Origin of the sequence: Candidatus Scalindua japonica (assembly GCF_002443295.1) — a bacterium.
In the GTDB taxonomy this organism is placed as follows: Bacteria; Planctomycetota; Brocadiia; order Brocadiales; family Scalinduaceae; genus Scalindua; species Scalindua japonica.
The window spans coordinates 346,030-461,372 of sequence record NZ_BAOS01000028.1 but is presented as its reverse complement, the minus strand read 5'-3'; the positions used below and the strand labels follow the sequence as shown (position 1 = coordinate 461,372).

Below are 115,343 nucleotides of genomic sequence, written 5' to 3'. Positions count from 1 at the left end.
AAAACCCCTCACCACTAATTTTTAAAAGAACACGTTTATGCTTTTTTATCGCAATAATTCTATTCTCCAATCGCAAATCTTGCAAAACGACTAATCTTAACGTTTTCACCAAGCTTTGTAATTGCACTTTTCAACAAATCTTCTATTGTCCGATCGTTATCTTTTACAAAAGGCTGATCAATCAGGCAAACTTCTTTAAAAAAACTTTCCATCTTGCCATCAATTATTTTATCTCTTACATTGTCAGGTTTATCTTTAAACTCTTCGCTGTATGTCTTTCTTTCTTTATCAATTACATCCTGAGGAACAGTTTCCCTGCTTACCGCCATCGGGTCAGTTGCCGCAATATGCATACAAAGATCTTTCAGCAAATCTGCGAAAACGTCATTCTTGGCAACAAAATCGGTTTCACAATTTACCTCAATCAAAACTCCTAATTTACCGTTAGTGTGTATGTACGAACCGATACGGCCCTCTGGAGTTCCGCGTGATCCCTTCTTCATGGCTTTGGCCAAACCTTTTTTTTTCAGGATTTCACCTGCTTTTTCAAAATCTCCATTTGCTTCTTCAAGTGCATTTTTACAGTCAAGAAAACCTGCACTCGTTCTATCTCTTAATTCTCTTACGCTTGACGCATCAATAGCCATTGTACCGTAACTCCATATATTTACCTTAAGTTTTTATTGATAATAACGATCATGTCGAGGAAGGTTTCAACTGTTACAAGATGTTATTTAGGCGGATGGTACTTTTTAAGTAGTTTCTTGTAATACCTTGCTGTTTTCTTCTGTCTTTGCTGAAGGTTGTCCCTCTAAAATTGCATCTGCTGTTTTGTTTAGGAATAGCCTGATAGCCCTGATCGCATCATCGTTTCCCGGCACACATACATCTACGAGATCAGGATCACAGTCTGTGTCCGTCAGACAAATTGTTGGTATCCCCATCTTTATAGCTTCTTTCATTGCTATGTGTTCTTTCTTTGGGTCTACAATAACCAACACAGATGGCAACTTATTCATATTCTTTATACCTTCAAGGTTTTTAGTGATTTTTTTCCTCTCACGAGTGAGCGAAGATATTATTTTTTTACTATAGTTATGAATTGAACCATTTTCTTCCAGCTCTTCAAGCTCTTCTAATCTTTTCAACCGTTTACGAATTGTCTCAAAATTTGTTAACGTACCACCAAGCCATCTTTCGCAAACATAATGCATATTTGAACGTTGAGCTTCGGCGACAATAGCATCCTTTGCCTGCCATTTTGTGCCTACAAAGAGCACCTCTTTTTTACTACTGGAAATCTTTGTCAGAAACTTATAAGCGGTAATCAAGCCCCTGACCGTTTCCTTCAGGTTTATTATATGGATCAGATTACGCTTTCCAAAAATAAAAGACTTCATCTTGGGATTCCATCGACTGGTTCTATGTCCAAAATGAAAGCCGGCATCTACTAATTCTTGAAGATTTACTATTGGCAAATTCAACTCCTTATATAAAAATACTGTCTCGTCTCGAAAGCGTTGTATTATATCAAATAAAAGAATATGTACAAGTATAATTATTAAATAAAATACTGCTATAAATAGCTTCTCAGCAAAGGGTCAATGCTATTTCTTTTATTTCATTGCCTGAACTGCTTTTTAAGAGAAAACAAGAAACATTCATACCGATTTTTCTGATAAATTAATATTTGCTAATTTTAAATTTTTGTTAATCTCTTCTCTTATTACCGCAGCTGTTTTTATGGCATTTATTCCTTCTTCACCTGAAACTACCGGCTGTTTACCATTTTTTATACAGTCAATAAATGATTCCAGTTCCTTTTTCAATGGTTCCTGGTTGTTCATTATTATTCGTTCTATTTTTAACATATCGCCAAATGAAAAGTTTTTAAGATCTGTGATGCTAGAAACCCCTTTTCTTTCAGGGTCAATAGATTTCAGAGTTAACTTTGGAGATTTTTTGTAAATAAGAGCTTCTTGTTTTTGATAATCAAGCGATATGTACGAATTTTCAGAGAAAAGACGAATCCTTCTCATCGGCTCGAAAGAGACCCTGCTTGCCGTGATGTTTGCGACACAACCATTTTCAAACTGGATGCGAGCATTAGCAATATCTTCCTTATCAGCTATAACATTTACACCAACAGCATCAATTTTTTTTATTTTAGACTTTGAAAGATATAAAATAATATCAATATCGTGAATCATTAAATCCAAAACTACGCCTATATCGGCGGAACGAAACGTAAATGGACTCAACCTGTGGCATTCTATAAATTTTATGGAAACATCAAGTTCTTTTATTGCCTCCAGTGCAGGATTAAATCTCTCGATATATCCAGGTTGTAATATTATTGAGTTCTGTTTGCTCAGCCTTATCAGGTCTTCTGCCTCAGACACAGTGCCTGTCATGGGCTTTTCTACTAATACATGAATACCGTTATTAAGTAATTCTTTGGTTATTTTGTAATGAGACCTGGTAGGCACAACAACGCTTGCTATATCAATTTTCGTTAAGATATCTTTAAATGAACTGTAGTAAGTAGTCTTACAACGCCGTGCTACCGCTTCCCCAGTATCTTTATTAGTATCTACAACACCTATGAGGTCAACTTCCGGTATCTCGGAGTAAATACGCGCATGTTCCTTACCGAGATGACCTGTCCCTATTACTGCAACCTTCAATTTTTCCAAAGCTTTTTATCTCTTATGATATATTTGTTAAAGTTGATCGCAAAGACTCCCTGTATCTGCCAAACCTGCCTTTATCTGTGTTTCTAAAGAATTCTATGAGGACTTTTATTTCCGGTATCAAATCTTCCTGGTTCTCTAACTCCGCGAGTATCTGGTTTCTGTTCAATGTTTCTGATCGAAACAACTGTTTGAATGCCTCCTTTATGGCATTAATATCACCTTGTGAAAACCCAGATCTTTCCAAACCTATTACATTAACCTTACGAACCTTGGCAGGATTGCCCTCTACTATCATGTATGGGGGTACATCTTGAACAATCCTTGAGAGCCCACCTACATAGGAATGTTGACCAATAGTAACGAAAGGCTGTACGCCTGCCAGTCCCATCAACTTCGCATGCCTTTCTACCTTTATATGCCCCCCTAAAAGCACTCCGTTGGCAAGAAGCACATTGTCATCAATAATACAATCGTGTGCTATGTGAGAACATGACATGAAAAGATTATTATCACCTATTAGCGTCTCTCCACCACCTAATTCTGTCCCGGTGTTAATTGTAACACTTTCTCTGATAACGTTACCACTTCCAATAATGAGCTTTGACTGTTCACCATAATATTTTAAATCCTGTGGTTCTGCTCCTATTACTGAATTGGGAAATATTACGTTGTTTTTTGCTATGGTTGTATTACCGGTAACTGTAACATTGTTATGAATAACGCTTCCTTCATCAATTTTCACATTTTGATCAATTACCGAAAAAGGACCAATTTCAACATTCTCACCTATTACGGCCTTCGGATGAATGATAGCAGTTGAATGTATTTTCATTTGTAATATACGCACTTATTTTGTTCTAATAAAATTAACAACAAAATAGTTCGTTTGAAAAATTTTTATTATTTATTAAGTTTTTGCAAGCTGCTTAAAATGCTGAAAAATAACAATCCACACATTTAGCTCATTTACGAGCTTCCCTGTTAGCACTTTCAAAAATTTTTTCCGCCAGACAAGTATTCAAATAATGCCCGGACTTAGTTGCAACTATTCGAGCAGATAATGTCAGATTAGTCAAATAAAGATCGCCTATAATATCCAAAACCTTATGCCTTACGCATTCATTTGGAAATCGCAACTCAGCAGGGGCCTTAGACAAGGGTTTCGTTATTGTACCGTTTTCCTGTAATATAAGGCTATTTTCATCAGTAACACCCCTTCCCCATCCCCGTTTTATATATTCTTCAACAACTGTACATAGACCAAAAGTTCTTGCAGGGGCTATTTGAGTGCTGAAAGTACTTTCTGTCATTTCGATTTCAAAGCACTGCCTGTTTAAGAATAATCCATTGAAATCAAGAATATAGGAAAGTGACAGACCTTTGTCATATGGCAAAGCTACCACACTCGCGTCACCATCGCTTACTTTTAATTCCTCTTGTAAAAAGAATGTATTCTTTGGTTCCGTAAGTGTCTTTATCCCTGTACCTTTCAGCAGCTGGAGGAACAGAAGAGAACTACCATCTCCTGCCGGCAGCTCATTACTATTGACTTCTATCTCTATATTGTCAATACCGAGACCAGCTAAGGCAGCCATTACATGTTCAACACTTTTTACCCCCACTCCATTCTTTTCTAATGTTACCAGCCGTTTTGCATCATGAAGAGATTCAATATTTGCCGGTATTATTGGACGACCCTCTACATCAATACGAATAAAATTTATTCCCGTGTTTGCCGGAGAAGGTTTAAAGCGAAGCTTGACTTCTTCTCCGGTAAACAGCCCTATTCCGGAATACTCCACCACCCGTGAGATTGTTCTTTGAAGTTTATGCAAGCCTTATTTATTCTCCTTTTCTCTGGAATATGAGGTATTTAAATTCTCAATTATTTTTAACGTAATATCAACTGAATCCGAGTGGTATAATACCGTCCTTATTCCTATTTTAAATTGGAGATCAGAAATTTGCTCACTCTTCAAATCTGGCTCTTCTTTTTTTATAATAAGATCAAAATGCTTTTGCTCCCCAATTTCTTCAACTTTCTGAATTACTTCTTCGTAAATACTCTCAAAAAAATCTTTATATTTTTTTAGTAGTTGCCTCTCCGCGAATTTCGCGTAACCTTCAAGTTCCACATTTTTTCTTTCTAATATGTTTTCGTTCTTACTTCTGCCTTCACTACCCAGATCCAGTAGTTGAGTCTCTTCATCTAAGTCTATAATCTCTTTCCTTTTTTTATTTATTTCATCTTGAAATCCTTTCTCCTGTCCTTTGAGCTCAGAATCCAGATCTATTCTCTTTTTATATTTTTCAAATACTCTGCTTATGTCTACTACGCCAATCTTAATATTTCCAGCTTCAGCATTTTCAAGATTTATATTTGTGTAAACAAAGTTCCCCAACAAAGCAATCGTCAAGCACAAAATTGGCATTCTGAAGAATGATAAATTCATAATATAAAATTCCTTTCCTAATATATTAAAAGAAAGACAATAGAAGGTTTTCTAGCGCCCTCCTCCAAAGTTAAATGTTACGGCTTGTTCATCATCAGAGTCTTTTCTTATGAATGGGAAACCAAAGTCAACAGCAACAACCGAATTTCCCATAAAAGGAACCTTTGCTCTGAAACCGAAGCCTATTGTAGCACGAATGTTGTTAATGTTTAAGTCGTTTAGATCGGTATCTGCTTTTCCCGCATCAACAAAAAACGCACCTCTGACCATGTCGCCGTAAACAGGAAGAGTATATTCTGCTGACGCAAGGAGCAACACCTTACCACCGACTTGCTCACTTGAAGTCACATCTACCGGCCCCACCCCCCTGAAAGCAAAGCCTCGTATTGAATTAGCACCTCCAGCAAAGAAACGCTCAAAGATCGGAACGCCTTGGTCTGAAGTTGCCTCGATAACACCCAGGGTTCCACCATACGAGAGAACATGCTTTCCCCTCCAGTCGGAAAAATTAAAGACAGTTGTATGTTTTTTCCCTTGTACTGAAAACTTTATTATGTCAACATCAAGACCTGAAAACACCAGTGACGAAGTTATTTTATAGCCCTTTGTAGGAAACATCCTGCTGTCCCTTCTGTCTAACATCGCACTTAGCTCCAAACTTAATTTTTTATTGCTTCCTTCTATATCTTTTACGACAAGAGGCGCGTTGCTGTCAATGTTTTGTACTCCAATTACCTCAAAGTTTGGAGTGACACCCAGCCTCAACCCTCTGAGCACAGTCTTGCCAACGCTTACCTTAGCGCCTTTTCTTTCTTCATCATAATCCTCCCTGGCGCGCCGGAAAATATTTGTACTGAGCCCGAGGCTGTAACCAGAATCAAAAACAGCAGGATTACTGTACGAAAACATCCCTTCTGTTCTTTGAAGCCCAGGACTGAATCTCAAAGTTATTGTGTGACCACCACCTCGAAATGCGTTGCCTGACATAAAGTCTCGCAAGTCTTTAGGAAAATCGAAAATATCAAAATTTTTATCTGTATACGAAACGTCCCCAAAGAGCCCGGCATTAGCGCCAAACCCTCCACCAAACCTCATCATTCCAGTCCGACCCTCTTTCACATCAACTATTACATTTTTTGTATTATACTCAGTTCCGGGCACATAAGAAATCTCTGAAGCCTTTCCACTTTGGTTGTCAAAGTAACCTGTACCGGCCAGCCTCTGTTCACTTCCCTTAATTTTTTGAGTATCAAGCCTCTCTCCAGGGAAAAAGCTTAAATTCCTGCGGATGACATTGTCTTTTGTTTTATCGTTACCGGATACAATAACTTTTTCTATGAAAAATCTCTCATTCTCAATAATATCAAATGTTATATCAATTTTTGGTTCAACTTGTTTGTAAGAATAGTTCGCTCTCACGTCTGCATTCAGGTGACCTTGTCTTCCATAAGCCATCCGTATACCCTTAGAATCTTTCTGGAGAAGCTCCGGCAGGAATGCGCTTCCTTTCTTAAGTTGCAGCATACCCATTATCTCTTCACTGGTAAAAAGTTTATTTCCTTTTATATTTACTGTATCGACATGATACCTGTCACCCTCATCTATTACCACATAAAGAAACATCTTTGTTTTATCAGGACTGTATCGTTCTTTCCATTTTATATCTGTATCTAACCACCCTCCACTTCCGTAAAATGCCTTTATATTATCAATATCGCCTTCAAATTCAGCCTTATCAAATTTACCTGGAAACACCAGACTGGGAAACTTCCTTTTCTTCGTATCCATGATTTTAGTCAGTCTTTTAGAAGAGAATGTCTTATTTCCTTCAAAGACTATTTCCTTAATATAGACTTTTGAACCTTCTCGGATTTTGTATGTTATATCCACGTAACCATTTGATTTTTTCTCCTCGCTCTTGATAACTATGTGCGAAAAACCCATCTTCTGGTACATCTCACGAATTTTGTCTTCATCCAATTTTATTAGATAACGCTTTAAATAGTCTCCTTCTCTAACCTGTATGGCTTCTCTCAGTTTTTTTGTCTTTACCTGACCGTTACCAGCAAAAAAGATATTCTTTATGACGGGACGTTCCAGCACGAGAAATATCACCTTAACCCCATCTTCATATGACTCTACTTCCACTTCTATGTTATCAAAAAATCCCAACAGCCAGATAGCATCAACGTCTTGACTTATTGCTTTTGGGTCATATATGTCTCCATGATTGGTTTTTATAGCAGCTTTTATTGTTGAACTGCTTATTCTGTCATTACCCTTGAATTCTATTTTCTTGACGACAGCCGAAACCGCTTCACTTCCCTGGGCATTAAGTGGCTTATTACTATCTAATGAGAGGAAAAAAACGAAAACAATAGCAAATGTTATAATATATTTTTGTAACATAGACCTATAATGTATCAAATGAATCCATTGAAGAATCACTTATGTAATCTTCAAATCTTAGTATATTACGAAGAAAAGTAAGTTTAATTTTACCAGTAGGACCATTTCTCTGTTTTGCAATGTCAACATCTACTACATTCTTATTTTCTGTCTCCGGGTTGTAATAATCTTCTCTGTGTAACAGCATAATCACATCAGCATCCTGTTCTATAGATCCAGATTCTCGCAAGTCAGACATTCTTGGTGTATGCCCTTCACGTGTTTCTACGGAGCGATTTAACTGAGAAACAGCAACAACCGGTATATTTAATTCCCTGGCCAACGCTTTCAATCCTCTAGAAATACCAGAGATTTCCTGTTGCCGGTTTTCTGCCTTTCTACCTTCCATTAGCTGCAAGTAGTCAATGATAACCAACTGAATATCATATTGCAACTTAAAGCGCCTTGCTTTTGCACGTATTTCGAGGAGGCCAAGCCCCGGAGTGTCATCAATAAATATTGCCGATTCTGATAAATCACCCATTGCTATAGGAAGCCTTGACCAGTCATCGTCACTTAACCTTCCTGTGCGAATTAAGTGTGCATCAATCTTCGCAGCAGAGCATAGCATGTTTTGTGATATCTGCTGAGCAGACATTTCCATCGAAAAAATCAACATTGGCTGTTTCTCTTTTGGGTTTTTCAGACTTGCGCCAACATGTTCCGCAATATTCAACACAAAACTTGTTTTACCCATACTGGGCCTTGCTGCAATAATTATCAACTCTCCTCTTTGCAGCCCGCAGGTTTTTTCATCCAAGTCGGTAAAACCGGTTTGGATGCCGGTTAATTTGCTGTCACCTTCATGTAAACTTTCTATGTACTCCCAAGTACATTGGAGTATATCATGCATACTGGTTGTTGGCTTTGCAAATTTGCGTTGTGTTATGTTGAATATTTCCTTTTCAGCTATATCCAACAGTTCGTCGGATTCCAGAGAGTCGTTGTATGCCTCATGTTGTATTTTTGCCGTAGCTGAAATCAAATCTCTTTTTACCGTCTTTTCTCGTACAATTTTCGCGTAATATTCAACATTTGAGGCAATTGGAACTGATTCTTCCAGTTCCATTAAATACTCAGCACCGCCTACCTTTTCTAATAACGATAGCCTGTTTAGTTCATCTTTCAAAATGACGAGATCAACCGCATTGTTCTTGTCGTAAATATTTACAATTGTATCGAAAATATGTTGATGTGCAGTTTTGTAGAAGTCGTTTTTACTTAAACTCTCTGTTACAAGGCTAATCGCTTCATTATCTATTAACAGAGAGCCTAAAACACTTATTTCCGCTTCTATGTTGAATGGTTGTGTTTTTTCTTGTATTAGCCCTGTTGTCATTGTTATTAGCCTTTATCTGTTAGCTGTTTTTAAGAAGGGTAACTAAAACAGGATTTATTGCAGTTAAGCTTTATCTGTTTCTGAGTTATTTGTAGAAGGAGCTTCAGAAGCTTCCTGTAGTGGGCCTGCTGACTTTTCAGATTCGCTTACAACCGATACCCTGCATTGCGCTTTAACATCAGGATGCAACATCACATTTACGTTATACATGTCACATTTTTTGATTGGGCTTTCAAGGACTACCATCTTTTCATCTATTTGAAAGCCTTTTTCTGTCAGTACTTTTACAATGTCACTGGCAGTAACAGAACCAAAAAGCTTTCCTTCTTTATTTGTCTTAACTGTGATAGTGTAAGGTATGTTCGCAATTTCTTCAGCTAATGTTTGAAGATTCTTGATCTCTTCTTTTCGTTTCTCCTCGTTTTTTATCATTTGCAGATTAATTTGTTCGATATTCCCTTTTGTTACAACTGTTGCAAGTTTCTTAGGCAATAGATAATTCCTTGCATAACCATTTGCAACATCAACAACGTCCCCAATGTTGCCTAATTTTTTAATCTCTTTTTTTAGTAATATTTTCATGAGTTAATAATCCTATAGCTAATCGATACCGACAAACTGTATTATGTAAGAATAAATAGAATACGAGAATTTTTCAGGTAAATTCTATAGATCAGGCTAACAGTGCCATATGCCTGGCTCTTTTTAAAGCAATTTTTACCGAACGCTGATGTTTTGTACAATTCCCCGAACGTTTTTTGGAGAGCAGCTTTCCCTGGCTTCCTACAAGTTTTTGTAAATAATGCATGTCTTTATAATCAACCGACTCTACTCTGGACCTGCAAAATCGGCATTTCGTAGCAAATTCTTGATATTTCTTTTTCTTGTGTGGTGATTCTGTTGGTTTTTTCTTTTTAAATTTTCGTTTCATTAATACAGTTCTTTATAAAATTGTTAAAATTGATATTCACTTAAAATGGTATCTCTTCTTCATTAATATCATTTGGCGCCGTACCTTCCGGAAAACTCTGGCCTTCATCTCTCTTTGTTTTACCACCAATAAATTGGAATTCTTCAGCCACAACGCGCAGGGCATTACGTTTTTGACCATCCTTAGTTTCCCATTGTTGGAACTGCAATCGACCCTCTACGAAAATAGGGTTACCCTTGCTGAAGTATTCATTAATAACTTCTGCACGCCGACCAAACATATTTATGTCAACATAACACACTTCCTCTTTTTTTTCGCCATCCTGCCCCGACCAAGTTCTATTTATAGCTATTCCAAAGCTGGCAATTGCTGTACCGCTTGGTGTATATCTTAACTCGGGATCTCTAGTAAGATTTCCCATTAAAAAAACCTTATTAAGCTTAGCCATGTTTTATCTCTTTTCTTTTGCTCTTGTATAAGTTAGTTAGAAATCCTGAACTCTAAAAAAAGCAATAATAACTCTAGTATCTATTCTGAAGGTTCTGTTGCAACCGGTGTAGAGGCCTCAGGACTTACTTTCGCACTCTCCGTATCAGCACTTTCATCATTAACTTCCTCAGCCTTAATTTTCTCTAGAGGCTCTTCGGCTTCCTCTTCTGGTTTAGATTCCCTGATTTTATCCACCTTAACTATTAAGGTCCTTAACACATCGTCTGAAAGCTCAAAATCCCTTTTAATTAATGAGATCGAATCCGTTGGCGCGTTAAAATATATAAGCAAATAAGCTCCTCGCTTATGCCCTTTTAGTTTATACGCAAATTTCCTCTCCTCCCATTTTTCACTCTTGAGAATTTCGGCTCCTCTGTTTTTCAAGAGGCCTTCAACGTGCTTTACGGCCGTTTCCCAATCAGAGCCAGCTACGGTATCGCTAATTATGAACATTCCTTCGTATAATCTCAAAACTATTTTTCCTCCTAGTTAAACAAGCACATGCAGTTTTTTATATCTGTCGTTACCCAATAATTTATCACCTTACACGCTTTGTCGATAGCATCTTGAATTACGCTATTTTCTTCTTTTGTAAAACGTGATAAGACAAACTTCTTTGTATCTTCTGAAAGACTGTTACCAACTCCAATGCGCAATCTGGGGAAACTCGTAGTTGTTAAATGATTTGAGATTGATTTCAAGCCATTATGCCCACCACTGCTACCTTTTTCCCTTATCCTGATTTTTCCAAGAGGAATGCTGATATCATCCAGAATTACAAGTATTTCGCTTAGACTGCAATTATATTTTTCTATGATCTTTTTTGCGGGCCCACCGCTTAAGTTCATATACATCTGAGGCTTTACAAAAAGAACTTCTTCACCTTCAATAACACATTTACTAACGATAGAATCACGATATTTTTTTGTAAAACCAACATCACAACTCTGTAAAAATTTATCTATAACGGCAAATCCAATATTATGCCTTGTTTTCGCATATTTGCCACCCGGATTCCCAAGGCCAAAAACAATTTTCATAACTGCTAATTTTCTGACTCTTCTTTATCCGGTTTTCGAGCGCTGATTACTTCTGGCCCAGCAGCTAATTCTTCTTCAGATACTTCCTTTTCTGCAGCCGCAAAATGGACAGATACAACGGTGGCATCAGAGCTTCCCAGTGCCTTCGCACCAGATGGAAGTTCTACATCGCCAATATGTATGGTATTTCCAATCGCCAATTCTGAAATATTTATACGGATATTATCCGGAACGACAGCAGGAAGGCATTCTATCTCAATGTCTTTAAGCGCATGATCCAGTATACCCCCTTCCTTAACTCCAGGTGAAGTACCGTAAAGTACAACAGGAACCTGTGTTGTAATTTTCTCTGTCAGATCAGTTCTGATTAAATCAGCGTGTAAAATCTCTTTACCGAAAGTGTCAAACTGAACTTCTTTGATAACCGCAGTCTCCTCTTTACTGCCCATCTTCAAATTAACCATTTTAGCCCTGGCATCGATTACTTTAGACAATTCCTTCTTGTCTAAAGTAAGCATAACGCATTCCTGTTTATGACCATACAAAACGGCAGGAATCAAACCCGCTTTTCTATTTTTTCTGGATTTGATAGATCCGGACTCTTTTCTAATTTTTGCCTGCAGCGGTTGTGTTTCCATTTTCGTTTATTCCAAATATATTTAAAAAAAGGTTTAAAACAATAAGAAAAAAACAACTAGTTCAATGATCATTAAACATTGAACTAATTGACGTGTTAGTATGGATCCTTTTTATCGCCTCACCCAAAAGCCTTGACACTGATAGCACTTTAATTTTTGTGCCCAGGCTTTTTGCATGATTGTTCAAAGGTATAGTATCTGTAACTGCTATTTCCTTAATAGGCGCTTCTGCTAACTTTTCAACAGCGGAACCGCATAAGACAGGGTGCGTTGCACATACATAAATATCTTTAGCCCCTTTTTCCTTCAACACCCTTGCCGCCTGACATATAGATCCGCCTGTAGCAATCATATCGTCTATTATAATTGCATTTCTACCTTCTACATCACCAATAACAAACCCGACTTCTATATCTTCCGGCCCCATCCTCCTCTTATCTACTACAGCCAATCTCATGTTCAGATGGTTTGAATATTGCCTTGCTATCTTAATACCTCCAACATCCGGTGAAACTACAACAAAGTCAGACAGGTCTTTCTCCTTGTAATATTCCGAGATAACAGGGAATGCAAGAAGATGGTCTACCGGTATATCAAAAAAACCCTGTATCTGGGCTGCATGCAAATCCATAGTGAGCACTCTATCCGCCCCTGCCTCAGTAATAAGGTTTGCAACCAGCTTCGCCGTAATTGGCACCCTGCCCTCATCCTTCCGATCTTTTCTAGCATATCCATAATAGGGCAAAACTGCGGTTATTCTAGCAGAAGATGCTCTTTTAAAACAATCTATCAATATCAACAACTCAGCAAGGCTATCATTCACCGGCGCACATGTAGACTGTATAATAAAGATGTCAGATCCACGTACATCTTCATCAACCTTGACGTCTATCTCACCATCCGGAAATCTGCCTACCGAGGCATTTCCCAAAGGGATAGAGAGATAACGACATACCTTTTCAACCAGAGCGATATTTGAGTTTCCGGTAAATATCTTTATATTATTTATCGTATCTATACGGTTTTTTTCGTCCATCTTAATTTAATCTTGAAGTATATCCTATTTTACATCCAGTTACCAGCATAATCTGTTTTATGAGGATTGCAGATAATCCAATACCTGCATTACACCAACAACAAGCAACTGTTATGAAGGCGCTTAAATCAATAACATCAGGATCAATTTTTGCCCAGGTTTCCATTAGTAAAACAATGAAACAAGGCAGATCAACAATCGCCATCCGCTTCTAAATCAATCGAGAATATTAACCATACTACCGCTTTCTCACGATCACACTTCAGATATTAGTGGCGTAGAAGGGTAGCATCCTTTTACGTCGCTACCCACAAAAATCTACTTTTAGCGTAACTATCTATTTACAATACAGTTAACAAATCTTCAGTTCTGAAATGGCACAGAGGAAGAATGCTATCAAAAAAAGATATTCAATGCAAGCAAAAACTAATTATATGCCAATTGATACGAAAATCTTAAATTACTTTGAAACGACTAATTAGTATTAGTATAATCACCAACACACTATATCTGATTTTAAATTTGAAAGAGGGTTCATACTATGTCTAATTTTGGTGATTTTTTGATGATTGGTACTGTACTTGGAAAATTATTCACTGCTGCAATCCTGGGCGGCATTATCGGATGGGAGAGACATAGACGAGGACGACCAGCAGGTTTGAGAACGCATCTTCTTGTATGTATTGGCGTAACCCTGATGATGCTGGTTTCAGAACATATTTTTCTTAAATACCAAAGCCAAGGTCATAATTCTGTTCTTCGGATTGACCCTGCGAGGATTGCCGCACAGGTAGTGACCGGCATTGGCTTCCTGGGCGCAGGTACGATAATGAGATCCCGGGCCAGTATCAGAGGATTGACGACCGCAGCCTCCCTATGGGTAGTTGCAGGTATAGGCCTTGCGGTTGGCAGCGGATTCATATTACCTGCCATTTTTACAACTATTATTACAATTGCTATCCTGATTTTAAATGCTTTAGTTGAAAAAGGATTGAAAAGAAATAGATACAGGACGATAAAGATGCTGGTCACCGGCCAGGGGCATTTATTGGATGACATAAAACAGATCCTGGAGAAACATTCTGTAAAATTAAAAAATTATAAGTTTAAAAAAGATATCCAGAAGGGTGAAATTGAGTATGATCTGGACGTTAAGTACCAGGACGAAGAGACATTATTACATGCCTCGAACGATGTTACAAATACAATCAAAGACATAAAGAGTTTCAGCTTGGAATAATTGTTAATTAATTAAACAGGAGGGGCCGGCTATCATGAAAAAAATACTTATACTTCTTATTTTCTGCTTCTTAACTTCATTCTCCTCTCTGGGAGCCTCAGAGTCACAGCCGGTTCTTGAAAAACTGGATTCCCTGGAGAAATTTATCTCAGATTTATCATTCAGGATACTTGCCCTGGAAAAGCGAATCATATCACTTGAAGAGAGGATTTTTCTGGAAGCGACTAAGCGAGAAAAACAACCGGAACACATTCCTGAAAACATAGAACCGTCTGGTGATGATTTTTCTATTGAAGACGTTACTTACGAAACCCAATATAATGGTACAGTTTTTAGAGGCAGAATTACGAATAACACCAATAGTGATTTCCAGTATTCCCTCTTTAAAATTACCGTTTACAAGAAAGATGGCTCTGTTGCGGGCAGTAACGACTTCTATATTTTGAACCTGGACAGGCATTCAACCAGAACATTTGAAGCAAAAATTCATGATGCAACGAAGGAAGAGTTTGAGAAGTACGTAATTGAATTTACCAAGGGTTCTTAATCCTGAAAACCTGGTTTTTTAAGGCGTAAATTTATGAAAGATATAGTTCCTGTATCTATGACCGGAAACGATATAGACACAACAATTACCTCCTTTTACCAATGGGGCTGTTCTGGCAAAAAAGGCCGGCTTTGATATGGTTGAATTAGGTGGAGGTTCCAGAGCAATAATCGCAGCCCTCACTGCTTCAGAAAGAGACCATGATGCACCTTACTGAAAAAGGGGCTAAAACCGGATGGCCATTTGAAAGCCGCTTCAAAAGCACCTGGTATAACACCATGCATAAAAATGCTGGACCATCTTTCAAATCAACCCAAATAGACCTCTAGGCCAGAAAACCAGTTACATTGTCCAGTTGCACATTGCTTACAGCGATTTCCGGGGCAATCACTACTTCTCTTGACCCCCATACCAGAGTAGATCTCTTTTTCTTTGTAATCCCGATTATGTTGTTGAGAATATGCTTAATGTTTGCATTGATTCTAACGGTGTTAGGTTTTAGCGGACGAGAAATCTTTCCGTCCTTTATTAAAAAGGAGTCGGCGATTATAGTACCCGTGAAGTCACCCATGGCCAGTCCGTTTATCGCATAGGTGTACCATATCCTCCCTATATAGACACCATTGTTGACCTGCTTAAGGAGATTACCCCTGGTGGTCTCTCTGCCTCCTTCTATTATCACGTTTGTCGGTGATATGTCTGCCCTGTTTTTATAATCCCTGCCATTTGTTGAGTACCTGAAACCGTTGCGTGGCATTGGATTGTACAGATTATTTTTGAATTTTTGCGCATAGTAACTATTAGAAAGAAAGCCGGTAAGTGTACCATTCTTGATAAGGTCAGTTCTTCCGGTTGGCATACCTTCACACGTAATTTTTTTACTACCGATCTCCCCCTTTATTGATCCATCATCATATATATTTAAATTATGCGATACTATTTCCTGGCCAAGCATTCCGAGAAATGGCGTGTTGGATGCATTAACTGACGACAGATCCAACGATGGTATCAATACGTTTGAAGTAATATCAGTAACAGGCTGATTGCTAAAGACCACATTGTATTTCCCTGACTTGATTTTCTTTCCGCCAATTGTCCTCATTGCACTCACTGCTGCGTCTTTGCCTGCTGTTTCCGGATCAAATGTTTTCAAATGTGTGCCAGTACTCCATCCTGTGCCCTTAACATTTTTATTCTCGATCATTGCCGTTATATTTGCAGTAAGGGTGGTAGTTTCGTCAAAATCATCTATTCCCTTTGTCGTCTTAATGGCCATTCGTTCTCTCTGGATGGTAACGTCTCCTCCGACAATGATTGTTTTCCTGTGACCGCCACCACGAAGGGTTTTGAGAGCACCATCAAGGGCCTTCCACCCTAAACCAACACTATCTTTCGCACTGATTTGCATGACACGTTTGTCGTGATAGTTTGTTAAGGCAGGTGTATCTATTGGTTCAGGCAGTGTTCTGAAATCCGGGTCACACACCCTGTTTTTTCTCGCCTTCGCCAGGGCTTCGATAATACCCTCTTTCGTCAAATCATTTGTGACTGACCCAAAACCTGTTTCAACCCTGTTACCTCTTTTGAATGTGACCAGTATTCCAAGACCGTACGATTGAATAGATTTTGGCTCGTGGACCCCGTTACAGGGAATATCCGATGTGTAATTAACCCTTATAGTTATCAGATCATTCCATGACGCAAATACTTCCGCATCGATAACATCCTTTTGCTTTTTTATCTGTTTCAGCGCGTCGGCAACGGCTGTTTGTAAGTCTTCTGTTTTTATCATTGTAAATTATCGGACACAGATTTAAAACTTTTCGGACTCTCCACGAAAGTGGGGATAATTACTGCATCTTCCTTTCGGAAGGAATCCAGTGAAAGCCTGAAAGGATTCCTTGCCTACAGACAGTCAGGCACTACAGAAACAGTTATTAATAACCTGCCAATCTTGCCTTGCCCCGGAGTGTTGGCCCTCCGTTACCAACTCTCATAACCTGCATCGGTTGTCCCTTTCCACAGTTCGGTATGGGATACATTTTAAAATCTTTCCCCACCGCGTCAATGCTCATAAGAAACTCTTTCGAATTTGCCATTATACCACCGCCTCTGTACAGCTTAACAAGTTTCCCATTTTCAATCTTATAAACCTTTCTGGCAGAAATCCTGAAGTTCTCTCTGGATTCACTTATGGACGGTATTCTGTGGTTGACAATGTAGTATCCATCTTTTACCTCTTTGATTATGTTTTTCGGGTCTTTTTTGCCGGGGCCAAATGCTGTATTTGTCATCCTGACAATCGGTACCATTGCGGATGTAGTCGCCCTCATCGAACCATTTGGTCCATGTCCAAGAATTGCAGCATTCTCCCTTCCGTTCAGGAACGTTTTCAGAATACCATTCTTAATTACCTCTATGCGTTTACCCAATGTTCCTTCCGCATCGTATTTGTAGTAACCATATCCCATTGTGGTAGGATCTGAGAAAGCGTTTACCAGTGGAGATGCTATCTGTTTTCCTACCTGATTTTCATCCATGTTCTTAAAGAGCCATGACCTTCCCGCGTAGGCGGTTTCCATCTTCAATATCCTGTCAGATTCTGCAGGATGCCCAACGATTTCGTGTACAAGTAGTGTATTAAAGTGGGGGTCAGTTACAACGACGACTTCGTCTTTACCGGTCTTAAGGAACTCAGCACCAGACAGCTCTATAGTCTCTTTTGTCCTTTCAAGAGCAAAATTGAGAAAGCTTAAATTATAACAGTTTTTGCCTTCAATTATTTCCCATCCTCTCATATCACCAACATAATCATAACAGACTTCCGGACTGGACTCACCCTTCTGGGCGGACACATAAACAACGCCCTGAGTCAGAGGAAATGACTGATCAATATCTGCACCTTCAGAACTGCAGAACAACTCCCTGATTATGCCCGTCTTAATCCCTGTAGCTGCATAATGTACAGATGGATCAAGCATCTTCATCTGCGCGGAAACATCCATGCTTGTCTTTAACACCTTCTGCAGGGAAACCTTTCGCGGGTCTATTTCAAAATCTGCCGGTATTGTATCCTGACAAACTTTAATCTTTGCCAGCCTTACTTCCGTTAGCGAATCGGCACTCTTTGCAAACTCCTGTTTTTTCTTTGCGTTGGCTGTTGCCCGTTCATAGGCAGTATCTATTCCCTTAATAATCAGTCTTGATATTTCCCTGGCCTTTAAGTCGTTTTTCCCCAGGGACTGTCCATAGAATCCCCACGATGCCATTCCCCCCGCAATAACCCTTATTCCGAACGAAGCATCATAATCATCCGTAACATCCTTTGATTGTCCATTTTCAGAACAGGCTGATTTAAATTCGCTGATCCCAAACCTTACGTCAACATATTTGCAGTCGCTTAGTGATTTATAATATATTGATACGGTTTTAAAGATGTGCTCTTTTAATTTATCCAGAATTTCTATGCGTGGTTTCATTTTTCCTCTTAATCGTGATATTCATCGCAATAAAGACAAAGGTTACCAGGAATATCATCCCTACGGTAGTTACAATTGTCAGATGGACCAGGTTTCCTTTGATTTCTGCTTCAGCCCTGTCTATAGGCACTGCCACAGAGATAGCGCCTCGCAAGTCTCCAAAGGTATAGTCCGTGGCCTTGTCTTCAGGATAAGCTTCCAGTATGGACTCCGGTATTTTCTCCTTGGCAGAGTGACATTTAAGGCACGCTTCCTCTATGTGGAGAGGAATGAGATATCTAAGCACTCTCTTGCTCTCTATCTCGTCTACACCTTTATATTCTGAAAGTTTTTTGTCCTTCTCGAATTCAGCCAAGGCTTGTTCCTCAAACCTGTCCGGCCTGTTTTTCGGATTTCTATATCTCGAGCTCACCTGCCTCAATCGATATCCTGTCGCGTTATAAAACTTTTTGCCAATCTCATTTCCCGCGATTGCCGGCATGAGCAGTCTGGTAGTTTCGTCATGTTCCATGTTTGTAATTGCCATTGTTTCAGCCAGATATTCCCTTGTGTGCTTAAGCTCCAGAGCAATCATTTTGCACTTATCGAAAACTTCCTCTCGTAACAATGTAGATTGCTTCTGGAAATTAGTAAAACTTATGGAAAGAATTACAATAGCTACTACAACTATTATGACACTGTATAGTTTTAAATTCTTTTTCATTAAAATTAGTAGACCTGGATCTTAAGAAAGTTTAAATCATTATATGTACTGAGTTTTAGTCTAACACAAAAACGAGAGATTTTCTAAAAAAATTATAGTTATTACCCTTTGTGCTTTGTGTCTCTGCCTGATTACTTTTTGAGAAAGAAATGAGTATGAATCAGTAAGTAAACTCCTAACAAATCAATGTGGCGGATGCACCTCCGTAGCACCGGTAATTTCTCTATGTTAAGTTAAGCGTGATTTTCGCGAACCGGTAGACGGTTTTTAAGCCGTTCTCGTAATAGCTTTAAGGCATTCTCAGTAGCTTGCCAATCGATACAGGCATCGGTGATGGAAACACCATACTTAAGAGCCGCCCTGTCAGAAGGAACAGGCTGTTTGCCTCTATTAATATTACTCTCCAGCATCAAGCCGATAATCGATTGGTTGCCTTCAAGGATCTGGCGGGTAATATCTTCCAGTACTTCGAGTTGTTTATCCGGGTCGCTTTGAGAATTAGCATGGCTGCAGTCCACCATAATGTTTTCAGGCAAGCCGGATTCCCTTAATTCCTTCTGGCATCCTGCGATGCTGTCGGCATCGTAATTGACCCCTGACTCACCGCCGCGAAGTACAATGTGTGTATACCTGTTACCTTTCGTTCGAATAACAGCAACATGGCCTTCAGGGCCCACACTGACAAAGCTGTTCGGATTAGCGGCAGTGTGCATAGCATTTATCGCGATTGTTAAGTTACCATTAGTCCCATTCTTAAATCCAACTGTAGTTGAAAACCCGCTTGCCATTTTCCTGTGTGTTTGTGACTCAGTTGTGCGGGCGCCAATCGCTGTCCAGGAGAAGAGGTCCTGGATATATTGAGGTGATACGAGATCAAGCGCTTCTCCTGCCGCAGGCAAACCGAGGTCAGCAACATATAAAAGCAGCTCGCGTGCACGTTTCAGGCCCTCTTCCAATTTTCCGGAGCCATCCAGACCCGGATCGTTAATGAAACCCTGCCAGCCTGTTTTTGTACGCGGTTTCTCAAAATAGACACGCAACAATAAAAACAGTGTATCATCCACTTCATCAGCCAGTTTTTTAAGACGCAAAGCGTAATCTCTCGCGGCCGCAACGTCATGAATTGAGCAGGGCCCTACAACGACGAAAATACGAGGGTCTTTTCTATCCAGAATATTTTTGATAGTGCTTTGCCCTGTCATAACAGCCCGGACGGCCTTATCGGTAACAGGAAATCGCTTCTTCAGTTCAACAGGCGCAAGGAGTGGTTCTTCAGTAAATACATTTAGATTTTCTATGCGTTTATCTGGCATTGCCGAACATCATCCTTCAGGTTTTTTATAAAACAGATACATAAATTACTTTGTTACTTTACTCCTGCATTCCTGGTTTCCTTATCGTGTTTCTTTTATAACTACTAATACTGACTTTTTATAAGGAAGCCAGGAAACCAAGAGATAGTTTAATTCATTTCTTCCATTCTTATTTTACATCAGTTTTTTAACTCTTTTCTACTTGCATAACTTAATAATGTAGTCATTACTATATCTCTTTTGCCAAAATCCATTTTTACCATAACAATAAAATGAAAATCCCAATATTATGTTCTTATTAGAATATTAGAATCATTATATCACAAAAGCTTAAAATAGCGATTAATCAGAAATATCAACATTCAAATGGATTAAAAAAATTTTTAATCTCTTCTATTTCAGAAACTTTTTTACAGTCGGGAAGCGAGTTTAAGAAGTACTTGCCATAAAACTTGCTCTTAATGCGGGGATCAAGTATTGCAACCACACCAGTATCCGTCGTTGACCTGATCAGACGGCCAAATCCCTGCCTCAGGAGTGTTATTGCCTGTGGAACCTGATAGAACATAAAAGGGTTTTTATTCTGGGATTTCAACAGCTCCATCCTTGCTTCAATTATCGGATCATCAGGGACAGCAAAAGGCAATTTTGTTATTATTACACACTTCAAGGCTTCACCGGGCACATCAACTCCCTGCCAGAATGTTGCTGTGCCAAAGAGGACAGCTTTCTCACTGGTCTTAAACTCTTCGATCAATTGATATCTTGGCTTGTCTCCCTGCCGGAAAATTGTAAACTCGTCCAGCTCCTCCCAGATCTCTTCGTATACGCTATTAAGCATCTTGAAACTTGTAAAGAGAATAAAAGTCCTTCCCTGTGAGTAAGTGATTATCTCCTCTATGTGTTTAATAATATTGTCTTTAAATTTATCAGGCTGCAAATTCGGATCAGGAATGTTGTCCGGAATGTATATGAGTGCGTTTTCTGAAAAATTAAATGGCGACCCTATCGCTTTCTCGTTATAGTCATCTTCGGTTGTTACGCATGGATCAAATTCCTCCTGTTCGGAATTGTTGAGTGATTTTTCTGTACCTGGCTTTGCACAGACAGGTATTCCCAACCTCCCCTTTATATATTTGAAGTTTCCGTTGATTGAAAGCGTAGCTGAAGTAAGAATTACCGGCCTGATCCTGCCAAATATCTGCCTCTCAAATTCCCTGGCAACATTTATTGGTGCGGCAAGTAGAGAGCATCTTGAAAATTTATGGTTTAATGGTTCCAGTGTGTTGGTTAATTGCAATGTATTTGTGAACGATCCATATCGAGACTTTCTCCTTATTACCTCTGCCCAATATACACACTCTTCCAATTCCTGATTTATGATAGTAAAAATATTTCTCTTAGTTTCACTGCACCTGTTTGCGAATGCAATAATTTCAAGTCTATCCTCATCTGTCTTGACCTGCTTTGATAGAGACTCCAGCAGATCATAAAGATTTGACAATGGCTTATCAAGGTAGTTGTTAATGATACCCTTTTTTCTGATCCTGGTGGTTTTATTTCCTGTACCGTATTTTTCAACAACTTCTGAAAAGAAAAGATCGCTGGCAGAGCCAGCTTCTTTCAGCAGTGTCTCACAATCACTTATAATCCCCGTTTTATCAGCCTGATCGAATGTATTTGAAGAGTCAAAAAGCCTTGTTATCAACCCCTTACCGGTCTTAGGGTTCAGAATAGAGTCGAGCATATATTTAATCCTGGAATTCGAAACTTCGACACCGAAGTAACCGGTAGCTATATCCTCCAGTGTATGGGCTTCATCAAAAACTACGGCATCAAAATCGGGTAAAACCCGTCCGTCACTTGCCAGATTAGCAAAAAAAAGATGATGATTTGTGACCAGTATCTGTGCCTTATACTCTTTTCTCCGCGCTTTATTGTAGTAGCAATCGTCTTTGAAAGAACATTTTTTGCCAAAGCAGAGGTCAGACTCTCTACAGACCTTACTCCATATTGCTGGTGAAGGTTCAAAGTCAAGTTCTGATCGCAAACCTCTCTTTGCTTGTGTTTCCCACTGGATAATTTGTTCAAATTCAATAAATTCCTTTTTAGTGTTAAAGACACCCTGCTTCTGTGCCTGGTGGAATCTTCTGAGGCATAAATAATTCTGCCCACCTACACAAAGGGCATAGAAAAAATCAAATTCATCTTTCTGTTCGTGCTGTGCAGGACAATTATTATCTCTTGTATCAGCAAAAACATTAACAGATTTCAATGCATTACGAAGGAATGGAAGGTCTTTTTTTATTAATTGCTCCTGTAGCGTCTTAGTGTGCGTTGAGATGATTACCTTTTTGTTGTTTATGACACTCCAGAATATAAAAGGAAGAAGGTATGCCATACTTTTTCCTACTCCGGTCCCTGCTTCTACGATAAGGTGCTTGTTGTCTTCAATGGCTTTTTCAATTGCCAGTGCCATATCCAGCTGTTCTGGCCTCAGTTCATAAGAACCTGATTTTTTTGCGATAACTCCGTTTTTTCCGAGTACGTCTTCGATCAACATAGTCTCAGGATAAATCAATTTCTTTAGCCTTGCAAATCCTTTTTCATCATATATAATTTTTTCTCAGACATACTTATTCCCGCCCGTACCGAATAGTACGTTCGGGTAGGCAAGCGCATTCTTCCGGTTGCACAATCTATCAGGAACTTTAAAACACTCATTAAGTGATGATACACGCGGGTTACCCGCCTGTACCTATTCGGGCAGGAAGCCTGCAGCTACTTTAATACACAAAATAGTTAATATAATGGTGGGAGGATATTACTGTGAACGATACAATAGAAAAGTTTGAAACAGATGCTCGTAAATTAGTTGATGATTATGTGGCGGAAAACCCTTATGAACTGAACCCGGATTCTCACCATGTGGATAAAATAATTAAGAGTCTGGCAAAGAGAAAACTGAAGAACGGTTTTTTTTACTGTCCGTGCAGAATGCTTTCAGACGACAAAGAGATAGACGCAAAAATTATATGTCCGTGCGAGTATCACAAAGAGGAGATAGAGAAAGACGGCATATGCAGTTGCGATCTTTTTGTAAGCCCTGATTATAAACCTGCCTCTGCAGTCTAAACTTGCTGGGTCGAGCTATCCTGAAAGGTGACAGTTTTGGAATACACGGAGATTAAGGTACGACCGTTCTATTAATACCCGCCAGGTTTTTTATCTCCTCTGACAACCAGCGTTGAAATAATTTGAGTAATTTTATCTACACTGTTTCCAATGTATTGAACTCTGCCCTGTTGGTCCAGCACAAAAATTATTGGTATCTGCCTTACATCAAACAATTTTGACATCATACCTTTATAACGCATACCTTCAAATATTTGAGACCATTCTATATTTCTTTGTAACAGAACACCTTTTAAATCGTCAATTTCGTCGTCAAGACTTATTCCAATAAATTGAATACCAGGTCCTTTAAATTTTCTGTACAACTGTTTTGTTTCCGAAATTTTCTCGATACAATTATCATTCCATGTTGCCCAGAAGTTCATGACAACTATTTTGCCTTTAAAATCTGACAGGCTTATCGGGTTTCCCTTATAATCTTTAGTGTGAAAATCGGGTGCATGCATTCCAAGCCTTATTGTACCACCCAATTCCTTCCCGAAGGCATTTGCGGCACCTGGCTCAATAATCCTTAATTCTGTGATAACATCTTTTGCTCCTGAAATATTACCGGACCCGATAAGGGCCTGCGCCTTAAAATACAATAGCCTTGCCTTGAAATTCTGGTCGATTTCATTCTGCAAAGCCAATACTTCGTCAAAATAGGCTATGGCTTCGATGAAATTACGCATTATATTATGAGTAGCGCCGATGTAAAAAGTCGCTTCCAGCGCCTCATGTGTACCGGCAAACATGTCGACTATTGCCTGAAGCTCATTAAGGGCCTCTTCATAATAATCTTTGGCATCCCCCGGTTTCATCTTTGAATATGTGCCAAGGTTCTTTCTGATTGTGTTTAATTCCATCGCCGCATCTGGGTCCTGTCTCAATTCCCCAACGGCAATATTGTTAAACGTCAGGCAAAGTGTAAGAAACATAATTACTACTGTCGGGATCATAAATTTCTCTTTTTTCATGGATATATTTCCTTTATGTAAATGTATTTATAACAATCATTTTGAAGTAATATATTTAAACATACTATTTCACAGAAGAAAAGTATATTTTAGGTTTGTGATATTTTAAGACATGAATTTCATGAATTGTCACGGATAGACGACCAACCTCTCTTCCCCGGACAAAAGACGTCGGGGAATTTTCGAGAAGATTCCAGGATTATTATTTTGGCAAGCCATCATTATCTAAGTACAAAACAACTCTCTTATCTTTTTAGAAATATCTTTACTGCGCATCAATGTTTCACCTATCAGGATTGCATCAATACCTGCTTTCTCAAGCACAAGGACATCTTCCCTCGTTTTGATCCCACTTTCACTTACGACAACCTTGCCTTCAGGTATCCTATGGCAGAGTTGAAGTGTAGTTTCAAGGTTAGTTTCAAATGTATCAAGATTTCTGTTGTTAATTCCGATAATGTTTGCTTCTGTCTCCAACACCTTTTCCAATTCGTCATTGTCATGCACCTCAACCAGACACTCCATTCCCAGCTCATCGGACAGAGAAAGAAATTTTTCTATCTGCTCCTTTGTGAGAATCCTTGCAATCAGTAACACCAGATCGGCACCGGCAGCTCTTGCCTCGTATATCTGATACAAATCAATTATAAAATCTTTTCTCAGGACAGGCAGACTGACTGTTTCTTTAACCTCAGAGAGATATTTAATATCCCCCTTGAAAAACTCTTTATCTGTCAGCACGGATATTGCGGACGCTCCACCTGCCTCATATTCTTTTGCTATGGTGATATAATTGAAATCTTCCCTGATAATACCGGCTGAAGGTGATGCCTTCTTGACCTCAGCAATAAATTTGATCCTATTCTCTTTTTTCAATGCCGTACCGGACTTGACTGCTTCCGGAACGTTTATACATCTCTCTTTCAAAGAGTCTATAGAGACAAGCTTTTTGCTCTCAGCAACCTCTGTCAGTTTATATGCACGTATCTTATCTAATATCATGATTATTTGTGATAGAAAAGCAAAACCTCTTTCCGTCTCTATTCAGTACGTAAAATGGTTTCTAAAGTAATGTCTTGTTATATACTAAACATCATGTTCCAAAGAACTTATAGTGCATATTTACACTCAAATATTGAAATTTACATACAAGCGAACTGTAAGATTAAATGTTTTTCCATTTTCAGTCAAGTATTTAAAATAGTTGATTATATAATCCTTTTGTATTAAAATCGACATTTTCGGTTTCGGAGAAAAAGAGCTTTACATTCTGGCCCGTCCAAATGATATTTGCCGGGAGGGCATCTCATTTTCAGGCCATCCTTGTCCAGCCTTAATTCGGCGAACCGTCAACGCAGAAGAGGCTGTGCTTGCGGTTCGGTTGAATTAGATCGGCCAAGTCTAACCTGAGCCTGAGTACGATTATAATTGAAAGTTATTTTTTTCCGAAACCTGATTTATTTTTAATTGGCTAAAACTTTAATTTTTATAAATAGTAAGGGTAAAAAATGAAGAAGACTTATTTGTTTACACCGGGCCCAACTCAAATACCGCCGGAAGTTGTTCTGGCAGAAGCAAGCCCAATGATTCATCACAGAACTTCTGAATTTTCTGATATATTCGCGAATGTGTCTGAAAATTTAAAATATGTTTTTCAGACTAAGGATGGTGAAGTATTTACGTTCGCCTCTTCCGGAACAGGCGGAATGGAGGCATGTGTCGCTAACACTTTGTCCAGGGGGGATAAAGCCATTGTGGTAAGTGGTGGTAAATTTGGAGAGAGGTGGGCACAAATTTGCGGCACATATGGTGTAAACACGGTAAAGATCGAAGTAGAAAACGGAAAGGCAGTAGACCCTGCCGTAGTGAATGACACAATCGAAAAGGAACAGGATGCAAAGGTGGTATTCACGACATTAAGTGAAACTTCAACCGGTGTTATCCATAATATTGAGGCAATAGCAAAAGTTGTTAAAGGCCGCAACTTATTATTGGCAGTTGACGGAATATCTGGAATCGGTGTTCAACCGTTTAAGATGGATGACTGGGGTATTGACATTGCTGTTACAGGTTCTCAAAAAGGCTTTATGCTGCCTCCTGGCCTGGCCTTTGTGTGTGTCGCACAGAGTGCATGGGATTCCATTGAGAAGTCTGATCTACCAAAGTACTACTGGAATCTTAAGAAAATGAGGAAGGCGCTGAGCAGTAAAACTACGGCTTATACTCCCGCAATTTCTCTTATAATGGCAGCAGGAAAATCTATCGAAATTATCAGGAGTGAGGGGATTGAGAAGGTCTGGGCGCGACATGCCAAACTGGCCCATGCGACAAGAGAGGGTATTAAGGCGCTGGGACTTGAGCTGTTTGCGAACGATGCTGCGGGCAATGTGTTAACATCTGTCAAAATTCCGAAAGGAGTAAACTTTGACGCCGGAATAAAAAAGCTGAGAGATGAGACAGGGGTAACAATAGCTGGTGGCCAGGATGAACTGAAAGGCAAAATATTCAGAGTTGGCCATATGGGTTATGTCAATGAATTTGACATTGTGCTGGCAATCTCTGCTGTTGAAAAAATTCTGCACGAAGGTGGTTATAAAGTAGAATTAGGTAAGGGAGTTTCCAGGGTTCAGGAAATTCTGGTGGGTTGAGTTAAAAACTCCACTTTAATAGAAAAAGCCCATGTTTTCTTATTTGCAAAAAGGAAACATGGGCTTTAATAATTTTATCGGACAGCTAAAGGCACATCCGCAACTAAACCAATTTCTTCATCGGTTAAATAACATGCAGGATCAGGCTCCCATATATCACCATGGACTGACTCTGCACGTGCCCTGAAATTACCACCACAGATATCAAGCCACTTACACTTGGAACATCTGCCGGTAACATAGTTCTTTTTCTCTTTCAGTTTCATTAGAAGTTCATTTGATTTATCTTCCCAGATTTCGCCGAATTTTCGTTCACGCACATTGCCGAAAGTATGCTCTCTCCAGAATTGGTCAGCATGTACGGCACCATCCCAGCTTACACAGGCAAGACCGTGTCCGGAACTGTTCCCCTCGTTCCACTTTAACAGTTCAAGTACCTCTGCCGCTCGTTTTGGGTCTTCTTTAAGTAATCTCTGATATATATATGGGCCATCAGCATGATTATCCACAGTTAAAACTTCCAATGGATTTCCACGATCGTGAGCGGCCTTTGTTTTGTCAATAATGAGGTCAACAACTTTACGGGTTTCCTCATGTGTAAGATCCTCTTCCATCAACCTGGATCCTCTTCCGGAATAAACTAAATGGTAAAAACAAACCCTTGGGATTTTCTCTCTTTCAATCAGTTCAAATATTCCCGGGATGTCCTGCGCATTTCTCTTATTAATAGTGAAACGAAGCCCCACTTTAATACCTAACTTCAGGCAGTTTCTAATTCCCATCAAAGCATCATCAAATGCACCTTCAATACCACGGAATTTGTCATTGGTTTCCTTTAAGCCGTCAAGACTGATACCAACATAAGAAAGTCCGAACTTTTTTAATTCTTCCCCCTTCTCTTCAGTAATCATCGTCCCGTTTGTACTTATAACTGCCCTTAACCCTTTTTCTTTGGCATACGCAATCAACTCCATCAAATCATCTCTCATCAATGGTTCACCGCCTGAAAAGAGAATTACTGGAGCGCCATATTCCGCAAGGCCGTCAATCATATCCTTTGCTTCTTTTGTTGTCAGTTCACCTGAATATTCAATATCTTTAGATTGAGAGTAGCAATGTACGCATTTAAGATTACATCTCTGCCCCACATTCCATACTACTACAGGTTTTTTATCTTTGGAAAATTGTAAAAGATGCGAAGGCAATTTACCTGAATCCCTTCCATATCTAATTGCGTCGGAAGGCTCGACCGTGCCACAATACAACTTTGAAATACCAATCATTTTGTCACCTCATAACTAATATATTTAAACTACTAAATCTTTTTCTAGTCCATTATCTTACATTGTTTTATACTTTGAGTCAATCTGTTTCATTTTTCGTCTGCTGTCTTCCTGGCTATCGCCTGCTCAATCTCTTCCAGTAATTCCGGCTTGCTTTCAATAAATTTCTTGGTATTCTCTCTTCCCTGTCCCAGTCGTATCTCTCCATATGAGAACCATGTACCACTTTTTTCCACAACCTGCGCTTCTACACCAAGATCAACAATATCACCAGACCTGGAAATACCCTGGTTGAACATTATGTCAAATTCTGCCTTCTTAAATGGCGCAGCCACTTTGTTTTTTGCTATTTTAGCCCTCACTCTGTTTCCAATAACCTTCTCGCCATCTTTAATGCTGCCAATCCTTCTAATATCAACCCTGACGGAGGAGTAGAATTTCAGCGCTCTTCCACCGGGAGTTGTCTCCGGGTTACCGAACATCACACCAATCTTTTCACGGATCTGGTTGATAAATATAAGACATGTCTTTGATTTAGAGATCACAGATGTAAGTTTTCTGAGCGCTTGTGACATTAATCTGGCCTGTAACGCAACATGTGAGTCGCCCATCTGCCCCTCAAGTTCAGCCTTTGGAACGAGGGCGGCTACAGAGTCGACAACAATTACATCAATTGCGTTACTTCTTGTTAAAAGCTCTGCTATTTCCAACGCCTGCTCTCCGGTATCCGGCTGATTAACCAACAGAGTATCCAGGTTTACACCGAGTCTTTTTGCGTAGTCGGGATCAAGGGCGTGTTCAACATCGATAAAAGCAGCGGTACCTCCTTGTTTTTGCGCATTGGCAACGATGTGAAGGGTCAGAGTGGTTTTCCCTGAGGATTCAGGCCCAAAAACTTCCACTACCCTTCCACGCGGCATTCCACCTACGCCGAGGGCCATATCCAGAGAGAGCGAACCGGTTGATATTACAGGCACATCTAGCTTCTGGTCTTCTCCCAGACGCATTATTGATCCTTTACCAAACTGTCTTTCAATCTGTGACACTGCTCTTTCCAGAGCTTGATCTTTTTTACTTGCCTCTGGTTTACCTTTTTCAGCACTTTCCGGTTTTTGTGACTTTACCATCAATTATTCCCCTTAGTAATTATTGTTTTTCTTCACTGGTTTCTTTCTCTTCGCTAACCTCTTTCCCATCTATTGCCATATCTTTAATTTCTTGTGGAAATAGAGGGATTACGTTTTTTGTACCTTTATCGAGATTTTTCGCAACCAGTGAATTATCAATTGTTTTCCTCGTCTGGTCGTTCCCCCAAAATGAGACCCCTGCAATAATCACACAGCATGTAATTACTGTCTTTGTAAACGAAATTCCTCCTCCAATAAGCCTTCCGCTCATTCCAAATTTTCTTTTTGTAAGAAATTTACGGAACAGGTTCCCGACTGCATATGTTACGACCAGAGTAATACCAAAGATAACCGCATATCCTAATATACCGGAAACCTTCGGACTGAATATTTCTTTTATGATACCGCTGAGTAGTTTATGGAGAAAAAGGGCTACGGTGATAGAAAGGACAACAGAAGTGATTCGATAAATCTGCCAGAGAGGACCTGTAATTATACCAAACAGAGTCCCCATTGCCAGAACTCCGATCAATGTGAAATCCAGCCAGTTCATAATTTTGAAATAGTAATAATATGCTTAATGAAAGTTTTATTTAAAAATACCTTTAAAGAGCTTATCTACTGCCTCCTCTAAGACATTCTCCTCTTTTTTCTTTACCGGTTGTGACTCTTCCTCTGCAGTGTCTGTTTTTTCCAGCGAACCTGAACTTTTGGTTTGAGGTTTTGAGTCTCCGGAACTTCCTAATATTCCCTGCAGAATATTACCAATTTCTTGTGGCTTTGGCCATTTAAAAGAAAGTTTCGGTTTGTCTATTGTCCCTGTGACTACTATTGGCAACTTTGAACCCTGGCTTAAAACCCCTATTATTTTTTTGCCATCGCGACCAGCATGCTTGCTCAGCACCTTGGCATCCGCGGAATATTCTATTCGACCGTCAAATGAAGTCCACCCTGACAAACCGATGTTAAATTCCTTGCCGTTGACGCTGATATCATCGTTTGATATCTTACTGTCACTAATAACAAACCTGGTAGTGATCTTATCAAATTCATATTCACTGCCCTTGCCTAATGCCTTAAGGATTTTGGATGTCACCTTGCCACCCCTTACGTAACCATCTTTAATCTCAATCTCTCCATCGCCATCAAGACTCTTACTCAAATCATCCTGCCAGTCCAATCCAGTCCCGGTTGCGCTGAACTGCATATTCAGTTTTCCCGACAACTTGCCTTCCGGTGCAGAAAGGATGGGAACTATGTATGCCAATAAGTCCATATTTTGATTAATATTTGCATCAGACAACTTCATTTCGAAATTTAAGGGCGGCTTCTCCTCCTTAAGGTTTGCCCTTGCCAATACCGCACACAGGCCATCGTTCAGCTTAAACGTGAAATCCTTTGTTGTAAAAAACCCATCATCCATGGAAAGCCCTACCTTAAAGTCTACTATTTCATACGCCCCGTATATAATTTTATCCATAGACATATTGCTATCGAAGTCCATCTGTTCATATATATTCTCATTTACCTGTGGTAATAGTTTCCCATTCATATCTAAATCAACAACACCTTTGCCTGCCATATTCATATCCACAGGAAACATCCCGGCAAACTTTTCGGTTATTTTGTCTAAATCCATTTTCATGGAAAGCCTGTAATCAATATTCATCTCCTTACTTAAACCTGCGATCCCTCCTTTTGATTCCATTTTGAGAAACTCAGACTCAATATTCATTTTCTCAATATTCACTGAGTCGTCTTTAATCTTATAGTCCAGTGTGTGTAAAAGTTTAAGGCTGAGACCGGATATTGCCCTATCCTTAAGAGGCCCCCCGGTCGCATTTACACTGTCCAATGTAGTTGTTCCATCCAGTTTTATCCCCTCTTCGATGTAACCGTTTGCTCTGATTTCTGCATCAATCCGTCCATCAAGACTCAACCCTTCAGGCAGTGATATAATGCCAGGGAAACTCTGCGTGAGTCGTTCAATATTACTCGACAGAAGCATGTTTAAATTTATCTCTTCGTTATTGGTTACCGTACCGGAAGTCTGTATTTCAGCAAAACCAGTTTTTATATTGAGGTCCTTTAATTCAAGGTAACTATTTTGTAGATCGTAAACCATATCATGGTTAATAGTTATTTGCGGCTCTTTAACCGAACCAATTTCCACCATCTTTACAGAAAGATTATTCAGATCTGTTTTGCCGTTCACTTTCACAATATTTTGATCCCCTTTAAGGTTTATGTCTGACTGCAGCCTTCCTGCCATCTCCGTTTCATCAGGCAGCAACCCACCAACCTGTTCCATTAGTTTTGCAAGGTCAAGACCCAGGGATATCTTAAAATTCATATTTCTTGTACTCTTTAGTTCTGTTACAAAACCGGCCAGAAACATCTCCAGAAAAGGTGATTCAATACCGATTTTGTATATGTTAATTTTCTCGCCTTGTATGTCTATGTCTGCCTTCTGTGTCAGTTTGATACTTTGTTGCTGAATAGGGTTCTTTTCAAATGGCCCGCCTGAAACACTGAGGTTTGTAATTTCGGTACTCCCATTTACATCTATCACCTTTTCCAGCTGCCCTTCGGCCACTAACTTTGAGTTGATCGACCCTTTCACCTGCATGCCCTTAGGCAGCCCCAGCATTCCTGCAAGATTTTCTGTAAGCTTTTCCAGGTCTACGTTCATTGAAAAATCAAGACCTGAACCACCTTCACCCTGAAACTTTGACATATCAAAGTCGGTCGTTATAAGGGCAAAACCGGTTTTCATGTTAAATGCTCCTTTTGAGTTTCCAGGATCAATTTTTCCGTCTTTTGCCATGGAAACATCAAATATAATATCTGCGTGTTCTACCCCACCCTTTGCTTCAATATCGAAAGCACTCTTCAACGCAATCGGCTTTCTCAGAGAATCAACATTAACAGTAGTACTAAAATTCTTTATGAGTGTTTCTTCCTGTAACTGGTGATCAATGAAGGTAAATCTGCCATTACTGATCTCCGCTTTAATTTTAAGATCAGACAAAAAAGCCGGAATAACCAATGGTGAAAGCTCCTGCTTTCTACCTGGTGTACTGACTACATCAGGGACAGTTTTTTCAACTATTGCGGGTGTGGCATCAGGCGCTACAGGTGTAATTTTGTCTTCGAAATTAAACACACCATCCTTGTCTTTCTGTATGACAATTTCCGGGCTGTCAATTATCAAATTATTTATTCTGATTTGCTTACTAATAAGCGGAATAAAGTCAATATTACAGATTATCCTTTTTACCCTCACAAACTCATCTCCCTGCAGATCTTCTCTCTCTCTGATATGAATATTTTTTATATCCAGGCCGTTTGACCAACTCATACTGATATCATCAATCTGTACTTTACGATCCAAGCCTGTTTCCAGGCTATTAATAATTTTATTTTTCACCAAGCCCGAGGAGACAATGGCAGGGATTAGTGATACCAGGATGATTAGCACGCCAATTATACCGCCAATAGATACACCAACTATCATTGGCCATCTTTTGTTATTTATTTTCTGCATTTTTTCTGGTTATGGAGGGTTTAAGAAATCATGTTATAAAAATTACCAAAAACTCTGTGTTGTTTGTAGTGGTAAATAATTGTTGAAAACTAACTTGCATTGACACGCAACTATGAAGATTTATACAGTTTGTAGTGTATTTTAGGAAATATATAATGTCAAGGTAATTCCAATGATTATCACTTCTTACAAAAAATTTGATTATTCTGGCAATGTTTATTTAAAAAACTGGAATCTTTAACTTGAACAGTAAGTTGAATTTGTAACAGGAATCCGTTAGTTGTAAATTTCTAGAAGTAATTTATATAAACATTTACGCCAAAATCAGATAATTAAGTAGGGCCAAGAACATGAGTCTTTGCTAAAAAACATACATTTATTACCGATAATTGGCAAATAGATTAAGTCTGTTTTTGGCACTCATATTGCGTTAAATATCTACAATTTGTGTACCTATTATCAAATACCTCTTTATTGTATAGGCAATTGTGATGCGATTTTAGACCAGAAATTAGCTCGTAGTAAATTTTACCAGATGTTACGCATAAAGAAAAATGTCCAATTATATACCCATTGATTCAAGTAGTTTAAAGGCTAATACAAAAATTGGCTGCAATCTACACTTGCTTGTAAATACAGGTGCAGATAGTCGATACATCCTGTATTGCAAAGGGGACACTGTCTTTGAGAATACTAAAAGAGAATTGCTGGTGGAAAAGAATATCAACAGGCTTTTCATTGCAAAAGATGACCAGCAGAAATATTACAAATACCTGGAATCTAATTTTCAGAATATCATGTCTGATACAAAAATTTCTGCTGATGAAAAAACAAGGATTGTGCACAGTGCTGCAACCAACCTTGTAAAAGATCTCTTTGAGGACCCAAGAAGCGGAAATGTAGAAAGAACTAAAACGTTTGCTTATAACATGGTTGATTATGTTTTGAAAGACAGTTATGCTGCGCAGAAACTACTCAGGATAGCAGTACATGAATATTACACCTACACTCATTCCGTAAACGTAGCAGCCGTAGGGATTTTGTTTGCGAAAGACATAGGCATGAAAGATAACGATATGAAGGGCCTCTGCTCAGGTGTACTTTTGCATGATGTTGGCAAGACAAAGATCAGTACTGATATTCTTAATAAAAAGGGGAAATTAACAGCAGAAGAATTTAAGGAGATAAAGAGGCACCCCGAATTAGGAGTAGCAATCTTAGATGAAACAGGTACGGAGATCAAAGAAGAACGCATAATAACCATACAACATCATGAAAATGATGATGGGTCCGGATATCCATATGGACTAAAAAAAGACGAGATTAGCCTTTTCGGTAAAATTGCACGCATAATAGATGTATACGACGCTTTAACAACGAAAAGATCATACGCGGATGCAATCAGACCGTTTGCCGCCCTTGTGGAGATGAAAGAAAACATGTTTTATTGCTTTGACAAGGAGCTACTGAAAGAGTTTATACGATTTTTAGGACCGTACGATCCACGCAAGAACCCAAGAGTAAACGACAAATCAGGTATGTAAAAACATAGGCATAGCGAATAATTTAATGTTTAAAATATAACAAATGGCTGATTATCTACCCGTTAATTCAAACAGTTTAAGATCCGATACAACCATTGGGTGTGACCTTTATCTACGGATAAAAACAAAGTTTGAAAATCGATATGTTTTGTATTGTAAAGATGATATCGTATTTGGGGACAACAAAAAAGGAATGCTGTGCGAGAAAAATATCAGTAGACTATTTATTAAGAAGGACGACCAGCAGAAATATTATGAATATCTGGAAAATAATTTCCAGGAAATCATAACTGATGTAAGGATCCCTCCCAGTCAACGAACAAAAATTGTACATAGCGCTGCCACAAATCTGGTCAAAGATCTCTTCAATGATCCAAGAGCCGGAAATATCGAAAGGACAAAGACATTTGCTTACAACATGGTTGACTATATTCTTCAGGAAGGCAGAGCCGCACGCAGCCTGCTTAACATTGCAATTCATGAATATTACACCTATACACATTCAGTTAATGTCGCCGCCGTAGGGACTCTATTTGCCAAGGAACTTGGTTTTAAAAACGAAGACTTAAAGCACTTCTGTTCAGGTATTCTCCTGCATGATATCGGCAAGACCAGGATCAGCACTGATATCCTTAATAAAAAAGGTAAATTGACAAAAGAAGAATATGAAAAGATTAAAAAGCATCCGGAAACGGGTGTAGAAATTTTAAAGGAAACAGGAAATGGATTTACCGATGAATATTTAATAACGTTACAACACCATGAGAACTATGATGGAACAGGTTACCCACATGGGCTTGGCAAAGATGAAATCCATCATACCGGTAAAATTGCCCGTATTATAGATGTATACGACGCATTGACAACAACCAGATCATATGCTCAGGCAAAAAGACCGTTTGCCGCACTTGTAGAGATGAAAGAAAAGATGATTAACTGTTTCGACAAAGAGCTCTTTGTCGAATTTATACGCTTTTCAGGACCTTACGATCAGCGCGCAAAGCAACGAAAAAATAACAAGGTGCATTAAGGGAAATGAGTATTCATACCTGAATTTACCATACTATTTTATTTGCTTTTTTACATTGATAGAGTTACATTTAACCATCTTTAACGGCAGACAATGGATAGAGAAAGCTAAAACTATTCCGGTACAGTTATCACCTGCTTGTTTTGAAAAAAATGTTTCTGAATCATGTACAATAGAGACTCTATTTGTTACCGCATGCCTGCTGAATGGGAGCCACATAAAGCAACATGGCTGACCTGGCCTCACAACTATACGGACTGGCCTGGTAAAATGTCAGCCGTACAGAAGATTTATGCAATACTGACTCAAAAACTTGCCGTATTTGAAGAAGTTTCCATCCTGGTAAATTCTGAAAAACATGAAATGAGGGCAAGGAGATTCCTGAAACAGGCCAAGGCAAATCTCGCAAATATACATTTTCATCACATATTAACAAATAGGAGTTGGATTCGTGATTATGGTCCAACGTTTGTGATGGACAACCGAACTAAAAGAGAACGAAAGAGGATTATTCGCTTTAGATTTAACGGCTGGGCCCGATACCCTGCTCATGAAAAGGACAATAGTGTACCCTTAGAACTTGCCCAACGGTTAAACCTGAAAACTATCCCAGTAAAGTGGAAAAAAAAACCACTGGTTCTGGAAGGAGGAAGTATAGATGTAAACGGATCCGGCACATTAATTACAACGGAAGAGTGTCTACTGGACCGGAAGATACAATCACGTAATCCAGGCATTACCAAAAGTGAGCTGGAAAAGGTGTTCAGGAGGCACCTCGGTATCACCAATGTTGTCTGGTTAAACCGGGGAATTGAAGGTGATGACACACATGGGCACGTGGATGATATCTGCCGATTTGTTGACAAACAAACGATGGTGCTGGCAATGGAGACCAGCTCATCTGATCCCAACACCCCAATTCTTTCTGAAAATCTGGAACGGTTGAAACAAGTCCGATTGGAAAATGGTTCAAAGCCTTCAGTAGTAACACTTCCCATGCCAAAACCGATCTATTACAAAAAGTTCAGGCTACCGGCAAGTTACGCAAATTTTTATATTGCGAACGAAACAGTTCTCGTCCCCACATTTGATGGTCCCGCAGATCACAAAGCGCTTGGAATACTTTCGGACCTCTTCCAGACTCGTAATGTGATCGGAATTCACGCACTTGATCTTCTTATCGGATTGGGAGGGTTTCACTGCATAACGCTCCAGGAGCCGGCTTAGTGTATAACCCGATAAACGATCCTCCTCAGTGCGCCATGGCACACCTTTGCGGTGGCACACTACTGTGCCATGGCGTACTTTCTCTAATAGCTCCTCAACCACCAACCACACTTTTATAAAAAAAATATTTCATGATAATTGTGTAAACACCAATTTGATAATGACTTAAAAAAAATATAATAATTTCTTTGAAGAGCATAATCTGCGATGTCTTCTTTGGCACATATTTTGTGAATATATAGAACTTCATTCATATGGAATATTGAAAACTGATTATATAAGAATTTTACATTGTACTCAAAAAACAAGCAGGGGCTTCAGTTTTGAAAATTATTGAACAACCTGTGAAAGAGTATAACTGACCCGCAAAATATATAATGCATGAGAAAAAAGAATAACCCATATTCACAACACGAAACTATTGAAAGACGTATCTTAGTAGTGCATGACAATAGCAAATCAGGAGATAGCCTGCTTAATATACTGCTTGATATCCTGAGTTCGCATGGTTATGTGGTTGAAACTTCGTATAATGCAAAAGATATCAGCAATAGGCTCCAGGTCTTTAACGCGCATCTGGTCCTTATAGATTTCCGTTTAGGAATGCCTGCCAGTATTAATTTGATTTCTGAACTTAAAACAACAAAACCTGAGATTCTCTGCATATTGATGTCATCTTATGCAGACCTGAACAAGGCTTTTCAGGTGCTTAAGGAGGGTGCTTATGACTATCTGCTAAAGCCTGTTGAAGCACCGGATCTTTTGTTAACTATAAACAGGTGCTTTGATAAGATTAATTTGGAAAACGAAAAATCTCTGGCACAAAAGTCCCTTAAAGAACAAACCGGTAAATTAATGGAAATGAGCACGAGGCTGGACTTGATGGCTGAGTCTGCAAAGGCAGTTACTTCTTATAACCATCAGGATAAACTCAGCAAACTCCTTCTTGAAAAATTTGCCAGAAACATAACTGCGGACGGAGGAAGCCTCTTCCTTCATAAGGAAAACAGACTAGAACTTGCCCACTCACTTGATCCGGGCCACGCACCCTCATCCATACTATTGCCACTCTCTGATGACAGCATTCTGGGTTATGTTATAAAAGAGCACAAACCTGTTCATATAATGAATATAAAAGAAGAAAGCAGGTTTAAAAGAAGTGGATGGGGAGGATATAATGACGATTCACTTATGGTATTTCCCCTTATAAGTGAAAAGCAGAAATTGATAGGCATATTTACGTTTCACAACAAAAGATGCCTGCCTTTTACAAAGCAGGATCTGGAAATCGGCCTGATCTTTACCTCCATATGTACAGGGGCTCTACTTACACTCCACGCAACAGAAGAGCTACAGAAAAATGAAAAACGTTTCAAGGCTATTGCCGAAGATCAGACTGAGTACATTGTCAGGTTTTTACCGGACGGTAAGCTTACCTTCGCTAACGACGCGTATTGCCGTTCTCTTGAACAATCTCGCGAAAAACTCATGGGGAGTAATTTTTTTATTTCAGTAATGCAGGAGGACTGTAAGCTGGTCTGGGACAAGATTAATTCGCTTACTTTCGATGATCCTATTGTAACCTACGAGCAGCGTATCGTTCTTTTTGACGGTACAATTTCCTGGCAACAATGGGTATGCCGGGCAATCTTTGATAATAACGGTCGATTAGACGAGTTTCAAGCAGTTGGTCAAGACATCTCTGAGCAAATAAAAATGAAGGAAGCGCTCTTGAAATCAGAAAAACTGAAATCCATTGGAGCAATAACCGCGGGGATTGTGCATGAATTTAATAATGTTCTTACAATCATCTCGGGCAATGCACAGTTGTTGGAGGACAGCTATAAAGAGGATGGTGAATTAACAGACAGGCTCCATACTATTAAGAAGGCAACTGATGATGGGTCTGAGATTTCCGGTAAGATGCTTAAATTTACTGGAAAATTTCAAGGTGACACAGAGTTTATATCTTATGATATAGGTGAGCTGATAGAACAATCAATCGATTTTACAATGCCCCGGTGGAAAAATATGGCACAGTCCAGAGGCATTGACTACTCCATGGATAGAAACGGAATGCTGAAGACACCTTCCATATTGTGTAATCCTACAGAATTAAGAGAAGTATTTATAAACATAATCAATAATGCCATGGATGCCATGCCTGATGGTGGCCAACTTTCATTTAGTACGTGGTGTGAACCGGAAACGGTATTTATTACTATTTCCGACACGGGTACAGGAATGCCTGAAGAGGTGAAGAAGAGGGTTTTCGAGCCATTTTTTACTACAAAGTCTGCAGCAGGGACCGGTTTGGGCATGAGCACTGCTTATGGAATAATGGCCAGACATGGAGGGATAATTGATGTCGAAAGTGAATTGGGGAAGGGTTGTACATTTACTTTGGAACTTCCGATAGCAGAGAAAACCGTCAATCCCACAAAACCGCCTATCTCAGAACAAAAAGTAAAAGGGAATGATTTGAGTGTTCTTGTTGTAGATGATGATGAGGACATATGCAGTATTCTGGACAATTTTCTTTCAAAAGCCGGTTACAAAGTTCTGACTGTCAACAATGGCGCAAATGCAATAAAACAGACAGAGAAAGAAGGATTTGACCTCGTTTTGTGTGACATGGCTATGCCGGAAATATTTGGATATGATGTAATCAGGGCTTTGAATACCTTAAATAAGAGGCCAAAGATAGGCATTATCACAGGATGTGGAGAAAAACTCAAACCTAAACTTGATAAGATCTGTAGAGTAGACTTTATTCTCAGAAAACCTTTTAATTTTTCAGATTTAACCAGGCAAATCAACGATGTAATTAACGCCGAACAATCTATATGCAGAGTTTAAAGTTTTCAAGTCGATTCGCTACATGTATTAGGCGTTTACAACCTGGCGCCGGACCTCTTTAGCAAGTACCTCACAAAGATTTCAACATTCATTCGTAATGAGGGGTATGGTGAACAGATTACCGTATCCATTTTTGAATAAACTCTTCCATTTGTGATTGCGATCTTCCCAGGATATCACACAGCTTTGATATGTCAGGAGAATACATCTTTGTAACTCTCGGCAAATTATGCTCATCAAGCCAATAAGAAAACAGGTATGCTTTCTACCTTATGCTAAGCGTAGTCAGGTGGTTAATCAGAGATACTGCAACTTCTTTTTCCTTGACTTCAATAATACATAGTTTTATCATCACAACTTATTCAATTCTTAAAACATAAAGCTATATCACATAGGATGAGGTGTATAAATTGTCTTGAATAAAGTTGTTCTTACAAAAGATAAATATATGAACTTTCTTACCACACATAGCTAAGCACGAATTATGACGCCCTTGTTTAATTTAAGTTTAAATTAACAGTTTCCACAATAAACTCTGATGTTAAATCAGGATTTCATGTTGAAGACAAAGAACATAAAATGTGTCCCGCAAAACCTTACAATCTCAAGGTTTCAATTTAACCTCTTAACACTTGAAGAGATACATTTGCCGTTATACAAAGGCTCTACACTTCGCGGCGGCTTTGGCCACGCCTTTAAGAGAGTGGTTTGTATCCAAAAGGGAAAGGAGTGTAATGACTGCATGGTAAAGGCCACGTGCGTCTACTCTTACATCTTTGAAACCTCTCCACCTGAAGAGACAGAGATCCTCAGACTGTATAAAAACGTTCCACACCCATTTGTGATAGAACCTGCGCTTACCTTACAACGTTTATTCAAAAAAGGTGAAGAGATAACGTTTGATCTTGTCCTTATCGGTAAAGCGATCCAATACCTTCCTTACTTTATCTACACCTTTGATGAACTCGGCAGAATAGGTATCGGGAAAGGAAAAGGTAAATTTCATCTCAAATCAGTAACGTCAGAGGTTGAAGGATCAGATCAAGAAGAGAGAAGTGAAGCTGCGATTAAGAATAGTATAATCTATTCCGGTGAGGAGAAAATTCTGCATAATCATTTCCGGGTTATGACGGCAAAGGACATTTCACCCCTGAACAATTCACTCTCTAAAATAACAATTGAATTTCTTACCCCCACCAGAATGGTATTTAAAGAAAGATTGGTTAAAGAGTTGGAATTCCATCACATGATAAGGACGCTCCTGAGACGAGTATCATCCCTCTCCTATTTCCATTGTGACGAGTTGCTTGATCTGGACTTCAAAGCACTCATAGAAAAGGCAGAGAGCATAACGTGTACAGAACGAAAAACAAGATGGTACGATTGGCAACGCTATTCGGCAAGGCAGGAGACAAGGATGAAGATGGGTGGGTTCATTGGCAAAACCGTTTTTGAAGGGGATATCGAAGAGGTTATGCCATTGGTAGCTCTTGGTGAGTATATCCATGTTGGAAAGGGTACGGTTTATGGGCTTGGGAAATATAAGGTTATAAATAACGATGATGCATTGAAAGCAGTTGTGTCTTTTAATTGATCATTACTTATTGTTAATTGGACATTACCTTTTAGGTCTAATCAATAAAGGCTTTCAGGGAATTGATTGTATGGCAGGAGGGATAATAAGGACCGTGATCAGTGTCTGTTGAGCGTGCCCGTAACGGAAGAGTTTTTTACGTATTATGGAAGCCGGAGATGGGAAACGGAAATCTTCTGATGTAGAAAAGGGCGGTCTACTCAGCTCACCAATAGTATTTTCATTAATTTTTTTGCGCCTGTTGTGCCTCAATTATGTTGCCACAAAAATACACAAAAAATAAGGTTTGCTTTATTACAAGAACGTAAATTAAGATGAACTTTCTTACCAAATAGAGATTTCTATGAGTCCTTATTTGTAAAAGGATAGATGTCGATACACAATTCGTAGGGGCAATTCATTAATTGACTTATATACAAATTGAAAAACTTATCAAAAAAAATCTATCAAGATATTTATTGCAGAAAATATTTTAAAATGGATAAAAAAACAAATACTTTGTTTAACATTCAAACATAATCATAATACTATGGAAACAGAAAACAACAGATATACTAAGTCAATCTTTGCATTGATTGACAGCAAATACCAACCGGTGGAAAGCAGTTACCCGGAAAATGCTGTTTTCAAAAACTTCACAATTGATTCTATCTCTTACCCGGAACGGCAAGATGTAAACATCGCTGACACCACAAATTTGCCCGAAGCTGAAAGTATAAAAACAGCATTAGAACGTTGTAAAGAAAAATCAAAGGCGGTCATTTCTCCGTACGTATTAGTTTACGGAGAACTCTCGGGAATCCAGAATACGGTTTACACCATATCTTCAAAAGGTGCCCTGAAATCGTTGAGGGCAAGATCGTTTATGTTGGAGCTACTTTGCGAACACTTATGCTATGAACTAATTACAGAATATTTCGGAAAATATAATGATAATCTGGAGAATATTGTCTTCTCCGGTGGTGGTTCATTTTGCCTTTTACTTCCCAATAACGGGACAGAGAAGAAGGTAGAAGAATTAAAGAAAAAAATCAATAACTGGGCTTTTGAAGAATTTTCTGGAAAGCTCTACATTTCTATGGTTTCTACGGAATTAAATGATAATAATTTACATCAGGATAATTTTAGGCATATGTGGAGCAATGTCATCCAGAAAGAATTAGATAGAGACAAGAATCAGAAGTTCAAATGGAATTTGAATACTCTATTCAGTGGAGCATTTAACAGGGAGCCGGAACAAAAAACCAATAGAGAAGAGTGTCAGATTTGCCACCGAGATGATATAGATCTTTTAAAAGAACCTTTCTATAACTTAAACACCTTCGAACGGATCGAACCACAACAGTTTAAAGAAGAGGTGAATGGCATTAATGTTGCCCATTCACTCTGCTTCCATTTGTACAAATTAGGAGACGAACTAACGGATTTTAATTATATCTACCGTACATCTAAAAAACATGAAGCAGGGTTTGAGAGTAAAGAAAACCCTTATATCAAATTTCCTGATATAAACGGGGGTTTTGCTTATTACACAGTGGATAAAAATTTCTACAATGACAACAGTAAAAAAAATATTGACATTGATTGCAAATGGAAAATCAATGCGCCTGAAGATAACAAGGAGGGTTGCATACCGTTCTTTTATGCGAATTATGTCAGAAATGTAGCGGATCTGCCTTTAACGGCAAAAGAAAAAGAGAGGGATGAATTTCAAAAAGAACACAATAAAGAACTTGATCATAAAAACGAAGCAAGAATGACGGCATCATTTATGGGCCTTGCCAATGCCTCATGTGGTGCAGATTTCATTGCCTGTTTGCGGATGGATGTTGATAATATGGGTAAAGTCATCCATAACCTGGAACCATTTACACTACCACATCTCGCCAATATATCAAAGATGTTGAATATCTTCTTCAAAGTGTATCTTACCAAAATTTGTAAAGGTGATTTAGGAATAGATGAAAATGGAGAAGAGATTGAACCTACTGACTTGACAAACAAAAATTATAAACAAAGCGGTGGCAGAAATGTTTCAATAGTCTATGCGGGAGGTGACGATCTGTTTATTATTGGTGCATGGGATGAAGTAGCAGAGCTCAGTTATGATATTCAGCGCTGTTTTGTGCGGTTTTCAGGGCTCGGCATTTCTGCTGGTCTAACAATCCACAAAGCCAAATATCCTCTTTACCAGATGGCAAAATTGAGCGGGGAGGCAGAGAATGAATCCAAATCATTTCTACTTTCAAATGAGATAGTACCTTCAAAAAACAAAGTTGCAATTTTTTTCTCTCAATATTATAGGCATATGGGCCAACAATTAAATATTCAGGCGACAAATGATCTGAGAAATGGTATACAAAATTTTCAGGATAAAATAGTTCATGCCATACCCTGGCATGATACAACTACTATTGAAATAGTAGAAAAATTTGTACCTCTGTGTAAAAAAGAAGATAATAGATTGGAACTCCAGGGGATTTCCAGCGGTTTTGTGTACAAACTATTTAAAATTGCTGATATATGGTGGGGGGAAAACACGCTATATGTACCAAATGTAATCTATTTATTTTCAAGAATTCTCCATAATGGAAATCCCGATTTTAATGTACAAGTAACCGAACTTCAGAATATGCTTATTACATTACCGGCAAAAAACAATAAACACAAAACAATCAGATCCATTAAAATTCCATTAACATGGATTGAGCTTTTACAACGAGGCAAAGGAGAGTAATAATGAAAAATCAAAATAAAGCACAGAAGTGGGGGGAAATACAGTATAAAGGAGAAAAAAGGAAACCAACGGCATCAGGTGGTATAGAGGAAAAATTAAACAAAATAAAAAAACTTTCGGAATTCGAACTGGAATCATTAATAGATTTTGCGGAATGTTGTGCTCAGGATCATTTAAGAAGAATTGAAACCCATCAAATTAGACGATTTTTTAATGCCGTAAAAAATATTAAATTATGTGTTGATAAGCAAAATGAATTCACTGATGTAGAAAAGGCAAAATTATTGATGCTTAGACCTCAACTGGCAAATGCGAGTGCCAAGAAAAGAGATTTAAGGGAATTTTCAAGTATTTGCACAAGCATGATAAAAAAGGTTACTGATAAAGATGATTTTTACCAATTTGCCATGTTCTTTGAATCAGTGGTAGCATTTCATAAAGCTTCAACATAACAATAAGGAGATTACTAAAATGGGCAAGAAGGAATATAACATTGGGTTATTAGGTAATATAATTATTAAAGGGACTATTGATGTAATTACAGGACTCCATATAGGAGCATCGTCAGATACTGTTGAGATAGGAGGAATCGATTCACCGGTAATCAAACATCCTGTTACAGGCGCCCCTTACATTCCTGGAAGTTCCTTAAAAGGAAAAATGAGAAGTTTTACTGAAAAACAAATTGCTGTAACTGACAGAAGCTTCAAATTTAATCGATCTTCAGGAACCAGACAGAATCAAGTAAAACAGCATGTGTGTGATGATATTGACTATTCATATAAAGAAGATGACAATAAAGGTTCCAAAAACTGTTGTGTATGTAGAATCTATGGGGCGACCGGAGACAATGGAGGCCGTAATCACCCCGCACGTATAATAGTTCGTGATTGCAAATTAATGAATGAGGAGAAAATCAAACAAGATGCATTGTATATATTTGAAGCAAAAATGGAAAATGCAATTGATCGTATCACTGCTTCTGCAAACCCAAGGACAATTGAACGTGTTCCTGCTGGTGCAAACTTTGAGTTTGAAATTGTTTACAAAGTGCAAGTAATTACTGAGTATAATAATGAAAATCAAAAGTTTTTGGAAAACGACTTAGAACACTTATCCAAAGATATTCAAAATATCTTTGAAGCATTAAGTCTTATAGAAAAAGACGGTCTTGGTGGCTCTGTTTCCAGGGGTTATGGCCAAGTGGAATTCTCATTAACTATAGAGGAATGTAAATATTATAAAATAGGAGGAGGTTCAGAATTATTTTTGCCTGAAAAGGAAGGGAATATTATCTCTGACTTGGAAGAACTGAGGGTAAACAATTTCGATAATCTTAAATCATTAGTCAAGAGTTAAATCAAGAATAATTTCAACTTCCTTTATCTCTATAATTCTAAGAAAAGAAACTATTCAAAATGAAATATGTTATTGAGTTGAATTTTCGAAATGGTGTACATTTCGGGTCAGACGTTGCCGGATATGGGGTTGAAGATGTCCAGGGTATTGCCCACTCAGATACAATATTTAGCGGCTTGATTAATACGCTGGCGTCTATTAGTCACATATTTAACCAAAAACAATGGATCAAAAACCTTTTAAACAAAACTATTAATGAAGATAATATTTATGTCCCCTTCAGGGTCTCTTCTTTTGGATTTGTAGATACTAGCCAATCCAGCCACAGATATTTTATACCAAAACCACTTATCTTGCCGGAAAACTTAATCGATGATAAACAAAAATATGAATTTGGAAAGGAATTTAAAAATCGAAAATTTATTTCTATTGAAACATTCCAAAAATGGCAACGCAATGAACCTCTTGATCTAAAAGCTATACTTGATGAAGACAAATCTTTATTCTGGGTAGAAGAGAGCAGAACTCAGAATGTAACACAAAGCGTTTCCCATGCAGCACAGATATATCATACAGGTATTGTATTTTACCTGAAAGATATCAAACCTTTTTTCTTACTTGATCTTGATGAGGAAGAATTCTCATTTGACGATTTCAAAAAATTGATGGATGTACTAAAATATAATGGATTAGGAGGCAGGAGGACATCTGGATGCGGTTTGTTTGATTTTTCAGATAATGATTGGTTTTGTATTGACATTGAAACTGCGAAAGAACAGAGGAGACTAAACCCTTCTTTTTCTGACCAGAAAATACCTGGTAGAGCAAGGTTTTGTGAAATGTTCAAAATTAAATCAGAGTTTTATTATATATTTTCACTGTTCTTTCCGGATGATGTTCGTAAATTAAAAAGCATAGCTTATGATCTTACGCAAAGAAAAGGATGGTCTTTTTCTTCCTCTTCTTATGAACAATTAAAACGTAAGACTTGTTACATGTTCTCCGAAGGCTCTATATTCGCCTCTGAATTGCGAGGAAACTTAGTCAACGTTACTCCTCAAGAGTTTAACAAGCATAGAATTTTTAGAAACGGATTACCATTCGCTATTCCATTTTGTGAGAAAATAAAATGAACTTTTTAGAAAACAAAGTAGTAAACATAAAAACAATTACTCCCATTCATATCAAAGGAAAAGATATAGATTATGGACAAGGATTTGTCAGGCGCAACAATGAGACTGCTTTTGCCATAGACTCAAACAGACTGGTAGAATACCTTTTTCAAAAGACTAACGATCTCTCATTAGTAACAAAATATGTAAATCAGATTGAAGAATATACTAACAAAGGAAAACTTAACAAATTTGATAACGAAAAATTCCTTTTTGATACGGGGATTTACCATACTAAGAACAAGAAAGAAAATGAGAAAGAACTAATTGAGTTTGGTGTTTTTAAATCATTAGTAAATGCAACAAGAGGAAACATGTTTATAAAAAATGGACCTGGTCAACCTATAATACCTGGGAGTTCCATTAAAGGGGTTATTCGCACTGCAGTAATGTATCATATGGCAAAAGAATTTCTGAAGCACAAGGAATCAAATATTGTTAAATCGTTTTTAGATAATATTAGCAGCAAAATATCGGATTTTATACAAAAAACAAAAAATATGTCACCGAGGCAAAAAGATATTGAAAAAAGCAGATTTTCTCAGCAATTATCTCTATTCATCTTTCAAAACGGTAAAACAAGAATGGATACTAAATCAGACTTTCTTAGATGTGTCAAAGTTAAAGATACAAAAAGGTTGGCAAATATGAATATGCACAAGGTTGTACTTGTTTCATTAAAGGGACTTAATAATATTACAAACAAAAAGCCCACGCACGACAAGTTACAATTAGCAGATAAATTTACAATAAAAATGAAATTGGACAAAAAAGAGCAGCCCATCGACTTTGAGATAGAAACTTTTACAGGTGAAACTAATTTTCTCATTACAATTGATCGCGTACTACTTAAAGAATTTAAACGAAAAAAATACAATATTCCCTTTTCGGATATTAAGGGTATCTTTAATTTAGTAAGACAATTTAGTCAAGATCTCTGGATGTTTGAAAAAAATTTTTTTGATAATTGCTTAAATGATCAATTGAATATTTCTGATGTTCAAGATTTCTATAGAAATAATAACTACGAACATAAATTCAGGATTGGCTGGGGTACCGGGCTAATGGGTATGACAATCGACATGCTTTTAGATGATATCTCACAAAAAAAACTGAGAAACCATATGTTTGTCGATAAAAAAGATTGTCCCGCTCCAAAATCAAGACGATTAATATACAAAAACAATCAAGTTACAAAGCCATTGGGCTGGATGAAATTCAGTTAGGTTGATAGCATGTCTTTACTGAACATGACTGGTATCAAATAGTTGAAATTTGAAATCTGTATAAACAAAAACCAACAATAGGTGAAAAATGAATAATTTAGTAACAGAAGAACAGCGGTTGAAACTGGAGAGAATTGTCTCACCAAAAGACAAATTAAACTTCTATTTCACTAATAATAACGAAGAAAACAAGGTCACTGCTGATAGTATTTTCAAGAAGACTTATAATAAATTAACGGAAAAACTGCTTGGCAACATTCAGAAAAAATACAAAACACATATTTTGTTAGTAGGTTTCTCTATTCAACCAATTATTTTATCTATATTCGCACTTAAAGCTCAAAGAGTTATTCTGCTCTTTTCAAAAGACAGTAAGGACAAATGTTATGAAATTACATACTGGTGCAAAAAGATAAGCAGTGATCTTTCAGATTGCAGCAATGATATTGAATTTTTTGATGAAGATAATTGGCATGATGACAATTATAAGCTGAAGGTAGATAGTTCAGAACCTTCCGATACTTGTAAAAAAATATATTCAATTATTGCTAGTGAAAATCAACGTGGGATACAAACCACAGAAATAGCCGTTGATATTACCGGCGGCAAAAAACCAATGGTGAGTGGAGCATATATTGCTTGCGGGATTAAAAACCTGGATTCATTTTATATTGACTGTGAAACATATGTAAATGATAAACCTGTGCCAGGTACTGAATTTATAAAAAAATTAGTTAATCCGACTGAAATTAATAAAATCATTGAACAATTAAAAAAAAATGAGATAACCAAGGATGAAATTCCAGAAAATTTCAAAAGATACATTCCTATGGACCTCCGGGAAAGCAGATGAGTAACAAAATTATGGAAGCATTAGATTCTCAACAAAAGTTTGATGATTTCGTTAATAACGTGAGTGACAATTCGTTTGTCGATGAGATTAAACGTGCTAAAAATAAAATTCAAGAAGAAGGGTTGCATACGATATTATTAGATAAACTTCGACATTTAGAATACCATTCATGGAAAAAGTTTTATTCTGTTTCCGTGGTGCAAAACGATGTTAATGAATTTAATGAAAACTTATATGAATGGATGAACTTTACAATTGACCCAAAAAATTATACATTTTTTACAGGTACGGAAACTGACAGGGAAGATGAGATTAGAAAAATTATTGAAGAGCCGGGTAGTAATTTTAAAAAACTAAAAGTTTTTTCTAAGTTTTTTTAAAAACTCCTAGAGGAAGAAATTATTTGTTGTTCTTAATCGACCATTGGTTCCTTCCCCGTTACGATCTGGAAACTACCGGATTAATAATCAATGAATTGGAACTGGATAAAACAAAAAAGTCTCATTTTTTTAAAGCTTTTATAAGCAATTGGAAGCAGCTTCTATTCATTTTTCCTACAATCTTTGTTTTGTTCATTCTCGCCATTGACAATAATCCGTTATCATACATATTCCAATGTATCAAAATACCTCCCCTGACAAATAAAAGCTTAACATCAGGAAACGGAGAATATGATTGGAAAAACATTTTTTCCATGACCTGTGTTGTGGCGGCATATTGTATTATTATAGTTTATATTATAAAAATCATTCTGAACCGTTTAAAGATAAAGCTTTATATACCACGGCTCTTTGGTGCCATAATCATCGGCTACCTCCCGCTTATTGTAGCTGAGGATGTGTGGAGATTTGGAATGTATTGTCAGCCTTCTGTCATTTTAGTCCTTGTACCAGCATGTTTAGGCTTTTCATTTATATATTTGTGGCATGAAGTCAATAATAAGATTGAAAACAGTAATGTCGCGTTTAAACGTGTATGCAAAATATATTTACGCGGAATCATTTATGCGATAATTACAGGGACTATTATACTTGATCTGGTTTACGGTACATTTTATAGAAGTTTACATGGCATTAATCAGGACTGCAACAATATCTATATGGGTGTAATTGGTGTAATTAATCCTAAAGTCCTCCTGGTTTTCTTCCCACTTGCACTACTCATAGGTATTTTTGTCCAGATCATATGGGAAGACAAATCAATTACACAGCCACTATAACTAAATTAAACAGATTGAATCTTTACACTTTTCATTGCTAATAATTAAAAAAACGTCATTCTAACGAAAAAAAACGGAAACCAGGGATAACTCTTATATCCACAATATGTTAACGGAACTTTTAAAAACTGGTAAAAAGGGGGTAGGTTACAGGAAAATCGTAACATGATAACTGATAGGTGTTTATGAGCATTTTATTAAATATTTACAGACAATTTTGAGGTGAAATGATTACAGATTGGATAGGTTACAGGAAATGGCCTTGTAAGTGCATGTTGGAAGAGGTGTTAGAAGGGGTACGTAGGAATACTTGACCTGATGAATAAGGGATTGCGACGATAAATACACTACTGACCTTATTAATTCCCTGTACTACCGTAGGAATACTTGACCTGATGAATAAGGGATTGCGACCAGTCGATCTGGTAACTGTTTGATACACTTAGCCATTTCGTAGGAATACTTGACCTGATGAATAAGGGATTGCGACAAATAAATCATCAAAAGAAATACCAGTTCTCGTCTTGTAGGAATACTTGACCTGATGAATAAGGGATTGCGACGAAACAAAACTTCTTTCGTTCATTCGATCCGACTCTTTGAGTAGGAATACTTGACCTGATGTAGAAGGGATTGAAAACAGTGGTCAGAAAAAGAATTAAAACGTTACCGATATCTGAAAACTGGTATCTGAGAATGGTCTGTATGTGTAATTAAAACATCAAAAAGAAATGTGATACCGTATCTGTAGGGGCAGACCCGTGTGTCTGCCCCATGGATAAACACATGGGCCACGAAAAGGGGAGACATATGGGTGACAAAAAAGGACAGACACATGGGTCTGCCCTTACAAGGGGGAAATTATTTTGAAAAACAAATGAAACCGTTTCAAATGAAATGTCTGGAATTGGTACCTTGGGCTACCATGGCTTTAACGGTACTTGGCTCACATTTTGCCGCCGATGCCGTAATGGAAACTGTCGCAGAATGGTCTCATGGGAGTGAAACCGCCGTTTTTATTACAAAGATCTGTTATCTTGTATTTTTCATAGGAATGGTATATTTATTGATCCGACAAAAGGACAATATATTTCATCCCCGTACAAGATATATTTCAAACGAAGAGGCCGAGGAGAGAGAACATCTTGTATTATTCCTTTCAAATCTACCGAAGGACCTTGAAGAATCAGATGGTGTCCCTGACAATCTCCAGCTTTCGCAGAATATTGACAAAGATTTAGAAAAGATTGAAAAACTGAAGAAAGGCGCTCTTCCTCTGCGCTGGGCATGGGAGATGCCTTTAAGGGCAATACAGCATCATCAAAAAAAATTAAAAACACTCACTCTGGTATGTTCTAAAGAATCAATATCACAGGTTAATTTGTTTGCAAAAATCTTTGAAAGATACAGGTTTAATAATTTAGATAAAATTTACCTGCTTGCACAAAAGCAAGGTAAACCTCTCCTTGTTGATATGTTTTCAGAAAAGGATATTGCCGACTTGAATGGTTTTAATTTTCAAAGTTTTGATGAATTATCACAAGCTATGTGGTTTTTGATGCGTAAGTTCAGAAAATATAAATATTCTGAAAGTCAGATTATGATTGACATTACAAGCGGACAGAAGCCTACCAGTATTGTAGGAGCATCGATGACATTTAACCGTGTAATAAAAGCGCAATATGTCTCAACGAACCAACCATGGGATGTGCTCAGTTATGATGTCCTGCTTACTTCTTCAGAACCAAGGGAATTTGGCTTGTGAAATTTAAAAAAACAGCTATTAATCTTGAAACTTTTTACAACAACACCGCCAAACTGTCTGATTTACCTGATTATATCAACCGCGCGTTAGAACAGGCGGGTGAGGGGAATGACATAATTCTGACAGGCAAGGCCCCGGTCTGGCTCTACCTGAAAATTGCTCACGCGTTACATGGCAAAGCAAGAAAACTCATTTATCGGTCTCCAGTTACCGGCGACGTAGTGATTTTTAACCATAATCCCATGTGATGGAAATAGTGAACCATACGGAAAACGTGAAAACAAAACATGGCCGGCGTTCTATCCGCCTCAAAGAATATGATTATTCACGGGAAGGTGCGTACTTTGTTACCATATGCCTTCAGGACAAAGAGTGTTTGCTGGGCGAAGCAATAGAGAGTAAAACTGTTTTGAATGATGCCGGTGAGATGGTTGAAAAATGGTGGTCCGTATTACCTGAAAAATATTCTACAATTTCATTAGACGAATATATTATCATGCCCAACCATATGCACGGAATAATCATAATAAATGGACCATCCGTGTCCGTAGGGGCAGACCAGTGTGTCTGCCCCACAGACTACCCTACGCGTAAAAACAGGGAGATGATTAAGAGCAAACACATTGGTTTGCCCCTACGGGGCTTACCGCAACATATGCAATGGTTTAAAACCATGACAACAAATGAATATATCAGAAATGTAAAAAATGTTAATTGGAAACCATTTAACAAAAGGTTCTGGCAACGCAATTATTATGAGCATATTGTTCGAAATGAAGATAGTCTGGACCGTATCCGGGAATACATAATAAACAATCCAATGAAATGGCAATATGACAGGGAAAACCCGGAACATATTAAGGATAAAGATTATGACAAGAAATGGGACTACATTGAAAACGTGATATATAATAATGTGAACCCGTAGGGGCAGACCCATGTGTCTGCCCACAGGTTTAACCGTACAGGAAATATGTTTAAAGAAATCACCAGACAAACTACATTACAATCCGCCTTTGAACGGGTCAGGGGAAACCGCGGTTGCGCTGGGGTGGACGGTGTCACGGTAGAAAAATTTGATGAGAGAATTAAACGGAATATTGACACGCTGAGGAGTGAACTCTTAATGGCGTCGTACCAGCCCTTACCTCTGCTCAGGATACTGGTAGATAAAGGTAACGGTGAAGCCAGGGCGCTGTCTGTTCCCACGGTAAAGGATAGAGTTGTGCAAACGGCGGTACTTGAGATCACCAGACCGTTTTTTGAAGCGGAATTTGAACAGTGCAGTTATGCCTATAGAAAGGGAAGGTCCGTAAAACAGGCCGTCTATAAAATCAGCGAATATTACGCGGATGGATATACATGGGCGGTTGACGCGGATATTGACGCGTTTTTTGATAACGTCGATCATGATGTTCTTATTAAAAAAGTCAAACGGATTATTAAAGACAAGGATATCCGTCGTTTAATTACTATGTGGGTTAAGGCAGAAGTGTGGGATGGAAAATCTGTGGAAACACTGAAGATAGGGATCCCTCAAGGGTCCGCTATTTCGCCTATCCTGGCAAACCTCTTTCTGGATAAATTTGATGAAGAGTTATTAAGGAACGGACACAAGCTGGTAAGGTTTTCAGATGATTTTGTTATACTTTCCCGCAATAGAGAGGAGGCGGTAAACGCGCTGAAACTTACTGACAGGATTCTGGACCGGCTCTCGCTTGAGCTTGACGAAGCGGAGATTGTAAACTTTGATGATGGTTTTACATTCCTGGGTGTTACGTTTATAAAGAGCATGACGATGGTCCCCTTTGATAAGCCCAAAAGGGAGAAAAAAATCCTTCATTATCCACGGCCTTTGAATCTGCCGATCTATTTTTTAAAAAAAAATAAAGGATGGTAGGGGCAGACACATTGGTCTGCCCCTACAGAAACTATGGCTAATTTGTATCTTACGGAACAGGGTTCAATCCTTCGGAAAACAGGCGACAGGCTTATAGTAGAAAAGGATGATGAGATATTACTCGATGTACAGTGTCATAAAATCGATGCGGTGCTGATCTTTGGAAACGTACAGTTTACCACTCAATCTGTGCATGAGCTTTTTGAGCACGGAATTGAGATGGCTATTCTTACGCGAACTGGAAAACTGATCGGTCAGATAACATCTCCGGCAACAAAAAATATAGACCTTCGGATATCGCAGTTTAATAAATATGGGGATTATGGATTTCGGCTGGCGTTTGCAAAAAAGATTGTTGCTGGAAAGATTAAGAATTCTCTACAGGTAATGAGATGGTTCTCTTACAATCATCCTGACAGAGATTTTAAATCAGAAAACAGCGCCATCTCCGCCAGGCTTAGAGAAGTGGAAAATATAACACAAATAGAACAACTCTTTGGTATTGAGGGAAGCGCGGCTAAGTCGTATTTTGATGCATATGGCAAAATGTTTCTTGAAACTTTAGAATTTACCGGAAGAAGGAAGCACCCTTCTACTGATCCCGTGAACGCTCTTCTCTCTTTCGGCTACACAATCATCTTTAACGAAATATCTTCTCTTCTTGATGGGATTGGATTTGATCCGTATCTTGCGTATTTCCATAGTATAGATTACGGCAGGGCTTCCCTGGCATCTGACCTTATGGAGGAGTTTCGTGCTCCGATTGCCGACCGGTTTACTCTCTATCTCGTAAACAACCGAATTATAGGAGAGGCAGATTTCTACGCCAACCCTAAAGGTGGCGGTGTTTATCTCAAACGCGAACCGTTAAAGCGATATTTTAGAGAGTATGAAAAAATGATAAATCGTGAATTTGTCCATCCAAATACTGGAGAAAACAGTACCTGGAGAAAGTGTTTTCGCATACAGGCAGAAACACTTGCCGCGCACATTCAAAATGAAAGGCCTTATGTCCCCTTTGAATTGAAAGCATAATTCATGTTTTACCTTGTATCTTACGATATACCTGACACGAAAAGGCGTACAAAGCTTGCCAAGATACTGAAAGATTATGGTGACCGGGTGCAATACAGTGTCTTTGAGTGTATACTGGATAACAAACTCCTTGACAAAATGGTGAAAAGAATTCATAAAATAGCTAAAGAAGAGGCAGATAGTATCAGGATCTACTCTATCTGTGCAAATTGTGAAAAGATAATCAAAGTGATCGGACAGGGAAAGGTGTCCAAAGATGAAGAAGTTTATATTGTGTAAGTTATGGAATATGTCCGTTTAATGTATCTGTAATTATTAAACACGAAATCAACAAAAAAAAACGATATAAGCCTTTTTTTATTGATAACTTAACGAAGCTTTTGAAAACAGGTAAAAAGGGGGTAGGTTACAGGAAAATCTTAACATGATAACTGATAGGTATTTATGAGCATTTTATTAAATTTTTACAGAAAATTTGGAGGTGAAATGATTACAGATTGGACAGGTTACAGGAAATGGCATTGTAAGTATATGCTGGAACAGGTGTTAGAAGGGGTACAGTAGGAATACTTGACCTGATGAATAAGGGATTGAGACCAAAACACGTTCGACATATTCTAGTTGGCTTAAGACGTAGGAATACTTGACCTGATGAATAAGGGATTGAGACTAAGGTTAGCGTTCTCAAGGTTAGCGTTCTTAAGGTTAGCCGTAGGAATACTTGACCTGATGAATAAGGGATTGAGACTAACTATCTACCAGTAGATAAAGAGAATGGTGAATTAACAGACAGGCTCCATACTATTAAAAAGGCAACTGATGATGGGTCTGAGATTTCCGGCAAGATGCTTAAATTTACTGGAAAATTTCAAGGTGACACAGAGTTTATATCTTATGATATAGGTGAGCTGATAGAACAATCAATCGATTTTACAATGCCCCGGTGGAAAAATATGGCACAGTCCAGAGGCATTGACTACTCCATGGATAGAAACGGAATGCTGAAGACACCTTCCATATTGTGTAATCCTACAGAATTAAGAGAAGTATTTATAAACAAAATCAATAATGCCATGGATGCCATGCCTGATGGTGGCCAACTTTCATTTAGTACGTGGTGTGAACCGGAAACGGTATTTATTACTATTTCCGACACGGGTACAGGAATGCCTGAAGAGGTGAAGAAGAGGGTTTTCGAGCCATTTTTTACTACAAAGTCTGCAGCAGGGACCGGTTTGGGCATGAGCACTGCTTATGGAATAATGGCCAGACATGGAGGGATAATTGATGTCGAAAGTGAATTGGGGAAGGGTTGTACATTTACTTTGGAACTTCCGATAGCAGAGAAAACCGTCAATCCCACAAAACCGCCTATCTCAGAACAAAAAGTAAAAGGGAATGATTTGAGTGTTCTTGTTGTAGATGATGATGAGGACATATGCAGTATTCTGGACAATTTTCTTTCAAAAGCCGGTTACAAAGTTCTGACTGTCAACAATGGCGCAAATGCAATAAAACAGACAGAGAAAGAAGGATTTGACCTCGTTTTGTGTGACATGGCTATGCCGGAAATATTTGGATATGATGTAATCAGGGCTTTGAATACCTTAAATAAGAGGCCAAAGATAGGCATTATCGGAAATAAAAATTAGCCAAATTCTCATACACCAACAGTTTTAAATTTGTTCCCACGATGTTTTCAGTTTTACTTCCTAACCCATGCAGAAATTTATTCAATACTACTGTCCTAAATAATTAATAGGAATAAGGTCACTTTACATACTATTTTTTTGTATTTTGCTATACAATTAAAAATATTACTTTGATACATATTCGAGTTGATAGTCAATGCGCTGTCAATCTGCGGTAATCAGTGAGAACACACACTCTCCCCCTACCATAGTTGAATATGGCAAGAAAACTTCTTTAGAAATACGCTGGGGGGGGAGCAAACATGCTCCTACACAAAATCTCTTCACGGTCATTCACCTTTTACTTCAATCTTACGCACATTTTCCTGAGCTTTTGCGCTCTTAGGTAGAGTTATCTTGAGAACTCCCTTCTTAAATGACGCCTTCACCGCGTCCTGTTCGACCTCACAGGGTATCTGCAGGGAACGATAAAAAGATCCATAACTCCGTTCTACATGGTAATACTTTTTATCCTTTTCTGTTAAAATTTAAAGCTATACGGATTTAAAAAAACTCTTTTGAGTTACGTCACAACAAAGATTGAATAGGCTATTGTTAAACTAGCGTCGTCTCCAACCACTCCAGGCAGGAATACCGTTCTCATCTCTGAGCATTAACACTTCATCTCCTTTTTTTATCTTAGCAGCAATCATGGCCGGTTTCCCATCGAAAGTGATTCTTGAGCCTGTAACTTCAACTTTGTCATTCTGCTCAATTATCATATCCTGATTTTCAATATACCATCCCGGTCCTAAATGAAGAGGCAAGCTAATTCCGTCAGTCTTTAATACCACATGAATACCATAAGACATACCCTTGCCAGGTGTAATCTTGTCTACATTAGTTATTTCTCCACTAATGGTTTCCACTGTTTCAGGGTTATACATCCTTCCATAATTAGTCTTAGGCCCCCATCCACCGCCCCCTTTCCATTGCATTCCCTGTTTCCTGGGAGGTTGATTATCGGAGAGTCGTCTCCAACCACGCCAAGCGGGAAACCCGTTTGCGTCCCTTAGTACTAATATATCGTCTCCCTTTCTTACTTCATAAGCAATGATAGCTGCCTTGCCCTTGTAAAAAATCTTTGAACCGGTAATTTCAACCTTTTCCTTCGCCTCAATCTTCATGTCCTGGTTTTCAATGTACCAACCCGGTCCTAAGTGAACAGTCACGGTTTCCTCGTCGGTTTGCACCGTCAGATGGATGCCGTAAAACCCTTCATTCCCTCGAATAATCTCGTCAACGCTAACAACCGCTCCTTTTATTGTTTCGAGTTTCTCTGTATTATACAAAGGGCAACACGGAAAACCAGCCCCCCAACCCCATCCACCTCTTCGCCCTATTCCTCTTTGTGCATAAGAATCACCAAAAAAAAGGAACTCGAAACACATACCGTTATTATTAAGCTTATTACATATCTCATCATTATCTTTCTCCTATTCAATGTGCGCTTAATCTAATACACTTAGATAATACTAAATAAAATTGATTTTATAACAACGCCTAATTAGTTAATCTCAATCTTTTTTGGTAGTGCTTCCGGGGCCTTTGGTAATGTCAATGTCAAGACCCCATCAGTGAGATTCGCATCTATTTTTGCTGTATCGATAATATTTGATACAGTGAATCTTCGGGTATAGTGACCTACATTGTACTCGGTATATACCGGATCGAGGTTTTCATAAGGTGAATAGTCTATTTTAGCGTCAACTTCCAGTTGATTATCTTCCAGGGTGATATTTACGTTTTTCTTTCTCACTCCAGGAACATCCATAGTTACCATAAGGCTTGTTTCCGTTTCAGCAATATCGGTTTTAGGGATGTAGTATCTCCCCGATACTGTTCTCTCTCCCGCATATTCGGTTTTCTCCTGTTTCCTATTTTCAGTTTTCGTGATTTCTTTCGTTCCCTTACTCATGATAGCCTCCTATCTCATAATTATTGGATTGTAATTTGTTTTGGTTTATCTGACTCTGCACACGGCATCCAGATCACTAATAAGCCGTCTTTATACTCAGCTTTAACCTTATTCGGTTCCAGGTTAGCTTGCAGTTTCAATGTCCTGTCAAATTTCGAAGATTTCCGTTCGACACGGTGATAACTCACATTCTTATCGTACTCTATTGTACGCTCCCCCGCGAGTCGTATTGTATTCCCTTTTGCTTCTATGTTCAGGTCCTTCTTTTTTACCCCAGGCAATTCAGCAACGAGAACCATATCCCCATTCTTTTTAAAGATGTTAACTGGCGGATACACTCCTCGGCTGCTAATTGCTCCATCAAAAAAACCGGTATCAAACGTACGGTCGATCGTTTCCTGCAGATCTAATAAAGCTTCCAGTGCTCCTGGTAATAACATTTCAGGCCTCCTTTTAAAATTCAATAAATTTTCTTATAATTATTTTTCAGTTCGTCAATATTAGGACACGGGTTTCCCAAATACTGTTCACCGCTATTGGCATTGCCGTTAGAATTTTTTTTATATCGCAACGCCATACTGACTGTGTACAGCAGACCTTCAAATTCCACAGGTTTCAACAAATAATCATAGGCTCCAAATAGTCTGGCATCAGATGCTACCATATAGTCTCTATTCGCAGTAATTATTATCACATGGCATGTTGGATTTGTTTTTTTTACTTCTTTTAAGATATCGATACCTGTCTTGCCTTCTCCCAGATCTACGTCCGTGAGAACTAGATTAAAATCAGTTTTACTTAATTCCTGCCTCGCCTCAGTAAAACTATAAGATGTAGAAACATCATATCCCGCGTTCGAAAGATAAATCTCAAGCATAAGTGCTAAGCTTTTCATGTCATCAACTACAAGTATTTTTTCTTTCATTTTGACATTATTCTCCTTAATTGATAGAATCCCAACCCATACATTTCTCTGTAATAAAAATGCTAATTCCTATACTGTCAAGTTACAACTACTGCGTTGTCATTGCTACCATATCAGGCTTTTTTATGTACACAGGAGTATTCCTCATCATTGATAAATTGCTCAATCATATTACGTGGTTCCTCCTCAGTAAGCCTGCCTATCGTTTGTCTGCAGAAATATTCTGATGCGGCTAAAAGAACTCCTCCCATGCCGCGAATAAGCGCTAATTTCGCACAACGTATGGCATCAATAGCAATACCTGCTGAATTAAGGGAGGCCATAATGGGGATTTTAATATTGAACGCATCTCCGATTATGGGAATATTCTTATATTCAAATTTTAGCGACCACAAGGGATTGCTCGCTATAAGTACAGATGTATTATTTACAAAAGCAACCCCTGCATCTAACGCGCAATAAGCATAGAACCTGGATGCATCTTCAGCACCAACCGGTAGATAATTCACCATTATTTCTGCCCCGGATTCTTTCAGTATACGGACAATCTCCTTTCGAGTAGAGCCCTTATGATTATCTAAAAGAGATGTCTCTCTGCCTGCATCACGTTTCATAACATCTGAATCTTTGCCTAGGACTTTACCCATTTGTACTGAGATCCCTATATCAGGTATATATGTTTTAAAAACCGTGGTGCTATTGGGACTGGCAAAGACCGCTTTGTTCACATCCTTGCCAACCTTTCGCTCGTCAATGTCAAAGGCGGCAACGACCTCTATCTCTCCAGGCTTATATCCTCCTATGTCCCAATGCAGAAGCCCAATAGCATCCACTGGTTTCTTATTTCGATAGTAGTGTATACCATGAATCAAGGAACTGGAGCGGGTACTTACTCCAATGATAGCGATTCTAATATTATTCATATTCTGCACCTCGCGCATATGCGGTTATAGGGGCCTTTGCGGGGAAACTTCCGACGGCGCCTCAAACAGGTTCGTCTCTTCTCATATCCGTATTTTGTCTCGTTTCCATCTATCTTTCTGTTTAGTCTCTTGTAAGCAGTTCTTTAACCTTACTTTTTAATATTAATGAGATCTGCAAACTATACAAATAATTCGTATCCTGCACTTCATATGAGCGCAAAAGAGTTGCCATAAGGACGTAATTTAATGAGAATACTCTCCCACATTTAAATGGTGTTATGGGGACAGTTGCACAACCCAGAGCACAATCAATATATTGTGTATCAAGACGATACTACCTACAGAATATAGTATGCAGAATGTCCGGTTTTTGGCTTACGCAACAGGCTCTGGAGGCAGAAGAATTAAGGGTATTGATAATGTTTAGGATGGCTATGAATAGTATGAAGTTTACGAAAGTGTGCAGTTTGCACATAGTATTAAATGCACGGAGTGTGAAATGCACAGTTACATGGAGGATTTTTCAGGACGTATATTATACTCTTTAATTTTGTTATAGACGGATCTCCGGGATATACCAAGCAATTTGGCAGCACTCGCCTTATTCCAATGAGTTTTTTCCAGCGCCTGTAATATTCTGTCATGCCCGCAACTCTTTTCTCCCATCGAACGAGTAGTCTTTATCTCTCTAAACTCTTTTGGAAGGTCTTCAACGGTAATTACCGTCTTATTGCAGACAATAAAGGAGTGCTCTATCGCATTCTGAAGCTCTCTGATATTTCCCGGCCACTCGTAATTCATAAAAAGGTTGTAGACGTCACTCGATAATTCATTGATATCCTTATTTATCTTTTTTCTAAACATTTTTATAAAATGTTCTACCAGAAGTGGTATGTCAGCTTTTCTATCCCGGAGCGGAGGTATGGATATCTCTACTATATTTAATCTATAATAGAGATCTTTGCGGAATCTTTTGAGCCTGACTTCTTCTTGCAGGTTTTGATTGGTTGCTGCAACTACACGCACATCTACCTTGATTGGAGTAGCATCACCTACCCGCTCAAACTCTTTTTCCTGGATCACCTTAAGTAGTCTCTGCTGCACACTCAAAGATGCGTCACCAATCTCATCCAGAAATATCGTTCCGCCATCAGCTTTTTGGAACCTGCCTTCTTTGTCCGAGATAGCACTCGTAAAAGAGCCTTTGACGTGTCCGAAAAGTTCACTTTCAAGGAGGGTTTCTGTCAGCGCGGAACAATCCACCTTTATTAATGGTCCTTGACGACGTACGCCGCCGTTATGTATCGCTTCAGCTATAAGCCCTTTCCCGGTGCCACTTTCTCCCGTAAGGAGAACAGTGGTATCTATATTCTGTAAGTTCTCTATCAATGAGTAGATGGCCTGCATTTCTTTGTCTTTGCCTATACTATTGTAAAAACGTTGTCGCCCTTCTAACTCTTTTTCCAGATTAAATATATGAGTTTCATCTTTGACCACAATAACACAACCATCTATACCATCTGTTAAAGGAAATGTTTTCAGAGTGACCAACTGTCCTTTACGAGTTTGATGCATACATTCTGTTCGATAAATTTCTAAAGGCCGTTTCTCCAGAATAGTTTTTTTAATGGCATCAACACAATGCCCGCAGCACGTCTTTGGAATAGAATCGATTGATTTTCCCATAACTTCTTCGCGTGAAAAACCACATATGGTTTTTGCCGCATCATTAAGCTCAATAACCTTCAAATCCTTATCCACAGTTATTATGGCGTCTGTAACGCTCTGAAAAATAGCTTTTAGATTAGCATGGCTACTGTTTTTTTCTTCAACCAGAGTCTTATGCCTTAAAGCCATGCCGATAACACGCAACAGTGCCTCTTTTTTTACCGGCTTTGCCATATAGTCATAGGCTCCAAGACGAACCGACTCAGAAGCACTCTCTAAATTCGGGTATCCTGTAAACACGATCACTGGACAGTTTAAGTGTTTTTCATTAACCACTCTTAAGAGATCAATGCCGGTCTTGCCTTCTAAAACGATATCCGTCAGTACAACGTCTATACATTCCGTATTAAGTATTTTCAATGCCTCGTCAAAATTCTCAACTGCAGACACATCATAACCGTCTTTTAAAAGAAATTCCTTTACGGTAAACCTGATGTGTTTCTCATCATCAATTATCAGGATTCTTGCTTTCATTCTTTCATCTCTACTTTCTTTGCCGGCAGACTAATGATAACCTTTGTGAATATTCCCGAATCGCTTTCTATTACCATTTTGCCATTATTATTGTTAATAATGCTGTTACATATACTCAGACCAATACCGGTTCCTTTGGAAGGTGGTTTAGTAGTAAAGAATGGACTTGTTATGTTGTTTATTATGCTTTCTGGAATTCCGACTCCCCTGTCACGAAATATTATCTGGATATATCGACAACCGTCAATTGACGCTTTTTTACATGAAATTTCGAGTATCTTTTCTTTGTCTTTGCCGGAATACTTTTCATTTAAGGCGTATCGCGCGTTATGTATAAGGTTCAGAAAGACCTGTTTCATCTCTCGAGGATCAGCGAAAACAGCAGGTATATCTTCAGGGATATTAACCTTAATAATGATTTCGTCCTTTTTCAACTGTGTTTCAGACAGTTTTAATGAGCTGGTAATCAGTTCATCTATTTGAATAGTCCCCTTTTCATTCGTTTTGTCCCTTGAAAGGGTGAGGAGGTTTCTTGTCATATCTGCTATACGGCTACCCTCTTCCATGATTAATTTGCCGAACTCATGTATTCTGTTATCCTTGTCACTTTCATCCACAATAAGTTGAGCGTAATTTATTATACCATATACGGGATTGTTTATCTCGTGAGCTAATCCTGCCGCCATCTCTCCTATCAGCGCCAATTGGCCAGCCCGTACAACTTCCTGTTGCAATTCTATCTTATCGGTAATGTCTGAAATAATTCCTACCGTTCCGTGAAATTCACGGTTTTTATCGACATCGAAATAAATTCCGGTTGCGGTTATTTCGCAAAATAAGGTTGTTGAACTGCTTTTCCCTGGCACATGGGTTTTTAATAAATCGTTACTCTTTGCAACTAACCGCAACTTAAGGCTGTGAGTCATCCTTTCCCTGGTCCTTCTTTCATCAAAGAGTTTCGGCACATCTTCATCTCCGCTCTTTTTGTCTGAACGCTCGTTCAAGAGCATAATCCTGCTGAAGGATTTAACATTATCCGGGTGTACTATCGTACTAAAGTGTTTGCCTATAAGATCTCCCGGTTCATAACCCAGAGTTCGTACAGAATCATTGAGAAAAACAAAAAAACCATTCTCGTCTACTTTGTAAATTATATCAGGCATGGCCTGCACAAGGGTTCTATATTGCTCCTCACTTTGCTTCAATGCGCTCATCACCTCCTTGCGCCCAGTGATGTCTCGAACGATTGCGGTGAAGAAGTATTGTCTGTTGTCAATCTTCTGATGTGTTAAAGATAATTCTAATGGTACTTCAATCCCTTCTTTCGTCATCCCTGTGAGCTCCACTGTTTTACCCATAATTCTGGATTCACCTGTCTTCAGAAACCTTTCGATTCCTTCCCGATGCTCTTTTTTATATTTTTCAGGAATGAGGATTGATACAGGCCGCCCAATGATCTCCTCTTTTGAATATCCGAAAAGCCGCTCTGCTGATTTATTCCAGACAGTTATTACCTGATCAAGATCGCAAACAATTGCATCTTGTGCGGTTTCTATCAGATTGCTGTATTTCGTTTCCGATCGGGCTAGCTCTTCCTCCGCAAGCTTACGTTCAGTGATATCAGTTACTATTGTCCTGATCCGGCCGAAGTTACCGTCTGCATCTTGAACGGCAATACTCTCAAGCAGCGCGTAGAACTGACCGCCACCATGTATATCTATCCTTAACTCACACCACTCCCTGTTTCCTGTCTCCAGGCACTTCTTGCGGTACAGGTAGTAAATATCTTGATCTTCTTTAACAACGGTCAGGTATTTCTTTATCAATAGGCTTCGTTCAATACCCAGCATTGAAGCACCTCTCAGATTAGTCTCCAGGATCAAGCCTTTTTCATTGGTGGTAAAATATCCAACAGGTGCAAAGTTATAGAGGTCTGAGTATTTTCGGAGCAACCCTTCAACCTGTAACTGAGCCTTATGGAGTTCTTCATTCTGCATCTCCAGCTCAATCTGGTGTATCTGTAGTTCGTGAGCAAGACTGCGCACATCCTCATCTGAAAGTTTCTTTATATCTATCGTATCAGATTTGAGTCTAAACTCCGCCTCTTTGCGAAGATCAGTATATGGTTTTCCCTGCATAATAATTCCCCTGTCTATTTGTTTATGTCAGGTGTGGAAACAATAAGATTCAAAAATAAATTCAGTGTAGCAGCACATTACATAGATTCCAAATCCTGTCAAGAACAGTCTTCCCGGCGAAACGTATCGTATTTGTCACACTTCTTTAAACTCTTCAGTTCAGACATATCATGCCCGGTTGTTACCACATCATCTATTTCACCTGTTTCATTCACCAATCTAGTAATCGTCAGCCATATATCTAAAATTTTCTTATCCTTTGTTTTCCTTTGTGTAGAGAAAGATTTGATTTCTTTACCTGACATAATTGCTTTCATCAATCTCAGGTTATCTTCACGCTTGTTTTCAGGTACTATTTTGATATGTTCCTTTTCAACGCCTCGCTTTTACAGTAACCGTACATCACCTCAGCACCCTTATTCAGTGTATAGTGAAATATCGGCAGTATCTTTTTCTGCATCACCGTGTCCATATAGATCGAAACGTTCCTGCATGGTACCAGATCCAGCTTCGAAAAGGGAGGATCTTTTATCAGGCTTTGGGTGGCAAATACCAACATCTCCCGGAATAAAGCTTTTGAGAATCACCCGGGTGGGATCAGGCCCTATACTGATCTTTGTTCTTTTAACTGTAATAGACATGTGATTTCCTTTAATATTTAGGTGTAGATACTGGAAAAGTAAGCAATCATATAAATTCATTCTTTAAAATCAACTTTTTTCTTTTAGCATGAGTCTTTTACACAATTCAAAACACAGTAAAATTGTGTGGTCATTATAACAGTGGATATTATAATATGTTGCGTGGATTGCTTCAAAAAAAGTATGCTCGAAAGATCCACATTAGATTCAGAAAATATTGATCAAGAATTCCAGAATGCCTTGCTTATAATGTATTCTCAATCAATTAGTAAGGCTATTCAGTTCCCGAGGGGCAACAGAAACAATCCAGAGAGAGACTGTGAGATAGTATGATATCCTCTTCCGCAATTGGCCATGGCTATTATCTGCGGCAGTTGTTTTCTGCGGTTGAGACGACAATTAATTCGGGTGGACAATGAAAGGGGTTTTGAATGTATGATTGGCAGATTATACTTTGCTTGCCAGTGGGAACATCTGAGAATGGAAAGGAAAAGATATTTACAAGTAGCGTTACTTTCTCACATGGAGACACCAATGCATATATGGCAGTTGAGAAATTTAATCGTGCTGCCATTAAAGATGCCTTTGTTACAAGAGAAGTAAATGTTAGAATAAATTTGAGGGATATTGTTAACCTTCATAATTGCGATGGCATCAAAGATATTTCCCGGGTAAAACAGATGAAGAAAAAGATAGATTCAGGGAGACATATTCTGCAGAAAGATGAGATTCCAAATATAAAGCTGGTTAGAGCGAAGACTGGAGAAATTATAATATTCGACGGACACCACAGTATGCTTGCTTATATGTCAAGCGGAAAAACGTATCTGGATGAAATACCATATCTTTTTGTGTCAAGAACAGAAGGCGCCATCAGTAATGAAGAGATATTGGCCTTTTTTGGAAACCACTCGTATAAAATCAGGCCTGATAAATGGAAAAAATATGTTGTTAACTGGCAGGCTGTCCCGGCTTATCAGCTATGCTTAAGAATTCAAAATAATATGGGAGAACTTTATAATATTATCTTCGGACAGATATCACATAAATAACCTGATATTTGCAAATCGTCATTATGATATCAAAAAGACATTACTGCTTATTATTATGAAAGATTATTTACTTATTAAAGACATGGTGGAATAAGTTTACAGAAGTGTATTTGTATTTACCATATGAGGTAAAACAGTCGATAATTATTCTCAAAACAGACAGCATTGCCGAATAAAGGAGGTCTCTTTAATTGATGAAGTTGATGGTTACTAAAAAGCGCGAAACTTTTAAGTGTGACCCTACGCGAGTTATCGCAAGATTTTACAAGCCTGGAAGTGAAGAGCGTATCAGAAATATCTTTAAAAGAGTTTTGGGGCTTTCAAAAGAAGAATGTAAAACTATCCTGACCGACGTGCTGACAGATTTTGCAAATCGTCATTATGATATCAAAAGGATATTCCTTGAAAGTTATGAAAGAATAAAGGTGAGGCCTCCGGGGTATGATCAACTATCGAAAGAACAAATGTTGTTATTAGGGGCATATTTCACAAATGAATATTCCATTGAATCTGCCGCATTGTTTAATCCTTCGATGGTGCCTCACCCTGACCAAAGCAATCTTTCTCCCGGATCACAAAGATTCATTTTAAGCTTTCGGGCCACCGGGGAAGGGCACATTTCTTCTATCGTATTCCGTAGCGGTGTCATAGATGCAAAAAATAATTTGATAATGGATTCAGTAAGCCCTTATGCAGTGAGACCTGCTTTTGAATTATATCCTGAATACGACCGGAGTACGGTTGTAACACAAATAAAAAAAATTGTTGAAAGAATTGAAGAAGATCTGGGAGATATTAATCAAATTGCGTTTCCGGAAAAATCAGAAAATATTGCGGAAAAAATTGATAAAGCTCAGTTTATCGTGGATAATCTCGGACGCGAAACGCGGGATATGATGAAATGGTTGGCAAAGTCAGATTATGAAATAACATTTGATGATAGTACCGCAATCTCCGAACGTGTGATTTTTCCGGTTGTCAATCACGAAAAGAACGGTATCGAAGATGCCAGATTTGTGCGTTTCATCGATGATAAAGGAGATGTCAGATATTTTGCTACTTATACGGCTTATTGCGGCCATAGCATTTTACCAATGATGCTGGAAACGAAGGATTTTCTGAAATTCAAAATGTGCGCATTGAACGGCAGAGCCGCTCTTAACAAGGGTATGGCCTTATTTCCAAGAAAGGTAAATGGCCGTTACATGATGGTTTCCAGACAGGATGGAGAAAGTATGTATACCATGCAATCTGACAATGTCCGTTTCTGGGATGAAGCAAAACAACTCGATTCCCCTCAACATAGTTGGGAGTTTTTTCAGATAGGAAATTGTGGTTCTCCAATTGAGACCGAAAAAGGCTGGCTACTCTTGACACATGGTGTGGGCCCAATGAGAACATATTGTATTGGTATAGAATTGTTGGATATAAATGATCCTTCAAAGGTTATCGCAAAGTTGGAAGAACCCTTGATCTTCTCACAGAAATCTGAACGTCAAGGATACGTTCCTAATGTTGTATATTCGTGTGGAGGCATGTTACACGGTGAAACATTAGTTATTCCGTATGGTGTATCCGATACATCATCCAGGGTTGCAACGGTAGAGCTTGCGCCACTGTTTGAATGTCTACTCTCTTCTAAAAAGTAGTTCTTACCTGTGCCTGAATGAAGAAGTGCTTATTATATAGAGTGGTCGTGTATAAAAACAATTGTCCTGGGACTCATTACACATGAAAGGAGTAGTAATGTATGCGTATAGACAGCATCAGTAATGTGGCATTCCTGGGTAACTATTTGCCAAGAAAGTGCGGTATCGCAACATTTACAACAGATCTGAGTGAGGCCGTCTCCAGTGTATCACCTCAGTTGGGCGTTTCTGTTATCGCAATGACAAATACGCCGGAAACATACAATTATCCCAAACGGGTAAGTTTCGAAATTCGGCAACATAATATTGATGATTATAAAAGAGCGGCAGATTATATAAACTCAAGCAATGTTGACATATTGTGTTTACAGCATGAGTTCGGGATATTTGGAGGCGCCTGGGGGAACTATTTGCTCACATTTATGAAATCAATCAATGTGCCGATAGTAACAACATTTCATACCGTCCTTGAAAAGGACATAGGGCAGGAAGAAGTCTTCAGAGAGATATGTGATCTTAGCGACAGGGTTGTCGTAATGAGCAACATGGCAATGAAAATACTGGATAAATATAAAATACCTGATGAGAAGAAGATTTTTATCCATCACGGCGTGCCAGATCTGCCATTTGTTGATCCTAATTTCTACAAAGACAAATTTAAGGCCATGGGCAAGAAGGTCATTTTTTCCTTCGGCCTTATCGGGCCTGACAAAGGCCTTGAATATATGTTGGAGGCCATGCCTAAGATCATCAAAAAGCATAATGACGTTATATATATTATTCTTGGTAGTACTCATCCTGAAATCGTTAAAAGCAAGGGTGAAGAGTATTACTTATTTCTACAACGGCTTGTTGACAAACTTGAACTAAACAAACACGTTTTTTTTCACAAGAAGTTTGTCGAGCTGGAAGAGCTGTGTGAATATCTTTCAGCAGCCGATATTTATGTCACGCCCTATATTAAAAAAGAACAAATTGTTTCCGGAACTCTGGCTTATGCTGTTGGCACAGGTAAGGCCGTGGTATCAACTCCGTATTGGTATGCACAAGAACTATTGGCCGATAACCGCGGGATGCTCGCTAAATTCAAGAACCCTTCTTCACTGGCACAAGCTATCAACAAGTTACTGGATGATCCAACAGTGCTTCATACAACCAGAATAAAGGCCTACCAATACGGGAGGGACATGACATGGAAGAATGTTGCTATTAATTATGTTGACGCTTTCAATGATACCATTAGTTCTATAGAGGAAGGCAAGGTTGTGTATGGAAGGGTTGAACGCCCAATTCGCTTGACCAGTCTTCCTGAAGTGAATTTAAACCATTTGAGAAATCTGACCAGTCATTATGGGATAGTACAACATGCGAAGTACACAGTACCCAATTATAAACACGGATATGCACTTGACGACAACGCCAGGGCATTGATCCTCTCTGCTCAATACTTTAAGCTCTATCAGAATCGGGAAATACTGTTTCTCCTTGATAAATACCTGGCATTTCTCATCAATGCACAGGATGAGTCGGGACGTTTCACTAACTTTTTTGATATGGGGCTAAGCCCAACCGAAGAAAACGACCCCGCCATTAATCTTGGAGATGACTGGCACGGACGCTCTTTATGGGCGTTGGGTTATCTTATTGCATTCGCTCCTGATCATTATTCGGTAATTGCAAAAGAGTGTTTTGACAAGGCTGTCACGCATAGAGTAGAGAGCCTGAGGGGGGCCGCGTTTGCGATACTGGGCATATTTAATTACCTGCGGAGATACGGCGGGGCCCGGGATGTGAGATCAATTCTCATCTCATATTGCGACATGATTGTTACTGAATATGAGCGACACCAGGATAGTAAATGGCAATGGTTTGAGAATATCCTGGCATATGCAAATGGGTTATTACCTACCGCTTTATTCAAAGGTTATACTATAGAAAAAAACATAAAATATTTTAACACGGCCATGGCAACGATGAATTTTCTGCTGGATAACTGTATAAGAAATGACACCATGTCTCTCATCGGAAGCCACCGATGGTATAAAAAGAATAAAGTAAGATCGCTCTTCGATCAACAACCCATTGACGCATTCTGGATGATCAAAGTTTGTAAGGCAGCCTATTTGGTCACCAAAGATGAAGAATATCTTAAACCCATGAAAATATCATTCGAGTGGTTCCTGGGGGGCAATGATAACAACCGGAATCTGTACGATTTTGTTACAGGGGGCTGTTATGATGGGTTAACCAGGACAGGCGTAAATCTGAATCAGGGAGCAGAAAGCACGATATGTTTCCTTCTTTCCTTGTTAAGTATGAAAGAGATATCTGTAGTTCAGGAGAATCCAGAGAAAGAGGCATGATATTATTCGGTTAAATTGCGCGATTGAGAGAGTATTCTTATGATGGTAAATGATGCAATGCAGGTTTTCGAACGTTCTAAAGAGAACCCAATTATCAGGGTAAGTGACATTCCTTACCCCGCAAATTCTGTATTTAACGCCGCAGCTACAGAGTTTAAAAATGAAATTCTGCTTCTCATGCGTGTAGAAGACAGGCGGGGGATTTCACATTTTACAACGGCAACAAGCAGGAATGGTGTCACAGACTGGACAATAGGCGAAACACCTGTGATGAAACCTTGTCTTCAGGCACACGAAGAAGAACAGTGGGGAATTGAAGATCCGAGGATTACTTATCTTCCTGAAACGAAGAAATGGATTATCGCATATACTGCTTATTCAAAATTTGGCCCTATGGTCGCCCTTGCTCTTACCGAAGATTTCGTATCATTTGAAAGATTAGGCGCAGTAATGCCACCGGTCAACAAGGATGCGGCTCTTTTCCCAGTCCGGTTCAACGGAAGATGGGCAATGATTCACCGGCCTGTTTCTCCATATGACGGTGCTCACATCTGGATCTCCTTTTCACCAGATCTGATACACTGGGGAGAACATCATGTTCTGGTTGAGGCACGCAGTCGTCCCTGGTGGGATTCTGCTAAAGTAGGTCTCTCACCACAACCAATAAGAACCGACGAAGGTTGGCTGATTCTTTACCATGGTGTAAAGACTACAGCCGCGGGAAGTATTTACAGAAACGGTTTAGCTCTCCTGGATCTTGAAAAACCTACCAAATTGATTGCAAGATCTGATGAATGGGTATTTTCTCCGGAAGAGGAATACGAAAGGACCGGAGATGTTGATAACGTTGTTTTTCCGTGCGGTTGGATGGAGCAAGACAACAATATAAGGATATACTACGGAAGCGCCGATTCATGTATCGCCACGGCATCAGCAAGTAAGACATCTCTCCTTGCCTGGTTACGCAACCACAATTCCCTTATTAAGTAGGAAGAAATAATGCGGTATGGGTCATTTAACACCGATTTTCTCAAGTATTATACTCGTCACTAATAAACCCGAAATTTGATTGTTTTTGCCGTTAGTACAGGTTGCTTTGTAAGATAGTTAGGTGGTTGTTTTGGCGATTAAGACAGCTAAATAGCGATTATCATCATGCTGGCTCTATCCAAGTTTAGGCTAAAATAGATAGTTTCATACCTGTTTGCGAGGTAAAAACCACACGATTTGAATATACACTAAAACTATTAAAAATGTTTAATCAGCAAATTTGTACCCTAAAAACTAATATATAAATTTGCCCAACCGTCATTATATTAGTACCTCAACAAATTCTCTGGCTACATAATTAGGTTGTTATTGTGACTACAGTTCGGTCTGAGAAAATCGGTGTTTATTAAGTTACCTTCACTATCAAGATCAACATAAACGTTTTCACTTATTTCTTTAGTTTCAACAATTTCATTGTCGGCAAATTCAACCAGGGCAGTATCTGTATCTGAAAAATATTTAACTTTCATTATTTTCCTCCAACTATTTTTGTCGTAGAATCGCATAGGTAAAAACTCTTTAAACGCAACATTTACCGTTAAAATTAATTAGGGCGTGGTCTATTAAACATTACTTGCGGGGAGGTGATGTATCTCTCCTATTTCTAAGTATGCATTTAGAAATAGGACGGGGCGATCTTCTCTTTCCAACTATTGTCGTTATCAACTCGCATGTGTAACGATGGGAATAAGTGGCTGCGAATCAAAGCCACATCTTGGTGAGCCGTTTCAGGCCACTTCCAACCGAAGATGCTTTCCAAGCGCGTGTGCAAACTTTTCGAGAGTAGAGAGTTTGATATCTTCTGCGTGATTTTCAATTCTTGAGATAGCAGATTTTTTTGTATCTAATTTTACCGCAAGCTCCTCCTGAGTCAAACCTGCCTCTTCTCTGGCCTGTTTCAGCAAAACACCAATTTTGAATTGCTCATATCCGGTGTCAAAACCCTTTGCGAATTCAGTGTCTCGTGCCTTACGTTTTTTTATGTACTTTTGAAGGTCACTCATCTTTTTCTCCCCTTCCTTTCAAAATATTCGTGTTTACGTTTTTCAGCAAGCTTGATGGCTTGTCTCGGTGTTTTTTGAGTTTTCTTTTGGAATGCATGAGCCAAAACTAATAAATTCGTTCCATAGAAAAAGCCAAGAAGCCTGTAGATATTTGAACCCACTGTGACCCGAACTTCCCAAAGTTCATCCGTTTTTGTAAGTTTTTTTAAATACTGAGAAGGAACACGGTCTAACTCCTCAACCAGATTCAACCCAGGCCACTTTCTGTGCCTCTTTAGCTGACAATGTTTCAAGAAAGCCCTCAATTGGCTTCTGACCTGATGTAGTCTCGTAAAATATGACTTCATTCATTAAGGACACATGTTAACAAACAGGTTAACTTTGTCAACTAAAAATCTCTTCATACAGGGTCTATCTTATCCTTCCAACTATTGTTTTTATCAATCTTCAAACGTAAAAAGTAACAAATATGATAGCCATTTACTAATCATATTTATTTACTAATCATATTTATTTGATATCTTGATACTAAAAAACAACTGACACCCTCTTTTGTAAGTCAATATTTATATGATATTTAAAAATCAAGAAAATTTGTCGTAAGTCCTTATTTTTAATCTTGATTTAACAAACTAGTACAAGTATTATAACGCTAGGCACTTCACGATTTACTATAGAGAGTGTCCGAGCATTTTAACCTAAGTGATTTGAGGGACACCATCGAGGGTTTTGCAAAAAGATTTCGTGGGATTTCCTGTGAAGAAAGCCAAAATGGCCGTTCTAGATCTGTAAAGTTCTCGATTGTCACTAGCCGACCAATTAGCGACCGATTTAAAAATGGTATTCTTGAGATTGGGAAGGTTGTTACTGTTGGAAAGCAAATCCTGATGCGGTTCTTGTTGTTTTTGTTGATGCCGAGGACAATGCAGAGATGGCGGCAAGTGAGCGTAGTGACTCCTGTTTTGCTCATCAGCTATTGCGTGAAAATGTTCCAGAAGGATGTCGGATTGTTACTCTATGTAGAACTGAGCGTATCGAACTTCTCATGCCTTCAAGTAAAGTTCGACAGCTTGAACTGCTACCATTCAGCGAGGCAGAAACACTTGTTCATCTTCAGGAGTTTTTTGCAGATGCGACCATAGAAGATGGAACGGAGTTCTGGAGATCGACCGGTGGCAACTCGCGAGTACAAGCTAATGCAATGAGTAAAAGTAATACAATTTCAGATATGCTGGCCAGTCTTGGGCCGTCAAGTACACCGATTGTAGTCAGATTCTAAAATATCAACTCAAAAGAGATATGCCCATCACTGTACTGAAAGTCTGAGAATTGGAGTTGATATTTTAGAATCTGACTACAATTTGACTACAATCAGTGAAAAAGAGGGTTTTTTGGGTGCTTCAAAATTGTCGTAAGTCATTGAGAAAGAAAGAGCTGGGGTACCAGGATTTGAACCCGGACAAATTGAACCAGAATCAATTGTGCTACCATTACACTATACCCCACTTAGTTCTTATTTTATTTTATATCTCTTTAATATCAATATAAAAATTTGTACTTTTGTTATTTTTTCAAGAATTTGCGGTTTTTTTTCCTATATGGATTGTCACTATACCCAACGTCCTGGTAAAAAACATTACATCTTCCAGGCCGCACTGCTCCATTTTTTTCTTTAAACTGACTCTATCCGGAAAAGCCAATACTGATTGAGGCAAATATGAGTATGCATCAACCTTGCTTCTGGATATTAACTTCCCAATCATTGGCAATATCCTGGTAAAATAGAAGAAGTATATTCTCTTAAAAAGAAAGTTTGTCGGTTGTGAGAACTCCAATATCACAACCTTGCCGTTCGGCCCGACTACTCTTCTCATCTCTTTTATTCCATCTTCAAGGTTCGCGACATTTCTTATACCAAAAGAAACGGTAGATATATCAAATGCGTTATCACGAAAAGGAAGTTGCAGTGTGTCCGCTTCTACAAGTTTGATCTTGTCTTCCAAATCTCTTTTTTTAATCTTCGGAAGCCCATATTTCAGCATATCATGGCAATAGTCACTTCCGACTACCATCCCGTTTCCATTTAATAATTTTGAATATGAGATCGCAAGGTCTCCCGTACCCGTACAAACATCCAGCACTTTTGTATCCGGCTTTATGCCGCTTACTTTTGTAGCAAACTTTCGCCACGACTTATCAAAATTAAGACTTAATAACGCATTCAGAAGGTCATATACGCCTACTATAGAACCAAACATGCTTTTTATGCTTTCGGCCCTCTTTTTGAGGAGTTCCTCTTGTGATATTTCCTTATCAGTATTCATTAGAGATTTAATTACTTTGTTTCAACTTTAGTCAGGTAACAAGTTAAGAAAGAATTGGAATACAATGATGTTAACACACACTCAGGATGAATGCAAATATCGTTTCAGGACTATTGATGGAGTGTCAGTGGGAAACGGACAATTTATACTCGTTTTGATATAATTCTAGAAAAAAAAGAGGCTAATATTTATCATATACTATCAATTTGCTCCCTGGGAATTTCCATATTTTCTGCGGTGGCACTGGCAAGTTCAGCAACCTGTCTTTGGTGACCTGCCGTGTAAGGACTCCCCTCATTTCTACTGTCATTGCCATGCTCTTTTAAATAATCTTCTATCTGTTTTCTATGGCATTAATTGTTAATTGCAATAACTTTACCAAGTCAACAGGTTTGGTTAAATGTGCAAAGGCCCCTCGTGATACCGCCGGCTCTATAAAATCATCAATATTCTGGTCTGTCATCATTATTACGTTTGTTGCCGGATCAATTTCCTTGATCTTTTCAAGTGTTTGAAACCCGTTTATTCCAGGTAACATGACATCAATAAAAACAATATCAAAATGAGTTTCTTTTGCCATTTTTATTGCAGTGAGCCCGTCTTCTGCTACATATGCACTGTACCCATTTTTCCCCAACACCTCTTTTAATGTTTCGCGAAAAGAACATTCGTCATCAACTACCAGTATAGTAGTCTTTGTTAAATCTTCCTTTAAAGTTTTCAAAATTACATCCAGGTCCAATGGTTTGTCCAGGATTGCCTGTATTTCCAGCCCGACCATTTCATTCAAAGTTTCTTCAGCAAGAAAAGCAGTCATCAAAAAAACAGTTGTACCGGGACTAATTCTCTTGATTTCTTTAAATGTCTCAATGCCATTAATTCCCGGCATTCTCATATCTATGAAAGCAATTTCAAAATTTTTCTTTTGAGCAGCGGCGATCCCCTTATAACCATCTGCAGCCGCTATAACGTTGTATCCCTCATCTTCCAGGATTTCTGTCAGGGTAATTCTTATACCTGGTTCATCGTCTACTACTAATATGTTAAGCTGTTCACTCATCTACATCTACTAATGGTAGTTTAATAAACATTTTCGTCCCAACACCTTCCTGGCTTTTCACATTGATAACCCCATTATGTTTTTGCATAATTCCATGGCATAATGCCAGGCCAATCCCCGTTCCACTGGATTTAGTTGTAAACAGTGGGTCGAATATTTTTTTTATCTCTTTTTCAGGAATTCCACATCCCGAATCACCAATTTCAATTTCGATAAAACGACCTGACACTTTTGTGCTGATTGTCAGTTCTCCACTATCCACCATTGCCTGACAGGCATTTTCAATCACGTTTATAAGTACCTGGCCTATCTGGTTTGGATCTATCATTACCAGAGGCAGATTGGATTGCAGGTTGTCAGACAGTTGTATATTTTCAGCAATCTCTACTCTAGATATCGCTTCATTCACAACTTCATTGATATCTGAGCTAAACCTGGTGGGTTTGGTAACACGTGTGAATCCTAAAAGGTCATTTATTATTCTGGAACTTCTATCAATCTCCTTGTCCATAATATCAAGAAATTGCATTGACTTTTCGTCAATATCCGGCAATGGTTTCCTGGACAATTTTCTTTTCAAAAGAAAAACAGCATTTTTTATGGCACTAAGTGGATTTCTTAATTCATGGCTTACTCCGGAAGCTAATGTTCCAACAGCGGCTAATTTCTCAGTTCTTACCAGTTGTTCCTGCGCATCATTCAATTGCTCATTCTTCTGGACCAGCTCAATATTTATTGATGAGAGTTCCGTATTTACTCTTTTCAGTTCATCCATAACACCTTCTTTTTCATCAATAAGCTGTTTCAGGCTTCTTGTCATCTGATTAAATTGAGATGCCAACAGTCCTATTTCATCTCCCGAACTAATTTCAACTTTCTGTCCCAAGTCACCAGCCGCGACCTTTTCCGTTATTGTTACAAGATGTTTAACGGGTTTTACTACTCCACTTGCTATAAAATACGAAACACCTACGCCGACTAATACAATAATAAATCCCAATGGTAAACTGCTTGTCCACAGGACAGTCTGCATCTTATTATTAATCCGTTCAGGGGTCAGACCGATCTGAATAATCCCCAGGAGTTTTTCCTCTTTCTGATCATAATCTTCACCTGAACCAAAAAATTGGGCGGCAAATTCTTCATCAGCAATTGAATGCTTTTCATAAATAGGTATAACAAAATTATAAAATTGTTCACCGGTATCTGTAATGTAAACATTAAAAACAGGGCCTGTAATGCTCTTAATGTTGTTGTGTACAGGTATTTTATCAATTTCCGTCTTAATCCATTCTTCTTTTTCTTCAAGCAGAATATTATCCTGAGCAAGCAACACACGCCAATATGCCAGCTCCTTCTCTATATCTAAATTGCGTAACCTTCTGATCGGTTCAAAAAAGAAAGCTTTTTGCGCGACACTCATGGAATCTTTAACCTCACCATCCTGTGCAAGTTGAGATATTAAAGAATAACCTCTTTTCTTTAACTCTTCTTCAAGCTGTCTCCTCGCTTGAGTTGAGAAGAACCAACTACTGGATACTCCTATAATGGAAATTAGTAAACTTGTGAAAAATATGAATTTGAATCTTATTCCAATTTTCATTTAATTTTCTAATATCAAAAGTTTTATGGATAAATTTTTATCTTCAGATCTTCCTGGCCCACTTTAACTTCTAAACCAAGTTTTTCTGCTGTATCGGTGTTTATTGCTAATCTAAAGTGGTCCGGATTTACGATACCAAGCGAACCTGCGACGGATTGTACTAATATTTTTCTGGCTAATCCTGCTGCCTGTCTTCCGACAAAATTATAATCCGGAAACACGGCTGCCAGGGCTCCTGCCTTCACGAAAGCATCTGATGTACATAGCAAAGGAATCCTGTTTTTGAGTGTAGTGGATTTAATTAATCCAAATGACTTTTTCGTTACTACTGAACTATCAGGCAACAACCACAGGACATCAATCTTGCCTATCAGCTTTTCCATCGCATCGGATACCTCTTTTGGTGAATCAATTTCATATTTAACCAGACTCATACCACTATTCTCTACTTCTTTCTCTGCGTTTTCAACAATGTTTCCAGTCTTAGAAGGGTCATAAATTACACCCATACGCTTAAACGGGCTTAAAACAGCCTGAAAACCTTTCAATTGGTCTTTTATGGCAATTTCAGTTGAAATGCCTGTTATGTTTGGCGCAGAAAGATAAAATCGTTCATGATTAATTACCATACAAAACACAATAGGTATATCATCGATTTTCTCTTTTACTACAGTCGCCGCCAGAACTCCTATTGCCAGAACAATATCCGGCTTTTCCATCCTGACCTTGCGTACTATCTTCTGCCCGACTTTCATCTTGCCATTCAGATCGTAAATTGATTTTATCTTAATATTATTTTCAATACATTCATCCTGGAAGCCATTAACAACTTCGTTATATGCGGAGAGGCTCTGACTCTTGATCACAACTGCTGTCTTTTCTGCATGAGCACAGTAAGTACTGCTAATGAGTGAACAAAGAGTTATAATAAGTACCAAAAATATGCGGATTGTATTTATCATTAATCAAAACCGGTAACGTAATTCAATTATAAATGACCTGCCTTGTTGAGGATAATCTGTAGGGACTGTATTTTTTTGTGCAGGATCATCATAGCTTTTATCAAAAAGATTAAACACTGATCCTCTTATCTCAAAATTGTCAATGAAGTTCTTTCCAATAAGCGTGAGATTTGAAAGTGTGTAAGAAGGCAGGTCTCTTCTTGTATCACCATCTTCCCTCGGCCTTGGCCCACTGATAAATGTGTTAACGTTGGCATTGGCATATTTCCAGAACCCTATATTAAATCCTAGATTTGCTTTATGTATCGGGACGAAAGCTAAACGGTTCCTGTCCCTTGTCTCTTCAGCATCTTGAAATGTGTAATTGGCATAGACATAATTATCATTTCCCCAATCTGCCTTCAATTCTGCTTCGATACCTTTTATCCTCGCCCCTCCCAGGTTTTGGTCCTGTGAGGGAGTTTGTGAATCTTTTTGTATCCTGTCCCTTATTCTATTAAAGAAATAATTAACATTACCTCTTACATGCTCGGTAAAATTGTAACCCAGACCAACTTCAAATGTATTTATCTTTTCAGGATCCAGGTTAGAGTTGCCTATCTCAATGGGATTATTTGCAAAGAACAGTTCGTTAAAATTAGGTGCCCTGAAGGCGGTTGCAAAGAGTAGCTTCAAGTGTGCGTCCTCTATAAACCGCCATATCAACCCGGCCCTTGGATTGGTTGTACTATCAAACCGTGTAAAGTGGTCATATCTCACACCAAATGTGAAATCAACATCCTTCGTAATGTTCCACTCATCCTGCAGGTAAAGCGACCATATCTGTCTTGTCGCACTTCTTCTGGTAAATGGAAAGTCGTGACTGAAATCAGTCAATGATGAAAGGGGACCAATGGTAGGAGGAAATATATTTGCATCAAGATTTACGCTATTCTGGTGTATCCACTCATATTGGAATCCAAACGTCAATTCGTTTCGTTCAAACACTTTATAATTAAATTGGGTTTCAATCCCTAAAGTGTGTTCCTTAAACCGTGTAACTGATTTTATACCATCAGGGAAAAGACGTGTAAATTGATCAACAAACCCTTCAGGACGCGTCTCAATCTCAGCACTACTATAGTAATAATCATAATATGCTCTTGTTTTAATATTAAACTTTTCACTATATTTAATATTATAAATTAATTCTGTAAATGCATAGGTATCTCTCCAGGTTGTATCATCGCTAAGGGTGTTATCAATACCTACGTAACCTTCCTTCTTTCTATTCATATATTTTGAATTGAGCTCCAGGTTTTTATACGACAGCTTTAGATTCAGGTCTATTCTTTCCTTTTGGTTCTGAGATCTTCCAGGAGTAAGTGAGGCCGGATCCGTGGCAAAAACAAAATCCTCTTCAATCTTTTTACTGAATCCTTCCGTATCGAAAAAGTCAAAGAATCCGGAAGCTTTCAGAGCACCAAATTCCTTTCCAAATAACACATTATAATTCTGGGTATCAAAGGAACCACCACTTGCAGTCACTTGTAAACCATCGATATCATCTGTATCCTTTGTTATAACGTTGATGACAGCAAGAAAAGCATTTTGACCGTAAAGTGCCGAACCGGGGCCCCTGATAATCTCTATCCTTTTTGCATTCTCAACAACAAGACTGTCAAAAAGCCAGGTAGCACCGCCTGTCGCCGGTTCATTAATGGAATGTCCGTCTATCAGTACCTTTATTTTTGATGAGTCCAGAAGAAGTATGCCCCTCACACCAATTTCCCTGGTACCATTTTTGTTCATGGAGACATCAAAGCCAGGTACTGTTTCTAAAACATCCGATAATGTCCTGAAGCCCATTTGTTTTATCTGTCTGGCCGTAATCACACTCATTATGGCTGGAGATTTAGAAACCTTTCTGGGTTTTTTTAATGCACTGACAACTATCTCCTCCTCTGAAAAGATAGCAAATATCTCTTCAAGCTCCATCTCTTCGTTCTGAGCATGAACACTTTCAGTAGGAAAAAAAGATAGATTCAGTAAAAGGAAAAGAATAAAGGTGAGAGATATGAAAACCCTTATAACTCTTGAATCTAAGTTTATTTTTCTGAGAAGTATTTTTCTAAATTTATCGTTCATAGTATATTTTTGTTAAAAAAAGATATTTTTTCTGATAGCTATAATACCTAACCAGAATAAGTCGGAGTTATAATATTGAGGTATTAATAAACTCAATTTCTTTCCACTGCTTGCCAGCTATAAACTGTTTGATTTCAGTTGTGATTCTGCTATGCACTTTTTTGCATTAAAAATGCCATATTCCCATAAACCATTTTTTAAGGCCTCATATTGATGAAACCACATTTCCAGAGGATATGACTTCAATGGAAAAATTTTATCAAACAGATGAAATGGGATAAAGGGTAAAGCTAAATAGTACATCAACTTTGCTGTAGGAAATACATTTTTAGTTATATCTCGATAATTGCTATTTTGAAAACCTGTTTCACTGGAAAATTTTATGAAATTCTCCGGTGTTTCTAGATAGTTGACTGCCCATCCTTTAACCCATTTGTCCATGGATCTTTGTTCTGCATGATTGTAATCCTTTTTACTGGCAAACCCGTCTGCTACTATGAGCCTGCCTCCATCCTTTAAAACACGATAGGCTTCCCTGATGAATCTATCTTTACCATCAGCGTGACAGACACTTTCCACTCCCCAGACAACATCAAATTGATTTTCTGCAAACTCTGTCTTTATATAATCCATTTCGAGAAACTCTGTTAGTTGATCGATACCATCTTTTTTTGCATTTCTATTTGCAAAATCAACTTGTCTTGGACATATGGTGATGCCCGTGACATGACATCCGAAATTTTTTGCTAAATATGTACTACTCCCACCAGCACCACACCCTGCATCCAGAACGCGATCGCCTTTTCTGATGCACGCAATTTGAGCCATAACTTCATTTAATTTCTGGGTTGCCTTGAATAAATGATTTGTCGTTCCATCCCAGTAGCCGTAGTGATAGTTTCGTCCCCAAAGGTGATATGACAGTTCATTTTTCCTATAGTATTCGACAATGTCATTGTTTTTAATCTGCATGTAAAAATCAACTCCTTTAAATTGCCTATTGTTAAGTGGGCTTTGCTGTAGACTTTTGTCGAATGAACCTTTACCATTTACTTCAACAAGAGTGTATATGCCCATCAGATTTTGAGATAAGCAAATTCCATTGTAAATAATCTTCTACTGGTTGTACTTGCTCATTACGTATTATAACGTTAAAATCAGAAGGAAAAAGAGCTTCAAGATGAGGTGATGAAAGAGGTAAAAAGAAATTATTCTTTTTCAATCCCTCATATTGACTTTCCCAAACACCGATAATTTCAACGTTATATATAAAAGTCAACTTTTTAACTGGAGCGGGAACAATAGATTCTAAAATTCTTAAAGAGGCAGTTTTCCTTCTTTTCCTTGAAATGTTTCAATGATACGCCAATTTAGTTTATGATTCATAAATGACTTTACTAATCGCATCCAGGGGAAAGTATGATATCTTCTTCTCACCATCTTCTCATAGTTTGTAAGCTCTGCTTGCTCGTTATTACTCAAAAAGCTTGAGATTGCATGTGCGGCTAATTTACCACTGATCAAAGCTTGAGAAATTCCCTCTCCGGTAACAGGGTTTACTATCCCTCCAGCCTCTCCCACATATAAAATATTCCTGTCAACAATATCTTTTATACGATATGTATATCTTAATGGGAATCCTCTTGCAATACCGACAAGCCTTGCCTCATGCAGATAGGGCTTGAAATGCACAGAGCACAATCTCTCAAAGTATTTTTTTATTTTATCCTGACTGAACATAGGCTGCTCCAAACCTACTCCAATATTAACCAGATCATCTGCTTCAGGAACCATCCATCCGTATAGTGGAAGGAAATCCTTATCGTAAATTGTATAACAGGTGTTTTTCATAAATTTTGTATTTTCAAACTGTCCCGTATAGCCAATTGCCTGAAAGTAATGCCGTCTCTTCAAATAAAATCTGGAAGAATTCACTCCGGTAGCGACCACTATAATTTTTGCCCCGATGTATTCACCTTCCCTGGAGATTACGCCACGTATTGTGCTATTATTTTCCCATAATCCTCTTATATGCATGTTTTCTTTTACAGGAATTTTCAATCTCTTAATGTAATTCAATAGAATTTGATCAAAAATTTTTCTCCTCAAGACGAGAAATTCAGGATCCTGGCTATTTCCATTTCGTACTTTGAGAATTGTTCCATACGGTGTAATGTTGTAATTTCTCTTTACTTCATATGAACGAGCTTTAACTTCATTCAGTAATCCCATCTCCTTAAGAAACTTTTGTGTCTCTAAAAATAAAACACCTCCACATATCTTCTCTCTTGGGAACTTACTTTTGTCGACCAGGAGAAAATTCTTAATACCCTGTCTGTAAAGATTATGGGCAACAGCACACCCAGCAGGCCCAGCTCCTATAATGACAACATCGTAGATGTGAGACATGATACATTATTCTTTCTATCCCTAAAGGATGACTATGCTTCTATCATGAAATATACCACATAATAATAACTGCTATTACGCCTCTATTTACTTCCCATGGCAACATACGCGACATGAAACAACGAAAACTGGCAATATTAACGTAAAATTGCCATATTAAATTCGTAGTGTAACCTTGAAGCTTGTTTATCTCTCGTTATTGTGCTCAAATCTGAAATAAAGACATATGGCAAGAATGCAACCAATATTGGAAAGGAAGTTGTTAGCGTTAAGAATTGGTCTAAGAAATATTTTATTATACAACTCCTTTAGAAAATTCAATTCTTGGTTTACTCTTTCCGGCTGAATGTACAATTTCTTTATAATTATTGTTTAGAAATCTCACAGCCAATTCACTGCTTAATTTTAAAGTCCGTTTATCACTAGCTTTTTCGTGGATATATGAAATAAAGATAGATGGTAATAATGTAACCAACAATGGAAAGAAAGTTGTTAGAATTACGAATTGATCCAGGAAATATTTTTTATAATTTTCCCTGACTCTTTTATGCGGATTCAAAAAAATGTCCATAACCAATGATTGATACGCAAATTGATATATCATTTTTTGTAGCTTGTATGAATTCATATCTAATCCAGATACCTCAACCTCCCCTTCTTTGAGAGCTTCTAAAAAATCGGCTTTGTTTCTTGTAGAATTATTATGAGTGAAAACATCTCCTATAAAAGATTTTATATGAGCATCACTGCCACCTGAAATTTTTTTAGAATAATTTTTTGCAATGTCTTTTGCAAAATTATTTCCCGTACGGGTATCAAATCCATTTTTGATCTCAACTCTGTCAATATAATTCATTAATTCATCAATTAATTTTTTAGAGAGAACAGCTTTTACCGGACTCAGGTTAGGATGGGCCCAGGAGTGAATTATGTCATTTTTTCTAGTATATTCGCATGTCTCTTTAACCCCAATATTTCTAAGATCGGAAAGATCATGGTGTTGTTTTTCATTTATATTATATACCAATAAATGAATGAGGTGTCCATCATCAGATGCTTTTACATCTAATTCTTCACCTATGATAATATCCGGATATTTAGCATCTAAATACAGGGCGGCTTCAATTGAATGATGATCCGTTATGCCAACAAAGTCCATACCCTTTTTCTTGGCTGTTTTATATACCTCTTCAGGATGTACATAACAATCTTGTATACCAAGAAATTTAAACGGGTCTTTGTCTGAAGTTGGGTATTTTGAAGCCGTTGTATGTATATGTAAATCTGCTTTAACCATTTTTGATTTTTCCTGATTCTTTATAATAAATCCGGAAATATGGTTGGTCGCAAAATATATACCAAGAAATGTAAACGGTTCATTTACTGAAGTTGGGTATTTTGAGGCCGTTGTATGTATAGGTAAACCTGCTTTAACCATTTTTGATTTTTCCTGATTTTTTATAATAAATCCGGAAAAATGATTGGCCGCAAAATAGTTTCGACTCTTTATTATTAGAATTTGTTGGTAAATTATCACAGTATTTTTATGTTGGCCACGCCAAAGGGAATAAAAAATATACAATATTTATTTTAATACTTGAGAATAAAATTCACTATCAAATATGAAATAGCATTTTAAACTGTTAAGTTTCTATTATGTAATTACTTATGTCCATCACATTTGCCTGTTTACCCACAGGTTCTGCTGAGTAGCAAATGTACAAATATGGCAATCTATATCTAATTCCTGATATACCACATAAGAATAGCTGTTCCTGCACCTGCGTTTACTGCCCATGGAATCATCCGCTTTGATACATAAAACGCTTGTTTAGGATATAATATTATTGCTATTAAAATCATGCTACCTGCCACAACGCAAAATGACAAAATTAACTTAAACGAAAAAAATCCTGACAGATTCTCTTTTGCAAGCAGGCATACTATTAAGAAATAGATAAGCCCCTTTATCCAATAAGTTTTTCTTCTGCCTAAAACCACTACTGTTGTTGTGATTTTATTCACTATGTCATTCTCATAATCATACAATTGGTGAGCTAACAGTGCTAAGGTGATTCCTGAAGAAAAAATCAAACAAACTGAGAAGACATGACCTTCCCATAAGATACCAGATGACCATGCTGATGAAAGGAACATTAAGCCACCCATAATGGCATGGGTGGATAAATCCAAAAAAGGCATTGCCTTCATTCTAACAGGTCTCCAGGAGTATAGGAAGGCGATAGCAATAAATGTCAGAATAATTAAGAATACGTTAATTCCAGCAATAATTGATAGTGAAAGACTTATAATTGCAGCAGTTGCTGCTATTACATACCCGGTAGATTTTGAGGCATCGCCTAGCGCAATAATATTTCTTGTAGAGCGTGCAAGCATGTCTTCGGGTGCATCTTCAGCATCATTAAATGCACAAGTTGCTGCCATGGCAAACGTATTGGCCAACCCAATAATTAAAAGGGACATTAATCTATGTGAGTTATCTGCAATGCCTAACCCCACCATTGTACTAAAAAAACATACGGGCATATAAGCTTCTAATCGCGCAAGTATAAGGATATTGTATAGATTCAATCCTTTCAGCAAGTTGATATTGCGTTTTCGTATCCAGCCAATCTTCTGTTCTGTTGCTTTCAGGGTAACTTGCATGTCTGGGTACATCGCCTTTGTGTGAAGAAATGATTTTTTTATCATCTGTTTCCTCCTTGAATAGTTTCTGTACTTAAACAATGAAAATAGAGAATCAACTCTTTTCTGCTATTTATGTTACCATAAACGGACATGGACTTCCGATATGAGAAAAAGTGTTAAAACTAATTACAGACGGATGTTCCAGTAGCCTAGAATTTGACTGCCAAAAAATGTTTTTTTTGATAACACCCGTGTTGGCTTTATTTGATCACCAGTAGCTCCTTATATTTATAGTATAATGTGATACCGTCACCGAACCGGTTATCCCTGTATCCCTACTTGGTATAGGCCAATGTTAGATATTAGGCACAAGTCATGTGCCAAACTAGTGCGTAAATTCTATTAATTTTGTAAACAAAAAATACAGATGTGATAACATTATAATTAATATATACTTAAGCTGTTTCAAAATAACTTTTTTACTGTGCTTATGGCTTATACGGGAGAGTGTTTTTATACACACTTTTGTGCCATGGCACAAAAGTGTGACAACAAATAGTGCGCAATGGCACAGAGGCAAGACTTCATCTTTTTCTGTCAAGAGGATTAGAAAAGGTGGAGATTTCTGGCGCTGATAAGAAAAACAATAATAATGATGAAACAAAAATTATTCTTCCCAGGCCCTTATTTACAATGGAATACCATATTTTAAAAGGCAAGATATTAATATTTCCTTGCTGCAGCAAAAACCGGCTAAGGAGTTAATTGCTCAGCCTGATGCAATATAGTCTGTTATTATGGCATTCAGGTCTGGCTTACTTATTTCCTTGAGTTCATACCTTGCTCTTACAACAGGCTTGTTTATACTGATTATTTTGCCTAAATCGATTGGTGTACCTGTGACTACAGTATCACACTCTGTTTTATTAATAGTTTCTTCCAGTTCGAGGATTTGTTCTTGGCCGTAACCCATGGCAGGAAGAAGCCTGTCAATATCAGGATATTTTTTGAATGTCTCTATTATGCTTCCTGTTGCGAATGGTTTTGGATCAACCAGTGTGGATGGACCATATTTCCTGACCGCAAGAACAGCAGCACCATAAGCCATCCCACCGTGTGTTACTGTAGGTCCATCTTCCACAGCAAGAACCCTAAGGCCCTTTATTTTATCAGGATTCTCAACTGAAATATCCAGCGTCGCATCAATAATAGAAGCATCCGGGTTTGTTATATTGATATTCTCCTTAACTTTGATTATGTTTTCAGCGTCAGCAAATTCCTCCTTACTTATGATAACTATGTGTGCAAGCTTCAGGTTGGTTTCACCCGGAAAAAATGTTAGTTCATGGCCCGGCCTAAGTGGATCGACAAGTGTTATATGGAGGTCCGGTTTGAAAAAAGGCAAATCATTGTTACCTCCATCCCACACTATTACGTCAGCCTCCTCTTCAGCTTTTTTTAATATTGCATCGTAATCAACACCCGCATAGACAGTAGTTCCCTCTTCAATATGAGGTTCATACTCCTCCATCTCTTCTATTGTACAATCATGCTTAGCAAGGTCTTCATATGTTTCAAAACGCTGTACTTTTTGCTTTAACAGGTCTCCATAAGGCATAGGATGACGGATAGCCACAACTTTTTTCCCAGCATCTTTTAATATTCGGCAGACTCTTCTTGTCACCGCACTCTTTCCGCATCCGGTTCTGACTGCACAAACAGCAATGACAGGGACCCTGCTATTAAGCATAGTTTGTTCAGCACTTAAAATAATAAAACTCGCGCCGGCAGCCTGAACCTCACTGGCCTTGTGCATTACGTATTCGTACGGCACATCACTGTACGCAAATATCACATCGTCAACCCTGTATTTTTTTATAAGCCCGGACAGCCCTTTTTCGTCGTAGACAGGAATCCCTTCAGGGTATAACCTGCCGGCAAGTCCAGATGGATACCTGCGGTCAGCAATGTTCGGGATCTGAGTTGCCGTAAATGCCACAACCTCATAGTCCTCATTATCTTTAAAGAAGACATTGAAATTATGGAAATCTCTTCCCGCAGCACCCATTATCAGAGTTTTTCTTTTTTTCATATTGTTTCTCTCCTATTCAAAATTTATTATTAAAAACTACTACAGTATAAAACAAATTTCAACAGAAATCAGTTCGGATTTCTGTGCTTTTTCAAAATCGACTTGCCTTGATTCCTCATAAGGAATACAATTGTTTCAACTGCCGGAGACAATCTCTACATACTGGTCATTTTCCATGCGTTTTTTTAACACAAATATATGGCGGTATAATGTTTCGATTATTCATAGTATATTTTCTCCGCATTTCACCTCTCTTTGAACACTTGATGTTCAAGGGACCAAAAAGAGGTGAAAGCAGAAATTGATTAATTCCCGGGCCTTTAGAGAGGAGCTGAAATGGCGAAAATAAAAGCAACAAATATCAAATGGCATCATGGAAAGATAACAAAAGAGGACAGGGCAAAATTACTGAATCAGAAAGGTGTTACCATATGGCTTACAGGTTTTTCCGGTTCAGGAAAATCAACAATAGCTGTTGAACTCGAACATGCCCTCATTGAGAACAAACACCAGGCATACATACTTGATGGTGATAATATTCGTCATGGCCTGAACAAAAACCTTGGCTTCTCGCCCGAAGACCGCACTGAGAATATTCGCCGAATTGGTGAAGTAACAAAGTTGTTTACAGAAGCAAATATAATAACAATTGCCGCTTTTGTATCTCCATACAGAGAAGACAGGGATAATGTCAGAAAGCTCCTGGCCCACGGCGAATTTATAGAGATCTATGTTAAGTGCTCTCTTGAAGTTTGTGAAACACGTGACACAAAAGGCTTATATAAAGAGGCACGTGCAGGCAAAGTTAAGGACTTTACGGGTATCTCAGCTCCTTATGAAGAACCTCTGAACCCTGAGATAACAATTGATACATCAATATTGTCGATAGAAGAGTCAACAAGGGAGATATTAAACTATCTTGAAGCAAAAGGATACGTAACGTTCTATAAACAATAAACAGCTTTATTTAATTACAAAATCTTTAGATATTTATATCGGATTGACTTATTAAACTCATCACTTATCCGAATGCAAATAAGAAGCCCCTATTGAAATACCTGCCAGTCTACTAACACAAAAGAGACGCCACTTCTGTCGTTATATTAATACATTCAATAAAAAATTCCTTTTCTGTATTTCAGATAAAGACAGCATCTGTAATTTTTTCTCTAAACATTTTTCATATTATCCCGAAAAGTATTTTATCTCACATCTATGTTATTTTCATTTTTGTAAAGAATGGTAAAAAAATGTTATTAGCTTTTTGGGGTGAAGAATTTAGAGAGAATAATCAAAATATTAATTGTAAACAAAAACAAGTTAAGTCTTCCATTTCCAATGGAATGTCAAATATCTTAAAGAATTTATCAAACTATAATATCTTATCTGCTAATTAAAAACTTAAGGGTTTTTGAATATAGCAGACTTAAATTAAGAAAGGAGAAAGAAAAAAATGAGGATTGGAATGGGAACAAAGGTAATTATCCTGTTTTTGATAGCAGGTTTAGTGCCTCTTGCGATAATGGGAATTCTCAGCAATAATTCATCCAGCAAGGCATTAAAACAGCAGTCATTTAATCAACTGGTTTCAGTAAGGGAGACGAAAAAGAAACAGATAGAGGACTATTTCTCTACTATCAGAAAACAGGTACAAACATTTTCTGAAGATAGAATGATTGTGGATGCAACAAAGTACTTTAAAGACGCTTTTTCAGAATTCCGAACGGAAAATGATATATCTGATTCTCAAATAGATGAATATAAATCCGCTTTAAAAAATTACTATACCGGCGATTTTGAAAATGAGTATAAACAACTAAACAATGGGAAACAGTCAAATGTAGTCCGCTATCTTAATCAGCTTGATGACAATTCAATAGCGTTACAATATCATCTTATAGCTGCGAACCCAAATAAACTGGGAGAAAAACATCAGCTGGATACCGTGGATATCGCAGATGGGAAGTCATCATATAATAAAGCACATACAGTTTATCATCCCGTAATAAGAGAATATCTGGAACAATTTGGATATTATGATATCTTTATTGTTGATCCGGATAGCGGAAATATAGTCTATTCTGTTTTTAAAGAGCTGGACTTTGCCACCTCTCTTAAAAACGGACCTTATGCTGACACTAATTTTGCAAGAGTTTTCAATGAGGCAAATAACAGCAACGAACCAGACTTTGTAAAGCTGGTGGACTTTGAACCCTATGCGCCATCATACGAAAACGCGGCAAGTTTTATAGCATCACCGATATATAATGGTACGAAAAAGATAGGAATTTTGATTTTTCAGATGCCGATTGATAAAATTAACGCTGTCATGACATCTGACAGTGACTGGAAAAATGTAGGCTTAGGCAGCAGTGGAGAGACGTATCTTATCGGCAGGGACCTGGCTATGAGGAGTCAGTCTCGTTTCCTTATAGAAGACAGAGATGGTTATTACACACTGATGAAAAGGTTGGGCACAGATCAAGACGTGCTGGACAAGATTAATGCAAAGGATAGTACTATAATGCTGCAGAAGGTTGATACGAAGGGGACCAGGGCAGCTATTGCGGGTAATACTCATATAGAGATTTTTCCTGATTATCGCAATGTTTCTGTACTCAGCGCTTACGCACCGGTGGATATTGAAGATGTGGACTGGGCTATTATGTCAGAGATTGACGAGGATGAGGCGCTTCAAGCAGTTGCCTCATTAAGAGCAAGTATGTGGAAACTGGCAGGAGGAATGTTGGTACTCATTGTAGGAATAGGCTATTTAGTTACCAGGATCACTGGTAACGTAACTACTGTGATCAAGAATATGATTGACAGTCTGACGGATTGTTCATCACAGATAGCATCTGCATCCGGGCAGGTTTCGTCATCCAGCCAGAGCCTTGCAGAGGGTTCTTCAGAACAGGCGTCCTCATTAGAGGAGACCTCCGCATCAATGGAAGAGATGGCTGCCGTGACAAAGCAGAATGCGGACAATGCTGAGGAAGCGGCCAAATTAGTAGATATGTGCAGTGTCTCGGCAGAGAATGGCAATAGCACGGTAGAAGAGATGAATACAGCGATGGGCGAGATAAATACAGGCAGCAAGAAGATAGCGGAGATAACGAAGGTGATAGACGGTATTGCGTTTCAGACTAACCTTCTTGCACTTAACGCTGCTGTAGAGGCGGCAAGAGCGGGAGAACACGGTAAGGGTTTTGCTGTTGTTGCGGAAGAGGTGAGAAACCTGGCGCAGAGGAGTGCGGCGGCGGCAAAAGACACTACAGCATTGATAGATGAGAGTGTAACCAAAGCAGATAACGGAGCCAAACTTGCGGTTAAGTGCGGAGATGCCTTACAGGATATTGTGAGGAACGTCAAAAAGGCGACAGACCTGACGAAGGAGATAAAGAATGCCTCGGTTGAGCAGTCAGAAGGAATAAGTCAGGTGAATAATGCAATACATCAGATGGACCAGGTAACACAGGAGAACGCCGCCAATGCAGAGGAGACTGCCTCTGCAAGTGAAGAGATGACAGCTCAGACAGAGAACCTGATGGACCAGATTGATACCCTTGCAGCACTGGTTGGAAGTACAGGAAATGTTGCATCGAGTACCGGCGAGAAGGAATCAAGGGGAAGAATCTCTTCTCAAGGTGTTCCACGCGTCAATAAAGCGGAGCGGGTTCGTAAAGTTAAAACGGATGGCAATGGTCATAATGCTACTCAGAGTAGAGACCTTGAGGCCGTAATTCCAATGGGTACAAACAGGATTGTAGAACATGATGACAGTTATAAGGACTTTTAGCAATAGTATGTTTCGAAAAACATAATTACTATGAATCAAAAGAGAAAGTTGTATAGTAAATATTCTGTGTCGCTATTGAACCTTTGAATAATTGGCTTAATAGCAGCGTAGAGTTATCTATATTGTCTTACGTTGAATATAAGCCCGTACAAGTCTTGCATCATCATAACTGACAGTACCTTTGGAATATTCAACAATTGGTCCTGTATTCCAAGTCTTAAGAGCGAAAAACATCTCTTCGATTGTATTACGCTTTGCCGGGTCAATAAGACGGTCTATTTCAGCAACACGGCCATCTCTTATCAGGCTTTCAAGGTGTCCTGTGATAGTAGACGATGCAAGATTACGGGCTTTTGCAATTTCCTTTACCGAAAGTCCTTCATTAAAAAACTCATATGTTTTCTCTATGGTACTTTCTTTCACCTTTTGCTGTGGTCTATTCACCGTCAAATCAGAGGGTGATCTTTCCGGGATAGAAATGTCAGGGTTTTTGTCAAGATGTGCCCTTATCTCTTTTGTAAAGTCTGTTCCGTATCGCTCAAGTTTAGTCTCTCCGACACCGCTAATGGTTATCATCTCATCCAATGTTGAAGGATAATAAATACACATCTGATGAAGTGTCATGTCTGAAAAAATTATGTACGGCGGGACCTTATGCTCTTCCGCAAGTCCCTTTCGAAGAACACGAAGTTTATCAAAAAGGACTTCATCGTAAGGTTGAAAACCACTTACTTTGAATGCCTTCGGCTTCTTCTTTATCTCTTCCCTCTTTAATCCCTCTATTTTTTCTCTGCCATAGAGTATCTCTGTACCCTTGTTGGTCATGATTAACACAGGGTACTGGCCGCCGTCCTGAGCGATAGCCTCTTGTGCCAGAAGTTCATCAATAATAAATTGCCAGTGCTTCTTCTCTTTGTGTTTACCTGCACCATAAGTTTTGATCTCGTTATGCTGGAGCTCGCGTATACGCTTTGTGTCCGCACCGACCACAATGTCAATGATATGTCTGATGCCAAAATACTGACCGGTCCTTGACATCGCCGACATCACTATCTGCGCATCAACTGTTATATCAACCTTCTCTATATTACCCGCACAGATATCACACGCCCCACAGTTTTCCTCTGTATAAGTTTCACCAAAGTATTCCAGAAGCTGCCTGCGTCTGCATACATTATGTGAAGCGTATTTAACACTCTTGTACAGCTTTTCCATTGAAATTGACCGTTCATTTTCATTGGGCATCTGGTCTATAAAAAATCTTATTTTAGGAATATCCTGTCTGCCAAAGAGGAGAAGGCAATCAGCCCTCTCTCCATCACGTCCCGCACGCCCTGTTTCCTGGTAATATCCTTCTATGTTTTTCGGTAAATCAGCATGGATTACAAAGCGTACGTTTGATTTATCTATTCCCATCCCGAAGGCAATTGTTGCTACTATTACGGTAACCCTGTCTCTACTGAATGCTTCCTGGTTTCTCTTGCGTTCTTCTGGACTCAATCCAGCGTGATAAGGAAGCACGCTGATACCTTGATCTACGAGAAATTCTGTCAATCTGAAAACCGAGTCTCGTGTGCTGCGGTATATAATACCTGGTTCATCTTCATGCTCTTTGAGAAAATCCACTATTTGCGATTCTATACCCGTCTTACTTTTTACCTGGTAAAAGAGATTCTGACGATTAAATGATGCACGAATAATATATGGAGATCTCAAACCAATCTTAGTGATAATATCCTCCTGGACATTTGGCGTTGCAGTTGCCGTAAAAGCTGATACCGGAATGTGTGGAAATGTTTGGGTAATATTACAGAGGCTCAGGTAATCAGGACGAAAATCATGCCCCCATTCGGAAACACAATGTGCTTCGTCTATGGCAAAAAGAGATATGGGAATCGTTTTCAGAGTTTCGAGGAAACTCGGCATGGCAAAACGTTCCGGTGCAATATATAGCAGTTCCAAATCGTTGCTCTTCAGTTGTTGGTATATACCGGACATCTCCTGTGGGCTTAAAGAGCTGTTTAAAAAGGCAGCTGAAATTCCATTCTCAATGGCCGCGTCAACCTGGTCCTTCATAAGGGAGATCAGAGGGCTTATAACAACAGCAGTCCCCTTCATAATCCTCGCAGGCAATTGATAACAGAGCGATTTGCCGCCTCCCGTAGGCATCACGGCAAAAACATCTCTTTTCTCCAGGATGTTCTTGATAATAGCCTCTTGATTAGGGCGAAATGATTCAAATCCGAAAACTTTTTTTAGTGTGTTAAGCATATTGTTAATCTGTCATTCCCGCAGTCAGTCGAGCGGGTATCTAGTCCTTTCGACTTTTTATGTCTCTAAACTACTTACAAACAGTGCTAGAAAGTAGTGTTTTTCTTTTGAACAGCACCATTATATAGTGATAGATAATTTATTACAAATAATAGTTGATTCCAATCTTAAATGATCAATTTGTTATCAAATATTTTAGTAGCTGCAGGCTTCCTGCCCGAACAGGTACAGGGAGGCAGCCTGCAGCTACTAAAATATTTGATTTGATGATAAAACAAGAATACAATGCCAACATATTGGAATTTGATATTAATAAAACAGTTCCATACTGGTCTGAATGTGAATGGGGCTGAGTACGACATGGGCGTAGCTGACACCACGTATCAAACGGCAAATATCCGTATGCACTGTTTATGGGGTATTTGGCAATGGAAAAGCGGCTGAAGGCATGATGACTTAAAAAGGTTTATAGACATGAGGGAATTTACTGAGGACAAAATAATTCACGGCGCACAAGAGCCGGGAAGAAAAAGAAAAAAATGCTGTGGCCGTTCATAAGTAAATAGAGGATTATTTCCTGATTTAATACTGATAACATTTCGACTCCGCTCAGTGTAACGTTGTTCTGAGCACTCGAGTCACGTTATCCTGAGCGGAGCCGAAGGATGGTTTTTGTCGTGAGAGCGACCTGGCTTATTATCAGATATGTATTGCCTTTCCTTCAATCATGTAAAAGGCTTCGGAGAATACTTCTGATAGGGTTGGGTGCGGGAAGATATTGGCACTTACTTCCAGGGTTGTCGCTTCAATATTCATGGCGAGGGACATGCCTCCTATCAGCTCTCCAACTTCGTGGCCTATCAGGTGTACGCCAAGGATTTCACTGCTTGAAGCATCTGTTATGATCTTTATGAAACCTTCCTCTCCTTCTCCTGTTATCCTGGTTTTAGCATTAGCCATGAAAGGGAAACTGCCAATCTTTACATCATGGCCTTTCAGTTCTGCCTCTTCCTGAGTCATACCGACACTCGCGACCTGAGGATTTGTATATGTTACTTTCGGTATCGTGTTACTGTTTATAGGCGGGTAATCAACACCCGCAATATTGTGCGAGACGAGTAAACCCTGTGCGGATGCCAGATGGGCAAGCATCGGTGGGCCAGTAACATCTCCAATAGCGTAGATGCCCTGCTGATTTGTCTGCATATTCTCATCTACATCTATGAACCTTCCACTATATTCGAGATTGAGAGTTTCCAGTCCCAAATCTTCTGTTTCAGGTTTTCTGCCCATGGCAAGAAGAACTTTTTCGCTTTGAAGCACTTCCGCATTTCCGTCATTTTTCATAACAGTTGTCTCAACGGCATCTTCTATTTTTTCAATTTGATTAAGTTCAGTATGAGTAAGAAACCTGATGCCTCTCTTCGAGAGACTCTTTCTTAAAGCGTTTCCTATATCTTTATCGTTTGTCGGAAGAATTTCGTCCATCACTTCAACCACGGTTACTTCGCTTCCTAGTACATTGAAAACATAAGCGAATTCAATCCCCACTGAGCCGCCTCCGATTATCAGGAGTGAGGAGGGTATCTCTTCCATCTCCAGGATATCATCACTTGTTAATACGCTCTTTTTATCATGTGGCAGGTTTTTAAAAACCATCGGTGAAGAGCCGGTGGAGACAACGATGTTCTTTGCCAATATTTCCTCTATAACTATGTCGTTTACTTTGAGCAGGACTTTACCGGGAGATGATATCTGGCCGGTACCATCAAAAAGATCAACATTGTTTTTCTTGAGCAGGTGCTTGATTCCACCAAACAGTTTGGTTACGACTGTTCTTTTTCGCTTGTGAAATGCTCTGAAGTCGACCCTGACACCTTCTGTAGCAATGCCAAACTCTTTACTCCTTTTAAAGAGTTCGTATAAGTGGGTTGATTGGATTAACGCCTTTGTGGGTATACAACCTTTGTGCAGACAGGCGCCTCCCACTTTGTCCATTTCTATCAGACCTACACTCAGGCCAAGCTGTGCACCTTTAATCGCCGCAACATACCCACCCGGACCGCCGCCAATAATTAATAAGTCATAATTTTTCATAAAACAATTTTACCCTTTTTCATCCTTTAGACAGAGGGGACAGAAGAACCAATTTTACTCATCCCCTCCTTACGCCCGTCCGAACGGCTTATCCGGGCAAAAAGGAGGAAAGAGGAGTGGTTGCAACAATATCATATAAGGCGCCTTCAATATTATTTAATACATCAGCATTTACCAGCCGCACCCGGTCAGGTTTTTGCGTAGACCTCTTTTGTCATACCCGAATTCTTTTATCGGGTATCCAGGAGGCTTGTTCAATCTGGATTCACGCTTTCTTAAGAGGCATTATTTTTCCGTGCCAATTAGTATAATTTACGTCTAACGTCTTTTTGATTTCGGTTCGACCAGGCAGGTCTAGATTTACTCCACCTTTTCTACTCTGGCAGCGCAAACTTTGTATTCAGGCATTAAATTTGAATCGCCGTTTGAACGTGAGGTGCTGCAAGGATCTTTTGTGAGTAGATTTACCGGAGCATTTATGAAGTGGAATGGAATCCAGATTTGTTTTGGCATAACTCTGTTTGAGATATTTGCTGCAAGAGATATTCGGCCTCGTTTTGTCGTTACACTGACCAATTCTCCATCTTTTATTCTGGCAGCATCAGCATCTTTCTGCGATATCTCTACAAATGAATAAGGCTGTTTCTGTGTACTTCCCTTTGCCCTGTGAGTCATAGTACCACTGTTAAAATGGTAGAGGGTGCGTCCTGTACTGAGAATGAACGGATAACTCTTGTCAGGTTTTTCGGCAGAAAGTTTCGTCTTAGTTGAGGAGAAAATTGCCTTTCCTTCAGGAAATTTCTTCTCGTATAGAAATTTAGTACCGGGGTGACCTGCTTTCGGACACGGCCACTGTACTCCTCCGTTATCTAGCTTTTGATAATTTATTCCGGCAAAATTTGGTGAAACTTTTCTGATCTCTTCCCAGATGGCCTCCGGTGAACTATAATTCGCCGATTTTCCCATGCGGGCGGAAAGCTCAGATAATATTTTCCAGTCTGCTTTTGACTTACCTGGCGGTTCAACTGTCTTTCTTATTCTCTGAACACGCCTTTCAATATTTGTGAAAGTGCCGTCCTTTTCGGCAAAACAGGCTGCCGGTAGTACTACATCAGCATACCGGGCCGTATTGGACATAAAGATATCCTGTACTACCAGGAAGTCCAGTTTACTAAGCGCCTTATTTACCCTTGTAGTATCAGGCCCACTCATCAACGGATCAGCGCCCATAACGTACATGGCCTTTACCTTGCCTTTGCATGCACCATCAAACATCTCTCTGATTTGCAGTCCCCTGTTTTTTGGTAATTTAGCCCTATAAACCTTTTCGAGTTTCTTACGAACAGTAATATCTGAAACGGGTTGGAAATCAGTGTAGAAATCAGGCAAAGCTCCCATATTGAAGGCCCCCTGGCCGTTGTTCTGTCCTATAAGCGGATATATCCCGGAACACTCTTTACCTATATTACCCGTCAGCAAGGCAAGATTGACAAGACTCTTTACATTATCATCTCCTGATATGTGTTGAGTTATACCGTTACCGTATAGAATTATGGCACTTTCCGCATCAGCATAGATTCGGGCAGCTTCCTCAATTGAATCCTGAGAGATGCCGGTTAATTTCACCGCTTTCTTAATATCATCTTTTGCAACAGCCTTTTTAAAACTATTAAATTTATCCGTTCTTTTTTCTATAAACTTCTCATCATGGAGTTTTTCTTTTATGATTACGTTAATAATGGCGTTAATAAGAACCGTGTCAGTTCCGGGTTGCGGGTTTAAGAAAGTATGGGCTTTCTTCGCCAGCCATATCTTACGTGTATCCACGACAATGACTGTTTTACCATTTCGGAGAGCCTTCTTTACCTCAAGGCCTATTATAGGGTGCGATTCTGTAACATTAGCACCAATGATAAATATAACATCGGATTTTGAGATCTCCTCAATTGAATTTGTTGTGGCACTCAGGCCAAGGGTATCTCTCAATACGTGTATGGATGGTGAGTGACATTCTGTTTCTGTTTGATCGATATTATTAGTTCCGATAACGGCCCGGGCGAATTTCTGCATGAGATAATTCTCTTCATTCGTACACCGCCCTGAACTGATAAAGGAAATCGCATCTGCTCCGTGTTCCTGCTTTATACCTTTCAGTTTTTCGGCTATGACATTATAAGCATCTTCCCAGCTTGCCTTCTCAAGATTACCATTTCTTCTCACCATGGGGGAATCAAGCCTATCCTGATGATTTATAAAATCATAAGCGAATCTGCCCTTCATGCAAAGATTGCCGTTATTTGGAGTAGACCCTGTTTCCGAGGTTATCTTATTTATTTCCTGATGATTGGTATGGATATCGATCTGACAACCGATACTGCAATAGCCGCACGTTGATCTGACTTTCCCGGTCTGGTAAGAACGCCCTTTACCTGCCGGCTGTTTTTCCCGTATCGCCCCTACCGGACACGCGGACACACATTGCCCACACAGTACACATGGGCCGTCCAACAGCGTTTCACCAAAAGGCGTAGCGACCCACATCTGAAACCCTCTGCCTCCAAACGCTATTGCATTCTCCTGGGCCACTTCTTCACATATTCTTACACAACGACCACACCTGATACACTTAGGAGTTTCTCTATAAATCAATTCGTTTTTATCAGGGATAACACCGCCTCTACTCTCCTTACTCCTGAACCTGTCACCTTTGATGCCTGTAGCATATGCAACATCCTGGAGCTCGCAACAGCCGGTCGCCTCGCATGTCATGCAGTCAAGAGGATGGTCAGACAAGATGTATTCCAGGACACCTTTCCTCGTCCTGCGAACATTTTCTGTTTCTGTCCTGACGACCATACCTTCATTAACCCTGGATATGCATGAAGGCATCAATTGTCTTGCCCCTTCTATTTCTACAAGGCATATCCTGCACCCACCGTAAGGTTCAAGGCGATTATCATGGCAAAGGGTTGGAATCCAGATGTCATTTGCCCTGGCCACTTCAAGTACAGTTTTACCTTGCTCTACTTCATAAGTTTTATCATTAATAGTTAATTTAACTTTTTCCATTTTGTATTATTATATAGATATTATTGTTATCTGCGTATTATGTAAGAAATATGTAAAAATGAGATTTAATTTTACATAAAGAAATAAAGAATGCAAACAAAACCTTTGAGATCTGTAATGATGTTTTAGTATTTAGTCGATGGAATGTTACAAGTTAATTAAACATAAGAACATAGAGGTAATTACCGATTTATTTACTTGAAATTAAGGAACTAATTGGTCATATTAAATGTTAAACAATAGTAACAGTTTAGAATTCATTTTAAGTTACCATTTTATATTTAATATTTAAATTTAAAGGAGAAAACTAATGAAGAGAATTGGATTTTTTACAGGTGCGGTCGTTCTCGCGTTTGTGATGGCAACTGCTAATACTACGATATTTGCTGAGAGTTGTTGCGGAGTTAAGAAAGAAACGAAAGAGTGTAACCAGCAAGAGGCCCATAAATGTAATGAAGAGTGCGCTGAAAAGGGTTGTATTAAACAAACATCTGCCACCGATAATCCATGCGCTGTTTGTGGACAACCGGCAGACAGTAAGGGACAGCAGGTAGAGACAAGGCACGCTGGAGAAACTATGCATTTATGCTGCCAGGGTTGTTTAAACGCATACAATAAAAACCCTGACAAATATTCAAAAGTGAAAAGAAAAAGGGAGACTCACAAGGCAGAACCTCCAAAAAGAAAGCAACGTGGAGAAGGGTATTATTAAAATACTTTATATAATATAATACTAAAAGGTATCATTACTAAAGGCGTACCTGTGTTAAACAATATGCAGGAACGCCTTTTTTGTTTATTACCTGAATTGATCAGGTGCCTATTTATATAACCGTAAAGAAATACAGGAAGAGATAAACCGAGAATGGGAAATGTTACTTGAAGGTATAACTATTCTTATTGCATTAACATGGTCCGGACCTGTTGTTTTTCCATCTGATTTGTCAGCTATTTTCTTCCAATCGTTCATTAAGCACATATTTACGTAGTTGCCTCTCTCCGCGCATAACATGCAATATGTAACCTTGTTGCTGGGTGTGACGATAAAAAATTTGGTAGGGAAGAACCACTTCCTGGAATGGAGGTATTTGTAACTTATGGTTAAACTTCAATAGTCATTAAGTCCTCGGCCAATACTACCTCCCCGCTGAATTCCTCTCTGCATTCTCCCAGTATATCGTATTCATCACATATTGGATAGAAGTGTGTCAGGACAAGCTTCTTACAGTTTGACTCCCTTGCTACCTTGCCCGCAAGCGTGGAGTTAAGGTGACCTTCCACCTTTATGTGTCCCGGGTATGAACACTCCAGCAACAACACGTCTACGTCACGTGCCAGATCAACAATATTTTCACAATAATCAGTATCTCCGGAGTATACTATGCTCTTTCCCTCTTTTGATTCAATGCGATACGCGAGACTTCCTTCGTGGTGCTTAATGAGGCTTGAAGTAATTCTGAAGTTTTCGAAGTCCAGATAGCCTCCGGATAATTCATTAATCGTGAGTTCATATCCCCTTGGTTCAATAACATTATTGAATGTTTTCGACAGGTTCCGGTAAAACTCTTTCATTCCGGCAGGACCGACTACGGTAAGATCTTTACTTTTATAGTTACTAGGTATCATCAGTGCAAACAGGAGTGAGATAAGGTCTGTAACATGGTCCGGATGGAGGTGTGTATAAATTGCATAATCAATCTCTTTGAAGCTTGACGATGCTTCAGCAATCTTTCTCAGGGTGCCGGAGCCGCCGTCAAGCAGCAGTGTCTTGTCCTCTATCTTGATGAGATAGCCTGAAGGGCCTCTCCTTGCCGTAACAATAGCGGTTCCTGAACCGAGAATGGTAAGTTTCATAATGATCAGATTAAACCAGGACACAGATTCACTCAGATACCTGCCCGACTTCTTCATTCAGGCGGGAAAACTGATTTTGAATATCATATTAACATATTTCTATCATCAAGAAACGCACAAAACATACAGAAAATTTATCCGCTAAGGAATGCAGGAAATTCAGGAAGAAATATTCAAAACAAAACCCGGGATTCTAAACTTTTCCTCTAATTCCTGCTTTCTTAAGAGGTATTACTTCTTTCATCTCTTTTCGTGTAATTCGTGTCTGGTTATTTTTTGATTCCCTACTCATCCACATTAAATCTTAGAAAATATATACGGTTTCTGATATCATCTCTTCATGGATAATCAGGATTTAAGGAAAGAGATTATAGATTTGATAAACAGGAGAGGAAAGATAACATTTGCTGATTTTATGGAATCAGTACTTTATCATCCTGAATACGGATACTACACTGCCAATAAGGAGAAGATCGGTAAAAAAGGTGACTATTATACCAGTTCAGATGTTCATCCCGTATTTGGCGAGCTTATTGCGAAACAGATGGAACAGATGTGGCGGCTCATGGGGAGTGGACGGTTTACGATTGTTGAGATAGGCGCCGGTAAAGGCTGGCTCTGTTATGATTTACTTAATTGTATAAGGAATGAATATCCCGAATTCTTTCAGATGATTACTTACAGGATAGTTGAGATAAGCAAGGATCTGATTGGAAGGCAATCTAACACCTTAAAAGGCTTGGAAGAGAAAGTATCGTGGGAGTTTTTTTCTGAAGACGGTTTTTCATTTGATCCGATTGAAGGGTGTTTTTTATCAAACGAGTTTGTTGATTCGCTTCCTGTTCATCAGGTGGTAGTAGAAAATAACTGCTTAAAGGAAATTTATGTAACAATTAAAGACGATCTATTTTGTGAGACAGTAGAAGAACTGTCATGTCAGGAACTACTGGATTATTTTAGTGCATTAAAAATAGATCTGAAAGAGGGACAACGGGCAGAGGTGAACTTAAAAGCTATCGTCTGGGTAAAAAATTTATCACATTACCTGAACCGTGGCTTTATTATCACAATAGATTATGGTCATCTGGCCGAAGAGCTCTATTCTGAAGAGAGGCACACGGGAGCGTTAATGTGTTATTACAAGCACACAACAAATGAGAACCCGTACGAAAGAGTTGGCAATCAGGACATAACATCTCATGTAAATTTCAGCAGTCTGATGCATGAGGGGAATAGATTAGAACTAAGTACAACCGGTTTTACCAGACAGTCAAACTTTTTAATTGCACTTGGTATCCTCAATAAGATGAATGAGAGCCAGGGAGATTTCAACAAACTCCTGACAATGAAAAATCTCTTCCTGCCGGGCGGGATGGGTGATACGTTTAAGGTCTTGATTCAGCACAAAGGGGTTGATAAACCTGAACTGATTGGGCTAAGGAGTATGTCTGAACCGGGACTTGTTAGTGAAATTGAAGGGTACTATCCGGACGCTTCCGGATAGCATTGAAATCTTCAACCTTGATATGCTAACTTTTCTGTACAGAATTTGTTCTTGACTTGCCTTATTGTGAAACTTACACTAACAAAGCTTATTATATTTTAAAAAAAAAGATACAACACTTTTAATATCATGAATGAAACCATAAACATATCGGATTTGGATTTGAAATCATGGGCAATTATTTTTTCCTGTGGCCTACTTGCCCTCTTTGGGATTTATAAGATCCTGCGACAAAGTATATCATTGATATTCTGGATATCATTAGTCGTTATTGGCGCCCTTGGTATAGGTTATATTCTAAAGCCGAATGTTACAAAGCAGGTTGTTACTAAAATCAAATCCGGTGAAATTAAGAACCTGATTTCGGAAGAACAAGAAAGTATGCCTCAGAAGTCACACTAATACGAAAGTCAGGCTGCCTTCGGCTTTGGCTATGAGGTTGTTACCCATTTATTACGATTGATCAGGAAATGCTGTCACAGGCAATATCGCTCACCCTCCCGCAACTATTTCCTCAAAAATTTCAGCAACTTCAAAGGTCACTTATCATTAATACAGCAAAATGAACGCCTCGGTAAAAAAGAATTTATACTGGATTATCGGATTTGTAGTATTAATCTGGATCATTGAATTAATTAATTTTTCAACAGGCCGCCATCTTTCCGATTGGGGCATCCTTCCACGAACATTAAAAGGGCTTATAGGAATCCCCTTAAGTCCTTTTCTGCATGCAGGCTTAATCCACACGATGATGAATACCATACCATTGGCTATCCTCGGAGGATTTGTTATGCTGTACGGCAAACAAACATTTTTAAAAATATCTATTATCATTATTTTTGTCAGCGGCCTAGCTCTATGGCTATTTGCTCGCCCCTCTTGTCATGTAGGTGCCAGTGCTTTGATCTTTGGATATTTTAGTTATCTGGTAATGTATGCCTGGTATAATCGCAGTTTGAAATCGGTTATTATTGCGGTTGTTACCGTCTTTCTTTATGGAGGTATTATATGGGGCCTGTTGCCATCATTTTCACAAGTTTCCTGGGAAGGCCATCTCTTTGGTCTACTTGCCGGAGCCCTTGCCGCTCGTCTGGAAAAAACAAAAAAATAGAGAAATCATGATCTGACAAATGGTGAAAAGACTTACTCTATATATAACGGTATTCTTATTTGCAGGAAGAACTTGCCATAGCTATGATTTATTTAACACATGACAGGCAAGACCCATTTGCTCTAGCCACAAGAACAGTGGTAATAGAAGAGGAGGACAAGATAAAAGCTTATTTGGGAAGGCTGAGAGAAACGAGAGAGCCATAAAAACTTTTTCCCACGAAATATCACGAAAGTTGCCTTTTGAATTTCATCAATGATTTACATTATTCATTATGCTTCGCCACATTCAGAGTGACATGCAAGGTTTTCATTCTGATGGAGAAACGACCGAAGAATCTTAGCTTTGAGATTTCAATACATCAAAAGAATCAGTTCAAGGAAGGACAAAAAAATGGCTGATAAAACAGCGCATAATCTGACATCCGATTTGGAAGAGGGGTTAAATAGAAGGAGTTTTGTGAAGTACGGTTTAGGCGTTGGTAAAGCGGTCTTTATTGGGGGCCTGCTGGTAGGAAATTTTACTGGTTGTACAACTGTATCTAAGAAAAGCCGAGACACAAAGTCAGGAAGAAAGAAGGACATTAAGCTTGCCCACATTACTGATACTCATGTTACATTTACAGGAAAGAATGGCACCGCCCTGAAGGAAGAAAGCTTCAACATATTCAGGGATGTAATTGCCCAGGTCAACGATATGCCTGACATAGACTGTATCCTATTCGGTGGGGACAATATAAACAATACAGACCCCGGTACAAAAGGATTTGACGAGTTTATGAATATTATGTCAAGTGTAAAGGTGCCTTATTTCGCCCAATTCGGTAATCGCGAGGTATCTCCCATTCCTCCCGGTATCGCACTGTCAAAGAAACAGTATGCCGAAAAGATGAAGGGACACGGACTTGACTTAGCAAAGTATTCATGGAGCATATCACCTGTACCAGGCTTGAGAATCTTGGGTCTGGACACTACTATAGAAGGTCATGATAACGGTGAAATCCCTGAGGACGGACTCAAATGGCTTAAGAAAGAGATCGCAAAATATCCAAATGATATAATCGTTACTCTCAGTCATCATCTCCTCCTTCCTACATGGGGGAACAGAGACATTCAAAAATGGGAAAAGAAATATCTCTTGAAGGACCACCAGAAAGTCAATACTATTCTTGAAAACTCCCCTCAGGTAAAAGCATGTCTGATGGGACACCATCACGTCTCAAAGGTCCAGACAATAGCAGGGCTTCACTATATTGCATCTCCGGCAACCGTCCAATACCCGCACGCCTTCAGGACGATAACCATTAATAAAAATGAAGCAAGGTTAGAGTTTCATCAGGTCAGAGACCAGAGAATTATAAAACTGGGAAAACACCACCTGTTGACAAGCAAAAATGCAGAAGAATATGCAGGGGGTAGTGCAGCAGAAACACTGGCTTACTGTCATGGCAGCAAGGAAGACAATGATGCCACACTAAAATTCAGGTGAGGAATTGGGTGTTACATTACAATTTAACGAAAAGCTTAATATTTCAGATTTCTCTACATTATAAAAAAATATTTAATGAGGATTAAATCCTGAAAGAAATTCTGTCAGTCTATTGCGTTAAGATCTCTAACATATATTTGTGGATTTTTCCATTTGAAGCAGCAACGTTTCCAATCATCAGGTTATATTTTTTACCTTGCACATCTGTAATCCTTCCTCCGGCTTCCATCAAAATCAAACTGCCTGCTGCGTAGTCCCATGGATTCAACTTTAATTCCCAGTATCCGTCAAATCTCCCGCATGCAGTATAACAAAGATCCAAAGCTGCCGAACCCGTTCTTCTGATGCCATGGACATTTTCGTAAAAAAACTTTTTCATCTGACCAAGGCTTTTTCTCATCAATAAGCCCCTCTCATAATAAAACCCCAGGGCCAGCAATGATTTATTTAGTTTATTAACAGTTGAAACTTTGATTTTTTTATTATTAAGAGACGCACCCTTGTTCTTTTCGGCACAAAACAACTCATCCTTAATCGGATCAAAAACTACACCTATCAGAGGTTTCCCTTTTTTATACAAGGCGATTGATACACAAAACATTGGGAATTTATGATAGAAATTATTTGTTCCATCCAGCGGATCTATAACCCAGCAATATTCAGAATTGGTTATCTCTTCACCAGACTCTTCTGTTAATATAGAGTGCCCGGGGTACTTGTTTTTTATTGTACTGATAATTTTCTTCTCAGAATCAATGTCCGCCTTTGTAACCAGGTCGTAAGTGTTTTTTTTACTAATGGCATTTACATTTTTTGAGTAATAACGCAGTATTATTTTCCCTGCCTCATTAGCCGCGTTTAAAGCTGTTTTTTTCATTTTCCAGTTGAGCCAGATCTCTATAAATTAAGTTAAGAGGAGGTGAATATTTCATGAGCCTTCCTCAATTTTTAAAGAACTAACTGATTTTCCTTCTTTACTTTTTTAATAGATAATAAAGCTTACCATAGGTATTTAAATTTCCCGCTTTATACATGGCATCATCACCTATTCCAAAAAAAACGTCCGCTCTGGCAGATGTTTTTATGGCGCTCCCTGTATCTTGATCGAGAACAAAGAATGATTTTTCCACATGCCACTTATCCCCTGATCTGCCGGCCCCTCCCGGCCTTTCTGTTCCGATTGCGACAAAAGCCAATCCTCCAGGAGGAAAGACTTTTTTATCAGTTGCAATACTCCGCATAGGTGTTACAGGCACACCTATAGAACCGTGGGGAACCGCGTGAGGTACTTTTTTGAAAAAGATATACCGATCGTTCTGCTTTAGATAATAGTCCAATTCATCAGGATGCCGGTCAAAATATTCTATTAACACGGGAAGGGTCAGTTCTTCTGCCCTGACCTTGCCGTCATTAACTAACAACTGACCAATGCTCGTATATGAGTGTCCTGAATTTCCGGCATATCCAACATAAACTTTCTCTCCTGATGCAAGCCTGATCTGCCCGGAACCCTGAACATGGATGAGATAGGCTTCGAGTTTTGTCTTGAGATAAGCTATTTCAGTACCTCTCAGCAGATCACGCTCCTCTATTTCACTGCGGGTAAAGTATGGTTTTCTGAAATCAGCTGGTTTCCCATAAAGTGGGTAACGAAATGTATCTGTAGGTGTTAAGCTTCCATCATAAATAGGTGTCCCGTAACCGGTAAAATGGACTTGCCCTTTATAACTTTTTCCAACAGCCTGAAAAACCCTGAAGTTATTTGAAACAAATTCATTTAACTCCTGAGAATTATTATATCTATTGTATCCATCCCGGAAAAACTCTAATGTTTCTATCTGGTTCTCAGGAGTAAAGCCTATTGAACTGAAGGAATCTGGATAATATTTTATCTTTTTAAAATATTCTATACTGTTGCTTATGCACTGTAGTAAAAGTTCTTTGTCATAATCATCCCTGAAATCTGGAAATTGGTTTGGATTTAAAATTTCAGACAAACCTAAGCCCGCTTTTGCAGGTAATAGAAGCGGTCTTTTCACGGCAGTGGAACAACCTGTCTGCAATATCACAAAAAGCACTGCAAATACCAAAAAGCGGTCAAGATAATTATTTCTTGATTTCATAAACCAATTGCTCACTTTCCTGAAAAATGTAAGGACTAAAATCTCTCCTTGTTTGATATTGGACAAAATGTCATAATGTAATTAGTATATTACCATAGTAAGGCAAAGCCGCAACCAAATTAATAACATTTTCTGTACCCATTACTTTGCCTTTGACAATCTAAAAGAATTTTTTTAAATACCAGAGCTGAAAGGCTGCAACAATAAAACAGTTTGTTTTCAATTGTCCATTTGTGTTGCAGAGCAAATAAACGCAACTATCCTGATCATTACATTAATGGAGGTGTAAAACCATGATGCGAAAACTATTTATCATAGTAACATTGTGTTCAGTTACATTGTATGGATGCGCTACTAATCCTGTTACCGGTAAACGTGAACTGGGATTGGTACCAACATCTTCTGAGCTTGAGATAGGTAAACAACAATACATACCCAGCCGCCAAATGGAAGGAGGAGACTATACAATCGATAAGGAGTTAACTGAATATGTAAGTGGAGTGGGGCAAAGACTGGCTGCAGTCAGTGACCGCAAGCTTCCGTATGAATTTGCAGTCCTTAATAATTCTATACCAAATGCCTGGGCATTGCCGGGAGGAAAAATAGCAATAAATCGGGGATTATTAACAGAGTTAAAAAATGAAGCTGAACTGGCAGCGGTCTTGGGACACGAAATAGTACACGCAGCAGCTCGACACGGAGCAAAGGGTATGGAACGAGGAATCTTTCTGCAGGGTGCAGTCGCATTAGCCGGTATAGCTTCACAGGGAAGCGGTTATGCAAACCTTGCTGTTCAGGGATCTCAAATTGCAGCCGGTCTTATTAACCAGAAATACGGACGAAACGCGGAACTGGAATCAGATCTATACGGCATGAAATATATGTCACGTGCAGGTTATGACCCAAAAGCTGCTATAAGTGTGCAGGAAACATTTTTACGATTATCTGAAGAAGCGGGAAGAGAGACCGACTGGTTGTCAGGCCTGTTTTCCAGCCACCCACCGTCTCAGGAACGTATCGATGTAAATCGCGTAACTGCCAAAACCCTGCCGGAGGGTGGTGAACTGGGAGTTCAGCGTTTCCAGAAAAAAATTGCTTACATTATGAAAACCAGGAACGCATACGAGGCATACGACAATGGTATTAAAGCGCTCAGCAAAGGGAAAACCGGAGAAGCTCTGGCTCTTGCTAAAAAGGCAATCAGCGGTGAACCAAAAGAGGGTCAATTCCACGCATTGGTGGGAGATATAAACATGAAACAGCAGCAATACCAGAATGCCTTGAAAAGCTACAACAAGGCAGTAGAGCTTAACAATGAATTCTTCTATTTCTTTGTACAACGCGGGTTAAGTAAGCAGAAACTGGGGGACCAGCATGGAGCACGCACTGACCTGGAAAAAAGCACAAAACTGCTTCCCACTGCTACAGCTATGAATGCCCTGGGAAACATGTCTCTGGCACAGGGAAATCAGCAGGAGGCGTTGCAATATTTTAAAATCGCTTCCTCATCCAATTCAGAAGTGGGCAGACAGGCAGAGCAGTCATTTATAAGACTGGACATGCGTCAGCAACCGAACAACTACATAAAGACACGTATCAACCTTACTCAGAAACGATATGTCGTTATCATGGTTGCCAATCCAACTCCAATAGCGGTTCAAAACGTGAAAGTGAAGATACTGTACCCGGACACACAGGGCAAAGTAATGGAAATAGTTAAAGATGTGAGCAATATTCTCTCTCCCGGTAAATCAACTATTATTGAAACCGGACTTGGGCCTGTTGAGAACACTAATATATTAAGGTATATGAGAGTAAATGTGATAAGAGCTGATGTGACAGAATAATCATGAAAAAAACAATCTTCGTTCTTACATTAATCCTGCTACTCTCTAACCCGTCTGTATGGGCAGAAATGACCACGAAAACAGGGCCCGAACAGGAACATTCGTATAAAAAGAATACAGATCCGGATAATGTGGATGTAATAAAGGCAGGGACTATTGATTATAAGGCTCTTGGGCTTCGTTCGGTAAAGCTAAATCCAAATGACTTTCCGGACGAAGTCATAAACATGCTTGAACCGTATAAAAACAACCAGGGCAATAATAGTATCTTATTCTTTAGCAGCCTTGGATTAGCTTATAAATGCAAAGGGAGGTTTAAGGATGCGATTAAGACATACAAGCGTGCAATAGAATTAGCACAAAACGTACCTTTACCGCCAATTCAATATAATTTAGGCATTGCTTATTATCATAATAAAGAATTACCTGAATCATTTAAACACTTATTAAAAAGCGCTGAAAAGAGACCAGACCACGCGGGTACAAAAAAATGGATTAAGCACCTTGCCGGCAAGTTGAATATATATGAGGTCCCTGATACAAGTAAATTGGAAATAGTTGTTAACCGGAAAATAAGTGTCAACAGGAAAAAGCCTGACAGGGAATCGAGGCTCAGAATATATTTAACACAAGACGGCGGACGTATCCAGGAACTGTCCGTTAAGGACAAGATATATTCTTATGGTATTGACAGTGACAGAGAGAGGCCGGTCGATTATGTGATCATTGATGATGATGGTGATGGAGAGTTTGACAAAGTAATAAATACAAAAGGCAATTTTAATGTACCGGCATGGGCGTATAATCCTGACTAGACCATGACTCTCCTGCTTAACGACAGATCTCTCTTTCGAGAGACCTCCAATACAGAAACCCCTCGCAAAAGAAATTGATTATATATTTTATGAACTTAGGGTTCGAGAAAAACAATGCCTTATATATTTAATATAACACACGCAGATTTGCCACCACCAATAGGTGATATTGAATATATCTATAGCGATGAACACATCATCGTTGTGGACAAACCGGCAAATATGCTGTCAGTACCGGGAAAAACTCCTGATAAACAGGACTGTCTCATTCACCGCATTCAGAAATTTTCACCTGAAGCACGTATTGTTCACAGGTTGGATTTCTCCACTTCAGGCATTATGGTTATTGCACAAAACCATGAATCACAGCGGAAACTGGGCCGTCAGTTTGAAAACCGTGAAACGGAAAAAACCTATATCGCAAAGATATTTTGCCAGCCTGATAATACATCAGGAATGATCGACCTGCCAATACGCTGTGATTGGGAACGAAGGCCCCTTCAGATAGTTGATCACCAATTGGGGAAGAAGGCAGTTACCCGGTGGAAAATTCAAGAACGGTTTGAAGACAGTTCTCTTCTAGAGCTGTCTCCTGTTACAGGACGTACACACCAGCTACGCGTACATATGCAGGCCATGGGACACCCTATCCTTGGAGATGAACTTTACGCGCATGAGGCTGCGCACTCAATGGCAGAACGTCTGTGTCTCCACGCAAAAGAACTGATTATCAACCATCCGGCAGAAAACAGTCGTATGACCTTTTCCAGCACAAACAACTCCTTTTAAAAAACCATACTTCTGTTAAACTTAAACGGAATAATTCTTGTTCAGAAGGGGCAAGGGGTTATTTCCCCTGTCCCCGCCAGAACACATTGTCAGGCTGGCAAACAGATTCATCCAGACAAGCAGCAGCCGTTATTTGTTATCGTGTAACAGACAAAAGTTGAATATTGGAGTAAAAGAATAGAGCCTGTCAAACCTTTAACTGCTTTTGCTTACCTGTTTGTGTTCCTTTGAGTATTCTGGTGATTAACCTTTCTCTTTTTCCTTTATTATTCTAACCAATTCATTGTCCATCAAGTTAGTTTTTGTCTTCCAGAATAATTTTTCTACAATTCGAACTGCACGGTCAGGTTCGCCATCCCACAGGTTATTATTTCCAATTTTCTCTGACAAGTATACCAATCGTTTAGCCAATTGATCTGCGTCACCTTTAAAGTAGAAGTCTTCATTACCTGCATCACGTTCAAGTGTTTCGGGATATGAAAGCTTTTCAGGAACCAGGGGGAATGCCCCTGCCGCTGCTCCCTCAAGCACACTGAATCCAAAGAATTCGTGATCTGCGGTAGACACGAAAACGTCTGCCTCTAAAAGTGCATCATCATAGTCCTGTCGCGCCTTCTGATATCCCCAACGATCAATATGGTCAGAAAACTCCTGCCTGGCAGTGGTAAAGACATCGGGAAACTGCCTGAACTGTTCTCCCATAACGCTGATCCTGAATTCAATTTTCTTCGTTTTCAGAATCCGAAGTGCATCAAAAAAGAGTTCTGGATTTTTGTCGTGTTCCCACCTTGCCGCCCACACAATGCGCATAGGGCCAGGTGCTCTTTTCCCTCTCTTTGGAAGCTGATGGATTCCCGGATGGCAGACAAGAGATTTGTTTCGAATATCCTCAACGCTTTCGATTGGTTGAAAATCGGGCATACGCTTAAGGAAGTCTTTGAGTTCTTCCAGGAAAATATTCTGATGATATAGGGAATTGAACCACACCTCTGTGGCAGCCAGGGCCGTTATTAGATTCGTCAGCACATAATGAAAATCAAATTCCTGTGGATGTGCAACCGGATATGTCAGTTGATTCTCATGAAAATAGACAACGGATGGAAGTTTTTGTATAGCCTGTGGTATCAGGCCTAAATACTCTGCAAGATTAAGCATATCTGAGCAGAATATGATGTCCCATTCTCCTCCTCCTCGTATTTGCTCCTCTGTTTCGCTGGCCAGGGTTATGGCTGAATGACGCATACGCCATTTCCATTTCCAGGGAGGCAGACTTAGTATTGTCCATTCGTGACGGCTGTATTGACCCCAACCATCCAGGAACGCCTTGTGGCTGCCACCATAATAGGGTTCCAGTGTCAATATGTTCAGTGATTTATTCATCTGGAAAAATAATTGTTCGAATGAAAAAGAAAGGGAATTTGCCGACACTATTGAATGAAATGGTAAAATTTGAAAATATTGTCATACCCTGCATGGATAATAAAAAGCTAATTATTACTGGTTCGGCTATTACTTGAATTTAGGGTTAGTTTTTTACCATGGAAATCTATGATCAATAGATGCCAGACCTTAAGGCTATTTGCCAGACAACATATTTCCTGTTTCAAGTTCTGTTTCGTGAAATTTCTTTCTGCCGGAAAAATTGAAAACTTTTCTGAGATATTTTATCATTTTCTTTAAAAACCAGAAGGCAACTATGATGAAAATGGTTACTAAAACTGTAGCTACTACAGGATGGCATATAATTAGATATAATGTCCCTGCTACAGTTAAGTCCTCAGTAACACTTGCAACTGAATTGGTAATGGGTTCCGGAGATGCGTTTATTACCGCCCGGGTTGTGGCTTTTGTCAGGTGAGATTCCAGAGAGATGGTACCCGTCAGGAAAGCAATGAGGAGCTGCATTATCATTCCAGAGTCTGCCATGGCTGTATATCCTAATGCGGATGTTGCAAGAGGACGAATAAAAGTATGAACGGAGTCCCATAACGAATCAATATACGGGACCTTGTCCGCGATAAATTCAATTCCGAAAAGAGTTAAGGACACAATAATAACTGCTGGATTAGATAAAATATCCAGGTTGTCCGGAAGTTTAATCCACTCCATCCTGCCGGCAATCCCTAAGCCGGCCATACTCATATACAGGTTAACCCCGGAAGCCCACGACCCTCCTAACAAGAGCCCAATTGAATTGAATATTTCCATTTTGTCCCTGCTCCTCTATTAATAAATTAAAGCATTCATAATAATTTTTTTGTAACACAACAGACATCTTTAATCAAAATTATTCTATGCAAAACTGATTATTTTGCATAGTAATAAAAAACTTTTGATTAGTACAGAGTTAAGTTTATAGATTTCAGCTCGCTGACCTATAAATTGTAGCGTGAGCATCAAAAACAGTCAAATTACTATAACTCCCTCACATATTTTTAAACGCTTATCTAAAAAGATACACAATAATATATTAATCTGACATAAAATAAGTTGAAAGAATTTACAACTCACAAAAAATATATTACAATCTAACATCATAACAAAAGTAAATTTGTGATTTATTGAAGGATTGGCAATGGCATATAAAGCAGTACTCTTTGACCTTGATGGAACTTTACTTAATACAATAGATGATATAGGCGATTCCATAAACCGTGTATTAGAGCTAAACGGGTTTCCCATACACAACATGGATATATACCGCCAGCTTGTGGGCAATGGGGCCATTAACACTATTATCGGTGCACTGCCTGAAGATAAACGAATAGATACGATTATCAACCCGTGCCTGAAAGCATTTCAGGAGGACTATAGCCAGAACTGGAATGTGAAGACCAGGGCCTATGACGGAGTACCGGAGCTTTTGGATTCACTTACTACCCGCGGAATAAAGATTACCGTGCTTTCTAATAAACCGCATAGACATACAAAACAGTGCATGGATGGTTTCCTGCCTGATTGGAACTTTGATGTTGTATTTGGTCAGCGTGATGACGTACCCAGAAAGCCTGATCCGAAAGGCGCCATGGAAATAGCAGAAAAACTGGGTATTCCCCCCTCAGACTTTCTCTATCTTGGTGATACGGAAGTTGACATGAAGACGTCTATATCAGCAGGGATGTTTCCTGTAGGAGTACTTTGGGGTTTTCGATCAGCTAAAGAGTTACGAGAGAATGGAGCAAAGGTGTTACTTAATAGACCGTTAGAAGCACTTGATCTACTGGACTGAAGGTAATTGACCAATTAGTTTAGAAAAATTTATCAATTTAGAACCACCACCCCTTGCCCCTCGTTTGTTAGGAGGGGGTACATACCATAACATTTGTGATTTTAGTGCTTTTGTTTAAGAGAGCAGGTAAAGAACACGGATAAGCAATGTTGTCCATGCCACCTTTTTTACAATAGGTGGAAGAAAGTGTTTTTCTTATTATTTTCCGAATCCAAGAGCATGAAGTCCGGGCAAATCACCTTCATTAGCGATGTATTGTAGCATTCCATTCCCGGAATAACAGAGTTCTCCCAGTTCTCCACAATTAATATTGAACCGTCGTGAAAACAGATTAAAGCCATGAGTAATTTCTCCTACACCGTAAACTCTAAAAACCTGCCGATTTTCAAGATAAATACGGGCTACTTGAAAGGCCCCCAACCTGTATGTAAATATCTGATTATCATGTTATTCCTGTCAAATCTTATTTCTTCATGTAAATATTGACGCACTATCTTACAGAAACTGCTTCGTTACGTAATATTATCTTATCAGCACAATTTGAAAAAAAGTCATATCCGGAACCGGCCTCTCCGATGAGGTGTATCATCCTGGCTCCATCAGTAATTCTTACACCACCCATAACTGTCACACCTCTTTTAAAGAGAGGTTCAGGGTAAATGCTGGCGGTGGGACCTACTACAACAATTTCACTCGCTTTTTCAGCCAGGTCCAGAATAGGGCCGAGGGTGTGATTTACAAGCGTGACGCCCGTAATAACTAAAATATCTGCCTGAGGTATTATCTCTTCCAGTCGGTCTGCCGATTCAATCTTAACCGTATCACCCTTAACGGCAACCTTCGGATTTTTATCAATGACATAAAGGTTATTTGTAATCTCCTGTATTCTTTTAATAAATGGAGGAAAAGCCCCCACCATGGCAACGGTATCTTCACTGGTAATCTCAATGAGATCCAGAGCATTACCAAAAGAGGAAGTCTTATACCTGCAATCATCATCTGCAAGCAGGACTGCGGAGAGTGCGTTTAAAGTTGCCATACCAACGGCTGCTTTAAGGGCATTGTCATCGAGCGCATAATCCATGAGCTCACTTATTTCCTTGTTAAGCAGTTCCCCTGCCGCCGGCATCTTTGCGTGTGATCGCGGACAACATACGGCCTCCGGTATTTCCTGAACCGGCGTGTACGACATTCCGGCGTGACCACTGCTTAAAACAACGCCTGTATAAAATACGCCGATACTGATTTTATATGGTCTGATATTAAATTGATTTATTACGTTGGAATCCTGAATAAAACCTATCAATTCTCTCGTAATATCTTTTCTTTTTTTTATATCCTGCATCTTTATTTACTCCTTTATAATCAGGTTATCACTCAACAATTTTATGATATGCGTCAACGCGCCGATCCCTGAAGAAAGGCCACGTCTGGCGTGTTGCAAAAATAAGCTCAGGTTCTATCCTTCCGTAAATAATTTCCTCCTCTTCTCCTGATGCTTCGGAGATGATGCGTCCTCTGGGATCAGCTATAAATGAGTGTCCCCAGAACTCAATCTCGGAATTCCCGGACTGGTCAGGCTCTACACCAACTCGATTTACCGTAGCCGTATATACTCCATTGGCAATCGCATGACCTCGCTGAACCGTCTTCCACGAATCCAGATATACCTTGCTTTCCCCCTCCTTTTCTCCCGGAAGCCAGCCGATTGCAGTTGGATATATCAATACATTTGCTCCGTCCAGTGCGCACAAGCGGGCCGCTTCCGGAAACCATTGGTCCCAGCAGATCATAGGACCGATTTTTCCAAAAGGAGTTTGAATAGCCTGAAAACCAAGATCTCCGGGAGTAAAATAATATTTTTCCTGGAATTGTGGATCATTCGGAATATGCATTTTTCTGTACATCCCTGCTATAGCCCCATCCCGGTTAATCAC

General features: G+C 38.9%; 103 protein-coding genes, 1 tRNA gene and 1 CRISPR repeat array (2 of these 105 only partly in view). Of the genes, 41 read left to right on the top strand and 63 right to left on the bottom strand.

The window, feature by feature from the left end:
- The 17 genes from pyrH to SCALIN_RS16545 form a co-directional block, all read right to left on the bottom strand.
- On the bottom strand, positions 1 to 70 hold the 5' end (the start) of the coding sequence (gene pyrH / locus SCALIN_RS16625) for a UMP kinase (RefSeq protein WP_230406638.1). Its footprint begins 689 nt before the window's first position; 70 of the gene's 759 nt are visible here — the first part of the coding sequence; its start codon is at positions 68 to 70; its stop codon lies beyond the left edge, outside the window.
- Positions 60 to 647: a translation elongation factor Ts gene (gene tsf, locus SCALIN_RS16620; protein WP_096895569.1), complete on the bottom strand. Its 588-nt coding sequence runs from the start codon at positions 645 to 647 to the stop codon at positions 60 to 62. Before tsf ends, pyrH begins: the two co-directional genes overlap by 11 nt.
- A gap of 105 nt (positions 648 to 752) precedes the next feature.
- Complete coding sequence (gene rpsB, locus SCALIN_RS16615) at positions 753 to 1,478, bottom strand: 30S ribosomal protein S2 (protein ID WP_096895568.1); 726 nt, start codon at positions 1,476 to 1,478, stop codon at positions 753 to 755.
- Between the two features lie 183 nt (positions 1,479 to 1,661).
- Positions 1,662 to 2,696 (bottom strand): Gfo/Idh/MocA family protein, encoded by a 1,035-nt coding sequence (locus tag SCALIN_RS16610; RefSeq protein WP_096895567.1) that lies wholly within the window; start codon positions 2,694 to 2,696, stop codon positions 1,662 to 1,664.
- Between the two features lie 13 nt (positions 2,697 to 2,709).
- Entirely contained in the window at positions 2,710 to 3,528 is an 819-nt protein-coding gene (gene lpxA / locus SCALIN_RS16605; protein ID WP_096895566.1) for an acyl-ACP--UDP-N-acetylglucosamine O-acyltransferase, read from the bottom strand.
- A 130-nt stretch (positions 3,529 to 3,658) separates the two neighbouring features.
- The gene (gene lpxC / locus SCALIN_RS16600) at positions 3,659 to 4,531 is read right to left on the bottom strand and encodes a UDP-3-O-acyl-N-acetylglucosamine deacetylase (RefSeq protein ID WP_096895565.1); all 873 of its coding nucleotides are present in this window, start codon (positions 4,529 to 4,531) and stop codon (positions 3,659 to 3,661) included.
- Between the two features lie 3 nt (positions 4,532 to 4,534).
- Complete coding sequence (locus tag SCALIN_RS16595) at positions 4,535 to 5,149, bottom strand: OmpH/Skp family outer membrane protein (RefSeq protein ID WP_096895564.1); 615 nt, start codon at positions 5,147 to 5,149, stop codon at positions 4,535 to 4,537.
- A 51-nt stretch (positions 5,150 to 5,200) separates the two neighbouring features.
- On the bottom strand, positions 5,201 to 7,558 hold the full coding sequence (bamA, locus tag SCALIN_RS16590) for an outer membrane protein assembly factor BamA (protein ID WP_133111990.1): 2,358 nt from the start codon (positions 7,556 to 7,558) through the stop codon (positions 5,201 to 5,203).
- A 4-nt stretch (positions 7,559 to 7,562) separates the two neighbouring features.
- Positions 7,563 to 8,936 carry a replicative DNA helicase gene (dnaB, locus tag SCALIN_RS16585; RefSeq protein ID WP_096895562.1) on the bottom strand — a complete coding sequence of 458 codons (1,374 nt, stop codon included), beginning with the start codon at positions 8,934 to 8,936 and terminating at the stop codon, positions 7,563 to 7,565.
- Between the two features lie 63 nt (positions 8,937 to 8,999).
- Positions 9,000 to 9,518 (bottom strand): 50S ribosomal protein L9, encoded by a 519-nt coding sequence (gene rplI / locus SCALIN_RS16580; protein ID WP_096895561.1) that lies wholly within the window; start codon positions 9,516 to 9,518, stop codon positions 9,000 to 9,002.
- A 91-nt stretch (positions 9,519 to 9,609) separates the two neighbouring features.
- Positions 9,610 to 9,867, bottom strand: coding sequence for a 30S ribosomal protein S18 (rpsR, locus tag SCALIN_RS16575; RefSeq protein WP_096895560.1), 258 nt, complete (start codon positions 9,865 to 9,867; stop codon positions 9,610 to 9,612).
- Between the two features lie 40 nt (positions 9,868 to 9,907).
- Positions 9,908 to 10,315: a single-stranded DNA-binding protein gene (locus SCALIN_RS16570; protein WP_096895559.1), complete on the bottom strand. Its 408-nt coding sequence runs from the start codon at positions 10,313 to 10,315 to the stop codon at positions 9,908 to 9,910.
- Between the two features lie 80 nt (positions 10,316 to 10,395).
- Positions 10,396 to 10,827 (bottom strand): 30S ribosomal protein S6, encoded by a 432-nt coding sequence (gene rpsF, locus SCALIN_RS16565; protein ID WP_133111988.1) that lies wholly within the window; start codon positions 10,825 to 10,827, stop codon positions 10,396 to 10,398.
- 14 nt (positions 10,828 to 10,841) lie between these two features.
- Positions 10,842 to 11,396: an aminoacyl-tRNA hydrolase gene (pth, locus tag SCALIN_RS16560; protein WP_096895557.1), complete on the bottom strand. Its 555-nt coding sequence runs from the start codon at positions 11,394 to 11,396 to the stop codon at positions 10,842 to 10,844.
- Between the two features lie 5 nt (positions 11,397 to 11,401).
- The gene (locus SCALIN_RS16555; RefSeq protein WP_096895556.1) at positions 11,402 to 12,034 is read right to left on the bottom strand and encodes a 50S ribosomal protein L25; all 633 of its coding nucleotides are present in this window, start codon (positions 12,032 to 12,034) and stop codon (positions 11,402 to 11,404) included.
- Between the two features lie 61 nt (positions 12,035 to 12,095).
- The gene (locus SCALIN_RS16550) at positions 12,096 to 13,070 is read right to left on the bottom strand and encodes a ribose-phosphate diphosphokinase (protein WP_096895555.1); all 975 of its coding nucleotides are present in this window, start codon (positions 13,068 to 13,070) and stop codon (positions 12,096 to 12,098) included.
- 1 nt (position 13,071) lies between these two features.
- Positions 13,072 to 13,275, bottom strand: coding sequence for a hypothetical protein (locus SCALIN_RS16545; RefSeq protein ID WP_096895554.1), 204 nt, complete (start codon positions 13,273 to 13,275; stop codon positions 13,072 to 13,074).
- A gap of 336 nt (positions 13,276 to 13,611) precedes the next feature.
- Here SCALIN_RS16545 and SCALIN_RS16540 point away from each other — a divergent pair, with 336 nt between their 5' ends.
- On the top strand, positions 13,612 to 14,310 hold the full coding sequence (locus SCALIN_RS16540) for an MgtC/SapB family protein (protein ID WP_096895553.1): 699 nt from the start codon (positions 13,612 to 13,614) through the stop codon (positions 14,308 to 14,310).
- Positions 14,311 to 14,344: 34 nt separating this feature from the next.
- The gene (locus SCALIN_RS16535) at positions 14,345 to 14,857 is read left to right on the top strand and encodes a hypothetical protein (protein WP_096895552.1); all 513 of its coding nucleotides are present in this window, start codon (positions 14,345 to 14,347) and stop codon (positions 14,855 to 14,857) included.
- Between the two features lie 325 nt (positions 14,858 to 15,182).
- On the opposite strand, the gene SCALIN_RS16530 is transcribed toward SCALIN_RS16535, so the two are convergent.
- The 5 genes from SCALIN_RS16530 to SCALIN_RS16510 form a co-directional block, all read right to left on the bottom strand.
- Entirely contained in the window at positions 15,183 to 16,649 is a 1,467-nt protein-coding gene (locus SCALIN_RS16530; RefSeq protein WP_096895551.1) for a TldD/PmbA family protein, read from the bottom strand.
- A gap of 145 nt (positions 16,650 to 16,794) precedes the next feature.
- Complete coding sequence (locus SCALIN_RS16525) at positions 16,795 to 18,336, bottom strand: TldD/PmbA family protein (RefSeq protein ID WP_096895550.1); 1,542 nt, start codon at positions 18,334 to 18,336, stop codon at positions 16,795 to 16,797.
- A complete protein-coding gene (locus tag SCALIN_RS16520) occupies positions 18,308 to 19,039 on the bottom strand; it encodes a Tll0287-like domain-containing protein (protein WP_096895549.1) in 732 nt (243 codons plus the stop codon). Before SCALIN_RS16520 ends, SCALIN_RS16525 begins: the two co-directional genes overlap by 29 nt.
- A gap of 233 nt (positions 19,040 to 19,272) precedes the next feature.
- Positions 19,273 to 20,352, bottom strand: a complete 1,080-nt coding sequence (locus SCALIN_RS16515; RefSeq protein ID WP_096895548.1) for a 3-deoxy-7-phosphoheptulonate synthase — start codon at positions 20,350 to 20,352, stop codon at positions 19,273 to 19,275.
- A 355-nt stretch (positions 20,353 to 20,707) separates the two neighbouring features.
- Positions 20,708 to 22,915: an ATP-dependent DNA helicase gene (locus SCALIN_RS16510; protein ID WP_096895547.1), complete on the bottom strand. Its 2,208-nt coding sequence runs from the start codon at positions 22,913 to 22,915 to the stop codon at positions 20,708 to 20,710.
- Between the two features lie 266 nt (positions 22,916 to 23,181).
- On the opposite strand from SCALIN_RS16510, the gene SCALIN_RS16505 reads away from it, so the two are divergent.
- Entirely contained in the window at positions 23,182 to 23,487 is a 306-nt protein-coding gene (locus tag SCALIN_RS16505) for a ferredoxin-thioredoxin reductase catalytic domain-containing protein (protein ID WP_162532374.1), read from the top strand.
- Positions 23,488 to 23,558: 71 nt separating this feature from the next.
- On the opposite strand, the gene SCALIN_RS16500 is transcribed toward SCALIN_RS16505, so the two are convergent.
- Positions 23,559 to 24,503 carry a redoxin domain-containing protein gene (locus SCALIN_RS16500; protein ID WP_096895545.1) on the bottom strand — a complete coding sequence of 315 codons (945 nt, stop codon included), beginning with the start codon at positions 24,501 to 24,503 and terminating at the stop codon, positions 23,559 to 23,561.
- A gap of 225 nt (positions 24,504 to 24,728) precedes the next feature.
- The gene (gene trpC / locus SCALIN_RS16495; protein ID WP_096895544.1) at positions 24,729 to 25,505 is read right to left on the bottom strand and encodes an indole-3-glycerol phosphate synthase TrpC; all 777 of its coding nucleotides are present in this window, start codon (positions 25,503 to 25,505) and stop codon (positions 24,729 to 24,731) included.
- A 506-nt stretch (positions 25,506 to 26,011) separates the two neighbouring features.
- Between trpC and SCALIN_RS16490 the strand changes: the two genes are divergently transcribed.
- On the top strand, positions 26,012 to 27,151 hold the full coding sequence (locus tag SCALIN_RS16490; protein WP_096895543.1) for a pyridoxal-phosphate-dependent aminotransferase family protein: 1,140 nt from the start codon (positions 26,012 to 26,014) through the stop codon (positions 27,149 to 27,151).
- 74 nt (positions 27,152 to 27,225) lie between these two features.
- Here SCALIN_RS16490 and ahbC read toward each other — a convergent pair whose 3' ends face one another.
- The 4 genes from ahbC to SCALIN_RS16470 all read right to left on the bottom strand — a co-directional run bounded on the left by ahbC (position 27,226) and on the right by SCALIN_RS16470 (position 33,108).
- A complete protein-coding gene (gene ahbC, locus SCALIN_RS16485) occupies positions 27,226 to 28,434 on the bottom strand; it encodes a 12,18-didecarboxysiroheme deacetylase (RefSeq protein WP_096895542.1) in 1,209 nt (402 codons plus the stop codon).
- Between the two features lie 89 nt (positions 28,435 to 28,523).
- A complete protein-coding gene (gene recA, locus SCALIN_RS16480) occupies positions 28,524 to 29,561 on the bottom strand; it encodes a recombinase RecA (RefSeq protein WP_096895541.1) in 1,038 nt (345 codons plus the stop codon).
- A 19-nt stretch (positions 29,562 to 29,580) separates the two neighbouring features.
- Positions 29,581 to 30,114 (bottom strand): CvpA family protein, encoded by a 534-nt coding sequence (locus SCALIN_RS16475; protein ID WP_096895540.1) that lies wholly within the window; start codon positions 30,112 to 30,114, stop codon positions 29,581 to 29,583.
- A gap of 36 nt (positions 30,115 to 30,150) precedes the next feature.
- A complete protein-coding gene (locus SCALIN_RS16470) occupies positions 30,151 to 33,108 on the bottom strand; it encodes an AsmA family protein (RefSeq protein WP_096895539.1) in 2,958 nt (985 codons plus the stop codon).
- Positions 33,109 to 33,662: 554 nt separating this feature from the next.
- On the opposite strand from SCALIN_RS16470, the gene SCALIN_RS16465 reads away from it, so the two are divergent.
- The 20 genes from SCALIN_RS16465 (at position 33,663) to SCALIN_RS16370 (ending at position 56,280) form a co-directional block, all read left to right on the top strand.
- Positions 33,663 to 34,652, top strand: coding sequence for an HD-GYP domain-containing protein (locus SCALIN_RS16465; protein WP_096895538.1), 990 nt, complete (start codon positions 33,663 to 33,665; stop codon positions 34,650 to 34,652).
- 43 nt (positions 34,653 to 34,695) lie between these two features.
- Complete coding sequence (locus tag SCALIN_RS16460) at positions 34,696 to 35,682, top strand: HD-GYP domain-containing protein (protein WP_096895537.1); 987 nt, start codon at positions 34,696 to 34,698, stop codon at positions 35,680 to 35,682.
- A 165-nt stretch (positions 35,683 to 35,847) separates the two neighbouring features.
- Positions 35,848 to 36,909 (top strand): agmatine deiminase family protein, encoded by a 1,062-nt coding sequence (locus SCALIN_RS16455; protein WP_096895536.1) that lies wholly within the window; start codon positions 35,848 to 35,850, stop codon positions 36,907 to 36,909.
- Between the two features lie 381 nt (positions 36,910 to 37,290).
- Positions 37,291 to 39,768, top strand: coding sequence for a hybrid sensor histidine kinase/response regulator (locus SCALIN_RS16450; RefSeq protein ID WP_096895535.1), 2,478 nt, complete (start codon positions 37,291 to 37,293; stop codon positions 39,766 to 39,768).
- A gap of 556 nt (positions 39,769 to 40,324) precedes the next feature.
- The gene (gene cas6 / locus SCALIN_RS16445) at positions 40,325 to 41,362 is read left to right on the top strand and encodes a CRISPR system precrRNA processing endoribonuclease RAMP protein Cas6 (protein ID WP_162532372.1); all 1,038 of its coding nucleotides are present in this window, start codon (positions 40,325 to 40,327) and stop codon (positions 41,360 to 41,362) included.
- A gap of 529 nt (positions 41,363 to 41,891) precedes the next feature.
- The gene (gene cas10, locus SCALIN_RS16440) at positions 41,892 to 44,099 is read left to right on the top strand and encodes a type III-A CRISPR-associated protein Cas10/Csm1 (protein ID WP_096895533.1); all 2,208 of its coding nucleotides are present in this window, start codon (positions 41,892 to 41,894) and stop codon (positions 44,097 to 44,099) included.
- 2 nt (positions 44,100 to 44,101) lie between these two features.
- Complete coding sequence (gene csm2 / locus SCALIN_RS16435) at positions 44,102 to 44,551, top strand: type III-A CRISPR-associated protein Csm2 (protein ID WP_096895532.1); 450 nt, start codon at positions 44,102 to 44,104, stop codon at positions 44,549 to 44,551.
- Between the two features lie 19 nt (positions 44,552 to 44,570).
- Positions 44,571 to 45,458: a type III-A CRISPR-associated RAMP protein Csm3 gene (gene csm3, locus SCALIN_RS16430; RefSeq protein ID WP_096895531.1), complete on the top strand. Its 888-nt coding sequence runs from the start codon at positions 44,571 to 44,573 to the stop codon at positions 45,456 to 45,458.
- Positions 45,459 to 45,517: 59 nt separating this feature from the next.
- Entirely contained in the window at positions 45,518 to 46,591 is a 1,074-nt protein-coding gene (gene csm4, locus SCALIN_RS16425) for a type III-A CRISPR-associated RAMP protein Csm4 (RefSeq protein ID WP_096895530.1), read from the top strand.
- The gene (gene csm5, locus SCALIN_RS16420; protein ID WP_096895529.1) at positions 46,588 to 47,856 is read left to right on the top strand and encodes a type III-A CRISPR-associated RAMP protein Csm5; all 1,269 of its coding nucleotides are present in this window, start codon (positions 46,588 to 46,590) and stop codon (positions 47,854 to 47,856) included. The genes csm4 and csm5 overlap by 4 nt, the downstream gene beginning before the upstream one ends.
- Before the next feature lie 118 nt (positions 47,857 to 47,974).
- On the top strand, positions 47,975 to 48,709 hold the full coding sequence (locus SCALIN_RS16415; protein ID WP_162532371.1) for an HFX_2341 family transcriptional regulator domain-containing protein: 735 nt from the start codon (positions 47,975 to 47,977) through the stop codon (positions 48,707 to 48,709).
- A gap of 11 nt (positions 48,710 to 48,720) precedes the next feature.
- Complete coding sequence (locus SCALIN_RS16410; RefSeq protein ID WP_133111985.1) at positions 48,721 to 49,089, top strand: hypothetical protein; 369 nt, start codon at positions 48,721 to 48,723, stop codon at positions 49,087 to 49,089.
- Between the two features lie 23 nt (positions 49,090 to 49,112).
- The gene (locus tag SCALIN_RS16405) at positions 49,113 to 49,928 is read left to right on the top strand and encodes a hypothetical protein (protein ID WP_133111983.1); all 816 of its coding nucleotides are present in this window, start codon (positions 49,113 to 49,115) and stop codon (positions 49,926 to 49,928) included.
- 299 nt (positions 49,929 to 50,227) lie between these two features.
- Positions 50,228 to 50,568: a CRISPR direct-repeat array (repeat unit 38 nt; unit sequence CGTAGGAATACTTGACCTGATGAATAAGGGATTGCGAC).
- A gap of 174 nt (positions 50,569 to 50,742) precedes the next feature.
- Entirely contained in the window at positions 50,743 to 51,693 is a 951-nt protein-coding gene (locus SCALIN_RS16400) for a hypothetical protein (RefSeq protein ID WP_133111981.1), read from the top strand.
- Positions 51,690 to 51,941 carry a CRISPR-associated protein Csx3 gene (locus SCALIN_RS16395; RefSeq protein WP_203415531.1) on the top strand — a complete coding sequence of 84 codons (252 nt, stop codon included), beginning with the start codon at positions 51,690 to 51,692 and terminating at the stop codon, positions 51,939 to 51,941. Before SCALIN_RS16400 ends, SCALIN_RS16395 begins: the two co-directional genes overlap by 4 nt.
- Positions 51,942 to 51,967: 26 nt before the next feature.
- The gene (locus tag SCALIN_RS16390) at positions 51,968 to 52,621 is read left to right on the top strand and encodes a transposase (protein WP_203415530.1); all 654 of its coding nucleotides are present in this window, start codon (positions 51,968 to 51,970) and stop codon (positions 52,619 to 52,621) included.
- 45 nt (positions 52,622 to 52,666) lie between these two features.
- Positions 52,667 to 53,593: a reverse transcriptase domain-containing protein gene (locus tag SCALIN_RS16385; protein WP_096895608.1), complete on the top strand. Its 927-nt coding sequence runs from the start codon at positions 52,667 to 52,669 to the stop codon at positions 53,591 to 53,593.
- Between the two features lie 33 nt (positions 53,594 to 53,626).
- Positions 53,627 to 54,628, top strand: coding sequence for a CRISPR-associated endonuclease Cas1 (gene cas1 / locus SCALIN_RS16380; RefSeq protein WP_096895524.1), 1,002 nt, complete (start codon positions 53,627 to 53,629; stop codon positions 54,626 to 54,628).
- A gap of 3 nt (positions 54,629 to 54,631) precedes the next feature.
- Positions 54,632 to 54,907: a CRISPR-associated endonuclease Cas2 gene (gene cas2 / locus SCALIN_RS16375; protein ID WP_096895523.1), complete on the top strand. Its 276-nt coding sequence runs from the start codon at positions 54,632 to 54,634 to the stop codon at positions 54,905 to 54,907.
- 566 nt (positions 54,908 to 55,473) lie between these two features.
- Positions 55,474 to 56,280 carry a hybrid sensor histidine kinase/response regulator gene (locus SCALIN_RS16370; protein WP_096895522.1) on the top strand — a complete coding sequence of 269 codons (807 nt, stop codon included), beginning with the start codon at positions 55,474 to 55,476 and terminating at the stop codon, positions 56,278 to 56,280.
- 329 nt (positions 56,281 to 56,609) lie between these two features.
- On the opposite strand, the gene SCALIN_RS24125 is transcribed toward SCALIN_RS16370, so the two are convergent.
- From SCALIN_RS24125 to SCALIN_RS24120, 10 genes are all read right to left on the bottom strand, one after another.
- Positions 56,610 to 56,807 carry an Hsp20/alpha crystallin family protein gene (locus tag SCALIN_RS24125; protein ID WP_096895521.1) on the bottom strand — a complete coding sequence of 66 codons (198 nt, stop codon included), beginning with the start codon at positions 56,805 to 56,807 and terminating at the stop codon, positions 56,610 to 56,612.
- Positions 56,808 to 56,879: 72 nt separating this feature from the next.
- Entirely contained in the window at positions 56,880 to 57,710 is an 831-nt protein-coding gene (locus SCALIN_RS22860) for a MamS/MamX family magnetosome protein (protein WP_203415529.1), read from the bottom strand.
- A gap of 116 nt (positions 57,711 to 57,826) precedes the next feature.
- Positions 57,827 to 58,237 (bottom strand): Hsp20/alpha crystallin family protein, encoded by a 411-nt coding sequence (locus SCALIN_RS16350; RefSeq protein WP_096895520.1) that lies wholly within the window; start codon positions 58,235 to 58,237, stop codon positions 57,827 to 57,829.
- 20 nt (positions 58,238 to 58,257) lie between these two features.
- Positions 58,258 to 58,677, bottom strand: coding sequence for an Hsp20/alpha crystallin family protein (locus SCALIN_RS16345; RefSeq protein WP_133111979.1), 420 nt, complete (start codon positions 58,675 to 58,677; stop codon positions 58,258 to 58,260).
- 20 nt (positions 58,678 to 58,697) lie between these two features.
- A complete protein-coding gene (locus tag SCALIN_RS16340) occupies positions 58,698 to 59,162 on the bottom strand; it encodes a response regulator (RefSeq protein WP_096895518.1) in 465 nt (154 codons plus the stop codon).
- A 113-nt stretch (positions 59,163 to 59,275) separates the two neighbouring features.
- Positions 59,276 to 60,085, bottom strand: coding sequence for a hypothetical protein (locus SCALIN_RS16335; RefSeq protein WP_096895606.1), 810 nt, complete (start codon positions 60,083 to 60,085; stop codon positions 59,276 to 59,278).
- A 507-nt stretch (positions 60,086 to 60,592) separates the two neighbouring features.
- Positions 60,593 to 62,287 carry a sigma 54-interacting transcriptional regulator gene (locus SCALIN_RS16330; RefSeq protein WP_096895517.1) on the bottom strand — a complete coding sequence of 565 codons (1,695 nt, stop codon included), beginning with the start codon at positions 62,285 to 62,287 and terminating at the stop codon, positions 60,593 to 60,595.
- The gene (locus tag SCALIN_RS16325; RefSeq protein WP_096895516.1) at positions 62,284 to 64,425 is read right to left on the bottom strand and encodes a PAS domain S-box protein; all 2,142 of its coding nucleotides are present in this window, start codon (positions 64,423 to 64,425) and stop codon (positions 62,284 to 62,286) included. The genes SCALIN_RS16330 and SCALIN_RS16325 overlap by 4 nt, the downstream gene beginning before the upstream one ends.
- Positions 64,426 to 64,523: 98 nt before the next feature.
- The gene (locus SCALIN_RS16320) at positions 64,524 to 64,745 is read right to left on the bottom strand and encodes a hypothetical protein (RefSeq protein ID WP_133111976.1); all 222 of its coding nucleotides are present in this window, start codon (positions 64,743 to 64,745) and stop codon (positions 64,524 to 64,526) included.
- A 32-nt stretch (positions 64,746 to 64,777) separates the two neighbouring features.
- Entirely contained in the window at positions 64,778 to 64,984 is a 207-nt protein-coding gene (locus tag SCALIN_RS24120) for a CheR family methyltransferase (RefSeq protein WP_096895514.1), read from the bottom strand.
- A gap of 513 nt (positions 64,985 to 65,497) precedes the next feature.
- Here SCALIN_RS24120 and SCALIN_RS16310 point away from each other — a divergent pair.
- The 4 genes from SCALIN_RS16310 (at position 65,498) to SCALIN_RS16295 (ending at position 71,120) form a co-directional block, all read left to right on the top strand.
- Positions 65,498 to 66,118: a hypothetical protein gene (locus SCALIN_RS16310; RefSeq protein WP_096895513.1), complete on the top strand. Its 621-nt coding sequence runs from the start codon at positions 65,498 to 65,500 to the stop codon at positions 66,116 to 66,118.
- Between the two features lie 194 nt (positions 66,119 to 66,312).
- Positions 66,313 to 67,767, top strand: coding sequence for a glycoside hydrolase family 130 protein (locus tag SCALIN_RS16305; RefSeq protein WP_096895512.1), 1,455 nt, complete (start codon positions 66,313 to 66,315; stop codon positions 67,765 to 67,767).
- Positions 67,768 to 67,868: 101 nt separating this feature from the next.
- On the top strand, positions 67,869 to 70,130 hold the full coding sequence (locus SCALIN_RS16300; protein ID WP_096895511.1) for a glycosyltransferase family 4 protein: 2,262 nt from the start codon (positions 67,869 to 67,871) through the stop codon (positions 70,128 to 70,130).
- Positions 70,131 to 70,169: 39 nt separating this feature from the next.
- Positions 70,170 to 71,120: a glycoside hydrolase family 130 protein gene (locus SCALIN_RS16295; protein WP_096895510.1), complete on the top strand. Its 951-nt coding sequence runs from the start codon at positions 70,170 to 70,172 to the stop codon at positions 71,118 to 71,120.
- A 350-nt stretch (positions 71,121 to 71,470) separates the two neighbouring features.
- Here SCALIN_RS16295 and SCALIN_RS16290 read toward each other — a convergent pair whose 3' ends face one another.
- The 3 genes from SCALIN_RS16290 to SCALIN_RS16280 all read right to left on the bottom strand — a co-directional run bounded on the left by SCALIN_RS16290 (position 71,471) and on the right by SCALIN_RS16280 (position 72,435).
- On the bottom strand, positions 71,471 to 71,650 hold the full coding sequence (locus SCALIN_RS16290) for a DUF2283 domain-containing protein (RefSeq protein WP_096895509.1): 180 nt from the start codon (positions 71,648 to 71,650) through the stop codon (positions 71,471 to 71,473).
- 258 nt (positions 71,651 to 71,908) lie between these two features.
- Positions 71,909 to 72,184, bottom strand: coding sequence for a helix-turn-helix domain-containing protein (locus tag SCALIN_RS16285; RefSeq protein WP_096895508.1), 276 nt, complete (start codon positions 72,182 to 72,184; stop codon positions 71,909 to 71,911).
- Positions 72,181 to 72,435, bottom strand: coding sequence for a type II toxin-antitoxin system RelE/ParE family toxin (locus tag SCALIN_RS16280; protein ID WP_203415528.1), 255 nt, complete (start codon positions 72,433 to 72,435; stop codon positions 72,181 to 72,183). Before SCALIN_RS16280 ends, SCALIN_RS16285 begins: the two co-directional genes overlap by 4 nt.
- A gap of 680 nt (positions 72,436 to 73,115) precedes the next feature.
- On the opposite strand from SCALIN_RS16280, the gene SCALIN_RS16275 reads away from it, so the two are divergent.
- The gene (locus SCALIN_RS16275; protein WP_096895507.1) at positions 73,116 to 73,463 is read left to right on the top strand and encodes a hypothetical protein; all 348 of its coding nucleotides are present in this window, start codon (positions 73,116 to 73,118) and stop codon (positions 73,461 to 73,463) included.
- A 155-nt stretch (positions 73,464 to 73,618) separates the two neighbouring features.
- On the opposite strand, the gene SCALIN_RS16270 is transcribed toward SCALIN_RS16275, so the two are convergent.
- From SCALIN_RS16270 to SCALIN_RS16215, 11 genes are all read right to left on the bottom strand, one after another.
- Positions 73,619 to 73,689, bottom strand: a tRNA-Gln gene (locus SCALIN_RS16270).
- A gap of 66 nt (positions 73,690 to 73,755) precedes the next feature.
- Positions 73,756 to 74,508, bottom strand: a complete 753-nt coding sequence (gene ubiE / locus SCALIN_RS16265; protein ID WP_096895506.1) for a bifunctional demethylmenaquinone methyltransferase/2-methoxy-6-polyprenyl-1,4-benzoquinol methylase UbiE — start codon at positions 74,506 to 74,508, stop codon at positions 73,756 to 73,758.
- Positions 74,509 to 74,842: 334 nt separating this feature from the next.
- Positions 74,843 to 75,568 carry a response regulator gene (locus SCALIN_RS16260; protein WP_096895505.1) on the bottom strand — a complete coding sequence of 242 codons (726 nt, stop codon included), beginning with the start codon at positions 75,566 to 75,568 and terminating at the stop codon, positions 74,843 to 74,845.
- Entirely contained in the window at positions 75,561 to 77,171 is a 1,611-nt protein-coding gene (locus tag SCALIN_RS16255) for a sensor histidine kinase (protein WP_096895504.1), read from the bottom strand. Before SCALIN_RS16255 ends, SCALIN_RS16260 begins: the two co-directional genes overlap by 8 nt.
- Positions 77,172 to 77,194: 23 nt before the next feature.
- Entirely contained in the window at positions 77,195 to 78,133 is a 939-nt protein-coding gene (locus SCALIN_RS16250; protein WP_096895503.1) for an ABC transporter substrate-binding protein, read from the bottom strand.
- Positions 78,134 to 78,136: 3 nt separating this feature from the next.
- On the bottom strand, positions 78,137 to 80,260 hold the full coding sequence (locus tag SCALIN_RS16245; protein ID WP_096895502.1) for a TonB-dependent receptor plug domain-containing protein: 2,124 nt from the start codon (positions 80,258 to 80,260) through the stop codon (positions 78,137 to 78,139).
- Between the two features lie 117 nt (positions 80,261 to 80,377).
- On the bottom strand, positions 80,378 to 81,232 hold the full coding sequence (locus tag SCALIN_RS16240; protein ID WP_162532370.1) for a methyltransferase domain-containing protein: 855 nt from the start codon (positions 81,230 to 81,232) through the stop codon (positions 80,378 to 80,380).
- 345 nt (positions 81,233 to 81,577) lie between these two features.
- Positions 81,578 to 82,669 carry a geranylgeranyl reductase family protein gene (locus SCALIN_RS16235; protein ID WP_096895500.1) on the bottom strand — a complete coding sequence of 364 codons (1,092 nt, stop codon included), beginning with the start codon at positions 82,667 to 82,669 and terminating at the stop codon, positions 81,578 to 81,580.
- A 295-nt stretch (positions 82,670 to 82,964) separates the two neighbouring features.
- Positions 82,965 to 84,107: a PHP-associated domain-containing protein gene (locus tag SCALIN_RS16230; RefSeq protein ID WP_133111972.1), complete on the bottom strand. Its 1,143-nt coding sequence runs from the start codon at positions 84,105 to 84,107 to the stop codon at positions 82,965 to 82,967.
- Positions 84,108 to 84,409: 302 nt separating this feature from the next.
- Positions 84,410 to 85,381, bottom strand: a complete 972-nt coding sequence (locus SCALIN_RS16225; RefSeq protein WP_096895498.1) for a UbiA family prenyltransferase — start codon at positions 85,379 to 85,381, stop codon at positions 84,410 to 84,412.
- Positions 85,382 to 86,087: 706 nt separating this feature from the next.
- Positions 86,088 to 87,410, bottom strand: coding sequence for a cyclic 2,3-diphosphoglycerate synthase (locus SCALIN_RS16215; protein WP_096895496.1), 1,323 nt, complete (start codon positions 87,408 to 87,410; stop codon positions 86,088 to 86,090).
- 336 nt (positions 87,411 to 87,746) lie between these two features.
- On the opposite strand from SCALIN_RS16215, the gene cysC reads away from it, so the two are divergent.
- Together cysC and SCALIN_RS16205 are read left to right on the top strand one after the other, a co-directional pair.
- Entirely contained in the window at positions 87,747 to 88,367 is a 621-nt protein-coding gene (gene cysC / locus SCALIN_RS16210; RefSeq protein ID WP_096895495.1) for an adenylyl-sulfate kinase, read from the top strand.
- Between the two features lie 496 nt (positions 88,368 to 88,863).
- The gene (locus tag SCALIN_RS16205) at positions 88,864 to 91,209 is read left to right on the top strand and encodes a methyl-accepting chemotaxis protein (RefSeq protein WP_096895494.1); all 2,346 of its coding nucleotides are present in this window, start codon (positions 88,864 to 88,866) and stop codon (positions 91,207 to 91,209) included.
- 117 nt (positions 91,210 to 91,326) lie between these two features.
- On the opposite strand, the gene recQ is transcribed toward SCALIN_RS16205, so the two are convergent.
- The 3 genes from recQ to fdhF form a co-directional block, all read right to left on the bottom strand.
- Positions 91,327 to 93,480 carry a DNA helicase RecQ gene (recQ, locus tag SCALIN_RS16200; RefSeq protein ID WP_162532369.1) on the bottom strand — a complete coding sequence of 718 codons (2,154 nt, stop codon included), beginning with the start codon at positions 93,478 to 93,480 and terminating at the stop codon, positions 91,327 to 91,329.
- Positions 93,481 to 94,179: 699 nt separating this feature from the next.
- Complete coding sequence (gene lpdA, locus SCALIN_RS16190; protein ID WP_096895492.1) at positions 94,180 to 95,577, bottom strand: dihydrolipoyl dehydrogenase; 1,398 nt, start codon at positions 95,575 to 95,577, stop codon at positions 94,180 to 94,182.
- Positions 95,578 to 95,937: 360 nt separating this feature from the next.
- A complete protein-coding gene (fdhF, locus tag SCALIN_RS16185) occupies positions 95,938 to 98,646 on the bottom strand; it encodes a formate dehydrogenase subunit alpha (RefSeq protein WP_096895491.1) in 2,709 nt (902 codons plus the stop codon).
- Between the two features lie 310 nt (positions 98,647 to 98,956).
- Here fdhF and SCALIN_RS16180 point away from each other — a divergent pair, with 310 nt between their 5' ends.
- Positions 98,957 to 99,358, top strand: a complete 402-nt coding sequence (locus SCALIN_RS16180) for a hypothetical protein (protein ID WP_096895490.1) — start codon at positions 98,957 to 98,959, stop codon at positions 99,356 to 99,358.
- A 389-nt stretch (positions 99,359 to 99,747) separates the two neighbouring features.
- Here SCALIN_RS16180 and SCALIN_RS16175 read toward each other — a convergent pair whose 3' ends face one another.
- Entirely contained in the window at positions 99,748 to 100,557 is an 810-nt protein-coding gene (locus SCALIN_RS16175) for an MBL fold metallo-hydrolase (protein WP_096895489.1), read from the bottom strand.
- A 283-nt stretch (positions 100,558 to 100,840) separates the two neighbouring features.
- Between SCALIN_RS16175 and SCALIN_RS16170 the strand changes: the two genes are divergently transcribed.
- The 5 genes from SCALIN_RS16170 (at position 100,841) to SCALIN_RS16155 (ending at position 104,603) form a co-directional block, all read left to right on the top strand.
- Positions 100,841 to 102,004 (top strand): class I SAM-dependent methyltransferase, encoded by a 1,164-nt coding sequence (locus tag SCALIN_RS16170; RefSeq protein ID WP_096895488.1) that lies wholly within the window; start codon positions 100,841 to 100,843, stop codon positions 102,002 to 102,004.
- Between the two features lie 129 nt (positions 102,005 to 102,133).
- Entirely contained in the window at positions 102,134 to 102,406 is a 273-nt protein-coding gene (locus tag SCALIN_RS16165; RefSeq protein ID WP_096895487.1) for a hypothetical protein, read from the top strand.
- Between the two features lie 160 nt (positions 102,407 to 102,566).
- Positions 102,567 to 103,115 carry a rhomboid family intramembrane serine protease gene (locus SCALIN_RS16160; RefSeq protein WP_203415527.1) on the top strand — a complete coding sequence of 183 codons (549 nt, stop codon included), beginning with the start codon at positions 102,567 to 102,569 and terminating at the stop codon, positions 103,113 to 103,115.
- 59 nt (positions 103,116 to 103,174) lie between these two features.
- Positions 103,175 to 103,321 (top strand): hypothetical protein, encoded by a 147-nt coding sequence (locus SCALIN_RS22375; protein WP_162532368.1) that lies wholly within the window; start codon positions 103,175 to 103,177, stop codon positions 103,319 to 103,321.
- Positions 103,322 to 103,508: 187 nt separating this feature from the next.
- Positions 103,509 to 104,603 carry a metallophosphoesterase family protein gene (locus SCALIN_RS16155; protein WP_096895486.1) on the top strand — a complete coding sequence of 365 codons (1,095 nt, stop codon included), beginning with the start codon at positions 103,509 to 103,511 and terminating at the stop codon, positions 104,601 to 104,603.
- Positions 104,604 to 104,712: 109 nt separating this feature from the next.
- On the opposite strand, the gene SCALIN_RS16150 is transcribed toward SCALIN_RS16155, so the two are convergent.
- Both SCALIN_RS16150 and mltA read right to left on the bottom strand, forming a co-directional pair.
- Complete coding sequence (locus tag SCALIN_RS16150) at positions 104,713 to 105,480, bottom strand: inositol monophosphatase family protein (protein ID WP_096895485.1); 768 nt, start codon at positions 105,478 to 105,480, stop codon at positions 104,713 to 104,715.
- 97 nt (positions 105,481 to 105,577) lie between these two features.
- On the bottom strand, positions 105,578 to 106,726 hold the full coding sequence (gene mltA, locus SCALIN_RS16145; RefSeq protein WP_096895484.1) for a murein transglycosylase A: 1,149 nt from the start codon (positions 106,724 to 106,726) through the stop codon (positions 105,578 to 105,580).
- Positions 106,727 to 107,019: 293 nt separating this feature from the next.
- Here mltA and SCALIN_RS16140 point away from each other — a divergent pair, with 293 nt between their 5' ends.
- The 3 genes from SCALIN_RS16140 (at position 107,020) to SCALIN_RS16130 (ending at position 110,177) form a co-directional block, all read left to right on the top strand.
- Entirely contained in the window at positions 107,020 to 108,573 is a 1,554-nt protein-coding gene (locus SCALIN_RS16140) for a M48 family metalloprotease (protein WP_096895483.1), read from the top strand.
- A 2-nt stretch (positions 108,574 to 108,575) separates the two neighbouring features.
- Positions 108,576 to 109,388 (top strand): tetratricopeptide repeat protein, encoded by an 813-nt coding sequence (locus SCALIN_RS16135; protein WP_096895482.1) that lies wholly within the window; start codon positions 108,576 to 108,578, stop codon positions 109,386 to 109,388.
- 114 nt (positions 109,389 to 109,502) lie between these two features.
- On the top strand, positions 109,503 to 110,177 hold the full coding sequence (locus SCALIN_RS16130) for an RluA family pseudouridine synthase (protein WP_096895481.1): 675 nt from the start codon (positions 109,503 to 109,505) through the stop codon (positions 110,175 to 110,177).
- A gap of 243 nt (positions 110,178 to 110,420) precedes the next feature.
- On the opposite strand, the gene SCALIN_RS16125 is transcribed toward SCALIN_RS16130, so the two are convergent.
- Positions 110,421 to 111,557, bottom strand: a complete 1,137-nt coding sequence (locus SCALIN_RS16125) for a tRNA-queuosine alpha-mannosyltransferase domain-containing protein (protein ID WP_096895480.1) — start codon at positions 111,555 to 111,557, stop codon at positions 110,421 to 110,423.
- A 195-nt stretch (positions 111,558 to 111,752) separates the two neighbouring features.
- A complete protein-coding gene (locus tag SCALIN_RS16120) occupies positions 111,753 to 112,385 on the bottom strand; it encodes a DUF4126 domain-containing protein (RefSeq protein ID WP_096895479.1) in 633 nt (210 codons plus the stop codon).
- A gap of 367 nt (positions 112,386 to 112,752) precedes the next feature.
- Here SCALIN_RS16120 and SCALIN_RS16115 point away from each other — a divergent pair, with 367 nt between their 5' ends.
- Positions 112,753 to 113,406 (top strand): HAD family hydrolase, encoded by a 654-nt coding sequence (locus tag SCALIN_RS16115; RefSeq protein WP_096895478.1) that lies wholly within the window; start codon positions 112,753 to 112,755, stop codon positions 113,404 to 113,406.
- Positions 113,407 to 113,604: 198 nt separating this feature from the next.
- Here SCALIN_RS16115 and SCALIN_RS16110 read toward each other — a convergent pair whose 3' ends face one another.
- The 3 genes from SCALIN_RS16110 to SCALIN_RS16100 all read right to left on the bottom strand — a co-directional run.
- Positions 113,605 to 113,826: a hypothetical protein gene (locus SCALIN_RS16110; RefSeq protein ID WP_096895477.1), complete on the bottom strand. Its 222-nt coding sequence runs from the start codon at positions 113,824 to 113,826 to the stop codon at positions 113,605 to 113,607.
- Positions 113,827 to 113,896: 70 nt separating this feature from the next.
- Positions 113,897 to 114,751: a DUF364 domain-containing protein gene (locus SCALIN_RS16105; RefSeq protein ID WP_096895476.1), complete on the bottom strand. Its 855-nt coding sequence runs from the start codon at positions 114,749 to 114,751 to the stop codon at positions 113,897 to 113,899.
- Between the two features lie 28 nt (positions 114,752 to 114,779).
- Positions 114,780 to 115,343, bottom strand: partial view of a carbon-nitrogen hydrolase gene (locus SCALIN_RS16100; protein WP_203415526.1) — the 3' portion only. The gene runs 318 nt beyond the window's last position; 564 of the gene's 882 nt are visible here — the last part of the coding sequence; its start codon lies beyond the right edge, outside the window — the gene reads right to left on this strand; it ends in the stop codon at positions 114,780 to 114,782.

What these genes read in the sequence shown, in the direction of transcription:
- mltA (WP_096895484.1), bottom strand. Translation starts at nt 106,726, where the DNA reads ATGAAATCAAGAAATAATTATCTTGACCGCTTTTTGGTATTTGCAGTG.
- SCALIN_RS16450 (WP_096895535.1), top strand. Translation starts at nt 37,291, where the DNA reads ATGAGAAAAAAGAATAACCCATATTCACAACACGAAACTATTGAAAGA.
- csm4 (WP_096895530.1), top strand. Translation starts at nt 45,518, where the DNA reads ATGAAATATGTTATTGAGTTGAATTTTCGAAATGGTGTACATTTCGGG.
- SCALIN_RS16175 (WP_096895489.1), bottom strand. Translation starts at nt 100,557, where the DNA reads ATGAAGAAGTCGGGCAGGTATCTGAGTGAATCTGTGTCCTGGTTTAAT.
- SCALIN_RS16410 (WP_133111985.1), top strand. Translation starts at nt 48,721, where the DNA reads ATGGAAGCATTAGATTCTCAACAAAAGTTTGATGATTTCGTTAATAAC.
- SCALIN_RS16285 (WP_096895508.1), bottom strand. Translation starts at nt 72,184, where the DNA reads ATGAGTGACCTTCAAAAGTACATAAAAAAACGTAAGGCACGAGACACT.
- SCALIN_RS16385 (WP_096895608.1), top strand. Translation starts at nt 52,667, where the DNA reads ATGTTTAAAGAAATCACCAGACAAACTACATTACAATCCGCCTTTGAA.
- SCALIN_RS16535 (WP_096895552.1), top strand. Translation starts at nt 14,345, where the DNA reads ATGAAAAAAATACTTATACTTCTTATTTTCTGCTTCTTAACTTCATTC.
- SCALIN_RS16180 (WP_096895490.1), top strand. Translation starts at nt 98,957, where the DNA reads ATGAAGAGAATTGGATTTTTTACAGGTGCGGTCGTTCTCGCGTTTGTG.
- SCALIN_RS16370 (WP_096895522.1), top strand. Translation starts at nt 55,474, where the DNA reads ATGCTTAAATTTACTGGAAAATTTCAAGGTGACACAGAGTTTATATCT.
- SCALIN_RS16205 (WP_096895494.1), top strand. Translation starts at nt 88,864, where the DNA reads ATGAGGATTGGAATGGGAACAAAGGTAATTATCCTGTTTTTGATAGCA.
- SCALIN_RS16540 (WP_096895553.1), top strand. Translation starts at nt 13,612, where the DNA reads ATGTCTAATTTTGGTGATTTTTTGATGATTGGTACTGTACTTGGAAAA.
- SCALIN_RS16150 (WP_096895485.1), bottom strand. Translation starts at nt 105,480, where the DNA reads ATGAAAAAAACAGCTTTAAACGCGGCTAATGAGGCAGGGAAAATAATA.
- SCALIN_RS16255 (WP_096895504.1), bottom strand. Translation starts at nt 77,171, where the DNA reads ATGAAAATTGGAATAAGATTCAAATTCATATTTTTCACAAGTTTACTA.
- csm5 (WP_096895529.1), top strand. Translation starts at nt 46,588, where the DNA reads ATGAACTTTTTAGAAAACAAAGTAGTAAACATAAAAACAATTACTCCC.
- SCALIN_RS16125 (WP_096895480.1), bottom strand. Translation starts at nt 111,557, where the DNA reads ATGAATAAATCACTGAACATATTGACACTGGAACCCTATTATGGTGGC.
- rplI (WP_096895561.1), bottom strand. Translation starts at nt 9,518, where the DNA reads ATGAAAATATTACTAAAAAAAGAGATTAAAAAATTAGGCAACATTGGG.
- SCALIN_RS16240 (WP_162532370.1), bottom strand. Translation starts at nt 81,232, where the DNA reads ATGCAGATTAAAAACAATGACATTGTCGAATACTATAGGAAAAATGAA.
- ubiE (WP_096895506.1), bottom strand. Translation starts at nt 74,508, where the DNA reads ATGAATACTGATAAGGAAATATCACAAGAGGAACTCCTCAAAAAGAGG.
- SCALIN_RS16550 (WP_096895555.1), bottom strand. Translation starts at nt 13,070, where the DNA reads ATGGACGAAAAAAACCGTATAGATACGATAAATAATATAAAGATATTT.
- SCALIN_RS16295 (WP_096895510.1), top strand. Translation starts at nt 70,170, where the DNA reads ATGATGGTAAATGATGCAATGCAGGTTTTCGAACGTTCTAAAGAGAAC.
- SCALIN_RS16595 (WP_096895564.1), bottom strand. Translation starts at nt 5,149, where the DNA reads ATGAATTTATCATTCTTCAGAATGCCAATTTTGTGCTTGACGATTGCT.
- SCALIN_RS16120 (WP_096895479.1), bottom strand. Translation starts at nt 112,385, where the DNA reads ATGGAAATATTCAATTCAATTGGGCTCTTGTTAGGAGGGTCGTGGGCT.
- cas10 (WP_096895533.1), top strand. Translation starts at nt 41,892, where the DNA reads ATGGAAACAGAAAACAACAGATATACTAAGTCAATCTTTGCATTGATT.
- SCALIN_RS16340 (WP_096895518.1), bottom strand. Translation starts at nt 59,162, where the DNA reads ATGAAAGAAAAAATACTTGTAGTTGATGACATGAAAAGCTTAGCACTT.
- SCALIN_RS16160 (WP_203415527.1), top strand. Translation starts at nt 102,567, where the DNA reads ATGAACGCCTCGGTAAAAAAGAATTTATACTGGATTATCGGATTTGTA.
- SCALIN_RS16520 (WP_096895549.1), bottom strand. Translation starts at nt 19,039, where the DNA reads ATGAAAAAGAATTTAAAACTATACAGTGTCATAATAGTTGTAGTAGCT.
- SCALIN_RS16245 (WP_096895502.1), bottom strand. Translation starts at nt 80,260, where the DNA reads ATGAACGATAAATTTAGAAAAATACTTCTCAGAAAAATAAACTTAGAT.
- SCALIN_RS16140 (WP_096895483.1), top strand. Translation starts at nt 107,020, where the DNA reads ATGATGCGAAAACTATTTATCATAGTAACATTGTGTTCAGTTACATTG.
- SCALIN_RS16470 (WP_096895539.1), bottom strand. Translation starts at nt 33,108, where the DNA reads ATGCAGAAAATAAATAACAAAAGATGGCCAATGATAGTTGGTGTATCT.
- SCALIN_RS16305 (WP_096895512.1), top strand. Translation starts at nt 66,313, where the DNA reads ATGAAGTTGATGGTTACTAAAAAGCGCGAAACTTTTAAGTGTGACCCT.
- recA (WP_096895541.1), bottom strand. Translation starts at nt 29,561, where the DNA reads ATGGTAAAGTCACAAAAACCGGAAAGTGCTGAAAAAGGTAAACCAGAG.
- SCALIN_RS16490 (WP_096895543.1), top strand. Translation starts at nt 26,012, where the DNA reads ATGAAGAAGACTTATTTGTTTACACCGGGCCCAACTCAAATACCGCCG.
- SCALIN_RS16260 (WP_096895505.1), bottom strand. Translation starts at nt 75,568, where the DNA reads ATGAGTGAACAGCTTAACATATTAGTAGTAGACGATGAACCAGGTATA.
- SCALIN_RS16350 (WP_096895520.1), bottom strand. Translation starts at nt 58,237, where the DNA reads ATGAGTAAGGGAACGAAAGAAATCACGAAAACTGAAAATAGGAAACAG.
- SCALIN_RS16215 (WP_096895496.1), bottom strand. Translation starts at nt 87,410, where the DNA reads ATGAAAAAAAGAAAAACTCTGATAATGGGTGCTGCGGGAAGAGATTTC.
- cas1 (WP_096895524.1), top strand. Translation starts at nt 53,627, where the DNA reads ATGGCTAATTTGTATCTTACGGAACAGGGTTCAATCCTTCGGAAAACA.
- cysC (WP_096895495.1), top strand. Translation starts at nt 87,747, where the DNA reads ATGGCGAAAATAAAAGCAACAAATATCAAATGGCATCATGGAAAGATA.
- pth (WP_096895557.1), bottom strand. Translation starts at nt 11,396, where the DNA reads ATGAAAATTGTTTTTGGCCTTGGGAATCCGGGTGGCAAATATGCGAAA.
- csm3 (WP_096895531.1), top strand. Translation starts at nt 44,571, where the DNA reads ATGGGCAAGAAGGAATATAACATTGGGTTATTAGGTAATATAATTATT.
- SCALIN_RS16345 (WP_133111979.1), bottom strand. Translation starts at nt 58,677, where the DNA reads ATGTTATTACCAGGAGCACTGGAAGCTTTATTAGATCTGCAGGAAACG.
- SCALIN_RS16460 (WP_096895537.1), top strand. Translation starts at nt 34,696, where the DNA reads ATGGCTGATTATCTACCCGTTAATTCAAACAGTTTAAGATCCGATACA.
- SCALIN_RS16525 (WP_096895550.1), bottom strand. Translation starts at nt 18,336, where the DNA reads ATGAAACCACGCATAGAAATTCTGGATAAATTAAAAGAGCACATCTTT.
- SCALIN_RS16475 (WP_096895540.1), bottom strand. Translation starts at nt 30,114, where the DNA reads ATGAACTGGCTGGATTTCACATTGATCGGAGTTCTGGCAATGGGGACT.
- SCALIN_RS16155 (WP_096895486.1), top strand. Translation starts at nt 103,509, where the DNA reads ATGGCTGATAAAACAGCGCATAATCTGACATCCGATTTGGAAGAGGGG.
- SCALIN_RS16330 (WP_096895517.1), bottom strand. Translation starts at nt 62,287, where the DNA reads ATGAAAGCAAGAATCCTGATAATTGATGATGAGAAACACATCAGGTTT.
- csm2 (WP_096895532.1), top strand. Translation starts at nt 44,102, where the DNA reads ATGAAAAATCAAAATAAAGCACAGAAGTGGGGGGAAATACAGTATAAA.
- SCALIN_RS16230 (WP_133111972.1), bottom strand. Translation starts at nt 84,107, where the DNA reads ATGGTTAAAGCAGGTTTACCTATACATACAACGGCCTCAAAATACCCA.
- SCALIN_RS22860 (WP_203415529.1), bottom strand. Translation starts at nt 57,710, where the DNA reads ATGTGTTTCGAGTTCCTTTTTTTTGGTGATTCTTATGCACAAAGAGGA.
- dnaB (WP_096895562.1), bottom strand. Translation starts at nt 8,936, where the DNA reads ATGACAACAGGGCTAATACAAGAAAAAACACAACCATTCAACATAGAA.
- SCALIN_RS16335 (WP_096895606.1), bottom strand. Translation starts at nt 60,085, where the DNA reads ATGAATAATATTAGAATCGCTATCATTGGAGTAAGTACCCGCTCCAGT.
- SCALIN_RS16530 (WP_096895551.1), bottom strand. Translation starts at nt 16,649, where the DNA reads ATGATAAAAACAGAAGACTTACAAACAGCCGTTGCCGACGCGCTGAAA.
- tsf (WP_096895569.1), bottom strand. Translation starts at nt 647, where the DNA reads ATGGCTATTGATGCGTCAAGCGTAAGAGAATTAAGAGATAGAACGAGT.
- SCALIN_RS16275 (WP_096895507.1), top strand. Translation starts at nt 73,116, where the DNA reads ATGGCGGCAAGTGAGCGTAGTGACTCCTGTTTTGCTCATCAGCTATTG.
- SCALIN_RS16130 (WP_096895481.1), top strand. Translation starts at nt 109,503, where the DNA reads ATGCCTTATATATTTAATATAACACACGCAGATTTGCCACCACCAATA.
- SCALIN_RS16135 (WP_096895482.1), top strand. Translation starts at nt 108,576, where the DNA reads ATGAAAAAAACAATCTTCGTTCTTACATTAATCCTGCTACTCTCTAAC.
- SCALIN_RS16510 (WP_096895547.1), bottom strand. Translation starts at nt 22,915, where the DNA reads ATGTTGATCGAAGACGTACTCGGAAAAAACGGAGTTATCGCAAAAAAA.
- SCALIN_RS16300 (WP_096895511.1), top strand. Translation starts at nt 67,869, where the DNA reads ATGCGTATAGACAGCATCAGTAATGTGGCATTCCTGGGTAACTATTTG.
- SCALIN_RS16290 (WP_096895509.1), bottom strand. Translation starts at nt 71,650, where the DNA reads ATGAAAGTTAAATATTTTTCAGATACAGATACTGCCCTGGTTGAATTT.
- SCALIN_RS16465 (WP_096895538.1), top strand. Translation starts at nt 33,663, where the DNA reads ATGTCCAATTATATACCCATTGATTCAAGTAGTTTAAAGGCTAATACA.
- SCALIN_RS16250 (WP_096895503.1), bottom strand. Translation starts at nt 78,133, where the DNA reads ATGATAAATACAATCCGCATATTTTTGGTACTTATTATAACTCTTTGT.
- cas6 (WP_162532372.1), top strand. Translation starts at nt 40,325, where the DNA reads ATGTTGAAGACAAAGAACATAAAATGTGTCCCGCAAAACCTTACAATC.
- trpC (WP_096895544.1), bottom strand. Translation starts at nt 25,505, where the DNA reads ATGATATTAGATAAGATACGTGCATATAAACTGACAGAGGTTGCTGAG.
- SCALIN_RS16225 (WP_096895498.1), bottom strand. Translation starts at nt 85,381, where the DNA reads ATGATAAAAAAATCATTTCTTCACACAAAGGCGATGTACCCAGACATG.
- cas2 (WP_096895523.1), top strand. Translation starts at nt 54,632, where the DNA reads ATGTTTTACCTTGTATCTTACGATATACCTGACACGAAAAGGCGTACA.
- recQ (WP_162532369.1), bottom strand. Translation starts at nt 93,480, where the DNA reads ATGCTTAACACACTAAAAAAAGTTTTCGGATTTGAATCATTTCGCCCT.
- SCALIN_RS16170 (WP_096895488.1), top strand. Translation starts at nt 100,841, where the DNA reads ATGGATAATCAGGATTTAAGGAAAGAGATTATAGATTTGATAAACAGG.
- SCALIN_RS16570 (WP_096895559.1), bottom strand. Translation starts at nt 10,315, where the DNA reads ATGGCTAAGCTTAATAAGGTTTTTTTAATGGGAAATCTTACTAGAGAT.
- fdhF (WP_096895491.1), bottom strand. Translation starts at nt 98,646, where the DNA reads ATGGAAAAAGTTAAATTAACTATTAATGATAAAACTTATGAAGTAGAG.
- SCALIN_RS24120 (WP_096895514.1), bottom strand. Translation starts at nt 64,984, where the DNA reads ATGTTGGTATTTGCCACCCAAAGCCTGATAAAAGATCCTCCCTTTTCG.
- SCALIN_RS16545 (WP_096895554.1), bottom strand. Translation starts at nt 13,275, where the DNA reads ATGGCGATTGTTGATCTGCCTTGTTTCATTGTTTTACTAATGGAAACC.
- SCALIN_RS16165 (WP_096895487.1), top strand. Translation starts at nt 102,134, where the DNA reads ATGAATGAAACCATAAACATATCGGATTTGGATTTGAAATCATGGGCA.
- SCALIN_RS16455 (WP_096895536.1), top strand. Translation starts at nt 35,848, where the DNA reads ATGTACAATAGAGACTCTATTTGTTACCGCATGCCTGCTGAATGGGAG.
- bamA (WP_133111990.1), bottom strand. Translation starts at nt 7,558, where the DNA reads ATGTTACAAAAATATATTATAACATTTGCTATTGTTTTCGTTTTTTTC.
- SCALIN_RS16515 (WP_096895548.1), bottom strand. Translation starts at nt 20,352, where the DNA reads ATGCCAGATAAACGCATAGAAAATCTAAATGTATTTACTGAAGAACCA.
- SCALIN_RS16500 (WP_096895545.1), bottom strand. Translation starts at nt 24,503, where the DNA reads ATGAAAAAAGAGAAATTTATGATCCCGACAGTAGTAATTATGTTTCTT.
- lpdA (WP_096895492.1), bottom strand. Translation starts at nt 95,577, where the DNA reads ATGAAAAATTATGACTTATTAATTATTGGCGGCGGTCCGGGTGGGTAT.
- SCALIN_RS16310 (WP_096895513.1), top strand. Translation starts at nt 65,498, where the DNA reads ATGTATGATTGGCAGATTATACTTTGCTTGCCAGTGGGAACATCTGAG.
- lpxA (WP_096895566.1), bottom strand. Translation starts at nt 3,528, where the DNA reads ATGAAAATACATTCAACTGCTATCATTCATCCGAAGGCCGTAATAGGT.
- SCALIN_RS16235 (WP_096895500.1), bottom strand. Translation starts at nt 82,669, where the DNA reads ATGTCTCACATCTACGATGTTGTCATTATAGGAGCTGGGCCTGCTGGG.
- SCALIN_RS16105 (WP_096895476.1), bottom strand. Translation starts at nt 114,751, where the DNA reads ATGCAGGATATAAAAAAAAGAAAAGATATTACGAGAGAATTGATAGGT.
- SCALIN_RS16325 (WP_096895516.1), bottom strand. Translation starts at nt 64,425, where the DNA reads ATGCAGGGAAAACCATATACTGATCTTCGCAAAGAGGCGGAGTTTAGA.
- rpsR (WP_096895560.1), bottom strand. Translation starts at nt 9,867, where the DNA reads ATGAAACGAAAATTTAAAAAGAAAAAACCAACAGAATCACCACACAAG.
- ahbC (WP_096895542.1), bottom strand. Translation starts at nt 28,434, where the DNA reads ATGATTGGTATTTCAAAGTTGTATTGTGGCACGGTCGAGCCTTCCGAC.
- SCALIN_RS16555 (WP_096895556.1), bottom strand. Translation starts at nt 12,034, where the DNA reads ATGGAAACACAACCGCTGCAGGCAAAAATTAGAAAAGAGTCCGGATCT.
- SCALIN_RS16115 (WP_096895478.1), top strand. Translation starts at nt 112,753, where the DNA reads ATGGCATATAAAGCAGTACTCTTTGACCTTGATGGAACTTTACTTAAT.